The following is a 115,343-nucleotide window of genomic DNA, read 5'->3' as shown; positions in this document are numbered from 1 at the left end:
CATCTATTATTTCGTAAATCTTCGTTGTGCGAGTTTCTTTAAAAATTATGCATTTCTGTTTGTTGGTGGAGGAATTACTTTGAAAAGCGACCCTCATAAAGAATGGGATGAAACAGAACTGAAATCCCTTGCGATTCAAAACAACCTTGTTTTCGAATAATCAATATTAAATCAAATTTTATAATTAAATAATATTATTTAAACCTAATTCATACAAAAAGTTAGGAATTAATATTAATTTATTAATTTTACATGAAACTGAGAAATATGAATCAGCTTCTAAAATTAATTTTAACAGGCATTTTGATTCTATGCTTTTTAAGCATGCCCTATCTCTTCTATAGGCTTTCTGGGTATTTTCTATTCGTTGGATTTGGTTGGCTGGCTTATGATGCGTTCAATAGAAGAAATCAGACAGATTTCAAGATATTTGCAACATTAGTTATCATTTACAACCCCTTCTTTTCAATTCCATTTCCACATTTTTTATGGCTAATTATCAATACCATTGTAATCATTGGGATGATACTGAATATTCTGTTTGCGGAAGAAAATCCTTATGACAATAATTTCACAAAAAAAGATGACCTATAAGATCATCTTTATTTTTTTACAAACCGACTTGTATCGTGAAAGCAGAATTGACCCTTACTTTCATTTGTGTCGCGGCCGCCTCGGTTCCTTTTACTTTTAAATATAAAGAATGATTTGAAGATTTCAAATAATCCATTAATTCTACATCAGCAAGCGGAGTGAAGTTAAGCGAAGTTTCGCTCGTATTGTTTTCAACAGTTGCAATTTCTTTATCAGAAAGATCGGGAGCCTTGATCAATAACTTTGCACTCAAAACTTTGTTTAGCTTAATGGAATCTCCATTCGAAGAAGAAAGAAAATCTATACTAAAACTTGATAACTTTGCAGATTTCAAATTATTTATAGATAATGCAGGGAATTTTTCCTTGATCTTGGCCTCAACATCCAAATTGAGAGGCATATCCGGAAATACTACTTCTTCTGTTGAAACTGCAAAAGGAATTTCAATTTCAGTATTTGTATTGATCGATAATGGCACAGGAACAGTTATATCCTCAACTGCGTCTTCTGTTTTACTACAGCTGCTCACACCAATGACTGCTATAACCATAAAGAAAACCGTTGTTAAATTCAAAATTGTCTTTTTCATAATTGCTTTTTCATGCTTATTTTAATGACATAAAAGTCTCAAGATTTGATTAATGACCAATGTTCTTTACATCAGAAGGTGAATGCTCATGTCTGAAAAATATTGCGAACAAAATAGCGATCACTAAAGAATATAACGCAAAATACAGCCAAATATGTTGCCAGTCTTTAACTAATACAATATTTGATAAAGTTCCATCCGCACCAACGACAGAATTAAACGAATTTTTCAGAATCTCCACAAAAGTAGAATCATTGGGAGTTGTTTCCAAATATTTTGCCAACTCTGATGCTGTAGTAAATTTAAGTGTAAAAAATCTGTCTATAGCCCACCCTGCAACATAACTACCAATTACAGCTCCAAAACCATTGGTCATCATCATGAACAGACCTTGTGCCGAAGAACGGATCTTCTTATCGGTAGTGGTTTCTACAAAAAGTGAACCTGAAATATTGAAGAAATCAAAGGCCATCCCATAAACAATACAAGAAAGTATAATCATCCAAAGTCCTGTTACCGGATCTCCATAAGCAAAAAGTCCAAATCTAAGAACCCATGCCAACATACTGATCAACATTACTTTCTTGATTCCAAATTTTTTCAAAAAGAATGGAATTGCTAAAATAAATAAGGTTTCCGAGATCTGTGAAATAGACATAATAATTGTAGATTTTTCTACAACTATAGAATTGGCATATTTAGGAAAATGGGCGAACTCACTCAGGAAAACATCTCCATAAGCATTGGTTAACTGCAAAGCGGCTCCTAGTAGCATGGAAAACAAAAAGAACAATGCCATCTTGTAATCTCCAAAAAGTTTGAAAGCATTCAACCCTAATTGTTCTGAAAGTGGTGCATTTTTATCAATTAATTTCTGCGGAGGACATTTAGGTAATGTCAAAGCATAGAGGCCTAATAAAACAGCAACACCTCCAGCAATATAGAATTGCCCTTCAGAAGACTTGTTACCTGTAAGATTCGTGATCCACATGGCAACGATAAACCCGATAGTTCCCCAAACCCTAATTGGTGGGAAATCCTTCACTACATCCAAATGACTGTTTTTCAATATCGTATAAGAAATAGAATTGGTCAAAGCGATGGTTGGCATATAGAAACACATTGCGACCAACATTACAGAGAAGAACGAATTAGGCGTTTCAGAATGTGGCAAAATGAAAAGCACTACTCCATATAAAATCTGCAAGACAGAATAGATCCTCTCAGCATTTACCCATCTATCTGCAATAATTCCCGTGATAGTTGGCATAAAGATAGAGGCAATACCCATAGTTCCGAACACAGCTCCAAATTGTGTTCCATCCCAATGTTTGGTTCCAAACCAGAAGTTTGCCATCGTTATCAGCCAAGCTCCCCAAACAAAGAATTGCAGAAAGCTAAGTATAGTCAGTCGTAGTTTTAGACTCATATCTTAAATTGATATTATATTGTTATTCTATTTTTTTATTTCTTCTTTTGATCTCTTCCTGTAATCTGAGAGCCGTATCATAATCTTCTTCCCTTACAGCATCAGCCAATAATTGATCCAACTCTTCCGAAGAGATCCCTGACAGATCATTGAAATCTGAAACCTCATCAGAAATGACTTCTTCATCCCCAACTTTTGGTGTTTCATCTAGCTCTAATAAAATCCCTGCCTCATTCAAGACATCAGAAGTCGTGAAAATAGGTGCATCGAATCTTACAGCCATTGCAACAGCGTCCGAAGTTCTTGCATCTAAAATAAGCTCTTCGTCCGACAATGGATTTTTGAAATTGATATTTGAAAAGAAAACACCGTCCTTTATTTGATAGATGATCACAGAATCGATGTTGAAACCTGTATTTTTAACGAATTGCGTGAATAGATCGTGGGTTAGCGGACGTGGCGGATTGATATCCTTTTCCAATCCCAGTGAAATGGATTGTGCTTCGAAATTACCTATAACAACAGGCAGTTTGACTGATGTTTCTTCATGTTCCAGCAACAGCGCATAAGCTCCCGATTGGGTTTGGCTGTATGAGATCCCTCTAATGATTAATCTTTTATAATCCATTTAGCAAATATAAAATTTTTTGTTAATTTCCATTAAGGAATTGTAGATTTTTACATCGTTTGCGTAGTAAAATCATTAAATAATTCAGCATTTCTGATTCTGAATCCTTAAAGCGTTGAATTGCAGCAGTCCGACTTATCTCAATTACATTTATTTTTTTATTTGGATCGATGAACACTTCGTCAGGTTTGAGTGGAAATCTTTTTTGCGAAGCAAGGCGAACAAAAAGGATCGGGAGCCCTTCGGCAAGCTCAGGATAAACTCCAGGCGGATAAAGATGCCCAGATTATATTTCCTAAAAACAAAAAAACCTAAGCCATTGACTCAGGTTTTGATTCTATTTTGAAATTTATTAAGCTTTCAAAGCTTTGATCTTCTCCGTCAATGCAGGAATGATCTGGAAGGCATCGCCCACTACTCCATAATCCGCAGATTTGAAGAAAGGTGCTTCCGGATCATTGTTGATAACAACAATCGTCTTAGAACTGTTGACTCCTGCCAAATGTTGGATCGCACCGGAAATACCAACGGCAACATACAGATTTGGTGAAATTGCTTTTCCGGTTTGTCCAACGTGCTCTGTGTGAGGTCTCCAACCGATATCGGAAACCGGTTTTGAACAAGCAGTTGCAGCCCCAAGGACATTTGCCAGATCTTCTATCATTCCCCAGTTTTCAGGACCTTTAAGACCTCTGCCGGCAGAAACAACGATCTCCGCTTCTTTTAGGTCTAATTTCCCTGAAGACTGCTCGTGATTGATGACTTTTGTATCTTCATTTGCAATGCTTAATTCTTTCACTTCTTCAGAGCCCGAAGCTGGATTTTCTTTAACGCCGAAAGCATTCTGAGAAACGGTCACGATAACGCCAGCTGCATCAGCTTTTGCATGCATAAATCCTTTTCCAGAAAAAGCTCTTCTTTTTACCTGGAAAGGAGAAGTACTTTCCGGAACATCAATTGCATTGGTTATCAAAGAATAATTTTTCTGAATTGCCAACATCGGGGCAACAGAAGAAGCGTCTGTTGTATGAGGAAAAACAATGATGTTTCCGTCAGCAATTTGACCAACCGCTTCAGCATAAGCCTTAGCGCTAAAATCTTTAAGACCTGCATCTTTTACATTGATGACTTTGTCTGCTCCATATTTATATAATAGTTCTGGAGAATCTGTAGGATTAATGGAAATCGCTGTAACTGAATCTCCAGTTTTTGCTGCAATTGCTTTTGCATAGGAAACAGCTTCAAATGCTGCTTTTTTGTAAACTCCGTTTATATTTTCTGCGTATACGAATACTGCCATAATTTTATTTTTTAGATTAAAAGATAAAAGACGAATAGATGATAGACTTTGATAACTCGATTGGGATTGAGAAGTTTTTTTTCTTGAATCTCTTTCTATTATCTATTTGTCTATTATCTTATTGTCTATAATTTATATCACTTTTGCCTCTTCGTGAAGTAATCTTACTAATTCATCTAGGTTATCTGCAGAAACCAATTTCACAGCTGCTCTTGGCGCAACACTGTCAAAAGAAACCGCTTCCACTTTCACTTCAGAATTTGAAGGCTCAACAACATTAAGCGTTTTTGTTCTTGCAGACATAATTCCTCTCATATTTGGAATGATCAGATCTTTTTCGTCAACCAAACCTTTTTGTCCTGCAACAACAGCTGGTAATTTCACAGAAATAGTTTCTTTCCCACCTTCGATCTCTCTTACAGCAGTCGCTTCTGAACCATTCACATCTAATCCAACGCTTGCATTCACGAAAGGAATATTAAGCAATTGAGCTACCATTCCCGGAACTGCTCCACCATTATAGTCAATAGATTCTTTTCCTGTAAGGATAAGGTCGTAACCGCCATCCTGAGCCACTTTTGCAATTTCTTTTGCTACAGAGAAACTATCTTTTGCTTCTGTGTTTACTCTTACTGCATCATTCGCACCGATTGCCAAAGCTTTTCTGATAACAGCTTCTGTCCCTGCATCTCCAACGTTTACAACCGTTACAGTTGCACCTTGGGATTCTTGTAATTTTATAGCTTTCGTTAAAGCAAATTCGTCCAGAGGATTAATAACCCATTGGATTCCGTTTTTGTCAAAAGCAGATTTATCTGCTGTAAAATTAATTTTACTTGTAGTGTCCGGAACGCTACTGATACAAACTAATATTTTCATTTTAAGATGATGTTTTTATTTTACTAACTGTGCTAATATATATAAAAAATACTATGCATGCATAATTTATTGTTATTTATTAAATAGTATCGGAAACCGCTTTAATAAAAGGGTATTTAGACTCTTTATAAATAATTTTGTCCGTTTTAAGCAATTTGATCAGCTTTTAGGTATAACAAAAATCAAGGTCAAATTATCGAATTTTCAAAAAAATCAATTCTTTTTATTTTTTCACCTGACTTGCTCTGAACTCAATTTTACTTGGCAAAACACGAGGATTCATGTTCAGCATATCAAGAACAAGATTCCCCATGTCTTCCGGCTGAATTTTCCATTCATCCTTTTCGGATGGCACATTTCCATTGAAATAGGTCGCTACAGAACCAGGCATTATCGTAGAAACTTTGATATTGTATTTTCTAAGATCGATCATCGCAGCTTGCGTAAAACCGACAACACCGAACTTGGAAGCATTGTAACCGGCTCCATTTTCGAAGAAATTAGTTCCTGCAAGACTTGCGATCGTAATGTAATAGCCCTGTGATTTTTTCAGCTCTTCAACCGATGCTTTTAATGTGTAGAAACAGCCTGTCAAATTTGTTTCCTGCATTGCATTCCAATCTTCGATACTCAATTCATCGACGGGTTTGAAGATTCCCAGCCCTGCATTGGCAATTACAACATCCAAGCTGCCGAATCTTTCAACAATCTTGGAAACCGCATTCTCTTCATCTTCGAAATTTCGAACATCAGAGCTAACACCAAATACACTTTCTGAGATTCCTTTAAGCTCCAAAACAGCCTTATCAACATCTTCCTGTTTTCTTCCGCTGATAGCCACTTTGTGACCGTTTTTCAGTAACACTTCTGCGATTCCGAAACCAATTCCTTTGGTCCCCCCTGTGATATATACGACTTTTGACATAATTTGATTTTATTAATATTAAACAAAAAAAGACAGCCTAAACTGTCTTCAATTTTCTTAACCTTGAGCGTAAAACTCAAAGAAATAAGGGATACTTTCTATTCCTTTATAGTAATTGTACAATCCGTAATGTTCGTTCGGTGAATGGATAGCATCAGAATCCAAACCAAATCCCATCAATACAGATTTAGCACCAAGAACTTTCTCAAACAGTGATGTAATTGGAATACTTCCTCCACTTCTGTAAGGAAGGACCTCTTTTCCGAAAGCCTTTTCCATTGCCTTTTTAGCCGCTAAAAATTCTTTGGTGTTACTTTCTAAAACATAAGGCATTCCTCCGTGGTGTGGTGTTACCTTTACTTTCACACTTTTCGGAGCAATTCTCTCAAAATGTTTTGTGAATTTTTCCGTGATTTCTTCCGGCGTTTGATTTGGAACCAATCTCATTGATATTTTAGCAAAAGCTTTGGAAGCTATTACTGTTTTTGCACCTTCACCTGTATAACCGCCCCAAATCCCGTTAACATCCAAAGTCGGGCGAATCGAAGCCCTTTCCAAAGTCGTGTAACCTTCCTCTCCCTGAATATCATTCAGTCCAATTGATTTTTTGTAACTGTCCTGATCATCTTTCAGTTTGTTCATTTCTTTTCTGTCTTCATCGGAAACAATTAAGACATTGTCATAAAATCCATCGATTGTAATATGTCCATTATCATCGATCAGATCTCCGATCATTTTTGAAAGAACATTGATCGGATTCGGAACTGCGCCACCATAAAGCCCGGAATGCAGATCACGATTCGGACCTTCCACCTCAACTTCAACATAGCTTAAACCTCTTAAACCTGTTGTAACCGTAGGCTGCTCATTAGAATAAATATGCGTATCAGAAATCAAAATGACATCACAACTCAATTTTTCTTTATGGTCTTCAAGGAAATCTGCCAAACTTGCAGAACCAACTTCTTCCTCTCCTTCAATCAAAAATTTGACATTACAAGGCAAAGAATCGGTTTTCATCATTGCTTCGAATGCTTTGACATGCATAAAGAACTGTCCTTTGTCATCCGCAGAACCTCTTGCGAAAATAGCACCCTCTGGATGAAGTTCAGTTGTTTTCACAACCGGCTCGAATGGGTCGCTTGTCCATAATTCCAATGGGTCAGCTGGCTGGACATCGTAATGTCCGTAAACTAGAACTGTTGGTAAATTAGCATCAATAATTTTCTCTCCGAAAACAATTGGATAACCTTTTGTCTGAAGAATCTCCACATTGTCTGCTCCGGCAACCTTAAGATGTCTCGCAACCTCATCGGCACATTTCAGAACTTCGGATCTGTAAGCAGGGTCTGCACTGATGGAGGCAATTCTAAGGATATCAAATAATTCATCAAGGAAACGTTGCTTGTTTTCTTGGATGTATGTTTGTGTTGTACTCATTTTATTAATGATAAATGATTAGTCTATGATTTTAAAAATTGTTTTTTTGAACGTAAAGTCCGCAAAGTTTTTTTAAAAAAATTATTGAGGATATTTTAAGATTCGCAAAGACGTAAAACTCAATAAAGAAAAACAAAGTTCATTATTACTTTCATTTTTCTATTGAGGTTCGTAAAAATAAAAAATGTCCTGCATACGCAAGACATTTTTTGTTATAATATTTTTATAAATTCTTATTAATGTTCAGCTTTTTGAGCTTCTTCTGTTGTTGGTTTTACTTCAGGCGTTGAAACTTTTACAGAATCTGCTACAACGTGAGAAACAGCTTTTGTAGAATCTGCAGTTGGATGGTAAGTTCCGTGAGGGGCGTTTGGGTCATCGTATCTTACTACTTCATCCGTTTTTTTCAAACGTCCTTTGTTCCCGCCAGCAGGAAGATCACAAGATACAACTAAGATAGCAGAAGCCAACAATATTACAGATTTTTTCATTTTTTATAATTTAACGTGTCAAAAGTAGTGAAATTGAGATTTTCTGCAAAATTATTTTTGTAAAATGTATATTGTACAAATGTATTATATAATAAGTCTAATTAATTCACCTCGATCTTATTTCAAAACTAAAATCCAAAGATCAACATTTCTACTTTGCGAAGCGCGCCCCGACCTGAGTGGAGCTCTTTTTCTTTTTTTTCTCAAAAAAAGAAAAAAGCGGGAACGGAGGGCGGATAAAGGTGCCCAAACCTAACGAATTGGTTCCACGAAGTCAATTATTATAAAAAAACCTGACTCAAGTGAATCAGGTTTTATTTTTTATTTTTTTCTTTCGAGAACTTCATCCACCATTCCGAATTCTTTAGCTTCGGTAGATGTCATCCAGTAATCTCTGTCTGAGGCTTTCTCGACCCATTCGTAAGTTTGTCCGGAGTGGTTTGAAATGATGTCATACAATTCTTTTTTCAGTTTCAACATCTCTCTCAAATTGATCTCCATATCAGAAGCTACACCTTGCGCCCCACCAGAAGGTTGGTGGATCATCACTCGAGAGTGCTTCAAAGCAGAACGTTTACCTTTCTCTCCTGCCACCAATAGTACAGCTCCCATAGAAGCGGCAATTCCGGTACAGATCGTTGCAACATCAGGCTTGATGATCTGCATCGTATCATAGATCCCCAATCCCGCATAAACGCTTCCTCCAGGAGAGTTGATATAGATCTGAATATCTTTCGCTGAATCTGAACTTTCCAAGAACAGCAATTGCGCTGTTATGATATTAGCGACCTGATCGTCGATACCTGTTCCTAAGAAAATGATCCTATCCATCATCAATCTTGAAAAAACGTCCATCTGCGCAACGTTCATTCTTCTTTCCTCCATAATGTAAGGCGTGAGATTGGTCGGGTTGAACATTCCCATATATTGATCGGTTACCAGACCGTTGTTTCCCATATGTTTTACTGAGAAATCTCTGAATTCTTTTTTAATGTCCATATTATATTTGGTTATTTTTAAATCAGTATTGAGTTTGCAATTTCTATTCCTTTGCTAAAATAGGACTTTCTGTCACAAAATACGAAATAATTCGCTGTCCAATTTATTTTTTAGTTGAGTCAGAAGGATTATTTGTTGATAAATTTGAGTATTATCATTCTCGTCACTGAGAGAATTTTTAAGGTCATTGATCAATTTTACAATATACTCTCTTTTGTGTCTCAGAACAATATCCGCAACCATCTTTGGGAGTACCTCTTCCTCTGAACTAAAGTAGATATTGAACTTGTTCCAATTGCTGGTCTGATAATTATCGATCAATGCATTGGCCAGTTTTCCAGAAACTTCTTCATCCATAAAATTGAAGAAAAAACTGCCCGATCTTATCTCATTTTGGAGAATACCTTCTTTGATCTCGGAAACGATCTTTTTATGAATATCCAATTGTATCTCACATTCATCTTCCTCCAAATGGCCAAGAACCTCTTCTATTACAGTGATCTTATAATCATTTCCGTCAGGATCTTTTCTATCCAAAACAACATCGCCATACTTCAACATCAGGTCTACCAATTTCTCTTCCAGTACCAAAAGTGGATTTATTGATGTGAAAGCTTCCTGAACAATTTCTAATTTTTGTGGTGCTTTTTTCTCGGCTACTGCAGTTTTTGGTTCCTGCTGATGCGTAACACTGGTTTGGATCTGAAGTTCGTTGAATAAACTCTGCTCGCTGAGTCCAAATTTATTCGAAACTTCTTTCAGGTAAATTTCACGCTTCAAAGCATTCTGGACAAATGCAACAGACTTCACAATATCCCGGATAGATTCTGCTTTTCTGATCGGGTCATTCCCGGCATCACGAAGAAGGATCTCCGCTTTGAAATCGATAAAATCCTTAGCTTCTTGATCAATGAAATTCTCAACAAATTCCTGCGGATGTTTTCTTGCAAAAGAATCCGGGTCATCGCCATCCGGGAAAAGCAGAACACGGATGTTCATTCCCTCGGAAAGCAACATATCGATGCTTCGGAAACTCGCTTTTATTCCTGCATTATCGCCATCGAAAAGAATGGTTACGTTTTCCGTTAATCTTTTTATTAGTTTAATCTGCTCCGTCGTCAAAGATGTTCCAGAGCTTGCCACAACATTTTCGATCCCGGATTGATGAAGCGATACAACATCCATATAACCTTCTACCAAAAGACAAAGATTCTTTCTGGAAATGGATTGTTTGCTTTGATTCAGACCATATAAGACATTTGATTTATGGTAGATCTCGGTTTCAGGGGAATTGAGATATTTTGCCGTTTTGACATTATTCTTGAGAATCCTTGCTCCAAAACCAAGAACTCTTCCTGAAAAACTATGGATAGGGAAAACAACTCTGTCGCGGAACCGGTCAATTCCGGAAGGCGTATTTTCCGGAAAAATGGAAAGTCCGGATTTTTCCAGGATCTCTTTGGAGTAAGCTTTTTGTAAAGCAAATTCTGTAAATGCATTTTTCTTTTCCGGCGAATATCCCAATTGGAATTTCTTGATAATGTCATCTCGCAGTTCCCTCTCCTTAAAATAGGAAAAACCGATCATCTTTCCCTCCTCCGAGTTCCAGAGCTGATCTTGAAAAAAATCGTTCGCAACTTCGTGGATCTTGTAAAGAACATCACGTTCTGTCTGCGCTTGTTTTTGTTCCTCAGAGTATTCTTTTACATCTTCCTTAATTTCAATCCCGTACTTTTTTGCTGCATGGCGAAGAGCTTCCGGATAAGTAAAATTCTCGATTTCCATCAGGAAAGAAATCGCAGTTCCACCTTTCCCAGTCGAGAAATCTTTCCAGATCTGCTTACTGGGAGAAACGACAAAACTTGGCGATTTTTCTTCATGAAAAGGACTCAGCCCCTTGAAGTTGGAGCCTGCTCTTTTCAGCTGAACATATTCGCCGATGATCTCCTCTACCCTGATGGTGGAAAAAATCTTGTCGATGGTTTCTTTGGTGATCAACTCAGAAAATGATTTGAAATTATTATTATAAAATTTGGAACGGTAAATTTATAGATAAGTTTATTATCATCGGAAACAATCATCCATTAAAAAGTTGAAAAGTTTATTTTTGTAAAAAAAATCAAGATGCAATTCAAAATTCATCAACTGGTAGAATGGAAAGACATTGTCAATCAAATCATTCCAAATCTGCGGCACAATATCTTATTACTCAAGGGAAATCTTGGTGCAGGAAAGACAACCTTCACACAATATCTGCTTAAAGAATTGGGAAGCCAGGATGAAATATCATCTCCGACTTATTCAATTGTTAATGAATATGATACGCCAGAAGGAAAAATCTATCATTTCGATTTGTATCGATTGAAATCCGTGGAAGAGGCATACGATTTCGGAATAGAAGAATATCTTGACAATGCCTTTCTATCAATCATCGAATGGCCGGAAATCTATATGGATGAGCTGGAAGCTTATGACTTCCACGAGATGACCATCACCAATACAGAATCCGGAAGAGAGATCGAGTTTAATTAATAATAATAGTAAATTGTTTTATCTTTGCTTTAGATTTTGAACAATGATTCGTTTTTTATGAGCAGTACATCTACCATATTTACACCTTTTTCCGAGGAAGAGTTGATTCCGAAAGAAGAGAAACTAGAAGTTGTAAAAAAACCTGGAAAGACCTTTAGTATAGGTGTTCCGAAAGAAACTTGCCTTAATGAGAAAAGAACCTGTCTTATTCCGGATGCCGTTCAGATACTTGTAAACAACGGTCACAAAGTCATTATAGAAAGTGGTGCCGGAGAAGGTTCTCACTTCACTGATATCTTGTATTCTGAAGCTGGCGCAGAGATTACGAACGACCCAAAAGTGGCTTTTTCCCAGGATCTGGTCCTGAAAATCAATCCACCAACGGAAGAGGAAATCGATTACCTCAGACCGATGACCTATTTGATTTCAGCTTTACAGATCAACCTTAGAGACAAAGAATATTTCCTGAAATTGGCCAGCAAAAAAGTCAATGCGATTGCATTTGAGTTCATAATGGATGAATATAAGCAATTGTCATTGGTAAGATTGATTGGCGAAATCGCAGGAAGCGTTTCAATCCTATACGCATCGGAACTACTGGCGATGTCCAACGGATTGATGCTTGGCGGAATTACAGGCGTTCGACCAACGGAAGTTGTGATTATCGGAGCAGGAATCGTGGGTGAATTTGCAACAAAAGCGGCAATTGGATTAGGCGCAAGTGTCAAGGTTTTTGATAATTCGCTTTCAAAACTGAGAAGACTTCATACTTTGGTAGACAGCCGCGTTCCGACATCCGTTATCGATCCAAAGGAATTGACGAAATCTCTCAGAAGAGCCGACGTTGTGATCGGAGCTTTGCCAAGACTTAACCTATCTCCAATTGTTACAGAAGATATGGTAATGAAAATGAAAAAAGGTAGCGTTATTATCGACATTACGATCGATAATGGAAAAGTGATCGAAACGTCAGAGCTTACTACGACAGAAAAACCTTTCATTGTAAAACACGACGTCATCCATTGTGGCTTACCGAATCTGACATCCAGAATGCCAAGAACTACGACGAAAGCTGTTAGCAATTTCTTCTTAAGTTATCTTTTAGGTTATGACGAAGAAGGCGGCTTCGAGAATATGCTGATCCACAAAAACGAAATCAAGCAATCGCTTTATATGTACAAAGGAAGGCATACGAAACAAATGATTTGCAACAGGTTCGAACTTCCTTATCACGATATCAATCTTCTGATTTTCTAAAACTCATTAATGCTTAAAAAACTTAAATTCTATTTCATCGGATTGGTTCCGGGATTATTGATCGTTTTCTTTGTCCTCAACCAGAAAGGTGCGAGCTGCTCTTATTTCCCGAATGACAGGGTCATTGCAGAGACTTTGACCAAAGATTTTTCTTATTCCGAAAATTTCAAAAAAGAAATGGAAGCGAATAAGATATCTGAAAAACAACTGAAAGACGAAATAATTACTAACGGAGCAATTGATTTTGACAAAAGCCAGGCTCAAAAACAACCTTGCCCGGAATACGTTCTTCTGTATCCGAAAAATGATTCCAGATTTGAGATCAATTATTCTAAATGTAAAGAAAAAGCAGAATTTACGGGATTCAAAAAATTAAAATAAAAAATGAGCGGCAAAAATCTCTTACTTCCGGATTATCTTCTGTTTGGTGGGATTTTCGTCATCTTTTTCTTATTGGCCCTCAGTTTTTTCCTGTTCGGAAAATACAAATCCGCCAAAACAAAAAACAAGCTCCTCGAAGACAATTACAAAGCGATTGAAAGCAAACTTGATAACGTAAGATTGGAACATATCGAGACCAAACTCAATCCGCATCTTTTCAAAAATATTCTCAATTCAGTTCAGTCGCACGCTTATCAGACGTACATTTCGTTGGATAAACTGGCGAGCATTCTGGATTATATTCTCTACGAAAGCAGCAATAAATTTGTGAGTCCAAAAGAAGAGTTGGATTTTGCAATGAACCTTATCGAAATCAACAAGATCAAAATCAATCCGTTATTTGATTTCAGGATCAAGACGAAAATCAACAAAGAAGACCCTATCTATTCTGAGAAAGTTTTTGCTCCGTTGATTTCTGTTGATTTGATTGAAAATGCCTTTAAACACACAGATTTTCTGGCTCAAGATTCTTTTATTTCAATTAATCTGATTCTCGAAGACGGAAAATTTGAAATGAAAGTTTCCAACAAAATCTCAGACAAAAAACCACTTGAGAAAGAAAATAGCGGTTTCGGAAGCAAATCTTTTGACCAAAGATTGAAATTGATCTATAAAAACCATTACAAACTCAGTAAAAATATCAGCAATGATGTTTTCACAGCGCAATTAACCATTAATCTTTCAGAATTTTATGATAAAATGCGTTATTCTGGATGATGAGTTATTGGCAATCAGCTATTTGAAACTTCTCTGCGACCAGATTGAAGGAATCGGAGTTGTGAAAGCTTTCAATAATCCTAAAGTCTTCTTGCAAGAAATTGATGACATCGATTGCGACGTTTGCATTCTTGATATCGAAATGCCCGGAATGAACGGGCTTCAAGTTGCCGAATTGGTCAAGGACAAAAAAATTATTTTCACGACAGCATACAAAGAATATGCGGCGGAAGCTTTTGACCTAGATGTGGTTGATTACGTCAGAAAACCGATAAAAAAAGAACGTCTGCAACAAGCTTTTGAAAAGGCAGGAAAACTACTTAACGAACATCAGAAAAATCAGTTCTTTGAATGGAATACCAATCTTGGGAAAACCCGAATTTTCGTCAACGACATTATCTATATCAAAACATCTGAAATCGATAGCCGAGATAAAGATTTGAAACTAAAAAACAATTCGGAAATTATTCTTAAAAACCTAAGTTTCAAAAATTTATTCGAATTATTACCGCAGAAAAACTTTGTTCAGATCAACAAAAAAGAAATGGTCAATATTCAGCACATTCAGGTTGTTTCTTCATCTGAAATTATCCTGGATATCAATTCCCCTGAAGGAAATCCTTTGAAATTGCTTGTCAGCGATGTTTTTAGGAATCAGGTTTCTGAAAAACTCTCGAAATAATTTCAGCGCAGAATTCAGCCGTTTCATTACATTTTTCAATCGAAGATGAATTTCGCATTCAAAAACTTCTCAATTTTACATCTTGAAAATACGTAAGATCTAAATGAAATTGAATATGAAAAAGTACAGGAATATTATATTTTACACAGTTACAATTGCGTTCTTCTCCTGTCTGGTATATTGGTTTCTGATAGAAGGAAAAACGCTGGAAGCTGGCGAAAATATTGTCATCAAAGAATCAAAAGGTACGATTTGGGAGAACTTTGTCGAATCCTTTTCAACCAATCTCCATCATCCGTTAGCTTTGCTTTTGGCGCAAATCGTGACAATTATTCTGGTTGCAAGATTATTTGGCTGGATCTGTATGAAGATGAAACAACCTTCTGTAATCGGAGAAATGATTGCAGGAATTGTTCTCGGGCCTTCACTCTTAGGATTATATTTCCCGGAGTTTTCCGCTTTCCTATTTCCAAAAGAATCTTTAGGAAATCTACAGTTTTTGAGTCAGATCGGTTTGATCCTTTTTATGTATATCGTCGGGATGGAGCTGGATTTGAGTGTCCTCAGGAAAAAGGCGCACGACGCGGTTGTCATCAGCCACGCAAGTATAATTATCCCGTTTGCTCTGGGAATTGGATTATCTTACTTCATTTATAAAGAATTTGCACCAGACGGAATCCAGTTCAGTTCGTTTGCGTTGTTTATTGCGATTGCTATGAGTATTACAGCTTTTCCTGTTTTGGCAAGAATCGTTCAGGAAAGAAACCTTCAGAAAACCAAGCTCGGAACCATAGTCATTACTTGTGCAGCAGCGGATGATATTACAGCCTGGTGTATTTTGGCGGCTGTGATTGCCATTGTAAAAGCTGGTTCTTTCGCTAGTTCAATCTACGTAATTCTTATGGCGATTGCTTACGTTTTCCTGATGATAAAGATCGTAAGACCTTTCCTGAAAAGAATTGGAGAATTACAGGTCGGAAAAGGGATCATCAATAAATCTATTGTGGCTATCTTCTTTCTGACATTGATCATCTCTGCTTATGCGACAGAGGTTATTGGGATTCACGCATTGTTCGGAGCATTTATGGCGGGTGCGATAATGCCGGAAAATGTGAAATTCAGAAATCTTTTCATTGAGAAAGTTGAAGATGTTGCTTTGGTTTTATTACTTCCATTGTTCTTCGTATTTACCGGATTGAGAACTCAAATAGGGTTACTGAATGACAAACATCTTTGGATGATTGCCGGTTTGATAATTGCGACCGCTGTCACAGGAAAATTCATTGGGAGTGCACTAACTGCAAAATTTCTAAGAATAGACTGGAAAGACAGCCTCACCATCGGAGCATTGATGAACACGAGAGGTCTGATGGAATTGATTGTCCTTAATATCGGTTATGATCTAGGAGTTTTGAGTCCTGAGATTTTTGCTATGATGGTTATAATGGCGTTGTTCACGACATTTATGACAGGGCCTTCTTTAGATTTGATCAATTTTATTTTCAAGGGAAAAAAATCGATGGTTGATGAAGAAACCGATGAAAACAGTGGAAAGTACAAGATTCTTCTTTCATTTGACACCCCAGAGTCTGGAAGTACATTATTGAAATTGTCCGATAATTTCACTCATAAAATGAACGGAAACAAAAGTGTAACTGCAATGAATATTGCTCCTGTTGATGAACTACACGCTTTTGATATCGAAGATTATGAAAAAGGTCTATTCGAAAATATCATCGATACTTCCCACGAGCTGAAACTGGAAGTCACAACGCTTTTCAAAGCTTCAACAGACATCGAAAATGATCTGATCAATATTACTAATAAAGGTAATTATGATCTGCTTTTGATAATGCTAGGAAAATCGATCTATGAAGGTACTCTGCTTGGAAAATTGCTTGGTTTCACAACTAAAATCATCAATCCAGAAAAATTATTGAACACAGTAAAAGGAAGATCTTACATTTTCAACTCCTCTCCTTTTGATGATTTTACATTGAGTATTCTGGATAAAACCAATATTCCTGTTGGAATAATGGTTGATAAAAACTTCGAAAGTGCAGATAGAATCTTTATTCCGATCTTTGATTTGAGCGATTTTTATTTGGTTGAATATGCAAAAAGATTGATCAACAACAACGATTCTCAGGTTATCATTCTGGATGCAGCCGGACAAATCCGTAAGAATACGGAAATCCGTGAATTGATAAGAAACATCGAGCATATCGCACCAAATCACATCACACTTTACAACGAGAAAACGATTGAGAAAGACTTTCTGGCATCACAGGACCTGATGCTGATCAGCAGTAAAAGCTGGAAAAGTCTTATCGACACAAAAAGTCTTTGGCTGTCTGACATTCCATCCACTTTAATTGTTTCGAATCCATAAGTTAAAAACCACATAGACACATAGAATTATTGATATTAAAAAGTTTAAATAGTTATTTCGTCTTAATTAAAGACTTTACAAACTATGTGTCTATGTGGTAAATTATAAAGTTTTTAATTTGAATTTTAATAAATTAATTTCTATCTTCGTTTTGTGAAAACAACAAAGACAACATATTATTACGCAATTCAGACCTTGGAACAGGATTAGGATTCGTATGTAGAAATATCAAAACCTCGTCCTGATGACGGGGTTTTTTGTTTTGAAATATTAACAGAAAATATTACAGATGAAGATAGGCATTATCGGAACAGGATTGATTGGAGGTTCCATCGCACTAAAATTAAAAGAAAAAAACTTCACCAATTTCGTTTACGGAATTGACCAAAATGAAGAAAATCTCAACAAAGCACTCGAACTCAAAATCATTGATGAAAAAGCGGATCTTGAAAATGGAATCAGGAATTCTGATTTGATTATTATTTCGGTTCCGGTAGATTCTGCCAAGAAAATTTTACCCTATATTCTGGATTTGATCAATGAAAAACAAATTGTAATGGATGTTGGCTCTACAAAATCAGGAATTGTAGATTCTATCAAAAATCATCCGAAGAGAAAACGTTTCGTGGCTTTCCATCCAATGTGGGGAACAGAAAACTCCGGTCCGAATGCAGCGACCAAAGACAGTTTCACAGGAAAAGCAGCCGTGATCTGCAACAAAGAAGAATCTGATGAAAATGCTTTGGAAATTGTAGAAAAAGTCATCGAAACTTTGGAAATGCATCCCATCTATATGAATGCCGATGCGCACGATATTCACACGGCTTACATTTCGCATATTTCGCATATCACTTCTTATGCGTTAGCCAATACCGTTTTGGAAAAAGAACGTGAGGAAGACACGATTTTCCAATTGGCAAGTTCCGGTTTCTCAAGTACAGTCCGTTTAGCAAAATCTCATCCCGAAATGTGGGTTCCTATTTTCCGTCAGAACAAAGAAAATGTTTTGGATGTCTTGAACGAACATATTACACAGCTTAGAAAATTCAAATCTGCTTTGGAGAAGGAGAATTTTGATTATCTGGAAGAGTTGATCAGAAATGCGAATAAGATTCGGGGAATTTTGGATAAGTAGTTTTCAGATTACGGATTTCCGTAAGAAAAGAATATCAGAATAAATTAGTTTTGTTAGAAACAAACTACTAACAAAATGAAAAAATTATTTTTAGTTGGATTAATTTTAACTATATTCTTTACTTCTTGCACTTCAAAATGGGAATATAAAACAATTATATTCAAAGGAACTGAACAAGATGCATTGGCAACGTTTACATCAAAAAAAATTGACATATCAAATAGCTCTCTTAATTCATTGGGTGATGAAGGCTGGGAACTAGTTGATGTTTTTTCAAAAATAGAAACCGTTCATCCTAATTTTGGGAATAATGAATATGTAACCGGCTTACAACCCAATGTAAGGACCTCAGAAATTAGTTTTGTATTTAAGCGTAAAAAATAAGACTCATAATCTTTGTCATTCAATAGTAGTCAAGATTCCTACGGAATGACCAAGTTTGTATCCTATGACTAATCTTGTTTTTATACTGAACCTGCAGCCCGGCCGGCTTGAGCGGAAATCCTTTTTACGCAACGTAGTGGTGTGAAAAGATTGGGAGCGGAAGACGGATCAAGCTGCCAAAATAATTCTATTTATCAAACTGATTTGGATGTTGTTTCTTGATTTCCTCAACAGTTCCAAGTACTTTATCTTTCAATGAATCCTGATATTTTTGTAATCTCTCTGAGACTTGTGAATCAGAAGTTCCAATGATTTTTGCAGCGAGAATTCCGGCATTGGCAGCGCCATTTAAGGCAACGGTAGCGACAGGAATCCCGGAAGGCATCTGAAGAATCGACAAAACAGAATCCCAGCCGTCGATAGAATTGCTGGACAAAATCGGAACGCCAATCACAGGCAAAGTGGTACAACTGGCAACCATCCCCGGAAGATGGGCAGCTCCTCCAGCTCCTGCGATGATAACTTTCAGTCCCCGTTCTTTTGCTGTTTTTGCGTAATCGAACATACGTTCCGGCGTTCTATGTGCAGAAACGACTGTCAACTCGTAAGGGATTTCCAGAGATCTTAGAAAATCAGCAGCTTGTTGCATTATTGGCAAATCGCTTTGACTGCCCATTATTATTCCGACCATTTCATTTTTTATTAGATGTTCAAAGATAAAAATTTATAGGTAAAATCGGAGTTTTTGGAATACCTTTGGCTTTAATTCTTTTTTCAAGTAAAGCTTTGAGTTCAAAAACCATTATTGCAATCTGCATCGTCGCTATCGTTTGGGGCACGACCTTTCTCGGCATCAAAATCGGAGTGGAAACTGTTCCGCCTTGGTTTGTCGCGGGATTTCGTCAGTTTTTAGCAGCCTTAATCCTACTTCCAATTTTGATTTACACCAAAAACCTGAAATGGATCGGATGGAAAAATCTCAGGATCCAGAGTACGCTTTCTTCACTGATGCTGGTCGGCGCAAATGGACTGACCACAGTTGCCGAAGAAAATCTCACGAGTAGTCTGACCTCATTGATCAGTGCACTTTCGCCAGTTTTTATTTTCATTGCGAGTATGGTCATCGGAATGGAAAAATTTACTTTTCGTACAATGATTGGTTTACTAATGGGATTTTTCGGTGTGATCTTCATCTTCTGGGACGGCATTAATGACCTGATGAATCCTGACTATCGATTGGGATTGCTCATTCTTATTATCGCATTGATGTGTTGGGGATTGGGAACGATCTATACGAAGAAAATAAATGTAGGGAACAACAATCTCTTCCTGAATCTCTTTTACCAATTTGCGTTCGCAGGAATTGTACAGCTGATCTTTGCATTTTCTTTTTCAGAAACGATCGATGTTTCAACCTGGTCTGTAAAAAGTATTTCCGCAATTATCTATTTGGCTATTTTTGGCTCGGTGATTGCTTTTTTCTCATATCACTATCTGCTGAAGACATTGCTTCCGACGCAGGTCTCCATTTTGTCTTATGTTAATACGATCATCAGTATTTTCCTAAGCTGGCTGATTCTGGGTGAAGTTATCTCTGCTAAATTCATTATTGCAACAGCCTGCATTATCGGTGGGGTCTTTATCATTAATTACAAACCGGGGATGTTGAAATTTAAATTGATGCAGAAATATTTGAAACGATAAAAATTATTATATTTATTACAATTCAATTAAACACATTATAAATAATCTTTTTATGAAAAAAATTTTTGTAACAGCTTCCGCAGCTGTATTATTATTCGCAACCTCTTGTACAAAAAAAGAGCAAACGGTCGTTACAGACGAAAACAAAGACACGGTTGCTGTGGTAACAACCGAAACCAAAACTCTGACCGAGGCTGATGCCAAAGCTGCAGTGGACAAAGCACAAGCTGACTTGGATGCGGCCATCAAAAAAGGTGATAAAGAAGCTGAAGCTACTGCGAGAAAAGCGCTAGAAGATGCTAATATGGCTTGGAACAACGCAAAAACAGCTGTGGGAAATGCGGCTCAGGATGTGAAAAAAGGCGTTGATAATGCCGTTGACAAGACAAAAGTGGCTGCACAAGATGCCAAACAAGACATCAAAGAAGCAGCGAAAGACACAAAGCAGGCTATTAACAAAACAACTCAAGATGCCAAAGAAGCTACAAAAAAAGCTACTGATGATGCAAAGGATGCTTATAACAACGCTTTGGAAAAAGCCAAGGCAAAATAATTTTAAAGTAAAAAACGGTCAGAACTTTCTGACCGTTTTTTGCTTATTATATTGTGATAATTTTTGTTATTGTCCTATCATGTAATTCAAATACTGAAAATTCTGATATTTTGATTGCTTTCTGAAAATTGATTATATTTACAAAAAGCAATAAAAAGTTTAGATTCTATGGTAGAATTAGTTGGTTGTTGTAATGCAAATTGTTGATTGCAAATAGAAATTTGACAGTAATGAATGCTGTCAAAAATATAATTTTGTTTTCATAGATTATTTTTTTAATTTAATTTTTAATCGAATTTTTTATCAAAACGTCCTTCTGTTATGGTAACAATATTCCCATTGCTATCTTTGGCTTTGAATTCAAATGTTCCAGAAACGATCTGATTTTGAAGATCAAGTCTCGTTATTTTTATTCTACCGGAGTTATTTGGATTTGATGAGTAACTAACTTTATCATTACTAATATAGGTTGCATAATTGTAACCATCGTCAGGTGTTTGATTAATAACCTCATAAGTTTGGTTAATCTCTAAATTGGGGATCGATACAATTAGGTAAATAGATTCAGTGTATCTGTCGGGATTTTTTCTTAAATCTAATTTAATTAGATAGTTCTCATTCAATTTTTCGCAATATGTACCGTCGTTATTGCTGTTTAGCTTTTTTGTAGTAGCTACCCAAACTTTGCCATTTATCAGTGCACCGGCAGTGTTTTTACCGGATTGCGTTGCTTCTGGTAATACATTTTGATCCTGCTCATCATCTTTACAAGAAGAAAGAAGGCCTATTGATAACAGGGTAAAAAAAAGTAAATTTTTCATAAAGGTATAATTTCGTGGTTATTAAGACGCCTTGAATTAAACAATTTTTTATTTATTAACAAATTCTTATGCTATAACTTTCACCAAGGATTTGATGTGAATTAATTTCTCCATCAATTCTTCTCTGGAATCTGCCAGAACATTGATATGACCCATTTTTCTTCCAGGCTTTGTTTCAGTTTTACCGTAAAGATGAACATAGGTTTTTGGGAGTTTCAAAACCTCTTCCAAACCTTGATATTTCACTTTTCCTGAATAATTTTCCTCGCCGACAAGATTCAGCATTCCTGAGAACCCGAAGTTGTCCGTATCTGCCAAAGGTAAATTTTTAACAACTCTGTAAAATTGCTCGAATTGGGAATTCGCATTTCCTTCCTGCGATTGATGTCCTGAGTTATGGAGTCTCGGTGCCGTTTCATTCACCCAAACTTTCCCATTTTTATCAAGGAACAATTCGATAGCGAAAAGTCCTGCAGAATCTGCGCTTTTGATAAATTGATCAGCAATCACATCAATTTGTTTCTGAGTTTCCTCAGAAATATCAGCCGGGCAAATATTAAAATCGAGGAGATTCAGTTTGGGGTCAGCAACCATTTCTGTCACGGGAAAAGTTTTGGTTTCTCCGTTATCGTTTTTAGCAACAATCACTGATAATTCTTTGTCTATATCCACTAGATTTTCCAAAACAGATTCCTGAGTCCAAAGGTTTTTCCAATCCTGATCTGAACGAATCAACTGAACACCTTTTCCGTCGTAACCGCCTGTATTCAGTTTTTGAACGAAAGGAATCTGGATTTTGATATCATCCTCACTTCCATCCATAATTTCAAATTCTGGGGACGGAATTCTGTTTTCTTCATAGAATTTTTTCTGAAGGATCTTCTGTTGAATGATTTTGATGATTTTAGAATTCGGAACTACTTTTACACCTTGATTTTCCAGTTCTTCAAGCGCATCTGCACTAACATGTTCTATTTCAATCGTCACCACATCTTTGTCTCTTCCGAATTCCAAAACGGTATCATAGTCATTGAAATCCCCTCTTGTAAAATGAGAAATGCTGGCACAGGAACATTCTGAATTTGGGTCGAGAACATAGAATTCATCATCATATTTTAATGCTTCCTGAATGAACATTCTTCCCAATTGTCCCCCTCCTAAAATTCCGATTTTCATAATTTACTTTTTTACTTTCTTTTATTTTTTAGATTTATTTACTTTTTACAATTATCCTTTCTTCTCGTATCAATAATGTATTGGATTTTCCATTCGTCATTCGATTTTACCAATTGGAAAGAATTGACACCACAATGTGAAAACTGTCCTTTGTAATAAAACTCATAAGGTGTCCAAACAGAAGCCAGATTTCCGTCGATCAGGATATTCGAGAAAGTGATTCTCTCATCCAGACTTCCTTTTTCGGCTTTGGAAATACTTAATGCAAAATCATTGATGCTTTCATTTTTAACTTCAGCTGTTTTTGTGATGGTCTGCAATACAGCATTCTTATGAAATGATTTTTTGATCAATACAGAATCCGAAGTTCTCATTCCGTTAAACAACTGATCAACTGTTGATTTAATAGATTCTTCGTCAGATTTTTGAGCTGAAAAATTTGGGAAAAATGCCAATGATAAAACTAGGATATAGATACTTTTCAAAATCTTTATAATAAGTTGAACAAAAATATTCAAAATGTTTTAATAATAAAGATTCTTCTATTTTTTTATGATTAAAAGCTCTATTTAAATATTGATGTAGTATCTATCATCGTTTTAATAGAGTGAAGTTTCTACTTTATTGGTTGGATCCGGACTTAATCTTTCAAAGGGACATTAAATTTTTTGAAGGTATATAGTCAGTGTAATTCCTTTCTAAAAAAGACCTAGCAATGAACTTAAAGAACATTGCTAGTTGTTTTGATAATATCTATTGCTAATAGCAGGAACTATAGTTTATCAGGTTGAGGTGATGTTCCTGTACCGGCTACATTTGCGTTCATATTATAATTTATAACAGGATTCACTGTTGTAAGCATATCCCGCCTATATACAATTATGTTGAGTTTTATATCAACATTTTTTGGATTTTGACTGTCCGGCACCGTAAAAGTACGGCTATGGTTGGGGAGAAACTTCAATCTCCACGTACCACCTTGTATAAAGGCTCTGGCAGAATATAAAGGAATATTAACGTTGCTTCCACTAATGGATACATTAGAACTATTACCACCTCCCCGTATGATATATCCACCAATTGTCAAATAATAATTGGAGGACGGTATACCTGTGTCATAATTTGTCAATCCTGTAAAGTTGACCCCAGTGAATGTATAGTTCACAGTGTTGATAGCACTGTAATCAGATGTTTCCGGAACATATCTTTTTATGACCTGGCTTCCATTATCCTTTACAATAAGGTAAGAATTAGAAGATGAACCAAGATAAACCCCTGGATTTTCCAAGTACAATATATTTGAAAATTTCATATTCCCATTAACATCTAGCATTTCCGTAGGATTAGGCTTATTGATACCTACTTGTGCTTTAACCGTCAAAAAAAGCAAAATTGCAATTGTTGTTATATTTTTTTTCATCATTATGTTTTTAAATTCCACTTGGTGGAGCAGCTGCTTCGCCGGATGTTGCCCCGTTTAGGTCATATGTTGTAACCGACTCGTCCAAAACTTTATAAAATCTTTTGGATAAAAGAATCACATCAAAATTATAGGTGTATCTTGCACTAGTATATTGTGTACTCAAACTGGGATATCCTATATTGACATGCCAACTACCCCCGGATTCAAAAGTTCTGATAACAAAACGTCCCTTCATATTCGTGTTGGAATAAACTCCGTTGTTTGGCTCATTAATATTAGACGTACTTGGAATAGCTTCAAAATTAGTGATCAATACCGTATATTTGTCTGAAGGAATTTGCAGATTAAGGTCATTAAGATCATCTCTGTAAATATTCGACACCGAATACGGCTGTATGATTATTGGTGTATAAAGTGTTTCTACTTTAAAAATTTTACCATTTACGATGGCTGATTGAGGGTCGGTACCAAGGATATCAAAACCTTGAGGGCTGGCTGTGTAATTATTCGGATCTACAAATACAGATGTGCCGATTGCCACACTTCCATTAACATCTAAAGCTTCTGTAGGAGCATTTGTGTTTATTCCTATATTTTGTGAAAATAATGCTCCAGATAAAGCCAGAGAAATTATTGATAATTTTTTTTTCATGTGTTTTTTGTTTAAGGATTCAGGATTGGGGTAGATTCAGTTCCTGAAGAAGTATTACCTAAAGGACGAACTCTTTCTCCAAAAATTTTCACATATGTCTTAGGATATATTGCGCAAACAAACGTCCATGTTCCATTGGTCTGTGAAGACATTTGTGAATAATCGGCATATAAATTCCAGAAACCGTTGAAATCTATCACCCCAAAAGATGGCAATGAGAGAATACCTGAACTACCTAAATAGATATCTCTATCAAAATAGGCGGATAAAATCACAAGAGAGTAATCCGTAGTGTTAATTTTTGTATTAAATCTTTCAACCCAATCTCCACTGGCATTCTGCAATTTATAAGTTGCAATAGTCGCTATACCTGGTGCTCCGGGCACTCTGGGGTCTATTCTTTTAATCCCATTATTGGAAACATCTTGAGTCAGCAACAAATATCTGTCTTTTTCTTCCAAAGTCAGCCCATCTATAGTACCGGCAATAATATTATCAGACTTGAAACTACCATTGACATCAAGGTCAGTTCTTGGCGAAGGCGTATTAATACCTACCTGTGCATTTGAATCAAGAAATGATAATGCAAAAAGCAGTAAAAAAATTTTTTTTTTCAATTTTGTGTGTTTTTAGAATTATACTGTATACTTATATTATTACATTGGAAATTTTTAGATTCAATAAAAAACTTTAATACGGAATTTTTAATATATAATAAGTCTTACAGACTCATCTTTATATATAATTTGAGCACAAAGGAATAAATTAAACTCTCTAATTAGGAAAAAACAGGTACCAAACAGATACCACATTAATACCCTAGCAACGTAAAACCTAATAGCAATCAATCATTTAATATTGTTGAACCAGACGTAAATATCTATATTAGAATCTATACTAAGTTTTTTCCGTATTCTGTTTTTGCGATTTTGCACAGCCTTTGGCGTTACAAATGTATAAGTAGCAATATCTTTTGTAGAAAAATTCAGCTTCAGATAAGCACAAAAAGTCAGTTCAGATGTTTTTAGCTTTGGTTCTATTTCCAGAAGTTTATCGATAAAACTTGGATAATATTCCTTGAATCTGAATAAAAATTCCGAAGAATTATCCCTTGCAAGAGAGATTATTTCTTCATAAGAATCTACACTAAGTACATCTTGAGACAAAACAACATCCTGCATTACTTCATTTATTTTGAATTCAGTATATCTGATTTTTTTTAAAACAAATATCAAAATGATTATTATGGCTATCAAAAGTATGGCGATAGATACTATCATTTCTTTTATTTTTTCACGTATTATATTATTCGAACGAAAGTGTTATTCCACAAGCTTGAACATCACAAGTAAAAAACAAGGAATCTATTTTTCATCTTATAATATTGGGAATCAGATCGAGATAGCAACCGTTCAAATTTTTACAATTATCTGTAACTCTCTTTATTTTGTTTTTGACCGGCTGCTATCCAATCGCGGGCATATCTTAATGATATATTATTGAATCATAAGTGTCCATTTGTTTGAAAATATTCTCACGACTAAGGGGGCCATATACCACTCAAAAATAATTTGGAAATTATCAATAATACCATAGACAAATGATGTGTAAATACATTTGACCTTTTTTGAAAAAAGCTGAGGTGGGAGTTGCATTTCTGAAAAGACATCTCAGAAAACGCTGAAGTGATCTCATTTTCTACATCGAGAATAGAAACAGATAAAACGTAATATTTAAATAAATCATTACAGAAAAGTACATACCACATAAATACCATCAAGCTTCTCACTATTTCAATTTTTGAAAGCAACACAAAGAAATAGAATCATAAATCACCATAAAAAAAAGCACATACCACATAAATACCATACAGGTACTCAATATTATTTTTTTACCAAAAGAAAACCTCTTGTTTATATATAAAACAGTAATAATGAAAACATTAAATAATAGACATTAGATGATTATCAATAAATTCACATATTTAAGAGTATCATGGTTTTTAATTAATTAATTTTTTATTTAGATCAAAAATTGTCTTGATCTCTATGATCAAAGAAAATCGTCATATTTATGAAGCCAGACATTCATTTTTTCTAAAACCTTATTCAATAATTTAAAAAAAATAAAAATAAATTATTATTGTTATTTAGCACAATACTAAAGCATTTTATAATACCATAAAATAGATAAATTTATCTAAAAATACTACACAAACAATAATTACTAGTTTTTTTGTGTACACAAATAATCCTTTCTATATTTGCGGGATGTCAGAAATCATAATTCTCTTTATTGGAGCAATTGCTGCCGGATTGATGGGTTCTCTTACAGGTCTGGGTGGCGGTGTCATCATTATTCCTCTTCTTACACTAGGTTTTGGCGTTCCGATGCATTACGCGATTGGCGCTTCTCTTATCTCCGTTATCGGAACCTCTTCCGGTGCTGCGGTTGCCTTTGTGAAGGAAGGTTTTACAAATATGCGAATCGGGATGTTTCTGGAAATTGCAACTACTGCTGGTGCCGTAACCGGTGCATTAGTCTCAGGATTTCTGAATCCAAATACAATCGGAATTATCTTCGCAAGTATCTTGATCTTGACAGTTTTATTGAATCTGAGAGGAAAGCCTGACCATCAGGAGGAATTGATCAAAGGAAGTCTAGAGCACAAACTGAAACTCTACGGAACTTTCCCCGACAAAGACGGTGTCAAAAATTACGCAGCGAAAAACAGTATTGGAGGATTCTGTATGATGGTTTTTGCAGGCGCAATGTCTGGACTTTTAGGCATTGGTTCCGGAGCTTTGAAAGTATTGGCAATGGATAATATGATGAAATTACCATTCAAGGTTTCAACTACGACAAGTAACTTTATGATTGGGGTAACTGCTGTTGCAGGCGCTTTGATCTATTTCCAAAGAGGGCAGATCATTCCCGTGATTGCTGCCCCGGTTTTGATTGGTGTAGTTGTCGGGAGTTTTATCGGTTCCAAAACTTTGATGATCTCCAAAACGAAAAAACTGAAAGTTTTCTTCGCAATCGTGATCACAATTCTTTCGATCTATATGATGTATAATGGTATTGCCAAAAATTTCAGCTAAATGAGAACAAGACCATTTACAGATGTTGACCTTAACCGTTCAGTTGGAAATCTTCTGAGATTGGGTGTAATTCTTTCCGTTGTTACTTCTTTGATCGGGTTTGTCAAACTTTTCTTGGAAGGTTTTAAAATGCCAAAATATAAGCTTTTGGATATGGGAAGTTCGTCAGAAAAAGTTTGGGGAAGTTTCTGGGATTCGCTTTGTAAAGGTGAAGGAATGGCAATTATCCAACTGGGTATCTTGCTTCTGATCTTGACGCCATTAGTAAGGATCATCTTTGCTTTGATCGGATATTTGAAGGAGAAAGATTATGTTTATGTTGTGATTTCTACAATCGTTCTTGTGATTATGGTTGTTAGTTTCTTAACCGGGTATGCACATTAATTCTCATAAAATTCCAAAGGCAAATCATCCGGGTCTGAAGTGAAAAAGAATTTTTTATCAGTAAATTCATCGATTCTGATTTCTTCGCAATCCAAACCTTTTGATATTAATTCATTTCGTTTTTCTTCGACATTATCCACTGAAAAAGCCAAATGGCGAAGTCCGCAACTTTCCGGTCTTGAAGGTCGGGATGGAGGATCAGGGAAAGAAAATAGTTCGATGACATAATGATCTCCGATTGCTAAATCTAGTTTGTAAGACTGTCGCTCTTCACGATAAACTTCACGAATGATGTTGAGTCCTAAAACTTCTGTGTAGAATTTTTTGGAAACTTCATAATCAGAACAAATAATGGCGATGTGATGGATTTGCATTTTATTTTTCTTTTGATTCCTCTTTCAATTTCTCCAAATAATCATCTTCCAATTCTTTCAGTTGTTTGAAGTAATTCTCTTTATCCATAAACAATTTTGGATTATAAGCATCTCCAGTTTTACGCTTCTCGTGCAAATCAAACTGGCTTGCGTGGGAAGCAATCCAAACATCAAAATCCAGTTTTTTCATTGCATCAAAAGTATAGGCATAATCTTTTTGCATATTGGGATAAGTGTGAACATCAGAGAATTTGTGGTCGATGATGATGGACGGCATATTAGCAATCAAAACTTTGTAAGCTCTGTCGTTATCTTTGGTTTCAAAGATAAAACTGCAGGAACCTTTTGTGTGTCCAGGATGATGAAGCAAAGTCAAAGTCGTATTTCCTAATTTGATTTTGTCATTATTTTTCAAAAGAAAATCTGGATTCAATGGCTTGAAAGTCACTCCATACTTCCCTAATTCGTAGTCAGATTTTCCACCGGATCTCAGTTCGGCTAATTCGGCTTCGTCAACATAGAGTTTTGCGCCCGTTTCTTTTTTAATATCAGCCATTGCTCCCATATGGTCGAAATGTGCTTGGGTCAGGGTCAGGATTTTGATGTCTTTATATTTGAATCCTAACTTTTCAATGTTTGCTTTGATTTGAGGATAAGAATCTGCTAAACCTGTATTGATAAGGATATTTCCCTTACTTGTGACGATGAGATATGAGGCCAAATCGTAAGTTCCGACATAATACAAATTCCCGACAATTCTGAACGGCTCATAAGACTGAGACCATTTTTCAGGATTGTTTTTTGGTTCGGTTACGGTTTGCGCATTTCCAAAAAAGGAAAGGATTAATAGAAATATAAGTGTAAGGTTTTTCATTTTTTAATTTTAAGAATAATTAATAACCATTATTTTGTCATTCCGTATGAAACCTAACGAAGTGGTTCGACCAAATCAATCAAGACTGTTGAGATTCCTACGGAATGACAAAATGCTGTTTATTGTTACAGCATATTTTTACTTCTGGCTTTCGACATCCAGCTTCCGACTTTTCTAAAACCTCATCACATCTTTCACTACTCCACCTTTCTGCGTCAATGGAATCAATTCTGTTTTGATGAAATCTGTGATTCTGTCGTTGTCAATATCATTTGGAAAAAGCAAATGAACATTAGCTCCAGCGTCTAAAGTGAAAAACAAAGACAAGCCCGTAATTCTTCTGAAATCCCAAATCTTATTAATTACCTGCAAAGTTCCAGTCTGCATCAGGATAAAAGCAGGTTCGCTCATCATCATCATTGCGTGAAGTGTCAATGCTTCGTGTTCAACCAATTTGATGAAACCTTCCATATCACCTGATGAAAGAATCGTTTTCAGTTTGGTAAAATTCTCGTGTGCTTCTTGGAAACGTCTTTCTGCATAAGGATTGGTATTCATCAAGCCGTGACCAACAGTTGAAGAAACCGATTTCTGACCTTCGTGAATCAGCAAAACCCAATCGTTGAAGTTTTTGAAAATCGGATGGATTTCCTCATCCGGATATTGAACAGCGAATAAATCCGAACTTCCTTCCACTTCTTCAGTTTTTCCCCAAACCACCAAACCCTCATAAAGACTTCTGCAAGCACTTCCGCTTCCCAGTCTTGCCAAAAAGCTTGCTTTTTTTGTTTTAAAATCGGTGTATGAATTTCCTGAGAAAATATTATCTAGGTTCATCAAACATTTAGCAATCGCTCCGAAACCTGAAGCTGAACTTGCAATTCCTGAACTGTGCGGAAACGTATTTTCAGTTTTGATGATGTATTTTCCTTTTAGAATCCAAGGTAGATATTGCTCGATATTTTTGAAATACTTTTCGATTTTCTCAGCGAATTTTTGTTCTTCGTTTCCTGAAAGAAAAGTCTGAACGGAAAATTCTCCTTCAGCAATAAACTGCATCGTTGTATTGGTTCTGCAATGGTTCAAAGTATAGCTGATACTTGGATTGGCAGGAATCTGATTTTCGTATTTTCCCCAATATTTGATGAGTGCAATATTAGAGGGACAGCTTGAGGAGACGAGTTGATTGGATATCTGGAATTGGGAATTTCCCAAAAATTCTTGAGTCATAGGTTTGGCTTTTGGCTTTGGCAAATTTAAAATAAAATAGTTGTTTATGGGAATTTTGAACGCAAAGTCCGCAAAGATTTTTTGAACTTATTGCAAACATTTTTAAGGTTCTCAAAGACGCTGACGCTCATCAAAGAATTAATATCATATTTTGAACTTCATATTCTGTAACATTTTTGTCTTTTTTAAACTAATTTTGTGAGGTTTAAAAATCGTTGAAAAGAAAGATAAAACCTCAACATAGCCCCGATTGTAGTGGAAATCCTTTTTCTTTTTTCAGAAAAAAGAAAAAGATTGCAACGGAAAGCGGGTTGAAAAAGTGAATAGAAGGACAAATCTTGTTGCTCCTAAAAATTAAAAACATCTGTATGCTGAGAGCAGAAAATATTAAAAAAACATATAACGCCGGGAAAAAAATTGCACTTCAGGATTTCTCGATTGAAGTTCCTACTGCAAGTGTTTATGGACTTTTGGGTCCGAATGGCGCAGGAAAAACGTCGTTTATCCGAATCATCAACCAAATTACGCAGGCAGATGAAGGCAAGGTTTGGATCGATGGCAAAGAACTGAATCCGGAACACATCCAAAACATCGGTTATATGCCGGAGGAACGCGGACTTTACAAGAATATGACGGTGGGCGACCAGCTTCTGTATTTTGGTGAATTAAAAGGAATGTCCCGACAGGAAGCGCTTTCGCAGGCGAAATTCTGGTTTGAACAACTGAACATCGACCAATGGTGGAAGAAAAAACTGAGTGAACTTTCAAAAGGAATGGCGCAGAAAATCCAGTTTGTGGTGACGGTTTTGCACCGCCCGAAATTGTTGATTCTGGATGAACCTTTTTCTGGTTTTGACCCCGTGAATGCAAACCTTATCAAAGACCAGATCATCCGGTTGAAAAATGAGGGAACGACCATCATCTTATCAACGCACCGAATGGAAAGTGTGGAGGAAATGTGTGATTTTGTAGCGCTCATCAACAATTCTAAGAAGGTTTTGGACGGAAAAGTTTTTGATGTTCGTGAGCAGTTTAAGCAAAACGTTTTCTCTGTGGTTTTATCGGATGTGAACTCTGAAAATCTGGAGGAATTAACAAGAAAATATCAAATCGAAAATATTGGAACTGCCAATGGTTTATTCAATTTTGAGTTGAAGAATACCGAAAATCAAAACATTCTTTTGCAAGACCTCCTGAAAACCGGAACAATACGAACCTTCAACGAGAAAATCCCGAGTATGAATGAGGTTTTCATTAATGCAGTGAAATCATAATTGATAAATGATAATCGATAAATGATTTACTTTTTACTTAATACATTTTACTTTTTACAACAAGAATGAAAAATATATTCCTTATAACGAAAAGAGAATTTCTGACGCAGGTCAAGAAAAAATCTTTTATTATTCTTACACTTTTGGCTCCGCTGATGATTATTGGATTCGGTGCGTTGATTGGTTTTATGTTCAAAGCCAATGAAGCGGAATACAAATTTGAAGTGGTTGACAAAAGCGGGATCTTCGCTGGTCAATTGAGATCGACAAAAGATATTACTTATACTTTTGTTCCGACCAACACAGAAAGTTCACTCGTTAAAAACCTGAAAGAGCTGAAAGGTTCAGACGGAATACTTATTGTCCCTGAATTGAAAGACAAAAATTTTGATGCATTGGAAAGTGGAACAAAATTGTTGACGAATAAGAAAATTGGTGTTGATACTAAATCTGCTGTTTCCAGAGACTTGAGCGAAATCTTGAAAAAGGAAAAAATCAAAATGCTTGGAATTTCGGAAGACAGAATCGTGAATCTTGATAAGAGTTTCAAAATCATTTCTCAGAATGTAACGGAAAGCGACCGGCCGGAAAGTGACCTTGCCTTCGGAATCAAAACGGCGTTGAGTTTCGGATTGATGTATGTGGTTTTTATGTTCATCATTATTTACGGCGTTCGTGTAATGCGAAGCGTTCTAGAAGAAAAAAACAACCGTGTTGTGGAAATCATCATCTCATCTGTTAAACCATTTGAACTGATGATGGGAAAAATCCTAGGCGTGACTTTGGTGGCTTTGACCCAGTTTATCATCTGGATCGCGATGTCTGTGACGGCTGCATTTTTCCTTAATACAGGATTCGCAGCAATGCAGAAAAATATTCCGGCAGGACAGGAAGAACTGATGAAAAACCTGGATTTCCAGCAAATAGCAACCGAAGTTTCCCATATTCTTCTGGATATGAATTATGTAGGAATCATTGCCGTTTTTGTATTTTTCTTTTTGTTTGGATACATCTTTTACAGCTCGATGTATGCAGCGATTGGAAGTGCGGTTGATAATGAAACAGAAACTCAGCAGTTCACGATGTTTGCAATTGTTCCTTTGATGCTTGGGCTTTATGGAAGCTTTACGATCATGAATAATCCCGACGGACCGATGGCCTTTTGGCTGTCAATTATCCCGTTTACTTCGCCTGTTGCGATGATTGCGAGAATCCCGTTTGGTGTGCCGCTTTGGGAGATTCTGTTATCGATTTTCCTATTGATCGCTTCTACTCTACTGATGGTTTATATTGCCGCGAAAATCTATCGAGTTGGAATTCTTATGTATGGAAATAAAGCGACTTTGAAGGAGATCTGGAAGTGGATCAGGAGTTGATTTTCTTCATTGAAAAATTTTCATTTTATTTGTGGAAAATTAATACTGTGAAAAAACTTATCTTATTTGCTTTGGCTTCATTGTTTATTATTTCTTGTCGGAAAGATGACGATGATGAAGAGAAATCAGAATCTTTGATTGTTGGAACTTGGAAAACCATTGATTATAGAACTATCTCCGGAAAAGATGGTTCCATTATTTCTTCAAATACTATTCCTGATACGGATTGCATTAGAAAATCGAATTATAATTATAAAAATAATGGAAAGTTCATTGGAGAATATTTCCGTGATCCACAAACTGGGGAATGTGGAAACACTAGTTTTTATGAAGAAATGGATTATAGCTATAATGAAGAAGCCAAAACGATAACTTACAAAATAGATGGTTTAACTCAAGAAATTATAAAGGTTCATTCTCTTGACAAAACAGAAATGCAAATTCTTGTCGATGAAAATATGGACCACAATTCTGACGGAATTCCAGATAAAATACTGAGAATATATACTAAACAATAAGACTAAAGACGCCTCAGAAAATTCTGAGGCGTTTGTTTATTAATTGGGGTTATTGAAAAAATGATTTTTCAATAATTTCAGATATGACTTCCACAAATTATATTTTTTTAATAGTTTAGCTAAATTAAAAACAAACAATAACAGAAAACATATAAACAAATTAAATTATGAAACATTTTAAATCTTTTTTAGCAATTATTTTATTTTTAAGTCTTTCGATGAGAGTATTTTCTCAAGACAAAAAAGTAGCTGTAGTGTCTTTCTATTCCAACAGAATGATTGATTATAAAGAGTTGGGTCTTGGCAGTGAAGAACTTATTAATAACATTCTTAATCTAAGAGATAATCCAAAATTCAATCTTAATCCTATTTTAGAAAAATACCACAATGCTTTTTTCAATGATTACGCTTCTAAATTCCCTTTCAAATTATTACCAGAGAATGAAGTAACTTCTAATCAGCAATACAAAGATTTTTCGCCAAAATATGCTAAAACTGAAGAAGACCTAAAAAATTACAGCGTTTACAAAGACTACAAATATATCTATGAAGGCTTCAATGGTAAAGCAAACGAAGTAGGTGTTGCTAATATTTTTAAAGATCAGGCAGACGGTGTATTATTCACAGAAATCTACTTCTCTCTGAAAAAAGGATTTGGTATTGGTGGAATGGCAACTATTAAAATGAAGGCTTTTGCAAGAATTGCATTATATGACAAAAACGGAAACAAAGTCTGGGTTATCAATGAAAGTGCAGATTCTAAAAAAACTGGAGTTATGGTTGGCGGAATCCCTGTAATGTCTCCAGACAAAATTCTTCCTATGTGTGAAAGTGCATTAGAAGAATTGATGAAAGATCTTGACGGTAATCTTCCTAAAATCATTAAGAAATCTACTAAATTATAGCTTAGATAACATTTGAAATAACTTAAAAGACCTCAGAGTTTTCTGAGACCTTTTAAGTTATTTAATTTTTCTTGCTCTTATCATTCAAAATCAAGTTTTATTTAATTATAATTTTTTGAGAATGATTTTGTTTTTGATTTTGGATTGTAACAATATAATTCCCTTTAGAGAAACCTCGAACATCAATAGTTAGTTTGTTAGCATTGTTAATATTTTGAGAATAAACAACTTTTCCTGTCATATCAATAATACTGACAAAGGATTCTTTTAATGGTTGATTGTTTAGAGAAATTGTAATTTTATCCGATGCAGGATTTGGATAAATGCTTATTGAATTTTTGAGTTCACCTTCCTTGGCATCCAAAGTCAAATCAGCTTGCGTATTCTTCCATACCTTTGCTTTTGAATTTTCCACACCAACCGCATATCCCACTTTGACATTGCTGAAATAGATGGATGAAATATAAGCACTCATAATTTGTAGATATTCCTTGTATCCATTTTCAGAACTGTAGGTCATTCTTACCAGACCTCGCTGGCCACATCCGCACATAGTTTGTTCATCAAAAATACCCCAAACTGTATTTTCATTGATGGCAAATATGCTTGTCACATTATGTATAGAACCATAACCTAATATTTCAAAATTGTCGCCTCCATCTGTTGTTTTATAAAAACCATTAGTATAATAAAAACCTATATCTTTATTTATAAAATTAAATGGAGAGTAATAAGGTTCAATAATTTCAAACCAGTTCTTACCACCATCTTGTGTTTTTAAAATTTTATTTAAGTTAGTATAAGGAATATAATTACTTGTCGCATAGCCTATTTCTTCATTAAAAAACTGTATATCATAGAATTTTGCTTGTTCATCATTTCCATTAACCGTTTCCCAGGAACCACCTCCATTGCTACTTTTAAGTAAAACAGTTTTAGAATTGGAATCAACGCAGGATAGGAAAATGAGATTTTCGTTGACACACGATAAAGAATATACCGAGTTGATATTTTCTACAGTAATGGGAATTGACAACCACGTTTCACCGCCGTCAATTGTTTTAAGTAATTTTCCGCCACCTTCAACTACATAGCCAATATCTGATTTAGGGAATTGAATTTTTCCTAGATTTTGAGTCGTGCCAGAATTTTTCTGTTGCCAGGTTACACCACCATCTGTTGTTTTAATTATGGTTCCATTGGTACCTACAACTATTACAATGTCTGATGTAATGGCATAAACGTCTGTGAAATTAGTGGCAGCAGTGTTGCCAACATTAAGCTCTATCCATTGTGCATTGCTATTGAAATGGAAAATTAGCAATAAAATCGCAGTCAAAAATGTTTTCATTGGAATTAGTTTTCATAAAAATAATAAAAATGTAATTCATATTGAAGCATTCTCTGATAAATTATTATAAATATAAAAAAAGATAACCATAACCGATTCTCTTTCAATTTATTTCTTTCTCTTAGAGATCGATTTCTGTTTTTGCTGTGCTCTATTCACTCCAAACTTTTTAGGTGCTTTTCGTTTGCTTGGCCCGCCAAGATTGATCTTCTTGTTCTTATCTTTTTTCTCGTGGAAAGCGGATTCTCCTTCGTTGAGTTTTGCGGTCGTTAAGAATTTCATTTTAACCTCATCCTGTTCAGAAGCAATTTTTACTTTAGAGATTGTCACGGCTTCCGGGAATTCGGTTTTTTTGATTTCCTTGTCCATCAATAGTTCGATGTCAAGAAGTTGAGCTTCTTCTTTTTTAGTAAAGAAAGTGATGGAAATCCCTTCTTTATCCGCTCGTCCGGTTCTACCAATTCTGTGAATATATTGCTCCGGCACTTCCGGTACTTCGAAATTGAAAACGTGCGAAATATCCGGAATATCAAGACCTCTCGCCATAATATCTGTTGTGATCACGCCACGTAGTTCTTCATTGCTGAATTCCTGCATCACTCTCAAACGGAAATTCTGGGATTTATTCGAATGGATTACACCAAACTGGTCTGGAAATTCTACATTTAGTTTTTCGAAGATCAGATCTGCATGTTTCTTATTATTAGCAAAAATCAGGATTTTTTCTAAATCTATTTCTGTTTTCAGAAGATGGATCAAGAGATTCAGTTTCGTGTTGAAATTCTCAACCGGAACTGCAGACTGTGCAATCTTCTCCAAAGGTGTTCCCGACCTTGCCAAAGAGATCTCGATTGGACCGGCGAAATATTCGTTCAGCAAAGCATCTACCGCATCGGTCATTGTTGCGGAAAAAAGGATATTTTGCCTTTTTTCCTTCATCATTTCAAAGATATGGGTCAGTTGCGGACGGAAACCAAGATTCAGCATTTCATCAAATTCATCGATGATCAATTTGCCAACTTCTTTCAATGAGATTGCATTATCAATCGCTAAATCCATTACTCTACCAGGCGTTCCCACCAAAATATCACAACCATCTTTGAATAACAATTTCTGTGTATTGATGTTTTTTCCACCGTAGATCCCGATCACTCTTGCAGTAAGATTTTGTGTCAGCGTCGTTAAAACTTCCGTTACCTGAACTACCAATTCTCTTGTAGGAACCAGAACCAAAACTGTAGGGTTTCCGGATTTGTTATATTTCCAATTTTTAAGAACAGGAAGCAGATAGGCCAAAGTTTTTCCCGTTCCGGTTTGGGCAATTCCCATTACATCACGTCCAGAAAGTATCGGGCTGATGCTTTTTTCCTGAATAGGTGTTGGTTCAAAAAGATTGAGGTCTGCTAAAACGTCCAGAATCTTTTCCGGTAAATCGAAGTCTGCAAAAGTGGTTTTCATTTTGCAAAGATATGGATTTTGAAATCAAGCTTTTCAATATCTTTTTTATAAGAGTTGGATCTCACGCAGCACGACTTATCCCAATTTATTATTTATTTTATTTGAAGCGATGAATTTGATCAAATAATCATTTCTGCTTTTCCCTCAAAACAATTCTAAAAGTCGTTCCCTTGCCAACCTCGGATTGCGCAATTTTCACATCGCCCTTATGATATTCTGTCACAACTCTTTTTGTTAAAGAAAGTCCCAATCCCCAACCTCTTTTCTTGGTAGAAAATCCTGGTTTGAAGGCATTCCGGATTTGTTGTTTTGTCATTCCGCTTCCAGTATCGGCGACATCTATATAAATACTTTTGTTTTTTTTGTAAAGTGACATTTCTAATTTTCCCTCGCCTTTCATCGCATCAACCGCATTTTTCACAAGGTTTTCGATAACCCAGCTCATCAGGATTCGGCTGTGAGGAACAAGAACCGGTTCGTAAGTTTTTCTCAAAGTAAATTCGACTTTGGTGGAAATTCTGGATTTCAGATAATCATAATTTTGCTGAACCGTTTCACTGATATCAAAATCATTAAGTGTAGGGATCGAACCGATTTTCGAGAAACGTTCCGAAATGGTTTTCAGTCGGTCGACATCCATTTCCAGTTCTTTTACACCCAATCCATTTTCATCTTCGAGCTTCATGATCTCAACCCATCCAATCATCGATGAAAGGGGTGTTCCAATCTGATGGGCCGTTTCCTTAGCCAAACCTGCCCAAACAAAACCTTCGTCGGTTTTCTTCAACAATCGTAAAAACCAAAAGGAAAAAACGAGATAAAGTGAAATGAAAAGTGCCAGCAAAAAAGGATAATAACGCAGATAATTCATCAAATCAGAATTATCGTAATACAAATATTGGTTGTTAAAATCAGGCAACTGAATCTCAAAAGGCGGATATTTGCTTTCCATTTCGGACATTTTAGTTTTCAGTTTGGACTTGTCGGCTAAAATATCTTCCGAAATACCTCTGCTTTCTAAAACTTCCCTTTTTTTGTTGGTTAGAATAATTGGCAAATCTTCATTTTCACTAATGACATAAAGCGCCAGCTCATTGAATCTCGGGTCTACATCGCTATCCTGAAGATAACGCATCGCAGTCGCCAGAGATTTGATTCTTTCGGTTTCCTTACTTCTAAGATGCTGGATCAAGAAATTGGAGGAAATAATAATTCCTGCAACAATCGAGGTCAATACAATATACACGACCCAGCTATTGATACGTTTCAGAAAATTAAGTCCTTTCATTAATGCTTATAAAACGGCAATTTAGGAATTTATTGTAAAACTTAGATGAGAGATGACAGATTTTAGATGACAGATTTATTGTTGTTTTTATAAATTTTATTGATTTATTATTCATATTTGTATTTGATTTTTACTAATTAAAGACAATGATTACGATTCAAAATACAAAACTGAAAGCGACATTTAATGAGCTTGGAGCAGAGTTGGCTTCCCTTATCAATCTCAAAACGGGAAAAGAAATAATGTGGGAAGGAAATCCAGATTTCTGGGGCGGAATAAGTCCGGTTCTTTTCCCAATAGTTGGTGCTTTGAAAGATGAACAATATATTTTTGAAGGCCAAACTTATGAGTTGCCTCGCCACGGTTTTGCAAGAAGACGAATTTTTACATTGAAAGAGTCTTCTGAAAACGAAGTTATTTTTGAATTAAAATCTGATGAAGAATCTTTAAAAATCTATCCTTTCGAATTCAGTTTGGAAATCATATACACTTTGGTTGAGAAAAAACTGACGGTTTCTTATCAAGTTAAAAACCTTTCGGAAAAGGAGATGCATTTTTCTCTTGGTGCACATCCGGGATTTGCCATTGACACAAAGAATGGTTTGAATTACAATGATTACGAAATTGCTTTTTCTGATGATGAAAAACTGGAAATCCATCCGTTGATTGATAACCTCATCAGTAACGAAACTCAAACCATCGAACTTGATAATAAAACGCTTTCATTGTCTTACGAATTATTTTCAAAAGATGCTTTAGTAATGACAACGATGAAAAGTCAGGAATTGGTTTTGAGAAACAAACAAAACAATCACAAAGTTATTTTCACTTTTTCAAACTTTCCTTACTTCGGGATTTGGGCTGCGAAAAATGCGGATTTTGTTTGTTTGGAGCCCTGGCAAGGAATTGCAGATCTGGAAAACCATAATCAGGAATTGATTGTGAAATTTGGAATTGTGAAATTGGAGAAGAATGAAGACTGGATAGCAGATTGGGCTGTTGAGATTGAGTAAAAGCAATATTGTCATTCCGTATGAATCTATGACTGTTGAGATTCCTACGGAATGGCAAAATACTGTTTTGTTATTTATATCTCTTTTACACTGAATCTGCAGCCCGACTTGAGCGGAAATCCTTTTTTGCCAACCTTAAAGTTCTATTTAATGTGAAATGTTCTGCAAAAAAGATTGGGAGCCCTTCGACTCCGCTCAGGATAAACTACAGGCGGATTAAGCTGCCCAAATAATCTTATTCCTTATCCAACTTGTTCCAATAGTCTAAAATTTCACTTTTGATACTTTCTGGCAAAGTTTTGAAATTATCGGAATAAACATCCTTTGTGTAACCACTTTCTGCAGAAGTTGAAATCTCATAAAGTTTATCGTTCTTAGAAAAAATCAGATGAACGGATTTTTGTTTGAAATCATAATCGTTCAAAGAATAAATGAATAGCGCATCGATGCTCTTGTCTTTGTCATAATCCGCAAAAGCTTTGCGTTGTCCCCAAGCGCTGATGATGCCGTCATAATTGATCTGTTTTTTGGCAACCACTTTCCAATCGCCACCAACTTTGGTAAATCTCTGAAACGTCATTTTATCGGGTTTCGCACCTTTCTCGATTTTAGAAAAAATGAAAACATTGTCCTCATTGTCAGGAGAATTGGCTTCATCAACTTGAATAATCCTTGTTCCTTCATAAGGGAAATTTTTGTAAGAATCTGGGTTTCTTACGACATTAGAAACCTGTGCATTCATCAATGTTCCTATGAGCATCATTGGTAATAAAATTTTCATATTTGTGTTTTTTATATTCAGCTAAAATAAAAAATTGCAGCTGAAAAATTTCAACTGCAATTTAATTATTCGTTTTAATTATTCATTACAAAGTTTCCTTCAGCCAATCAAAGAATTCTCTCTGCCAAACCAAACCGTTTTGCGGATGTAAAACCCAGTGATTTTCGTTCGGGAAGTAAAGGAACTTTGTTTTCAGACCTTTCAATTTTGCTGCTTGGAAAGCTTCCTGACCTTGCTCGTAAGGAACTCGGAAATCTATTCCGCCTTGGATAACCATAATTGGCTTGTTCCATTTGTCCACAAAATTGCTCGGATTGAATTCTGAATAAGCTTTCGGAGTTGGTTTTTGCCAGTAACTTCCACCCAGATCCCAATTGGCAAACCAAAGTTCCTCAGTCGTTCCGTACCAGGATTTCATATCAAATAATCCGTCGTGCGCGATAAAAGTCTTGAATCTGTTTTCATGAACGCCAGCCAGCATAAACACGGAATATCCACCGTAACTTGCACCTACAGCCGCTACTCTGTTTGCATCCACATAAGGTAAAGTTTTCGCAAAGTCAGTTGCAGACAAATAATCTTTAATTGGTTGTCCACCCCAATCGCCACTGATCTCTTCGTTCCATTTCACACCCCAACCCGGCATTCCTCTTCTGTTTGGTGCCACTACGATATAACCGTTAGCAGCCATCAAAGCGAAATTCCATCTTGTGGAGAAAAATTGTGTCAATCCAGACTGTGGTCCGCCTTGGCAATAAACCAAAGTCGGATATTTTTTATTCGGGTCAAAGTTCGGCGGATAATGGAACCAAACGCCCATTTCTTTTCCGTCCGTTGTTTTTACCATTTTCAGTTCAGATTTTCCTGCGACTAATTTGGAATAATTTTCTTTATTAATGTCAGTAATCTGTTTCAAAGCTGAACTTTTCAAATCAACTTCAAATAAATCCGCGTTATGATTGATGTCGGTTTTTGTAACCCAAAGTTTGCCTTTGTTTTCCAAAACAACATCATTAATATCAAAATCGCCTTTTGTGATTTGTTTTACCGTTTTGTTTTTAACATCAACAGAGAACAATTGTTTTGTCCCTCTGAAAGCCGAAGTGAAATAAATTAATTTGGAGTCCGAAGCCCATTTTACATCGCCCGTCATGCTTTCGTCCCAGGCTTTTGTCAGATTGGTTTTTGCTTTGGATTTCCAATCCATAATTACGATATCATTTTTGTCTGCTTCATAACCATCTCTTTCCATCGAGTTCCAAAGCAGGAATTTCCCATCATTACTGAATTTTGGATTGACATCATAACCCATCATTCCTTCCGTCAGATTTGTGGTTTTACCGGAAGCCAGATTGTATGCGAAAATATCTGTGTTGGTACTTTGAGCATATTCTGCACCTGACCTTGCTTTCGTCACATAGAGTAACTCTGAGGAATCCGGGCTCCAGACAAAATCTTCTGCTCCACCAAATGGTTTCTGAGGCGAATCAAATGCTTTGCCTTCCAACAGATCTTTTGGAAGTTCTGCAGGTCTTGTTATATCATATACAAATACGTGATTATAAGAACCCTCGTTCCAGGCATCCCAATGACGATGATTAAGGTCTGTGTAGATTTGAGCCGTCGTTTTTGGTAAATCTTTGTATTTATCTTTTCCGAGAAGATTTTCTACCTGGACCGCTTTGCTGAAAGCTATCTTTTTGCCGTCCGGAGAGATCACGATATTATCAACTTCACCAATGTCATAGAATTCTGCCCAAGTTTTCCCTGAATCCTTTGACAATAAGACCTTATTATTTTCTAAGGCGTAAATGCCATTATTATCCCATTGGATCAGACTTTTCTTTCCTAAATCAATTTTGGTAGACCTTCCGGCAATATCAAGCCAAAAAGCCTCGGAATTTGATTTTTCTGTTTTAAGGTCTGTTTTGCTTATTTTGTAGATCAGAGAAGAATTATCCGGTGAAACGGACTGAACACCAAGACGATTGAGCGTCCACATTATTTCCGGTGTCATTACCTGTTGTGCATTCATCATAAAAGGCGCTGCAATGGCTACAGCAAGAATCTTTTTTAATTTCATTATATAATAAGTAATTGATTTTGAATAAAACTCGGACGAAGGTATTAAATATTGTCGTAATTGTAACAATGAGACATTTCATCTATTTAAAATCGCCCAACAACAAAACTAATGTCGTGAAATTTATCAAAAAATAAGTTTTCTGTTATTGATTTAAATCCATATATTTGCGCTTCAAAATTCTTATTAAGACAATACTATGAGCACAATATTTACGCTGTTTATGATCCTGATTATCATTGCTAGCATTTTATTAGTTATCATCATCATGGCGCAAAATCCAAAAGGAGGCGGGCTTTCAGGAACTTTCGGGGGTGCTTCTGCAGCTAATTTCGGAGTTCAGAGAACCAACGATTTTATGGAAAAAGCAACTTGGACATTGGGTTCTACAATTGTGGTTTTGATTTTCCTAAGCATCATCCTTACAGGAAAACCATCGCAAGTAGCACCATCTATCCCTACCCCAGTGAAATCTGAAGCACCTGTTAAAAATGCTCCGGTAAAACAGACTCCAGCGAAATAAATAAAAATTTTATTTTAAAATATCAATAAGGCTTCCAAAAATTTGGAAGCCTTTATTACTTATATGTTGTTATTTTTTCACGAAAATTTATTCTCATCAAAACATTTTTTCATCAGCAGTTGAAAACATTCTTCCATCTCGTCTGAGGCTCTACAAATAGCATTTTCCAGCATATTCCTGACTTGTTTTTCGGTGACGTCTGCTTCTGTCCAGCTTTTTCCGGAAGTATGGGCATTGAGAATGAATGGCATTATTCTATCAATAGCACAGGCAAAAATGGCATCTGGGGTTTTCTCTTCCTCAAACTCGATCCAGAGATCATAAAATTCTGAAGAGAGTGGCTCATCCAGAATTCCGAATATGTTTTTGGCGGCGAGTTTTTCTCTTTCGAATTTTCCTCTCATTCCTTCTTCATCAAATAGAAAAGTGTCGCCAGCATCGATCTCTACTAAATCGTGAATAGACAACATCCTCATAACTCTTAATAAATTGATATCTGTATTATTTTTCGCATAAGGAAAGAGAATCTGAGCCAGAATGATGATCTGCCAACTGTGCTCGGCTGTATTTTCTCTTCGGGAATCGTCTGCATTGTAATTTCTTCTCTGTACATTTTTCAAGGCATCAACAGCCAGGATGAAATCTATTTCTTTCTGTATCTTCATTTTTTAATCTTTGTAATAATCTTTGATCTTATATTTTTTTGATCTACTTGTCCATTTATTATTGATAAGATTTCTTGTTGTGACCGTCACATATTCACCGCCCATTGCATCTTCTTCAAACTCATAGACTTTCTGGAGTCCCTTCTTGGGAATTACAGCATATTCTGTCGTGATATGCCAGCAGCAACCGGATTTTGCAAAAGTGATGATGCGCTTGCGCTTTTGGTCTGTCTGGAACATCCCGAGGTTTTCGTAGGCTAAGGCTGTTAATTCTTCACTAGGAACAAACTGTTTCCTGGTAGAATTGTAAACATAAATATCATAAGAAGGTCCGCCATAACCACTTTGATTTCCGTTCCTTACAGCAATATCTTCTGTTCCGTCAAAATTGAAATCATCAAAGATCAGCGGACTCTGCTCATTGTACAATTGGATAACATTGACGCTTGGCTTTTGATTTTCGTTCAAATAAAAATAAAGGTCATCCGATCTGAGTGTTTGGAAAACTTTTTTCGATTTTTTATTAATTAATTCTACGACGCCTTCTCCGCTACAAGTATCGCCTTCACAATTCTGGACTGTGATCCTTGCATCGAATTGTTTTGAACCATCCCTGATCTCGAATTGGCTTTGAGCCAAATACAATTGACCGATTGATACTAATATAAATCCTATAATTTTTTTCATTGACCTGGTTTTATAATTCGGTTCCTGATTCTACTTCATAAGGTTCTTTTCCTATTTCGAAGATTTTAGTCAGCTCAGACCCTTCTACAGTGATCTTATCATCTATCTTTCTGATCCAATTGCCCTCTCTGAGTCCAATAACTTTGATATCGTTTTGAGTAAGGAATTCTTTGATCCTGGTTTCCCTGGTTTCTCCATTGTGTCTGATCCCGGGATTGGAATCCAGATAATGTGGGTTAATGTTAAACGGAACCAATCCCATACAATCGAAGCTCGGTGGATAGACAATCGGCATATCATTCGTCGTCTTCATATTGATCCCACCGATGTTACTTCCCGCGCTGCAACCAAGATATGGTTTTCCCGATTCTATATTTTCCTTCAATACCTTCATTAATTTTAATTCGTGTAATGTTTTTACTAAAAGAAATGTGTTTCCTCCACCTGTGAAAAATCCTTGAGCAGAGTTGATCGCCTCTATTTTATCTTCAAACTTATGAAGGCCTTTGACATTGATATTGATTGTAGCGAAAAAGTCCTTTGCTCTAGTTGTATAATCTTCATGGGAGATGCCGCCGGGTCTGGCGAATGGGATGAAAATGATCTCGTCGATCCCGTTATAAAGTTTTTCCAGTTCCGGTTTGAGGTATTCCAGATATTGCTCTCCGAAGAGTGTGGATGTGGATGCTAGGATGATGTTCATATTTGATATTTGATGATTCAAATTTCGGGAAATGTTTTTTTAATTGGGATAATTTTTCGCAGATGTTTCGGATTGGGGCAGATTTTCTCATTCTCACATTTTAGGATCCAAATATATTTTACTGACTGTGCCCACTTTATGATCGGTATTGGTCACATTATAATTGCCAATGGCAAAAGTATGTCCGCCACTGGTAACATTATAATCGCCAAGAGTAAAAGTATATTCGCCATCGGTAATTTTGTCAACGCCAATGATAAAAGTATAGTCGCCAAAGGTAATATTACAACCGCCAAGAGTAAAAGTATGTCCGCCATCGGTAATTTTGTCAACGCCAATGGCAAAAGTATGTCCGCCACTGGTAGCATTATAATCGCCAAGAGTAAAAGTATATTCGCCATCGGTAATTTTGTCAACGCCAATGATAAAAGTATAGTCGCCAAAGGTAATATTACAACCGCCAAGAGTAAAAATATGTCCGCCACTGGTAGTATCATAACTGACATTACTCCTATTAAATTCTAAATTAATTTAGGCAAAAAAAGCCCGCAAATGAATTGCGGGCTCAAATAAATTTGATTTGATATGAAGAAAAAAGAAATTTTATAATCCTGCCCATCCAGAAGCCCAAGTTGGCGTAGATGTTCCGTTTCCAGCACCAGTTGCAGAAGCATCCTCTGTATAAGTGTTTGGCAATAATGTAGCAGCTGCGCTTCCCGAAGTTGCTTTAACAGATGCTTTTGTGGCTACATTATCAAATTTCACTTTCGTGATTTTGTTAGTTCCATTGAAGTAAGCCACAGACTGATCGTGCTCTACATTGATTCCTGTAGTCCAGTTGGACAATACAACATTATCAATTGAAGCGTAAGTCCCTTCTCTCAATTTCATTCCGTCCGCTTCCCCAGAAGTAGATCCTATGAAAGTTGCATTTTTGATGGTTGGGTTCGATCTTGGATTCGCATCTCTGTTGTTTGCGTTGTTGTCTGCCTCAATCCCTCTGTTACCGACACCATTTGCTCTTCTTTTTGCGTAGATGTTTGTTGCAGTTCCGTTCCACCCTTCTGTCCAGTCAAAAGCATCATCCTCGTTTCCAAAAGATACAATGTTTGATACGTTCACTGTTCCTCCGAAGAATTCGATACCATCATCAGAACCGTTTACCATAGAAACGTTGTCTATTTTTGTTCCGTTACCAACTCCAAAAAGAGAAAGTCCGTTGAATTCTTTTTCACCTGTGAAGATAGCTCCAGCGTACTCGATTCTAACAAATGTCAAAGATCCCGAGTTATCATTTGCAACTGTTCCTCCATAAGTCGCATTACCAACTTCTGAAGTTGCCGTAGTTCCTTTGTTGATAGGTGCTCTACCGCAAAGTACTACACCACCCCAACTTCCTGGAGTTGCAGCAGGAGATGTGAAAACTACTGGAGCAGTAGCCGTACCGTTTGCAAAGATCTGACCACCTTGCTCAACTACTACAAAAGCTGAGGTACCACCTGAAGCTTCTAATTTTGTTCCTGCAGGGATCACCAATTTCCCACCATCGCGTACGATAACTGAACCTGTAATTTTATAAACTTTAGTAGCATCAAGTGTTACTGTTTCGCCTGATTTCACTTCACCTTTGAAATCATTTGGATTAGAAGCAATACCTGTAGGCGATACTACTGGGATCTCATCATCATCGTTATCGCTACAAGCTACAAAAGATACTGCTGTTGTTGAAATAATGAATGCTGCCGCAATCAATTTTAAATAAGACTTTTTCATTTTTTTTTGATTTATTTATTATAAGTTATTTTTTTGATCCTTTAAAATTCGTAGGAGAATCCTACACCGTAATTCATTCCTTTTTTGAAACTTCTTACCGTCACATCACCGTTATCGTTGGCCTGGACTCTTTTGTAATCTGGATTGATAAGATTTCTACCAGTAAATGATATCCCTAATCCGCTAGCAAACTTCAGTTTTAGGATGGCATCCAAAGTATTGATCGATTTGTCCACAATATTTCCTTTGGTCTGATATCCCAATGCATAGATGTTGTCTGAAATGTAAGAGTAAGAAAGTACAAAATCGAATGCGTTCTTATCACCCCATTTTTGTTCCCAACCTAAATTCACGTTGGCAAGGAAATCTGATGCACCCTGCATCTTGTCTTTATCTTTGATAAAATCTACAGAAACCCTGGAGTTTGGATTTTCTGCAACAACTTTATCATTGTTCAAGTCCTGTTGCGAATTGATATATGAAGCATTAAGGAATGTATAGAAACGTGTATTGTTGACCTGATAAAGATCCTTTCTCACCTCTGCTTCTACCCCGAAAACCCTCCCGCTGTCTCCAGTGTTGACGAACGAAACCGAGTTGGATGATGAGTTAACAGTTACCCTGGCAATAGGATCAATTATATATTTCCCAAAAGCAGTTACGGAAATCACCTCACTTCTGTTCGGGAACCATTCCCATTTCAAATCCACATTGTAATTGTCTGCAGGATTCAAGTCCACGTTTCCAAAACTCAACTCATCTATTTCTTCGTATTCGTACGGAGCAAGCTCTATCAAAAGTGGTTTAGTGTAAGTTTTGGACGCTGAAAATCTTAGATTATTCTTATCATTTACAGCATACTTTAGATTAAGTGATGGAAGTAGTTTTGAATAATTTTTATTGATAATCCCGCCATTCGAGAAGATCGCTGTCATGTAGGTGATCTCCTGATCCAAGTTATCATAACGAAGACCTAACTGTCCTGTAAACTTATCATTAAACTTGTACTCTATATTCGCATAACCTGCGTTGTTGAACAATTTGGACTGGTAATATTGTGGTTTTAAAGCTTGCTGAGGATCTTTGATATCACCCCAAAATGTTGAGATCTGAAAGAGATTTCCTGTGCTGTAATTATTCAAATTAAAGAATCCATCGTAGTTTTGAGGATCCAAATAGTAGTTCCCCTGCGGCTGAAGAATCCTGAAGTTGTACTGATATGCTCGGAAATCGCTGTCCTTCATCCTTCCGCTGTAGCCTAAAGTCACTTTTAGGTCATCTGAAAAATTGTACTCTGCATGAAGATCACCTACGTAATCGTTTTCTATTAACTTATCGAAGTATCTTTGGTTTGCACCAGGATTACTATTAGCAAAATAGTTATTTCCAGTTTCTGTATTGAACACAGAGATATTCTGCTGTCTATCTGGTCTTCTGCTGTCCAATCTGTTGTAACCAACGTTCCAAATGATTTTTAAAGGGTCAGACAATTTATGCTCACCACGAAGCTGATTGATGAAAAGATCATTGGTCTTGTACAAAGCTCTTCTCAGATTTGCAACCTCGATTCTTTCCTGATTTTCATTTAGAAGTTCATTCACATCACGTATGTATCCGCTGTAATTTCCAAGTTTTTGTTCGGTCGTGTGTATGTAATTAGAACTATAATTGATAGAATGATTAGGATTGATTCTGTAGTTGACATTCAATAGGCCAGTCGTATTGGTCAGGTATCTGTATTCTTGTCCGTAAAGGTCTTTCAATGCAGAACCTGTGTTGTTGTAAGATGAACCGATGGTACCTTCTACAAAAGTATAATCGTTGTCAAAAGATCCGTAGCCAAAAATGCTCAGTCTGCCTTGGCTTCCGATTTTAAAATTAGTTCCGAAATCAACTCCCAGATTAGAATTTATTGGCGTCAATCTCTCCTTGTTGTTCCAAGATGTAGAGAATGCGTAGCCTTGTGTCGCTAATCGAGCGTTGGAAGGTCTGTTGATCTGCTTGAATCCAAAATAATCGGGACCGTCTTGAAGGTAAAAATTATTTTTACGAATTGCATTTGTATTGACAGAAGATCCTAAATTGACTTTGAAATATGGTTTTCCTGTGTAAACTTTGGTTACTATATCAACATTGGCTCCAGACATATCGCCCCATAGTTTTGGTTGATAAACTTTTTCCAGACCTACGAAGTCTATCATATCCGTTTTGATAATGGATAGATCAAGATTCTTGTACATCGGGTCGTTGGATGGAATTGGAAGACCGTTGATAGTTGTCGAATTGTTTCTGTCTCCAAGTCCACGGATAAAGATCTGTCCACTTCCTTCTTGCTTTTGAGAACCTGTTGCTTTCGTAACCGCCACAGAAACATCACCAATCCCTTGCTTTTCAAGTTGGACAGAACCAACCCTTTCAATGACTTCTACTGCTTTTTTCTGAGTGGTGATGATGTTTGACTCACTACCTTTTTTAGAATTACCGATGATCTTCACCTCGTCGATCTTCTTCTCACCCTTTAGTGTATCCTGGGTATTTTGTGCCAATAAAAGAGACATCGGCATACAAAGAAACAAAGCACTGATGCTTATAGTTTTTGCTTTCATTTTTTACTTTCCTTTTTTCTTCGTTGCCAAAGAAATGATATGGAAAGCAATCCGAATGTATGTGAAATTTTAAATATTCTTTAATTAAGCATTACGAAAACAGAGATTATGTTAAATCAAGTTTAACAGGTTAATACTTTTTAAAAATCTGTTCATTATTTGTTAAATTTGCAATAGATAATTTTATCTGCCAAATCACACAAAAACAAACAAACAACTGTAAATCATGACATTAACAACCTTAACAGTCATTAATATTTGATTTTCCCCAAAATTTGCACCGAAATGGATCTTACACAAGCAATAGAAATTTTACAATCCGGCGGAACTATACTTTACCCTACAGATACCATCTGGGGAATTGGCTGTGATGCAACCAACCCGGAGGCGATCAAAAAGATATTCGAAATCAAAAAAAGGGAACCGAATAAGTCTCTTATTATACTAGTCGAGTCCGAAAAAAGGCTACAGGACCTGGTGGATGTACCGGAAATGGCCTGGCAAATCATCGACCTCAGTGAGAAGCCCGTAACAATAGTTTATGAAAATCCAAAAAATCTTCCCAAAGAGTTGTTGGCGGAAGATGGAAGCGTCGGAATCCGAATCGTAAGGAATGATTACTGCAAAAAACTGATCTCAAAACTCAATAAACCATTGGTTTCAACTTCTGCAAATCTTAGCGGACAAAAATCACCAATGAAATTCAGTGACATTTCTGAGGAAATAAAAAGTGCGGTTGATCATATTGTAGAAGACAATCAAGATAAGATCTCGGAATTTTCCGGTTCGTCCGTCATCAAAGTCTGGAATAATAATCAAATCAAAGTTCTTCGTGAATAAAAAAACCAGCGGATGAGCTCTTGCAAGACCATCCGCCGGAAAAATAAACTATGAAAAAAAACTACTTTTTGTATTTACCATAATCTCAAAAAGAATACCGCTCCTATTTTTATAGCAAAATGTCTGATTTTCAATAGCTCAAACAAGCTAAAAAAGACAAAAAGTCCTGATTTTCAATAAACAAGGCGATAACTTTAAAAACAATTATCTTTGTACCTTAATAAAGGAGTCCTTATATATAAGGATTTCATTTCTTAATTTTAGTAATGTTTATAAACTTAAACCAAAATAAAAATCTTAAACTTTTCAAAATCATTTCTGAAGTTGCCGACAGAAACGGACAATCCGTTTATGCAGTTGGCGGATTCGTAAGAGATCTGCTGATGCAAAGAAAAGCACCGACCGACATCGATTTCGTTACAGAATCCAGCGGGATAGAACTTGCGGAAAGCATCGCCCAGGAAATTGACCCGAAAACAAAAGTAGCGGTTTTCAAAACATATGGAACGGCGATGTTTCGTTATAAAGAACTGGAACTGGAATTTGTAGGTGCCAGAAAAGAAAGTTACAGTGAGGACTCGAGAAAACCGTCGGTGGAAATAGGAACTTTGGAAGACGACCAAAAAAGGAGAGATTTCACCATCAATGCAATGGCGATCTCCCTTAACAAAGATAATTTCGGAGAACTGATTGACCCATTTGGTGGGATGCAGGATTTGTCCAATAAAATTCTGAGAACGCCTTTGGAACCTCATCAAACTTATTCTGATGACCCTTTGCGAATGATGAGAGCCATTCGTTTTGCCACAACTTTGGATTTCGAAATCGAAGAAAATTCTTTGAAAGCCATAAAAGACGAAGCGGAACGAATGAAGATTGTTTCGATGGAAAGAATTATGGTGGAGTTTAATAAAATAATGCTTTCCGATAGACCTTCCAAAGGATTAAAATTATTAGAAGAAACTTCACTTTTAAAATATATTCTTCCCGAATTAACAGCATTAAAAGGTATCGAAGATATTGATGGACAAACGCATAAAGATAATTTTTACCACACATTAGCAGTTGTAGATAATATTTCTGAAAATACGGATAAACTTTGGCTTCGTTGGTCAGCACTACTCCACGACATCGGAAAAGCGCCGACGAAAAAATTTGTTGAAGGAATAGGCTGGACTTTTCACGGTCACGAATTTCTGGGTTCCAAAATGATAAAATCAATTTTCAAGCGGTTGAAACTTCCGCTTGGACAGGAACAAAAATACGTAGAAAAACTCGTAAGAATGCACGCCAGGCCAATTGCGTTGATTACGGATGACGCTTCGGATTCTGCGCTGCGACGTTTGCTTTTCGATTCTGGGGAAGATTTGGAAGATTTATTTACATTATGCAAATCCGACATCACGACCAAGAATTATTCTAAGCAAGCCAAATTCAAAAAGAATTTTGAATACGTTGCCACGAAAATCAAAGAAGTTGAAGAAAAGGACCAGGTTCGTAATTTCCAGCCACCAATTTCAGGAGAAGAGATCATGGAATTATTCGGTTTAAATCCTGGCAGAGAAATAGGAATTCTTAAAGAAAAAGTGAAGGAAGCGATTTTGGAAGGCGAGATTCAAAATGATAAGATCGAAGCAAGAGAATTCGTCATCAATGAAGCTGAGAAATTGGGATTGACTTTGGTAATTAAAAATGAATAAAGAAGAATTAATAAAAATCATTAGACAAAAGCTTTCCGAAAAAATCCAAAATTTCGAGAAACTAATTTCAGAAACCCGTGCATCCAGCAACGATACAAAAAGCTCAATGGGCGACAAATACGAAACCGGAAGAGAAATGCTGCAGCAGGAAATCAACAACTTACAAGTTCAGTTGAATGAGATTTTGAAGCAAAAGGATTTCCTTAAAACTGTCCTGCCAAAACCTTCTGATAAAGTGGAAAAAGGAGCGATTGTAAAGACGGAAAAAGGTTTGTTTTTCATTTCTGTTTCTTTAGGCGAAATCACTTTTGAAAATCAAAAAATCATCTGTATTTCACAGGAATCTCCGCTCGCAAAAGTGATGAACGGGAAACAGAAAGATGACGTTTTTTCTTTGAATAATATGAATCAGAGGATTGTGGATATCTTATAAACCACCCCGTCAATTCGCCTTAGGCGAATTGACACCCCTCCAAAGGAGGGGAATTTATAAACTCTTTCCTCCAATATATTCCATCAACGAATCTTTGTAATTTGGAGCAATTGCAATTTGTTCTTTTCCGATGACGATGTGATTTCTTTCAATCGCTTCTATTTTGTCGAGACCAATGATAAAAGAACGATGAATTCTCATAAAATTATCCGAAGGCAATTCTTCTTCGAGTTTTTTTAGACTCATCAAAGTTAGAATTGGTTTTGGATTATCTTTCAAATAAATTTTCACATAATCTTTCAAACCTTCGATATAAAGGATTTCAGAAAAACTGATTTTGATTTGTTTGTACTCCGATTTTACGAAGAAAAATTCTTGTTTTCTTTCCGGTTTTGTAACTGAAACAGATTGCTGAGATTCAAAATAATTTCTGGCTTTTGTGGAAGCGTTTAGGAACTCATTATAATCAAAAGGTTTCAACAGATAATCCAAAGCATTCACTTTGTAACCATCAATTGCATATTGGTCAAAAGCCGTTGTGAAAATCACTCTGCTATTTTGAGGAAGCAGTTTTGAAAATTCCAAACCTGTCAAATCAGGCATTTGAATATCGAGAAAAAACAAATCGATGTCTTTTTGTTCTTCCAAGACCTGCATTGCTTCGATGGCGTTGTTGCATTTGGCTTTCAGTTCCAGAAAAGGTGTTTTCAGAACATAACTTTCGATTAAGTTCAACGCCATTGGTTCGTCGTCGGCAATTAGGCAGGTTATTTTTTTCATTTTTGATTATTTTTGAATATTGTCATTCTGAACGAAATGAAATGTAGTGAAGAATCTAATTATTAATGTAGAGATTCCTCGTTCCTCGGAATGACAAAACTCTAACTATTTTGTTTTCAATTTTACTTCCGCAATGTACATCCCGTCATTCAGACAGGAATGAAACTCATGTTTTTCAGGATAAAGCAAGTTAAGTCTTTTCTGTAAATTCTCGACGCCAATTCCTGAACCGCTTTTGTCTGTATCGGTTTTGGGAAAATTGGAATTGGAAGCTGTAAAGTGAATTTCGTCTTCAACAATTTCCATTTTAAAACTGATATCCGAATGCTGAGTCGCAGAAACACCGTGTTTAAAAGCATTTTCCACAATCGAAATAAATAACAACGGAGCAACTTCCAAACTTGGAATTTTCGATGGAAAATTGGTGTAAACTTTCGTTTTGTCATTCAATCTTAATGACATTAAGTCGATATATTTATTCAAAAAATCAATTTCTTCTGAAAGGCTGATTTTATCAACATCGGTTTTGTATAAAAGATGTCGCATCAATTTACTCAAGCTGTGGACACTTTGTTTCGCTTTCTCGGAATCAAAATCAATTAAGGAATAAATATTATTAAGCGAATTAAAGAAAAAGTGCGGTTGTAATTGATATTTCAGATGTTTAAGTTCAGATTGAAGTTTGATATTATCAGCCTCGATTTTCATTTCTTCTGCTTTCTGCATTTTCTTACTGGCATTAATAGCAATCGAAAACGCGACAGGAATCAGATAAATAAGGAAATCGAAAAAATAACGCATCCCTTCTGGTGGACGTTTTCCCAACATTTTTGGTCGGTCTGGCTCAAGCAGTTCGAAAATCTGGCTTTTAACAACGATAAGTATGACAAGCAGTAAAAAATTGGATGTGAAAAACCACAATCTCTTATCTTCAAAAAGCCATTTTACAATGATAAAATAATTGAGATAAAATATAATCGCAAGGAAAAACAACTGCAACCAAAAGTGTCTGAAAATTGCACTCCAATCCGTCTCCGAACCAATGGTGAACGCCGCAGGAAGAAAGAACAAAACCAGCCAAATCAAAAGATGAAGGCTGATTTCGAGGTTTTTATTTTTAAGGTTTATCATTTTTAAATTAGATTAAAAAATTGCAGATTAGAATTTTTTAAATTTGTTAAAAGCTCTCGCAGATTATGCAAATTACGCAGATTTTCAAATATTGTCATTTAAAAAATCTGTTAAATCAGCGAGAAAATAACTTAAATAAATTCAGACACATTGTTGATTTTTTAAAACTTGAATTTATTCAAACCCTTAAAAATATTGGATTTGTGAAAGTTTTCAAGAAGTGAATTTAAAATTTTTTCCAGCATAATTCTTTTTCATTTTTAAAATTACTAACAACTATCAACCAAAAACCATCAACGATTATTCGTATCTCAATGCATTAATCGGGTCACTCTGCGCCGCTTTTCTCGCAGGATACCAACCGAAAAACACACCTGTAATTGTACAAACTACAAAGGAAATCACAATTGAACTCGCAGTAACACTTACCGGCCAGCCTGCAAATTGCTGAATACAAAATGTAGAAATCAAGCCAATCAAAACTCCGAGAACTCCGCCTGTGATGGAAATCAAAACCGATTCTATCAAAAACTGCATCAGAATATCATTTTCTTTTGCGCCAATCGCCATTCTCAGACCAATTTCTTTGGTTCGTTCTTTTACGGAAACGTACATAATATTCATAATTCCGATTCCGCCGACCAATAAGGAAATACTTGCAATCGCAACCAAAAGAATCGTCAGCATTTCGCTGGTTGAACTGAACATTGAAATGATTTCCTGTTGAGAAGAAACGTTGAAATCGTTGTCTTCATCAGGTTTTATCTTGTGCTGATTTTCCATAATGGATTTGATTTCATTCACTGCGTTTTCAGAATCTTCCTCACTTTGAGAAGAAGCCACAATCGACTGAAGATAGGTCTGAGCCAAAATCCTTTTCTGAACCGCTGTGTAAGGCGCAATGATAATATCGTCCTGGTCTTGCCCAAATGTATTTTCGCCTTTTTCTTTCAAAACACCAATCACTTTGAACGGAATATTTTTGAAACGAATCATTTTTCCAATCGGATCTTCATTCGGGAAGAGATTTTCCTGAACAGTTTTCCCGATAACGGCAACTTTCGCATACGATTCGATGTCGTCTTCTGTGAACATAGAGCCTTCATCTACGCCCCAATCTCGGATTTTAAGATATTCTGGAGAAGTGCCATAAATTGAAGTTGGCCAGTTATTGGAACCAGCGATACTTTGTCCGCTCCCGTTGACCAAAGGCGAAATTTCTTTGATGAGTTTGGCTTGATATTTAAGAACATTGTAATCTGCCAAAGTCAAAGTCTGCATCGCAGAAGGGTCAGAACGAACTCCGCCCATCATTCCCGCTCCTGGACGAATCGTGATGAGGTTCGCGCCCATACTTGAAATGTTCTTTTTGATGCTTTCTTTGGAACCCTCTCCAATTGCCAACATTGCAATCACGGAAGCCACACCAATGATGATTCCGAGCATTGTCAGCATTGCTCTGGTTTTGTTGAGGAGAATGGCTTTCCAGGCTATTTTTAATAAATTAGTGAAATTCATTTTGATTATTTTTTCACATTTTTAATTCGTGATTTTTCATATTGGATTCCATAGGTTTCACCTACGGCTACTGATATTGAACCCTTCGGGTTATATGATTATTTTAAAAAACTTTTTGCAAAACCAGCTTCTTCATTGTCTTTTCATTTTCGGTTTCATTTGCTTTCTTCATTGCATCTTCATTTTCGTCTGCATTTCGGTTTTGCAAAAAGTTAACTTCATTAGTTCCTCTTCATTGTTGATTAATATAATAATTGAATAAGTTTTATATTCATTCTGTTTTTGGAAGTTTTATTAATTCATCTTTGGCAATCAGTCGGTTTTTTACCTGTTTGTCTTCTTTGATGATTCCGTCTCGCAAAATCACGGTTCGTTTGCTGAATCTCGCAATATCGTCCTCGTGGGTTACGAATCCAATCGTGATTCCTTGGTCATTGAGTTCCTGAAAAAGATTCATCACTTCATAAGACGTTCTAGTGTCGAGATTTCCTGTTGCCTCGTCTGCCAAAAGGATTATCGGATGATTGACCAAGGCTCTCGCAATCGCAACTCTCTGCTGTTGTCCGCCGGAAAGCTGGCTCGGAACGTGTCCCATTCTGCTTTCTAAACCGACCTGTTTCAAGGCTTTCACAGCGCGCTCCCTTCTCTCTTCCGCAGACACTTTGGAATTGTAGAGCAAAGGCAACTCTACGTTTTCCAGCGCGCTGGTTCTAGCCAATAAATTGTATGATTGAAATATGAATCCGATTTTGGTATTTCTGATTTCCGCAAGTTGGTTTTTGTTTAAATCTTTTACCAAAACGCCGTCCAGCTCATAAGTTCCTGAAGTTGGCTGGTCTAGACATCCCAAAACATTGAGGAATGTTGATTTTCCCGAACCGCTGGTTCCCATAATCGTCACAAATTCGCCTTCGTTGATAGTCAAATCGATGCCTTTCAAAGCGTGAACGATTTCGTCGCCCATTCTGAATTCGCGTTTCAAGTTTTCTATTTTGATGATGGGTTTCATATCTTTAGATTTTTAGATTCAAGAACCAAGATTTTAGACTTTTTAATTTCTCACAGATTTAATTGATTTTGCAGATTTTAAATAAATTCCTTGTTGGAAATCTGCTGAATCTGCTTGATTTGCGAGAAATTTAATTAAGACAAATTTTAATTCGGTGGACCTTGGTTTGAACTTGATTTTTTGTTGTTATTGCTTGGTCTTTTTGGCATAAACGGACTGCTTCCGTCGGATTCAAATTTTGCTACAGGTTCTGTTTGTTCGTCTAGTGAGGTTACGATTTGTTCGTTTCCTGAAAGTCCGTTGACAACCTGAATATTGATTCCGTCATTGATTCCGATTGTGATTTGTTTCTGGGAAAGACTTCCGTCATTATTTTTAATCCAAATGTATTTTTCTTTATTTTTTCCTGTTTTGATTTCAGGAATTTTTGCCGTGATTTGATTTTGCTGATAGTATTTCTGCAAAGTTTCCTTATCAGGACTGAAAGCGATTGCCGAAGCCGGAACTGTATTGGTATCTTTTAATTCCTGAGTGAAAATTGTGATGGTTGCAGTCAATCCTGGTTTCAATTTTTGTTCAGGATTATCTGCGTCGATGATTACGGTGTAAGTCACAACATTCGATTCTGTAGTTGCTGACAAACGAACCTGACGAACCCGACCGCTGAAATCTTCCTGAGGATAGGCATCAACCGTGAAACTCACACGTTGACCAACTTCTACTCCGCCTATATCTGCTTCATCCACATCCGCTTCCACCTGCATTTTGGTAATATCTTTTGCGATGGTGAAAAGGGTTGGCGTCGTCATACTTGCCTGTACAGTTTGTCCTTCTTCCACTTCTCTGCTCAAAATAATTCCGTCAATCGGAGCGTAAATATTGGCATAACTCAAATTGGTTCTAGCCTGTGCCAAAGCTGTTTTTCTTTGGCTTACGGTTTCTTGAGAATTTTTAACCTGATAAGAAGCCTGCTCGTAATCTGCCTTGCTAATCACTCCGGATTTGAACATATTACTTTGACGATTAAAGTTTTGCTGGTAGTAATTCAGTTCGTTCAACGATGCATTGTATTGCGCCAAAGCATTGTTCACAGATTCCTGAAGATTGGTTTTGTCCAATTCTGCCAAAAGCTGACCTTTTTTAACCTGAGAATTATAATCAACATAAATATTATTGATAATTCCTGAAACCTGCGTTCCCACATCTACTTGGTCAACCGGTTCTACAGTTCCGGTCGCAGTTACTGAGGTTGTAACATTCTGCTTCGTTAATTTTACCGTTTGAACTGCTATATTGCTCGTTTTTTCTGTTGTAAAATATTTGTAAACGAAGAAAATAACAATCGCCGAAACAAGAACGATAATAGAATTTTTGAAGTATTTTTTATATTTTGGATTCATAATCTTGATGTTTTTCCTGTTATTTTTAATTGGCAGTTAATGTTTTTCCTTGATAGAAATTCAGCAGTTGAGTGTACAAAACCGACATATATTTTGACTGAAGGTAAGTTTGTTCATTCGTCAAATAAGTGTTTCTGCTTACAGCCAATTCCGTTGTTGTCAAACCTCCGAATTCATATTTTTTACTTGCCAAATCATAAGCGAGTTTCGCATTGTCTCTCGCTACTTTGGAAGATTTTTGCTGAGCCTGATTCGCGATGGCGTTTTGCCAAGCTGTTTCGATGGATGAATACAAAGTCTTGCTCGCACTGATTTTATCGAGTTTATTCTGTTCGATATCGATTTGAGCTAATTTGACATTCGTGTCATTTTGCTTTTTCGAGAAAATCGGAATGTTCAGAGATAAACCAACTGATTTATTGAAATTATTCTTAATTTGATTTAAATAACTGTAATCCTGAGTGCTTGTAAAACCTGTATTCAAACCTGCCGTTGCAGAAAGTGTCGGTTTGTAACCAGCTTTTGTGATTTGAAGTGCTTTTGCAAGAATCTCGTTTTGGGAATCATAAATTTTCAAATCCGGAAGATTTTCTATCGCTTTAGCAAAAACCTGTTGCTTGTCCGGAATTGATTCCATTAAATCGGTCAGTTTTATTTTTTCAATTTGAAAATCAACACTTGGGTCGAGTTCCAATAATTGTTTCAGTTTCAAAACCTGCTGGTTGTAAAGGTTTTCGCTGTTCACAACCGTGTATTGATTCTGCGCATCCTGAGTTTCAACATCTGCCAAGTCCAATTTTGAGATTGCTCCGTTTTTAAATTTGGTTTGAGTCAGTTTCAATTCCTGAGCGGAAGAACTTGCTGTATATTTTGCACTTTCAATGCCTTCATAATAATATAAAGATTGGAGATAAGCATTCAGAACATTCAGAACGATATTGTTTTCAGCTTGTTTCTGATATAATGAGGACTGGTCGAGAATCATTTTGTTCTGTTCGATTTGAAGATTCAATTTATTCCCTTGATAAATCGTCATATTTCCACTTAAACCAAAACTATTTGACAAAATATTCTGATTCACAAATGAACTCGTAATAGGGTCGATGCTGGAACCATTCGTCAAACCCAAAGAAGTTGTCCCATAAATTGTCGGAAGTTTGTTGTTCTTCTGCTGTTGATAATTCAACGATGCGGTCGTCTTGTCCAAAACCGTTTTCTTTACGGTGATGTTATTTTGCACAGCGTAATCAAGACAATCCTCAAGTGTCCATACTTTTTGAGCCGGAGTAAGGATTCCGAGGAAAAGCGTTATGATGAGATATTTTTGCATTGTTCGTCCGTTTTACGGGAACAAAGTTGTTCCATATAGAAAATAATATCAAATCTAATAGACGAACCGAGGGATTTTATAGAAGAAAGTCAAAATTGTTTCGATGAGAAATTTCACCATTGATTCAATGTGAAACATTTAAGAAATAATTAACTGTCAGACCCATTTGCTTTGCATCATTTTTGCTTTAAATAGAGCATCAATAAACAAATTAAAATTTCATTTATTATGAAAATTCTAGACAATAAAGTAGCTTTGGTTACGGGCGCAGGTTCAGGAATTGGACTTGCTATCGCAAAATTATACGCTAAAGAAGGCGCAAAAGTTATCGTTTCCGACATCAATGAAGAACACGGAAAATCAGTAGTTGAACAAATCAAGTCCGAAGGTGGAGAAGCGACTTTTGTAAAAGCAGACACTTCAAATCCAGAGCAAGTTGAAGCGCTTGTAAATGCGACCGTTGAAGCTTACGGAAGATTGGATATTGCCTGCAACAATGCGGGAATTGGTGGTGAAGCTAATCAAACCGGAGATTATTCTTTGGATGGTTGGAAGAAAGTAATTGACATCAATCTTGATGGTGTTTTTTACGGATGTAAATATGAATTAACCCAAATGCAGAAAAACGGCGGCGGTGTTATCGTTAATATCGCATCCATCCACGGAACAGTTGCGGCGCCACTTTCTTCAGCATATACTTCAACAAAACACGCAGTTGTTGGTTTAACGAAAAACATTGGTGCGGAATACGGACAAAAAAATATCCGTTGTAATGCTGTTGGACCTGGTTATATTGATACGCCGCTTTTGAATCAGCTTGATGAAGAACATAAAAAAGCTTTGATCGCAAAACACCCGATGGGAAGACTTGGAAAGTCGGAAGAAGTCGCAGAATTGGTTCTTTTCTTAAGTTCTGATAAGTCGTCTTTTATGACGGGAGGTTATTATCTTGTTGACGGTGGCTATACGGCGGTTTAAGATCTAGAAAAATAAAATTATTTGAAGTATTCATTAAAAGTGAATGCTTTTTTTTTATGATAGAAAATCGAAATCGTATTGATATGGATAACTTTAAGTTTGAAATGAAGATTTTAAGATTTGTTTTTTCTAAATTTGAAGCTGATAATTTTTTCGCAATGCAAAACTACCTTGATCTGCTTCAGCATATTTTAGATAACGGAACCGATAAAACCGACAGAACAGGAACAGGAACACGCAGTGTTTTTGGTTACCAGTTACGTTACGATCTGTCCAAAGGGTTCCCTTTAGTTACAACAAAGAAAGTTCATTTGAAATCTATTATTTATGAGTTGCTATGGTTTATCAAAGGAGATACGAATACTAAATATCTGAAAGACAACGGCGTTTCCATTTGGGACGAATGGGCAGATGAAAACGGAAATTTAGGACCAGTTTACGGAGCTCAATGGAGAAGCTGGAATGGAGCCGATGGAAAAGTCGTTGACCAGTTTTCTGAAGTCATCGAGCAAATCAAAAAAAATCCGGATTCCAGAAGATTGATAGTTTCTGCTTGGAACGCTGCTGAAATCCCGAATATGGCTTTGGCACCTTGTCACGCTTTGTTTCAGTTTTATGTGGCTGATGGAAAATTATCACTTCAGTTGTACCAAAGAAGTGCGGATGTTTTCTTGGGCGTTCCTTTCAACATTGCGAGTTATGCGCTTTTATTGATGATGGTTGCTCAGGTTACAGGACTTGAAGTTGGTGATTATGTTCACACTTTTGGTGATGTTCATATTTATAACAATCATTTTGAGCAGGTTCAGAAACAACTTTCAAGAGCGCCAAGAGCATTGCCGAAAATGAAGCTCAATCCTGAGATCAAAGATATTTTTGATTTTGATTTTGAGGATTTCACTTTGGAAAATTATGACCCGCATCCTGGGATCAAGGCGCCGGTGGCGATATAAATTAGGCGGGAATTTCCCGCTTTTTTTTGTAACATTCCTTTAAAAACAAACACTTATCTCTTTTAAAATAAATCAACGATATAATTCAATAAAATGAAGAAAATATTCATTGCTGCACTTTTTCTGGGTGCTATATTTAATTCAAATACCATCTTTGCTCAAACAGAAACTTCGGGAAGAAATCCTGTTTACAGAGCAACCCATACCAAAACGACAGAGCTAAAACATACCAAACTGAAAGTCAATTTCGATTATCAGAAAGAACAAATGAATGGCGAGGAATGGTTGACCGCAAGTCCTTTCTTTTATCCAACCAACGAACTGATCCTTGATGCAAAAGGAATGCTGATCCACGAAGTATCTTTGGATAAAAACGGTTCAAAGTCGCCATTGAAATATGATTATAAAAATGATGAGCTGAAGATCACGCTTGATAAAACTTATCAAAAGAATCAGGATTACACGGTCTATATCAAATATACAGCTCGTCCAAATGAAGTGAAGCAAGCTGGAAGCGCTGCAATCAATGATGCAAAAGGTCTTTATTTCATTAATGCCCAAGGCAAAGATCCGGACAAGCCAACACAGATCTGGACACAAGGTGAAACAGAATCCTCTTCGGCTTGGTTCCCGACAATTGACAAATCAAACCAAAAAACAACTCAGGAGATCTATATGACCGTTCCTGATAAATATGTCACGCTTTCCAACGGAATCCTAAAAGATTCCCAAAAAGAATCGGGAAACCTGAGAACAGACCATTGGGTAATGGATAAGAGACATTCTACTTATCTTTTCTTTATGGGCGTTGGAGAATATGCAGTCGTGAAAGATAAGTGGAGAAATATTCCGGTAGATTACTATATAGAGAAGGAATATGAACCTTATGCAAAACAGATCTACGGTAACACACCGGAAATGATCGAGTTTTTCTCTAAGAAATTAGGCTACGATTATCCTTGGGCAAAATATGCACAGATCTCTGGTAGAGATTATGTTTCCGGAGCAATGGAAAATACTACTGCAACGCTACACGGAAGTGATATCCTTCAAAAACCGGGACAATTGATTGACGAAAATAAATGGGAAGATACCATCGCTCATGAATTGTTTCACCATTGGTTCGGAGATTTAGTAACCGCAGAAAGCTGGAGCAACTTGACAGTTAACGAATCTTTCGCCAACTATTCAGAATACCTTTGGAACGAATATAAGTATGGAAAAGACCAGGCCGATTATCACCAGATGGAAGATGTAGGTAATTACCTTCACAATCCCGGGGATTTCAAAAAAGATCTGATAAGGTTTGATTATGCTTCTCGTGAGGATGTTTTCGACCTTGTAACTTATCAGAAAGGTGGCGGAATTCTTCATATGCTGAGGAATTATCTTGGTGATGATGCCTTCTTTGCGGGAATGAATGATTATCTCAAAACCTATGAATATCAAAATGCTGAGGCTCACCAATTAAGATTATCATTCGAAAAAGTGTCTGGGAAAGACCTGAACTGGTTCTTCAATCAATGGTATTTCGGAAGCGGACACCCAAAACTAAATTACACCTCTACTTATGAGCCTGTAAAAAAACAGGTAACTGTTGTCATCAATCAGTCCCAGGATCAGCCTTTCGAGTTTCCTTTGGCAATTGATGTTTATGATAATGGCAAGCCAAAGCGTTTCAATGTTTGGGTAGATGCAAAAGCAAAGAATACTTTTTCTTTTGATTCCTCGAAGAATCCAGACCTTATCAATATCAACGCAGACGGCATTTTGGTTGCTGACATTACCGATTCTAAAACTCCGGAACAAAATTTATTACAATTTACCGGTTCAAAAGAATTCAAGAGTAAATACAATGCTTTAAACGGAATTAAAGAGGCAGATGCTAAAAACCCTGCGGTTATCAAGCTATTGGCTGCTGCGCTTAAAGACCCGTTCTTCAGGATCAGAGAACAAGCTCTGGAACTGCTTGATCTGAGTAATCCGGATCAAGCAAAAGCATTAACTGCCGAGGTAGAGAAATTGGCTACCAACGATCCAAAAACTTTGGTCCAGGCAGCAGCAATCTCAGCTTTAGCAAAAACTAAAAATGCTAAGTATGGTTCTATTTATGAAAAAGGTCTGAATGCTGTTTCTAATGCAGTAAAAGGTTCTTCTTTGGCAGGAATTGCAGAATTAGATCCATCAAAGGCAGCGGCCTCTATCGAGAACATTGATTTGAATGGTGCATCAGACGAGTTGATCTCTAAGCTACTTCCGATCATTGTGAAGAATAAAATCGAAAAACAGATGCCTGCGATAGGACAAACTGTTGCCTTCTACCCTTTTATCAAATTCCAGGATCCTACACTTGGTAAGTCTGCAGAAGAAGGTTACAATTGGATCATGTCTTCTGATAACTTGAAAGCTACGGAGAAAATCACTAAAGTTCTTGTACAGGCCAAATCTCAAATGCCCGATAATCCTCAGATCAAAATGATGGTCAGTCAAATGCTGAAAGATGGACTAAATAAAAAAATGGAAGTACTAAAAGCAAATCCGAACAGCCCAACAATACACCAGCAGATCGAGGCGATAAACAAGGCGATAGAGGCGTTTAAATAAATCCAAGATATCCATTCGTATTTTTAATATATATGCAGACACTATATCAATAGTGTCTGTTTTTATATATTTGTTTCATGACAATTTCCAAATTAGCAACTTACCGCCGAAACAAAGGGCTGAGCCAAGAACAGTTATCCGAACTTTCCGGAGTGAGTGTCAGAACCATCCAACGTATCGAAAAAGGTACGGTGGAAGCTCACCTGACCACGCTAAAACTTTTGGCCGAATGTCTGGACGTAAAGACAGAAGATCTTTTGAAGCCTGAAGAAGCATCATTAACTTTGGAAGAGATCAAGAAGCCTGGCAAAATCGTCCCTTTGTATCAGATCCTGGCTCTTGCAGGTCTGTTTTTTCCTATCCTCAATATTATCCTGCCGGCCGTTCTGTGGTGGATGAAGAAAGATGAGCTTCCGGAATATGATTCCACAGGCAAAGAGACGATCAATTTCCAGATAAGCATTACTATGCTTTTTATCCCCGCTATTGTATTGATGGTCTATGAATTTCCTATAGGTTTTTCCTTGGTCTTATTGATATACATCTATGCTCTTGTACTTACTTGCATCAATCTGATTAGAGCGGTGAATAAACAATCCATCCGATACCCCCTGAGCTTTTCATTTCTGAGATAAATGCTTCTAAAATATTAGGTGACGTAAAGGTGTCACGTATCTGTCGTCAGGATACAAGCCCCTGTTTACTAGCTTTGTACTTGTTTCCTAGGTGCTCTGATCTATAACGCAAGTACGAATGATTTCCGTGACTTCTAATATGAGTAGAAGCCCCTTGAAGCGTCTCAAAATTCAATATTTTTAAACATGAAAAGACTATTTATCTTCACATTCATCTTCTTTGTGTCTGTATTTTATTCACAACAGGCCAATCAGGTCAAACATCTCAACGGTACACATGTCCTTACAAAGACGCTCCGGGAAAGACTAGCCCACATCGTGGACAGCAGCCATATTACCGGCCTGCAGGTAGCGATCATCAATGAAAACAAGCTCGTATGGGTATCGAGTTTGGGATATAAAGATACAGAGTACAAAAAACCATTGAACGACAGTACCGTCATGTATGGCGCTTCTCTCACAAAGCCAGTGTCCGCATATATTTTTCTGCGATTGGCAGATAAAGGTATATTAGATCTGGACAGACCTGTATATACTTATCTTAAAAGGCCGATCGGAGAATACCCAAAATGGAAAGATCTGGCAGAGGATACGGTCGCATTTAAGCGGATAACTCCAAGGATGTTGCTGGACCATAGTTCCGGAATGCCTGTACTCCGTCATCTGTACAATGACAAAGTAAGCCTAATCGCCAAACCAGGGGAACGTTTCTATTACTCTAACGAAGGCATCAATCTGCTAGGATACATGATAGAGGAATATACCGGAAAAAAGCTTGAAAACATTGCCAGGGAAGAAGTCTTCGGGCCACTCAAAATGACGCACACCAGCATGGTATGGGAAAAAGCATTTGAAAATAATTTCTCTTACGCTTACTTCAAAGATGGGAGCAAATACGGATCTGAAAGGCGGGAGAGTAGCCGTGCTGCAGGCTCTATGTCAACAACGGCGGATGATTATGCCTTGTTCATCGCACAGCTTATGATGAGAAAAGGATTGTCACAGCACTTTTCCGAACAAATGTTATCCCCCCAGGTCTTTATTAAAAGCAAACGTGGTTTTGGACCCCTGAAAGACAGCCTGACATCCGAAAATGACGCCATCAAACTGGCCTGGGGATTAGGCGTTGGATTATTTCGTTCGCCTTATGGTCTGGGATTTTTTCATACCGGTCATGGTGAGGCCAATCAAAATCTGGCAGTAGCTTTCCCTGAAAAAGGTATTGCAGTGATCTTGATGAGCAATAGTGAAAATTTTGAGAAAGCCAGCAACCAGATTCTAAAAGCCTGTATCGGTGATAGCGATACACCTCTCGTATGGCTTGGTCATTTAGATAATTAACGGGTGTTTTCAAAATGACTTATTATTAACTTCATCTTGATAATGGCAATATTTAACCTGAATTCGGGATAAGAGAAGTTTTATAATATCAATAGGAATGGGCTTTAGCCCATTTTAAAGATTGAAAAAGAAGATTAGCTTTAGCTAAAACTTATCATAAATTTCGGCTGAAGCCGATTTTGAATTACAATCTTTACATCGGGCTAAAGCCCGACGCTATTGATAGTGCATTTGTATTTGATATACAATCATTTAAATAAATCCCTTATCCCAAATTCAGGTTATTTAATATTGGAATTAAAAACAAAACCATCTCATTTGAGATGGCTTTTTGTTGTTATCCAATATCTGTTACGCTTTCTTCTGGAAGGTTGCCAGCTTCAAAGTATCTTTGATCATCTTTCCTGGGCGGAAGACCGCTTTCACACTCTTGATGTTGGCTGCGGTAACACTCTTTTCTTTCTCTTCTCCTGTGCTGGAACCGCTGGCCTGTAAGGTGAAGTATTCCCCTACATACACGATCTTGCCATCTGCAATATCTTCGGCGATCTTGGAGAAAGTACTTTCCAATACTGCAAGGATATCTGCTTTAGAAACCGTGGACATTGCACCGGCGTGCTTGGCCAGATCATTAAGTGTGGTCTTGCCATCCCCTACGATATTGGCATAGTACTTTGCAGGTTCATCTCTTTTTTGAGGATTCTTTTTTGGGATCACATTGAATTTAATAGGCATCTTTTTGTGTTTTTAAATTAAAATTAATCTTATCGAATGAGATAAAAGTATAAATTTTAATCAAACAAAAAAGCATTTTTTATTAAATATTTCAACCTGTAGATAAAAATCTACAAATATCTATTAAAAACACACGGAGGTTTCATTTAAAACGTACGTACCTTTTAAGCAAAACGTACGTGCGTTTTAGAGAAAAGGCACGTACGTTTTAAACCACCCCTGCCAACGCCCTGTTCATCGGTCTTTCAAAAGGGCATTTTTTGAGCTAAATTTTTATTAATTCTTGTCATTAATCAATAAAAAAAATTCCTTAAGCTTAGTGACTTAAGGGATTATATATATTTACAACTCATCCAAAGGATTCCAGAATAGTTTTTTAAAATCTTTTATTTTCCAATTCTCCTGTACCACAACATCTTCTTTTTCTAATCTTTCCCGAAAAGACGGAACAGATAATTTTCCCGAACTACTGATGACACGATGAGCCGGAACATCCTTTGGACAACCACCCATTGCATTGCCAACGTGGCGGGAATGATTGGGATAACCAACCGCTTTAGCAATAGCTCCATAAGTAGAAACTCTTCCTTTTGGGATTAGTTTAGTCACTTCGTAAACCTGTTGTTTGAATAGTTCGTTCATTTTTTATTTAAATTAAAATAATTATCTCGCTGATTGAGCAAATTTAGCTGATTTTAAATTTGCCTAATCTGCAAAATCCGCGAGAGAATAAAATAATTTTTAAAACTCAAGCAGCTTAAGTTTCAACTGCACTCCAAAGTTATCTTTAAAATTACTTGTAGCATAATAACCTACTCTGTAAAACAATCCTAAATTGAATCTTGAACTCAGGAAATTATTATACTCGAATCCAACTTCCTGATAAAGGTGATTCAAAGGTGAGAAGTTCTCTATCTGATGGTATTCCGGATGTTTCATATCGCCAATCACACCTCTATAAATAAAATCGAAACTGGATGTACTCTTGCCAAAACTCTTGAAGTACCAAGGAATACGGTGCGTAATGTAATAACCCGCAAACTTGTCATTGAAATATTTCCCGGCGGTCATGGTTGCAAATCCCAGGTAACTGGTCAAAGAGAAATTGGACAAAATCCCCGTACTGCTATTGCCGTCCAGACCACCCATCTCGAATAGATGCCAGATCGGTGCTTTTCCTAAGTAATATCCTCCAAATGCTCTCGTCTGCGTAAGCCCCAAAGATGTTCTGAACTGATGGGTGTACAATACATCAAAACGACTGTAATTGAACTCTCCGCCTAAGCTTTTATAACCCTGCTCATAATTGAAGAAAACCTCTGGGAAGTTCTGTTCAAAGGTATATTTTCCCGCAGGTGTCATAATGTTTCGGTTATTCGGGGAGAACTTAATTGTTGCTAATGAGCTGAAGTTCTCAAACTTTCTGGACATCCCCATAAATTCGTAAGGATAACCAGATTCCTCATTTTGTTTTTTGGCAGAGACATTTAATGTTAATGAGTTACTCAAATCGACCTCATAGCCAAATTTGAATCCATTAAACTTATAGTATTTATCATTCTGGATAGACATGCCGTTATTATTGATCTGCATCTTCGCATTCCAAAGATTCTGACTAAATCTCCCCGAAGCCATCACATCATTAAAATACTCGAAACGGAAAAATGAGTTTCTTTCCAAAGTGGTTCTCACATCCACACCTGCCCCATATTTGAAACCCCGGTCTTTGAAACCATAAGCTAAATATACATCGGGAGAAATATATTTATTAAACTTCTCATTCAGTTTAAAAGTCGCGCCTGGTCGGAAACCTTCATACTTGTTATATCTGGTTTGTAATGGACTGATATCGACCATCCCAACCGTAAATTTTGCTCTTAACAAAGATGTAAGAACACGAACTTTTCTGTCCAACGTATATTTCTTACCCAAGCTGTCCACTTTTACATAAGTCAGTTTTTCTCTTGCGGTCAAACTATCTGTTCTATATTGATCTAGTAGAGAACCATCTGCATTCTTCACGCTCATTGTATAACCACTGAACTGTGACGCCTTGAAATCGACAGGTGTCTGAAAATCAAAATAATCGGACTTCATATAAGCATAGTTTCCAAATCTTTTGATTTTGTCCAAGCGTTCTTTCTTTTCTTCGGCAGTTTCATTTTCCTTTTTCTCAACAGTAGCGAATTCTGAAACGCCCATTTTTATTTTAAGATTTTCGGTCTTCAGAAACCATTTGTTATTAATAGGAATCCAAACAGAAGTTATCGTTCCATCGGTTTTGACTTTACTATTACTTTCAATCTTTTTGATGGCATAAGTTTCTTTGTCGATGTACAGATAGCCGTTGTATTTTCTTCTGTTAACAGGAACTTTGTAATCTACCTGTCGGAAACGGATGACATAATTATCTCTGCCATCTATCTCGATAGAATCTGTCAAAAAGTATCTGTAAAGACTTCTGTTCTCCGGCAAGATCTCTCTCGGGATCTTGTCTCTGTTGGAACGCAGGGCCAGCATTTCGTAAACAGGGTTTTTCAAGCCTGAGATCCTATTATCAAGAATATTGGTTTTTTCACCATATTTTTTAGAATACAAAAACTGCATGGCCCGTTCCCAAAGAAAAAGTTTGCTGTCTCTTGCAATTCCCATCATCTGCTCTCCTTCTATCGAGTCTTTTATTTCCTTTTGTTTTTTAGGCAGCTTGCGATTCGCGATCCGGGAAAGAGAATCCTGTCTGGCGTTGTAAAAACTGGTGTAATCTTTTATACTGTCTTCATCCACATCAAAAGACATTTTCTCATATGATCTATAAGAATAAGAATCTAGCGAATTAGGCGAATTGTTTTTGAAACTTCTGAAGACTTTATCAATAATTGCCAAAGCTCTCGGGTCACTTTGATTACTAAGTACCACGCCCTGTATTTCGCTAGCTTTGATATTATCCCGATCCAGTCCAATTTCCATTACTTTGTCCACCACCACTTCATCACCGATATAATTATCAATTTCTACATCTACTTTTGGACATTTGGTTGTAAAAATGAGAATTCCTTTTTCATTGGTCTGTCCCAATAATTTATCATTGCAATACACTTTTGCACCTTTTATTGGCTTTTGATTATCGGACCTGTAGACCGTGAGCGTACTTTGAGAAAAAAACAGAGAGGTATAGAAAAGAAAAATGAATGGAAAGATTTTATTCATAGTTTGGTTTTATTAAGTAGTAAGATAGTTTTCCGAAATGTTACTAAATTCCTTATCCTAATTTAAAAATTAATTTGTTACAATAAGTTAATTTAGATAATATCGAGCCAAAGTGATTTTCAACCCATAAAAAAAACATCTCAATCGTAATCGAGATGCTTTTATAATTAAATGTGTTGATATGATTACTTTAACTCGAAGTAGTTTAAGTTTGCATTTCCAGCTTCGAAGTACAGTCTTAATTTATTTTCTCCTGAATTAAGATTGACATTACCAACTGAAACCGTTTTCCAGACATTCTTCCCTGTTGGTGGTAATTTAATTGTTGCTAAATCGTCGCCGTTTTGGGTTTTGATAACCAGTTCAGAAACTTGACCGGAATCATTATTATATCTGAAAGCAGCTGTATACTTTCTAGCCTGGTTGCTTTTCACAGTGTATTGAAGCCATTCTCCTTTTTCAGTTTTTCCGACATAGAATCCGTTGTTGATCTTATCTTTACAAGCGTAGATATCAACGCCGTCATTTCTCATTTTATTTCCGGAGTTCCATTCCGTATGACTTCCTGTACTTACCCAAAGATCTTGAAAATCATTATCAGAATAAGCGCTTCCAAATCTTCCCAGATCATATTCCGTTGCAAAGATTCTTCCTGGCGCAATGTGATTTCTGTAAGATTTAGTCGTTTCATCAGTTACTTGACGGAACATCGCATCGATGACATCTTTCTTCACCTTAACATTCTCCATTTTGTAATTGTCAGCGATTTTCATCAACGCTTTTTTAGCAAAATCTTTTGTAGGTTTCTGTCCTCCGTTTTTCCAATAATCCAGAAGTTTTTGGTATTCGGGCGTTATTTTCACATTCGTTACACCTGCGATATTATCAATCTTTTTCATTGGCCAATAAGCGTAACCAATGTTATTTTTCAATAATAATTGATTGAGTTCCGTAAACCAAACGTTCGAATTTTCCCCTGTTTCACCTAACCAAACAGGAACATTCAATTTTTGTCTTGTATCTACAATATTCTGAATGGCTTCTTGAGAATTGGTTGTCCAATATTTGTGAAAACTTAGAACGATATTATCATCCCAAAGTTTCGGCAAACCGTTATAGTTATTTCCCCAACCGTTACCTTCAAGAATGATGATGTGGTTTTTGTCAACTTCTCTTATCGCATCAGAAATCTCTTTTTGAAGTTTCCAAAGTGGCGCATTGGACATCTCGTCTGTTCCGTTCGGGTTTTTTCCGGTGAAGCCATAGTTAGGCTCATTGATCATATCATAACCGGCAATCCATTCTTTATCCTTGTAGCGCTCAGCCAGTTTTTTCCAAAGCGCAATTGTCTTTTTCTGATTCTCCTCACTGTCCCAAAGATTAGGTTTTGTTTTGTCATTGTCAGAAATATTTGCATCATTTCCTTGTCCTCCGGGTGCTGCATGCAAATCCAAAATCAAATATAACTTATTCTCTTCACACCATTTCAAAAGGTCATCTGTCATTTTAAATCCTTCTTCCAGCCAAGTATTTTGTCCTTTTACCGGCTCTTTTTCGATTGGCAACGTATAAAGATTATAATGCATTGGAAGTCTTATGGAATTGAAACCCCATTTTGCTAAAGAATCGATGTCTTTTTTAGTAATTCCATTTTTGAGATAAGCTTTGTAAAATTCATTTTTACCATCTTCTCCTGCCACTTCTGCAATCTTTTCTTTGATTTTAAATTGAGGTCCGGCAAAATCATCGGTCTTCAACATATAACCTTCCTGGAGCATCCAACCGCCCAATCCAAGACCTTTTAAATAAATATTCTCCCCTTTGGAATTAACAATTTTTTGCCCCTGGGTCTTTAAAAACCCTTGAGCAGTCCCAAATTGAGACAATAATAAAGCACAAAAAACAAGTGTTCGCATTATATTTTCATTTTTAACTAAGATAATACTATTTTGTTAACGAACAAGAAATTAATTCGAAGGCATTTTTTCAACAAAAAATCCGAACTATTTTGCAATAATTCGGCTAATATATTAATGCTGAATATCTCTGAATTAATTAGAGAATTTCATATTCTGGATTCTGACCGCATTTAGTATTGCAAGTAATGCAACACCAACATCTGCGAAAACAGCTTCCCACATATTGGCTAATCCTCCGGCTCCAAGAATCAGAACAATCACTTTGACCCCAAAAGCTAAAAATATATTCTGATAAACGATTTTCTTAGTTTCTTTTCCGATTTTGATCGCCGTTGCAATTTTCGAAGGCTGGTCTGTTTGAATAACCACATCCGCTGTTTCAATCGCCGCATCGGAACCTAATCCTCCCATTGCGATTCCGACATCACTTAATGCTAAAACCGGCGCATCATTGATTCCGTCACCTACGAAAGCTACAACTTCTTTTGGATTATTTTTCAGATTTTCCAATTTCTCAACTTTTCCTTCCGGAAGTAAGCCTCCAAAAGCAGAATCAATTCCCAGTTTTTTAGCAATATTTTGAGTGAGGGAATCTTTGTCTCCGCTTAACATCACGGTTTTGATATCATTATTTTTCAATAGATTAATTGCCAATTCGGCATCTTCTTTCACTTCATCGGAAATTGTGATGTAACCTTTGTATTCATTATCAATGGCCAGAACAACTGTTGTTTCAACAATTTCCTCAAGAAAATCGGGGTAATGAATATTAAAAGTTTTCAACAGTTTTGTATTGCCGGCAAGAATTCTTTGTTGATCAATAACCGCTTTGATTCCTTTTCCTGAAATTTCTTCCACAGATTCGGGAATTTGATTCGAAGGATGAAACTCAGAAATTGCTTTTGCAATCGGGTGTGTAGAATGACTTTCGACTGATGATAAAATGGATAAAAAATCTTCTTTCAAAATATTCTCCGGAACGATATCCTGAACTTTGAAAACACCTTTTGTGAGTGTTCCAGTCTTGTCCATCACGACCGTCGTTACATTCGCAATGATATCAAGAAAATTAGAACCTTTGAACAAAATTCCGTTTCTGGAAGCGGCGCCAATTCCACCAAAATACCCCAATGGAATTGAAATAACCAATGCGCAAGGACAAGAAATCACCAAGAAAACCAAACCTCTGTAAAGCCAATCTCTGAAAACGTAATTCTCAACAAAAAGGTATGGAATAAGAGTCACCAAAAGAGCCAAAAAGAAAACAATCGGTGTGTAAATCTTAGCAAATCGTCTGATGAACAATTCGGTTTTGGCTTTTCTGGAACTCGCATCCTGAACCATTTGAAGAATCCTTACAATCGAGCTATTTTCAAATAATTTGGTTGTTTCGATCTCGATGACTTGGTCGAGGTTCAGCATTCCGGCGAGGACTTCTTCAGATTTTTGGATTGATGAAGGTTTACTTTCTCCTGTTAAAGCTGATGTGTTTAGACTTGCTTTTTCCGATAATAAAATCCCGTCTAATGGAATCTTCTCTCCTACTTTTACCTGAATTTTTTCTCCAATTTTAACCTCATCAGGAGAAATGGTTTTCCAGTTTCCCTCTCGGAAAACTGTGGCTTCTTTCGGACGAACATCTAATAATGATTTTATATTATTTCTAGCTCTGTTAACTGCAGATTCTTGGAACATTTCTCCAATTGTGTAAAATAGCATTACAGCAACACCTTCCGGAAATTCACCAATCGCAAATGCGCCAATTGTTGCAATTCCCATCAATGAAAACTCATTGAAGAAATCCCATTTCTTAGCCAATTCAAATGCATCTTTGAAAACCGAAAAAGCCACCAAAACATAAGACATAAAATACCACCCGAATCTTATCCAAACATTGGTGGTAAACCAATCTGCTTTAATCCAAAAATCAAGAATCAATCCTGAGAAAAAAATGATAAGACTAATGATCAACCCCAATTTGGAATTGCTATGAGAATGGTTGTGGTCGCTGTGGTCGTGATCTTCGTGGTTGTGTTCTTTTTTTGCTTTTGTACCGCAACATTCTTCCATTTTGAATAATTTTTTAACAAATATATCGGTAATGCAAATGCAATGCTATTGCAAAGTTATTGGCTTTTGGCGATTTGCTTAAAGTTTAAACTTAAGGTCTTCGAGAATATCAGACTTACAAAATCAATGTTCAATCATGCAATCAATATCAATTGCGTGGGCTTTAGCCAAATGATTTAATGAAGTCAAAATCGGCTTTAGCCAAAATGTACTATCACTTTCGGCTAAAGCCAATTACAAATTTTCTATATTGAAGACGGGCTGAAGCCCGCCTCTATTGATATTTCTTCTATGAACCAACTTAATTAAAATTAGTTTCGAGGCAGTTTTCGCAGATTCCTTTGGCGAAAAGTCTTATTTCATCAATTCGGAAATCGGTTTTCATACTTTCAGGGAACGAGATGTCTTCTTTGCAGGTGGTTTGCTTGCAGATTTTGCAGTAGAAATGGAGATGCCAGTCTTTGTGCGTTTTTTCATCACAATCGTCGTGGCATAATTTGTATTTTGTGGTCGTATTTTCCTGAATGCTGTGGACGATTCCTTTTTCTTCGAAAGTTTTTAATGTTCGGTAGATTGTGGTTCTGTCGGCGTTTTCGAAATGGTTTTCTATTTCGGATAAGGAGGTTGCAACTTGTTGTGAGCTTAGAAAATCATATACTAAAATTCTCATACTTGTTGGTTTGGTGTTTTTGTGGATGAGTTTGTTTTCGATTTCTTTGTTCATAATTTTTTAATGATTTTAACGCAAAGTCCGCGAAGGTTTTTTGACAGTATTGAAAATATTTTAAGGTCCGCAAAAATGTAAAACTTATCAAAGGAATAAAGATAATTTATTTTCAATATTGTCATCTAAACCTATTTATTAATAGTGTGTTTAGATTCCTTCGGAATGACAAACTCTATGTTTGTTACTTTTCAATTTTTGACAAATCTTATATAGATGACAAAACGTGATTCTTTGTCGAAATCCCTAGCCCCGATGGGAACGGCATCCTTTTTTATTTTTTTGGTTCTAAGCTTCAATTGGAGAGCAAAACGTGAAAAAAATAAAAAAGATATAGTGGACAGCGGGATTAAGCTCCTAATAAAAATATCTATCCTTAATTTATTCTATCAAAGTTACGGGAAATAAGTCGGAATTTTTGATGAATTAGCGGATAATAAATACCTTTGAAAAAAAAATTTAAAATGGGTGTAGCTGATTTATTATTCAAAAGAAAAAAAGAACTGGCTGAAAAAAACTTGAGAGATGGTCAGGATTTCTTGGTTGAAAATGGAACTAAAGAGGGTGTAAAGACTCTTCCAAGTGGTCTACAATATGAAATCCTTGTAGAAACTGACGGATCAAAACCGAAAGCAAAAGACACGGTAAAATGCCATTATCACGGAACTACAATTGCAGGTAAAGTTTTTGACAGTTCTGTAAAACGTGGAAAACCGGCTTCTTTTCCTCTCAATAGAGTTATCAAAGGCTGGACAGAAGGCCTGCAGCTGATGTCTGTAGGAAGTAAATTCAGGTTTACAATCCCGCCACATTTGGCTTATGGTGAACAAGAAGTCAGCAAAGAAATTGGTCCAAACAGCACTTTAATTTTTGAAGTGGAACTGTTGGATATTAAATAATTAAATTTAATTCTCAGATCGTATTGCAGTTATGAAAATTATTTATATTTTTGCAACCTGTTAATCAACCTCTGACGAAGGACGTGAATGTTGCTTAGCTTGACAAAACAAATTTTTTTTATAAAAAAATGGATTTAGTAAAATACGTACAAGACAAGTACATTACGAAAAAAGAATTCCCAGAATTCAAAGCCGGTGACACCATCACTGTGTATTACGAGATCAAAGAAGGTCAGAAAACAAGAACTCAGTTCTTCAAAGGAACTGTGATCCAATTGAGAGGAACTGGCGCTACAAAAACTTTCACTATCAGAAAGATGAGTGGTGATGTAGGTGTAGAGAGAGTTTTCCCAATCAATTTGCCTGCACTTCAAAAGATCGAACTTAACAGACAAGGTAAAGTTAGAAGAGCTAGAATCTACTACTTCAGAGACCTTAGAGGTAAAAAAGCAAGAATCAAAGATAAAGCTTACGGAGGTAAGAAATAATCTTGAGACTTTCTCAAAAAATATAAAACCAGCAAAATTATTTGCTGGTTTTTTGTTTAAAAAAATAAACGCTTACAAAATCTGTAAGCGTTTACTTTATTTAGATAATTCCTAATTCCTTTCCTACTTTCTCAAAAGCAGCAATGGCTTTGTCCAAATGTTCTCTTGTGTGAGCTGCAGACAGCTGAACCCTGATTCTTGCTTTTCCTTTCGGCACAACAGGATAAAAGAATCCAATGACATAGATATCTTCATTCAACAGTTTTTCTGCCATTTCCTGCGCTAGCTTTGCGTCATAAAGCATTACGGGAACAATTGCTGCATCGCCGTCTGGAATGTCGAAACCTTTAGCTTTCATTTCTTTTCGGAAATATTCTGCATTTTCCATCACTTTATCTCTTAATGAAGTATCATCAGAAATCATATCCAAAACTTTGGAAGCCGCACCAACAATTCCCGGCGCTAATGAATTAGAAAATAAATACGGACGAGAACGCTGTCTCAACATATCGATGATTTCTTTCTTTCCAGAAGTGAAGCCTCCTAAAGCACCACCCAATGCTTTTCCCAAAGTTGATGTGATGATATCCACTCTTCCGATAACATCATTCGCCTCGTGCGTTCCACGGCCTGTTTTTCCGATAAAACCTGTTGCGTGGGAATCATCTACCATTACCAAAGCATCATATTTATCCGCCAAATCGCAAACACCTTTTAAGTCGGCTACGATTCCGTCCATTGAGAAAACGCCGTCGGTTACGATGATTTTGAAACGGTGATTTTTTTCAGAAGCTGCAATCAATTGCGCTTCCAAATCTTCCATATTATTGTTTTTGTAACGGTATCTTACAGATTTGCACAACCTTACTCCATCGATAATAGAAGCGTGATTCAGTTCATCGGAAATGATGGCATCCTCTTCTGAAAACAAAGGTTCAAAAACTCCGCCATTGGCATCAAAACAAGCGGCGTAAAGAATCGTATCTTCCATTCCGAGGAATTTGGAGATCTTAGATTCCAGATCTTTATGAATATCCTGAGTCCCACAAATGAAACGAACCGATGACATCCCATAACCGTGAGACCCTATCGCATCTTGAGACGCTCTCATCACTTCCGGGTTATTAGATAATCCCAAATAATTGTTCGCACAGAAGTTCAGAAGCTTTTTTCCTCCAACTTCTATCTCTGCACTTTGCTGTGATGTAATGATTCTTTCTCTTTTGTAAAGTCCGTCGTTTTCTATGTTTGTTAATTCGTTCGTGATGTTCTCCAGGAATTTTTGTGATATCATTTTTATTGATTTTCGATTTTAACAAAAATAAAAAAAGCACTTTAATAAAGCGCTTTTTTGTGATATATTAACTTTTGAATTATTCCTTTATAATCTTAACTGACTGATCATTGAACTTCAAAATATAAGTTCCTTTGACCAAGGTCGAAATGTTGATTTCGGAATTGGGATCTGCAATACCTTTTTTGACTAATTTCCCGTCAACTGAGAATAGTTCGTAATCTGCTGATTTTACCAAACCAGAAATTTTGATTAAAGATTTGGATGGATTTGGATAGACATTGATATTTTTTTGATTGATGTCATTAACTGCGAGATTGTTATCTTTGATTACCGTAGAACCTTTTGTAATGATCTGATTTTCATAATTGAATGAAACATTTGTTACTGTGAACCCAACATCTTGTGTAAAATATTGATTATTGGAAGTATTGTCTAAGACAAAATAAGCTGTTTGTCCACCCGAACCTGATACTTTGATCGGCAAAGGCATTTCGAAAAAGCTTACAGCAGAACTACTCCTTGTCTGCCCAACCTTGAATGTCAATTGTTTGGTAGCTGTATTTTGCATCCATCGGATCTGATAAGTTGGATAACCTTCTCCATAGATCCAATCATTAAAGAATTCTGTAAAATCTTTTCCTGTATAAGAACTCAGAAAATTCTTGAAATCTGAGGTTTTTACATAATTATAAACAAAGGCAGGATTATTCTGGTAAGCTTTTAACATGGCATAAAACTGATCATCTCCGAGAATCCACTTTATCATCCTCAATACAAAACCACCTTTTGAATAAGATAATCTCCCGTTAAAGATCCTGTTAAAATCCAGTTGTGAAGATTCCGGTATATAGACACTTCCTCCTGCCTCACTAGTTATATAACCGATTTCGTTAGCCAGATAACTTTGAAATGTACTTGGCGCCATAAGTAGTTTTTCATAAGTAACATGTTCTCCGAATGTAGCAAAACCTTCATTCAGCCAGATATCATTCCAGCTACCACAAGTCAATTTATCTCCAAACCATTGATGTGCCAGTTCGTGTGCAATAAGACCTTGTCCAAAATTGATCATCGAGGTCATTGTTTGATGTTCCATCCCACCACCCCAATTGAACTGCATATGGCCATATTTTTCATTTCTGAAAGGATAAGGTCCAAAATTGGTTTCGAAATTTTGCATACAATCAGGTGTCCAGGCCAAACCATACTGACTATTTGCATCCGCTGCCGTTGCAGGATAAAGATAATTTACAAATGGAAAACTGCTTTCTGATGTAGTAATTGTAGAATTGACTTTCGTATAATTGGAAATTCCCAAAGCAAAAAGATAAGCCGCAATCGGGTAATTGGTTTGCCAGTAAGTTAATTTTTTTCCATTTCCCAAAATAGTTTCTGACATCAATTTCCCATTCGAGCCCACTGTATATTGCGCTGGTGTGATAATTTTAATGTCCATCTTCTCTATTTTATCGTTCATGCTTTGTTTTGTCGGCCACCACTCTCTTGCGCCGAAAGGTTCAGACAAAGTTGCTAAAATAGGATCCCCGGCAGGCGTGAAATCCGCTGAAAAGGAATCAGCACTTGCATCCGGAATTCCACTATAAGTAATAGACAAAGAGTCTGTGGTCTGAGCAGTTAAAGATGCAGGAAAATTGATTTTGATCTCATCTGAACTCAACTGTTGAAAAGTTAGATTTTGCCCATGGTATTTCACATTGGAAACAGTCAGATTATTAGCAAGGTCAAAATATATATTAGGAGAATTCGCTAACATTTTGAAATGTGAGGTCATCGTCCCGGAAACATATTGTTGGGTCGGGTCCAGATCAAGTTCCAATCTTACATATTGCAGGTCATAGTTCAGTGTATTTGGGTTGACATTCACATCCAGGGCTGACCTAGACGCAGCTTTCATTTCTGATTCTATAAGACCTTGCCTCTCAACATTACCAAATTGTCCGAAAACTGTATCAATTGTTAAGAAAACAATCAAAAATACATAAAGCTGTTTCATTATATTTAAATATTTTAATCCAAAGCTACAAAAAAACTCACAAAAATTTGTGAGTTCTTTAATTTATAAGGTATTGATAATTATAAATCTAAAGTGGGATCGAGTAATTGCTCCATCCTATCTTTTACTTGATTTACAGAGCCTGAAAACTTGTTGATCAATAGAGAAAACGCCAAAGTTTTATTATTTCTTGTTTTGATATAACCCGCCAAGCACTTCACACCACTTAAAGTTCCAGTTTTAGCAAAGATCTGTCCATTGGAATTGACCATAAACATATGTTTTAGAGTTCCCGATTGTCCAGCGATTGGTAAAGAATCGAAGTATTCCTTATAATAAGGTGATTTCATCATTTTAGCTAAGAATTTGGCCTGAGAAAGCGGTGTTACCGTATGCGCTCTGGAAAGTCCACTTCCGTCCATAAAATTAAGACCTTCCAAATCAAAACCGATAGATCGCAAATGGTCAGTTACAGCCAGTCTTCCAGATTCTACGGTCTGGTCACCTAATTTCTGAAAACCATTTGACTTCAGCAATGCTTCAGCATAACCATTATCACTCCTTTGATTCGTATAATTAACGATTTCAGCTAAAGTTGGAGATTTGTAGGTTGTTAGAATTTCTCTAGGCTCAGGTTCCCTGTCAACAATTTTAGGTGTCACTTTTCCAACAACAGTGATTTTATTTTTAGCTAAACTTTCTTTAAGCTTATTAGCTAAAAAAGCTGGTGGTTCAGCCACTTTTGTCGTTACCCAGTTACCTTCGAACTTATCGGCATAGACCATTTTCTTCGCATAAGGCGAAATATAAAAATATCTTTTTTGCTGATTAAACGGATTATTGGATTGATTAATGATCAGTTTCTCATTTCTTGGTTCGATACCTTCCGTTGTTCCGACAGGCAAATAATAGTTATCTTGCTCTAACCAAACAATGTTCTGAGGAAGTTCTGGTTTCTTGTTTTCTTTGAAAATCGCGGTCTGGATAATAATATCACCTGTGATTTTCTTGATTCCCTTCTCTTTGATCGCGTCCAAATATTGGGTTACGATCTGTCCATAGCTGGCCGCCCCACCTCTGTTTCCGCCTAAAGACGGGTCACCACTTCCAACGATATAAAGATTCCCGGTCAAAACACCTTCCGTATCAATACTTCCGGAATATTCTAACTGAGTGTTCCATCTGTACTGTGTTCCCAGAAGCGAAAATGCTGTTTCGGTTGTTAGTAATTTGGTTGTGGAAGCCGGAATCAATGGCGCAGTTTCGTTGTACGCCGTTACAATTTTCTCCGTTTTCGGGTCATAGACCACAAATCCCCAGTTGGCATTCCTAAGAACCGGGTCGGTAAACATTTTATTGATGTTAAACTCAATCTGCTCTTTCGGAGACAACAGCGCCTTTTCTGCCGTGATATCCTTTACAAGATTCTGCTGGTCAGCAACTTGTGGATAAGTAGAAACTGCGACGCTCCCTTGCGAAAATACAAATGAGGAAAAACCAATAGCGAAAATTGAAACGTAATTTCTGATTTTATTCATTCTCAAAACAATTACAATTTTTATTGAATTTTTATTAATTAAGGTTTAAGATCAATTAATCTTATTATCATAACTAAGTAAAGTTAGAGAATATTGCCAACGATTACACTGCCAAGGGTAATAAAAAACCAGAAAATACGTTAAAAATTGTTAAAAATCTACAAATAAATCTTTTTTGATGGATTTGTAAGCGGCAATTTCGTCAAATTCATCAAAAGATCTCAAAAGTAATTCTTTGTAGATCTTATAGTTCTTATTTTTCGGAAACTTGAGAAGGATCTGATATTGATAAAGATTGTTTAGCCTTGCAATCGGGGATTTCTCCGGTCCAAGAATACATTCTTCCGGAATATATTTTCTGAGAATCGAACCGAGGAATTGGGAAGCTCTGTTGATTTTGTCTTCTTTCCTGTGTTTCAGTTCAATCATTATCAATTTCACAAATGGCGGATAGAGAAACTTTTTCCTCTCATCAAGGAAATAATTATAGATCTCTTTAACATTCTGATTTTTAATCAATTCAAAAACCGAATGCAACGGATTATAGGTCTGGATCAGAATTTTTCCATTTCCGGAAACTCTTCCTGCTCTTCCTGCAACCTGCGTGATCAACTGATAAGCTCTTTCTTCCGCACGAAAATCCTGAACGTGAATCAAAGAATCCGCTTTTGGAATTGCCACTAGTTCGATGTTATCAAAATCCAAACCTTTGGAGATCATCTGCGTTCCTACCAAAATATCAGTTTCTCCGTTTTCCAGCTTTTCGTAGAGCTTTTCATACGCAAACTTCTTTCGCATTGCATCCACATCCATTCTGTCAACCTCTGCATCAGAAAATATTTTTTGTACTTCCTCTTCGATTTGTTCAACGCCAACGCCTTTTGTATTCAGATTGTCGCTGTTACAGCTTGGGCACATCATCGGTTTGGAAGCACGATGTCCACAGTAATGGCATTTCAGCTCATTCGAAGATTTGTGATAGGTCATCACAACGTCACAGTTGCTGCAATAGGTCACGTGACCACAGGTTTCGCATTCGATGACATTGGCATAACCACGACGATTATGAAGAATAATCGTTTGTTTTTTATGGTTTAATTGAAGATTGATCTCTTCAACCATTTTCTGACTGAAATTACCGACGATCTTCTTTTGGTTTTGCGCTTCTTTGATATCAATGATCTCAAATATTGGCAGATCCACTTTCCCAAATCTCTCATTAATGGAAACATAACGCAACTTGTCTTTCATCGCCAGATCGTAGCTTTCCAAAGAAGGCGTTGCCGAACCGAGAATAACTCTTGACTGATAAAATTCCGCCAACATCATTGCTGAATCTTTCGCATTGAAAAAAAAGTGCTGGTCTCTTTGTCTGTAAGCCGAATCGTGTTCTTCGTCCACAATGATCAATCCCAGATTTTCAAAAGGTAAAAACAAAGAATTTCGAGTTCCAATCAGGATATTAAGTTCATTTTTCTTGATTTTCCGCCAGACTTCTACTCTTTCAAAATCCGTTAATTTATTATGATAGAAACCGAGTTTTTTCCCATATTTTTTTTCGAGACGGATTGTGGTCTGCTTTGTTAAAGCAATCTCCGGCAAAAGCAAAATCACATTTTGTCCGGAATTGATGCAATCTTCAATTTTCTCAAGATAAATATGTGTTTTTCCAGACGAAGTTACACCGTGAAGTAACACATTTTTGTCTTCTTCAAAAGCTTGATTGATTTCCGAAATTGCTGATTTCTGATTATCTGTCAGTTCTTCGATTTCTTCGATTTCGCCATCGTAAGAATCGATTCTGTCTTTTTCCAGATAATATTCTGTAACCCAGCCTTTTTCAATCAAAGATTTAAGTTGTTGATTGACAAAGTTACCTTCATCAAAAACTAGCGATTTTCGAATTGGATCTTCCGGATTGTCAATTTGTTTTGAAAGGATATTGAGGAAGAGATCTTTTTGTTTTTTCGCTTTATCGAGCTTTAAAAGAATCATTGCCAAATTCTCCGATACTAAAGCTTCATCATTGATTTTCAGATAAGCAATTTCTTTCGCTTTATATTTTTCCGTGATTTTTTCATCCACAGAAATATATTGTTCATCAATCAGCGCATTAATGGTTTTGATTATCTCTTTTTTCGGGATGAAGGCTTCAATTTCTTGTAAATTCAACATTTGACGAACCTCCAAAGCCTGGAGAAGATAAGTTTCGTTCGCATCCAGATTTTGCCAGTCAATCGTTCTTTCCGACAACAATCTGACGTAAGTTTCGCTTTCCAATTTGAGAGAAGACGGAAACGCCAAACGGTAAATTTCGCCTAGATTGCACAGATAATAAGAACTGAGCCAATTCCAAAAATCCAACTGTTGTTTCGGAACAATCGGTTGATTGTCTAAAAGATTGATGATTTCTTTCGGAACAAAAGTTTCTTCAAAATCGTTGAACAATTCCGCAACAATTCCTGTGTAGATCTTCTTCCCACGAAACGGAACCAGAACTCGCATTCCAACTTCGATTTTGTTCAAAAAATCTTCAGGAACTTTGTACGTGAAAGTTCCTTTGAGATTGAGTGGAAGGATTATTTGGGCGAATTGCAAGTTGTGAATTTTTTTTAACGCAAAGAGCGCAAAGTTTTTTATTAATTATTGAGAATATTTTAAAGTCGCTAAGATGCTTCGATAAAAACTCTCTTTTTGTCATTCCGTAGGAATCTAAATCATTTTATCAAAAACGTAGAGATTCCTACGGAATGACAAATATTATGTTTTACTTGAAGATTTTATGAAACCGATTTATAAGCTTCAGTAATATTATTTATAATTAAACTGTATAGCTTTGGAAAGCTTCTTCGAGACTTGCAAATTTTCCTTTGAATTCTGAAATCGGAGAATCTTGTAATATTTTTCCTTGATGAATCAGAATTACGCGTGAACAAAGCGCTTCCACTTCCTGCATAATATGCGTGGAAAGAATCACGGTTTTTTCCTTTCCAATTTCTTTGATGACATTTCGGATTTCTACAATTTGATTTGGGTCTAGTCCATTGGTTGGTTCATCGAGAATCAACAAATCTGGTTCGTGAAGAATGGCTTGAGCCAATCCAACACGTTGTTTGTAACCTTTGGAAAGCTGACCGATCTTCTTTGATTTTTCAGGCGTAATTCCAACCAAATCAATGACCTGTTCCACTCTTTCTTTTTTAATATTATGAAGATTCGCCACGAATTGCAAATATTCTTTCACAAACATCTCGTTATAAAGTGGATTGTTCTCCGGAAGGAAACCGATTTTCTTTTTAGATTCGATTTCGTCTTCTGAAATGTTTTTTTCATCGAGGAGGATTTCGCCTTCATCGATTTTCAGAACGCCTGTTATAGATTTCATCAACGTGGATTTTCCGGCACCGTTTGGCCCGAGTAATCCAATGATCTCGTTTTTTTTGATTTCGATATTAATATCGTTGAGCGCAACTTGCTCTCCGAAATGCTTTGTTAGTCCTGAAATTTTTAAAGACATCGATTATAGTTATGAATGATGAATTATGAGTGATTTTTAATCTTTACAAAAATATGAAAATTACTGCATCTTTTTGAACGCAAAGTCCGCAAAGATTATTTGAATTGATTGAAACTATTTAAGGTTCGCAAAGACGCTTCGCTCAGAGAAGAATTAAGTGCAAACTTTGTCATTCTGAAAGAATCTAAACGGTTGAGGTTCCTACGGAATGATAAATATTATGATTTAAGGATATGAAAACTTGGATAGTTGAGAAAATGTCAATTGAAAAACAAATGTTCAAACTTGGCGAAGCGCGCCCCGACCTGAGTGGAGCTCTTTTTCTTTTTTGAGAAAAAAGAAAAAAGCGGGAACGGAGGGCGGATAAAGGCGCCCAAATAAATTTCATAAATTATTTTTTGTAACAAATTTTTGATATCATTACTAACCGAATAGAGTTAAAACAAAAATGGGTTCATCTGAGAAAGAATTTTTAGAGAAAATCGATAAACACAAAGGAATCATCTTTAAGATCTCCAAAATGTATATGGATAATCGTGATGACCAGAATGACCTTTTTCAGGAAATCGTTTATCAGGTTTGGAAGTCTTTATCGAGTTTTGAAGGAAAATCAGAATTCTCAACCTGGCTCTACAGAATTGCTTTGAATACAGCAATTATTTTTCTGAAAACTGAGAAAAGACGAACTTTTATCCAAAACGACGATGTCTCGCTCTACAAAATAAAAGAAGAGGAATACAACTTTGAAGACGAACAAAACCTAAAGCTGATGTATGAATCTATCCAACAACTGAATCCAATTGACAAGGCTCTAATTTTCTATTATCTAGAAGATTTTTCCGGAAAGGAAATGGCGGAACAAATGGGAATCTCGGAAGGCAATGCAAGAGTAAAACTGAACCGAGCGAAGGAAAAATTGAAGGAACTAATCAATAAAAAGGCTTCGAGAGCCTCAGCCTGAACAACAACATCAACTAAACTATCAACTATCAATTATCAAAGATATGGACCTAGATAACCTTAAAACCCTTTGGAATAAAGAAGATGTTTCCGAAACACCGGAGATCTCTACTGAAAGACAAAAAGAAATACACCTACCTCTGGAAAAAATCAGGAAGAATATGCGCAATGAATTTTGGTCAACTATTATTCTCTTACCAATAGTTCTAATTGTGATCTGGTTTTTCCAAATACCTTTTCGTTTTAAGCTTTACATTGAAGTCCTGGTTGCTTCTATGACATTGGTAACAGTTTTCTTTTTTAGCAAATTCTTTAAACTTTACAGGGAAATCAGCAATCCTACTTTGGGAACTTATGACTCTTTGAAGGACCTGTTTCATCAATTTGAATTAAATAAGCAATATTACCTTTCATTTTATCTGAGTTTCGTCCCGTTCCTTGTTTGTGAAATGATCATAGTTATAGAATCCATTCCACACACGAGACAATTCAGCAATGGATATCTTACTTACACTCTACTTTTGCCTGTAGTCATTGGGTTGTTTATGTTATATTTCATAGGTAATTGGTGGTATCAATTTTTCTATGGTAAGTACCTTGACAGAATCAAAAAACTGGTTGAAGAAATGAAACAGGATTAATGTCATTTTAATTATTAAAAAGCCTTGCAAATCTTATTAAGAATGCAAGGCTTTTTTAATTTTCATAAGCTGAAAATTTTTGTAAATTTGCAAACTTATGGGACAAATCCTGGCTATCGACTACGGAAAAGCAAGAACCGGAATCGCTGTTACAGACGATATGCAGATCATTGCAAGCGGACTCACGACAGTGGAAACACCAAAACTTGTGGAATTTCTGAAAAAATATTTTTCTGAGAACAAAGTGGACGAGATTGTCATCGGACTACCCACAGATCTGAAAGGCAATATGTCCGAGATCGAAACTGATATTCAGAAATTTATTTCGGTATTTGAAAAGGAATTTCCCGATAAAAAAATCAATCGTCTGGATGAACGTTTCACTTCCAAAATGGCTTCTTTCTTCATCAGCCAAAGCGGAAAAAACAAAAAACAGAGACAGGAAAAAGGATTGATCGATAAAGTAAGCGCAACCATATTGTTGCAGAATTTTTTAGAGCAAAAGAGATGATTCTACCAATTAGAGCCTTTGGCGACAACGTTTTGAGAAAAAAAGCCCACGATATCGATAAAGATTATCCTGAGCTGCAGACATTGATTGACAACATGTTCGAAACGATGTACGGTGCAAACGGTATTGGTTTGGCTGCGCCTCAGATCGGTTTGGACATCAGACTTTTTGTGGTAGATGTTTCCCCTCTTTCCGATGACGAAGATTATGAAGACATTGCTGAGGAACTGAAAGATTTCAAAAAAGTGTTCATCAATGCAAAAATCCTTGAAGAATCCGGAGAGGAATGGAAATTCAATGAAGGATGTTTGAGTATTCCGGAAGTCCGTGAAGATGTGAAGCGTAAATCGACCATTAAAATAGAATATTACGACAGAAATTTCGTTAAACATACCGATACATTTTCTGATATCCGGGCAAGAGTTATACAGCACGAATATGACCACATCGAAGGAATCCTATTCACAGACCACTTGAGCGCTTTGAAGAAAAAAATCGTAAAAGGAAAACTTCAGAAAATCGCCAACGGAGACATAAGTGTAAGCTATAAAATGAGGTTTCCGAAATAAATGAGAGATGAAAAGTAAGGGATAAAAAAACTTTTTACATCTCACATAGACAATTAAAAAAAATTACTAAAGAAAAATATTAAAATGCAGTTAGAAAAAATTATTTCAATCTCCGGAAAACCGGGACTTTTCAAATTGGTTTCTCAATTAAAAAACGGTTTTATTGTTGAGGACATCACAACCAAGAAAAAAGCGAGCATCTCGAACTCAAGCCAGGTAAGTCTTCTTGATAATATCGCAATGTTCACATTTGATAAAGAAGTTCCTTTGTTCGAAGTTTTTGAAAATATTGCAAAAAAATACGATTACAAACCAACCATCAACCACAAGTCTTCCAGCGAAGAATTACGAGCTTTCATGGCTGAATCTCTTCCTAACTATGATGTGGAAAGAGTCTATGAGTCTGACATAAAAAAATTGGCCCAATGGTACAATTTGCTTCAAAAAGCTGGTTACATCACACCGGAAAGTTTTGTAAAACCAGAAGCGCCAGCAGAAGAAACTATTGAAGAAGCTAAGGTAGTTGAAGAAAAAGAAGAGAAAAAACCAGCTGCTAAAAAAGCGCCGGCAAAAAAGGCTGCTGAAAAAGCAGAAGCTACAGAAGAAAAGCCAGTTAAAAAAACAGCTGCTAAAAAAGCAACTAAGAAAGAAGATTAATTTGATACGATAATGAGTTGATGTGATGATTGAAAATTCCGCAATTCATTCTTCATTATTAATTTTACAATATTAAACTCTCTCAGAAATTCTTATTTTTGAGAGAGTTTTTTTATTCAAAGTCTTCGAGAGCCTCAGGCTGACATTATCTACAATTTCAAATTCAATATTGAATTTGTCCTGCTGAGATCCTCGAAACATTAAAGTAAAATTCCTTTTTATGAGAGTTATTTCACTTGTTCCATCGATTACGGAGACATTATTTGATCTGGGTTTATCAACTGACGAAATTGTTGGCAGGACAAAGTTCTGCATTCATCCGGAAAATTTGGTTGATAAAGTTGAATTGATTGGCGGAACAAAAAACCTCAACATCGATAAAATCAAATCTCTGAAACCAGACCTGATCATTGCCAATAAGGAGGAAAATATCAAAGAGCAAGTCGAGGAACTGATGAAAGATCTCAAAGTTTTGGTAACGAATATTGAAACACTTGAAGATAATTATTATCTCATCAAACAACTCGGACACATCTTTGGGAAGGAAGAAAAAGCTCAGTTTTTCAATTTGAGAACCTATGAAGCTTTTGATATTCCTAAGCCTGAAAAACGCTTGAAAGTCGCTTATCTCATTTGGAAAAACCCATATATGACAATTGGTGGCGATACATTTATTTCGAGAATTTTAGAAGAATTAGGATTTGAAAATCTGTTTAAAAATCAGAAACGATATCCCGAAGTTCAATTGGAAGATTTGAAGGAAGCTGATTTGATCTTCCTTTCGTCAGAGCCTTTTCCTTTCAAGGAAAAACATATTGAGGAATTCAAAGAAGTTTGTCTGAATCAGAAAATTATGATTGTTGACGGCGAAGCGTTTTCGTGGTATGGGACACATCTGGCAAAGTGTGGGGAATATTATCGGGAACTTTTGACAGAAATCAAACAATAAAAAAGCCGCAATGTATGCGACTATTTATCTTTATAAAAAATTTTTAACTACAAAATCTTCGCAACCTCCTCACAAAGCCAGTTCAGCAGTTCTTCATCTTCTGTTGTGAATGGGTCGATTGTATGAGAATCGATATCGATTTGTCCAATATTTTCCCCATTCTTGAAGATAGGAACTACAATCTCCGCCTTTGTATCAATGGAACAAGCTAGATAATTATCCTGCGCCCAAACATCCGGAACTACAAAAGTTTCCCCAGAAACTGCAACCTGACCACAGATACCTTTTCCAAAAGGAATGATCGTATGGTCTGTTTCCGCTCCAACATAAGGACCAAGGATCAACTCATCTTTATCTCCATTCTTGAAGTAAAAACCGGTCCAATTGTAATAGGAAATCTCTTTGTCCAAGACCTGGCAGATCTTCAGAAGTTTCGCGTTCTTATCGTGTTCCGGACTTTCTAAAATGAATGAAAGTCTTTTTTTAAGTTCTACCATTGTTATTAATTTAATCCTTCAAAAGTTAATTCTTTATAACCGAACATCCCTCTATCTTTTATCATTTCGGCCACACTTTTCGGTAACTCATCTTCCCAGCCCAATTCGTGAGTAACGATCTTTTTAAGGATCTCTCGGGAATAGATTTCCAGGAATTTCGGATTGTAATTGGAAATATCCACAATCCTCTTATTGAGCTTGAAATATTTGTACAATTCTTTGAGATTATCGTGGACCTTCAGGTTTTCCGAAGTCAGCAATTCGCCATCCTCCGGATTTTTGTAAGGATAAAGGTAAACACGCATATCCTTTTTGAAGAACTTGCCAAAAGCTTCCAAAATCCCTCCCGGAAGATTCTTATAGTATTCCTCATCGAAGACATCCAACAAATTGTTAACTCCCATTGCAACACCGATATGCTGATTTGTAAATGTTGAGAAATAGTCTACCATTCGGTAATATTCGGAGAAGTTGGAAATCATTACCGTATATCCTAAAGTTCCCAAAATATCAACTCTGTCCAGGAAATCCCTTTCATCGATATCTCCAGCAGCTCGCAGATTCGAAATCGTAATTTCGAAAAGAATCTGTGTATTCTCGTGGTCACAAGAATTATCCTGATTGAACATTTCCAGACCGTGCTCGAACATATCGATATTCACTCGAGTTACAGGCCGGAAACTACCTCTTACCGCAAAAATATTTTTCTTGTAAAGAATATCCGCCGGCAACATATTGTTCCCTTGGGAATTGAAGATCACAGCATCTGTCATTCCCAATTTCACAAGCTGAAGACTCATCAGTCGATTGTCCACATACCTGAAAGCTGGACCGCTGAAATCTATCATATCGATCTCCAATCTGTCCAGAGAAAGGTCATCATACAAAGATTCTACAAGGATCCTTGGATTGTCTGTATAAAAATAAGCCCCATAGATCAAATTAACTCCTAGACTTCCCAAAGTCTCCTGTTGCAAAGTCGGATTGGTCTCTTTGAATTTTACGTGAATGATAATTTCGTTATATTCTTCATTTTCAGAATTTTGAAATCTCACACCTACCCAACCGTGACCTTTTGTCGTTTTATCGAAATTGATGGTTGTAACAGTATTGGCATAGGAAAAGAATTTTTTCCCCGGATTGTTCTCTCTCGGAATCCTTTCCTCTATAAGAGCCACTTCGTAACGCAACATTTTCCTGAGTCTGTTCTGAGTTACGTATCGGTTTTTGGCCTCTTTGCCATATATTGCATCAGAAAAGTCCTTATCGTAAGCAGACATTGCTTTCGCAATGGTTTGAGAAGCGCCACCAGCTCGGAAAAAGTGTCTTACAGTTTCTTGACCCGCTCCTATCTCCGCAAAAGTTCCGTAAATTGAAGAATCAAGATTAATAGCTAAAGCTTTCTGTTTTGGGGTAAGTTTTGGCTTTATCACAAAGAATTAGATTTATTTTGTAAATTTACCAAAATAACAGCAAAAATAAAAATGCTTTTAAAATTTTTAGGAACCGGTACTTCACAAGGCATTCCTGTTATCGGCAGCCATCATCCGGTTTGCCTTTCCAAAGACCAAAAAGATAAGCGTTTACGTACTTCTGCGCTAGTAACTACCGATTCCGGAAAGAAAATATTAATTGACTGCGGCCCCGATTTCAGACAACAAATGTTGAATAATAACGAGGAACAAATCGATGCAGTTTTGATAACGCACGAGCATAATGACCATATTATCGGTTTGGATGACCTGCGACCTTTGATCTTTAAGAACAAAGCCTCGATGCCCATCTATTGTAATGCCCGAGTTGCTAAAGAAATAAAAGACCGGTTCCCTTACGCTTTTCAAGACCATAAATATCCGGGTGCGCCAAGTTTCGATCTATTTGAGATCGGAGATGATTTTACTCTTTTTGATGAAGTTGAGATCCGTCCGATCGACATCATTCATTCTGATATCAATATCCTTGGGTTCAAATTTAAAAACCTAGCTTATATCACCGATGCCAGTAAAATTAATGATAAGGAAAAAGAAAAGCTGAAAAACTTAGACCTCTTCATTATCAATTGTCTCAGAAAAACAGAACCTCATCACTCCCATTTTATTCTTCCTCAAGTTTTGGAGTTGGTGGAAGAACTTAAGCCGAAAAAAACATACCTCATACACATCAGTCATCATCTGGGTTTTCATGAAGAAGTGGAAAAAGAGCTTCCTGGCAACATCCATTTGGCCTATGACGGATTGGAAATAGAATTTTGATAAAAATATTTTTTGATTTACAGATCATTAAAAAATAAAAACAAAAAAATAATCGAAAATCATTTTTTCGGGTAAAAAATATTTATATATTTGCACACCGATTTACAGCACACTGTAACACTTGCCCAGGTGGCGGAATTGGTAGACGCGCTGGTCTCAAACACCAGTTCTTAGGAGTACCGGTTCGATCCCGGTCCTGGGTACATTAGATCCTCTGAAACTATTGTTATCAGAGGATCTTCTTTTTAAAGGATGGCTTTCTTATTTGCTCTTCTTAAAGCATCTTATAACATATTCTTCTATTATATTTTCAGATACATCATACTTCTCGAATATTACTCCATGTGGATATTTCCTATCATCTTCACAATTGGTATTTTCATGCTCACAGAAAAATCCTTCTCAATTAGAGGAAAGAATTTAAGATATATAGTTATTTGGCACATTAAAGTATATCGTTATCTTAATCAACATTGAAAATCAACTGAATGCAGTTCTAAAATCGAATATCACTAGATCTGGAACATAAAAAATCCAGCAGAAGCTGGGTAAAAACTAATAACCATGAAAACTCAAATTAAACATGAGAATCGCTTCATCAACAAACAATAAGTAGGCCACAAAAAATTAAAATTTACTTAAAAAAAGTTATTTTATGACTTAAATTAGAAGCCCCTTATTGGTCATCATTCTCTAAAAAACCCTTAAGCCATTGGTAAAGGCCTTCGAAAATTGGATAAGGCCAATCTGATCAGGTAGCCGCCCCGGTTTGGCAAAGTGTCCCTGGAAAGTCGATGCCTGACCCCTTACTTCTTCATGCTTATCTTAAGATAAAAACATCAATTCAGTTGCCTGAGGTCATCGTAGAATGGAAGCAAATGGTGTGGAATCAAAAAATCATTTAGTTTTTTTTCATATTGGATATCTGACATACCTTCTTGAGGATGGAACAGATCATTTTCAATTTTAGGGCAACTTGTAAGCTTATAAACGTAAATTCGGTGAGGTCATTCCAAAAAAGATGGTCTAGAAAAATGGTGACCATGTCAAATCCATCACATAGCCATGGAAGCTGTCCAATGCATCACCCGGAACGGTTATGGTGAAATTGTTGTGGTCATTGGTCTTCTGGTCGAGATGCAGAGAAAATCCTGACCTGTCTAGAAAGGGGCTCTCATCCAGTGTTATGTGAAATAAACGAGCGGACTTTCTTTGTCTGTCAAAAATCCTTAAAGTTTTGGAGGAAAAATATTTTTAATACCGTCTGGATCAGCCTACCGTTGCTCATGGCATCCTAACCTTGCTGAAAATCATTAAGCGTTTCATCGGAATATATTCTTTTGGACATATCATTGTGTGTTTTTGTAATGGTTATTAAAATTGTGGTAATTCATCAAAAAAATAGAAATACTATTCTTTCCACGATTTTATATGAGTGGCACCATTCACGTCAAATTTCTTGGCGATCAGGTGCATCTCTATCTGTAGCAGTTCGGCATTTACCGAATTGAAATGTTCAGTGAATCTGGTACAGTAAGCTTTTTCAACGTGAGTTCCTGAAGCTTGCTCATGGCATCTCTTCTGAAAAACGTTACAGTACCGTTCTTGGTCTTGTTATGGTCAAGCATCCACCCCAGCTCAGGATTTCCCGTGCTCTCTATACGGATGAAGATCTCCTCACCCTGGGGCACCCCCTGCGGTTTGCCGGTCTCGTCTGTAGCCTGGGTAAAGCTGTATCTGCATTCTAAAATATTATAGATATTGCCGTCTAAATCTAATTTTGATAAAAAGGACATACGTTTTATAATTATGAATGATTAGTTGTGAATGACGATGGTGAGAAAAAAGAGTAGGACAAAATTGAATTCCCGTCTTGATTATTCACCACTTTCTCCATTAATTAGTGTCTAATTGATAAAAGACAAAAATGGGCAATATGATATTGCCCATTACTTTTTTGACCTACAAAGAACCTGGCCACTCATTCTCATAAGCGCCGCTCCCCATTTCTATTTTTCTTGCAGAGATCGTAAAGGTTTCCGTCAGAGGATTTTCCCCAGTAGAATCAAAATTCTCTTTGTGTTTCACCAGATATCCTTCTGTGAATTTCAATTCTTTAAGTGTGGCATCACTGTCTCTTTTGAAGAATACGATGCTTCCGTCCTTTCTTTCAAATGAATTGGTCATCCATTCAAAAAGTTCTGTAGAATTTGTCCCTTCTACCACAACATCGATCTTACCCCCTCTTGTTACTGTTGATGGTCTTCCTGTTGCATCTGTTTCCTGAAATAATCCGTAGCTTACGTTAAGAGCAGTGAACTCTTTTCCTGCTACTTTGAATTTTGCTTTAAATGACATAATTTTTTTTATTAAATGTGTTAATTGATTAAATATTTTTCATCTGTATTTTTAGAATAAAAATTCTACACCTGTCAATTGATGATAAATCATCATAGGATTTGAGCCGGTGAAAGTAAAGTGTTTTTTTGAATAGAGAATTTACACCCAGTCGTTTCTGTGGGAAGCATTGCCCATTTCAATTTCCTTGGTAGAAAGCACAAAGGTTTCGGTAAGGGGATTTTCTCCTGTGGAATCAAAATCTTCCTTATATTTTACAATATAAGCTTCTTTGAACTTCAGTTCCTTCAAGGTAGCATCACTATCTCTTTTGATAAAGACAACACTACCATCCTTTCTTTCGAACGAATTGGTCATCCATTCGAAAAGGTCTGTGGCCCCTGTCCCTTCAACTGTTAAGTGGATCTTCCCGCCTCTTGCGATGGAAGATGGTCTTCCTGTCTGGTCTGTTTCCTGTAGCATTCCGAAATCTACAGCTAAGATGTTGCGCTCGATACCGGCGGCTTTGAATTTTGCTTTAAATGACATAATAAATATATTTTAGGTTTAAATATCTAATAACACCAATAATGGAAATATACCCTCTGTATTTATACAATATATTATTATTTTATAATGACCAACCAGGGAATATATTCTTGTCAAATCTATAATTTATTTTAAATTAAACAAATGATAATTTAATAATTTTTTAATTATTTTATTATGTTAAATTTGATTATTTTTGTCAAAACAAAACTATAACACAATTAAATTATCAATTATTTTACATTATCATCAATAATTAAAATATATAATATTTTTTTATTTTTAATTATTTTATATCAATAAACATTTTATTTATTATTATTCACACCAATCAATCTTTATTAATTATTTTATTTAAAATTGAATTAATAAAAAGAAAGGAATTAAATTTTGAAATAAACTTTACATAACTGCAATATCATTGTGAATAAAAATTTTCATTTTATTGTCATCAATCATTAATTTTATAAATAAAAAGCGCGAGAATTACTTTCCGCGCTTCCATTATTAAGGATAAAAGATCACTTCTGTTCATATTCAGTCTCCCATTCGTTACCATCATCACCTTTGTGACCATCCATTTTGATCAAAAAGTTCTTGGCAGGGAAGTATGGCTTCATATGAATATCAAGATGAATTCTATCTTTTTGTACAGGATCCTGCTCAAATTTTCTGATTTCAAAGTTCTCGATCAATTTACCGGGACCTGTGATACTATCCAAGAAACGCACAATTTGATTCATGATCTCTTTTCTCGTAACTGCAGTAAAGTTTTCAAAAGCTCTTCTGTTCAAGAAGTCCATCAAAACTTTGGTCACATAATCAAAAACCCTTACAACAGAATAAGTCTGAAGTCCCAAGTTATCTCCGTTGAATAAAGTTTTACCTGAGAATGCCATTACTTTACCATACTCATTTACCATCGGGATCAGTCCAAGGTTTTCAAGATTGGCAATTTCACTTTTCTTCAAGTCGAATTTCACACCATCCACTTCATTGATCCCCCCAAACTTTTTACCCGCAGTAACCTGAGACATCAATGTATGATAAATTTTCCCTGCCAAAGCTGCAGAAGGTGGAATAAACAGATCTTCAGTTTCGTTGATATCTTCGAACCTTCCTCTTCCGACCAGCCAGTTACAGGTCATCAGAACATTGGCCCTGTAAACATCACCACCCGTCAGATAAGCCTGATCGAACATTTCCATGACATCATCCGGTTCATCAAGATGTTCAAAATCTGTCACCAGCATCACTTTGTTTTCGTGAGCCAGTTTTGCCCATTTTTCAACTACTTTGTTAGAACCCAAATATCCTGGAATGACCAAAATCCCATAATTGTTCTTAAGGTCCAACCTGTCATAGTTGTCAGAAAGTTCGGCATGGATCGTATCAATGAATCTTGTGTTATCAAGATCTTTCAATTGCTCAAGGTTTGCATTGACAATAGTGACATTTTTCACTTTCTCGGTTTCCGTATTCTTGTAGAATAAAGCAGCCGTTCTATAGTTTGCCTCCAATTCCCTGGTGACATCGACAGCTTTTGAAAGATTTTTGGAAAGCAGGTCTTCAGAAGACTTTCTCTGATCTTCACAATTCGCAACCATATCGGTCAATGAATCATTTTTACTGATCACACTTGCCCAAAGTTCAAGAGTTTTCTTAAGCGTTTCTCTTTCTTTTTCTTTTCCCAGTTCGGTAAGAAAGATCTTTCTTCTTGCCTTTCTATCCGGATTAATGTTTTGTACACCTTCAATCGAAGTTTCCAATAAATCGAAACCTCCATATCTGGCCAATTTATTAAGGCTGCTTTCCAAAGATGCCGATCCTTTTCTTTGTTCCAGTACTGGTGCGGCAGTTGATGCCTGTACTGATTCTTCTGGTTTTGCCATGATCTTCTGTGTTTTTTTTAATTATTGTTGGTTGTGTTACTTTCTAATTCTTTGATTAATGACTGAAGTGTGTCCAGTAATCCTTTTTTTGCGTCAGGATCTTCCAGAGCAGCTTTCAGGATCTTGTTTGTTTTCAATTGTTTGATGATTTTCTGGTACTGGTCTTTTTCCGTTTCCAGTCCACTCAAAAATCCGCTTTGCCCCGTGATGCCTTTCGTACCAAAATCACCTAGATTTTTGAATTTCAGGTTTTCCATTTTGACAGATCCCTGTGCATCTTCGAAATCAACTTTGATCTCTGGTTTGAAATGCTCAAAAACTTTTTCGATCGTGTTCAATCCTTCTACCAATTCTGGCTTTACAGGATCGTCCGCCGTTAATTTTTGCGCTAAAAGCGTTCTGTTTTGAGGGATCTCGAAGATCGCCTCACTTGTGTCCAGTGGAACTTCATTTCCACCAATTCCTTTGTTTGTCAACATAAGTGTCTTTTTTAAAGGGTTAATAATTGTTTTTAATTAATATCATCGACTTTTTTTAAATGATATTTCTATTTTTGAAAGATCCGATATGGATAGATGTTTGCAGAAGCATTTCTCAGTTTAAGCAGGAAGCTTTCACATAGATACTCCCATTCAGAATCTTTGATCGATTCTTTTTCCTCAGGATTTCTGATCAGGCTAATATCAATAGTTCTGCTGAATCCGCCTTTCAAAGACACCTCTTTTTTGGTTCCTTTTGAGACCTCAATACTTTTTATTGTATTTTTGAAATGATTCAATCCGAAAACTTTTATGTCCGCAACGGTCACTATTCTTCCTCTTGTAAGCAAAGAATTCCTGTATTCTAAAATTTTATCTTGTGGCGATAGGCTTTTCCTGCCTGCTGTTGATGGTCTGATCATTATTGCCGTTTTATCCAAAGCAGAAACATTGGAACCCTCTACGGTCAAAACTGTGCCTTGTTTAATATCGTTTCCTTCTTCTGCAAGAGTCAACCAATAAGAAATATTACAGCCAATCTCAGAATCTTGAGAGTCCGAAGTGATCACCAAATATGGATTATTGGTTTGCGAGAAACTCTTCTCCTTCGCCAATTGATGAAGTGCCGCCACATTTTGATTGATCTGTCTTAAAGTTTCTTTTGTGGAATCCGCACCTATCCCGGAAAAAGCAGCCGTTTCATCTTTGATTAGCTCCAAAAGGTATTGCAGAAGTTCCGAAGCTCCTCTCTGGTCAAATCGTGAAACACCACCTTTCCTTAAAACAGCAGAAGTTCCGTTACTCTCGGCAGCATAATTTTTAACATCGAACCGTCGCCCTCTATCATCTGAAACATGATCCAGGTCCAGAAAACTGTCATTAGATTTTATCGGAATAATATTAAGCCTTCCCGTAACTCTGTGATAAGATGTCACATTATGGATATTCAAGACTGGAATACAGTTGAGTGTAATGCTCACATTCTCCAGAACCTCATTCACAACCGCTTCCGAAAATTTGAACTTTAGCCAAACAATATCCTGATTCTCAGAAAGCTTGTTGTTTTGAAAATATTTTTCAAACAATTCTTCTTTCCTGGGTTTATCAACGTGCGAGAGTTTTTCCCTTAAAGTAAAAAAATTCGAGAAATAGTACTGATTGACATCAGTATAAACATGCTCAAGATCCGAATAGTTTTTGGTAATGATACTTTCCATATCAATGTTCTTCTGATTTACATTATACCCTTCGTGCAATGAAAATTCTTTTTCACCAAAGTAGATCTTAGCCTGTTTCAGGTAATAAAAAAAGAGTTCTTTCTGATAATTATTGTTGATATCGATATAAAACATCAGATTTTCAAGGTCTGAGTTCTCTTTGCAACGAATTCCGACCCACATCTCTCCAGACGGAATATACGGTTCTCCTTTTGACAGCAAATCTGTAAAGAAGAAGCTTTCCACACGATTCAAAGTATTTCCGAAAGCAATATATTCGATTTTTGCGGTGGTCAGTTTCACTTCAATAGTTGGGCAAAAGAATACATCTTTGCTGTTACTTTCCGTCGGATTGAATACATTATGAATCCGTTTGCTTGTTTTAAAATGATTTTTCAAGGATATCGTAGAATGATTCTCCAAAGGAAAAACCTGGATCAATGACCTTGACGGAATAACTCCGGAAACTTCTTCCGGAAACATTATCTCAAGAATCCGTTCTATGATCCGTGATCGTGAGCTTTCCAGCTCAAAACCCAATTTCTCAAGTTCTGAAGCCGTTGCAGAAAGCAGAAGACTCACGATCGGGTCAAAGGAGGTTTCCGATTCTAATTCGTTATATCCCCAAAGTCTGGCTGCTCTTCTTAATATCCTATCTTTTATTCTTTCCTGGTTCATTTGTGTTTTTGTTATTATTTTTAATATGAAAGTGGTCCTACAAAGAATGAATTCTGAAAAAGAAAAGGCCTGTTGGTTTCCAAAACTTGTCCTTTCACTGAAATCACTACCCTCTTCTTCATTCTTCTTTTCCCAAAAGTGCCAAGATTATGATCTTTAACAGAAACCTCCACATCTTCCAAAAGCAATCTCTTCTCATGCATCACAATAGCTTTCTTCATCGCAGTTACAATGAATTCCTTTAAACTGTTATCGGTTTTGAGAAGGTCAAAATCCATTTCCCAGATCTCCGTTCCGAAAGTTTCATCAAACTTGCATTCTCCCAAAGCCGTTGTAGAAATCAAGAAAATCTGCTGACTTATAGAATTATCGATAGAGATCTTTTCCGCATCCTTTTTATTGATCATGGCTTCGAAATCCATTGGTATTTTATAGTATATGCCTTTCATTGTATTTTTAATTTTAGTCTACAAATAGATCAACTTCTCGATATTACCTTTATCATCATATTCAAAATTCTTCACCACTTTGTTTCTTCTGATGATTTGTAATTCTACTTTCGGGGTCAGTTTCAGAAATTTTTCCCGGTACAGGATATCTCCGATAAAACTTCTGCCATCATTATTATCAATGATCGTAAAGTATTGTGATACGTCTTGTGGTTTTTCAAATTCATTAATATTTCCAGAGTAGAGCATTACATTTTGTCCATGTCCTGACAACTGGTAGGTCAACTGATCATGCGACAGCTTTCTATGTCGGGAAATATCAAATTTTTCAATGCTTTCCAAAAGTGGCTCAAAAGCAATATTCTCATACAGGTACGAAGTTTTATCAAAACGTTTGATGCCCAAGAAGGATAAAAAGCTCTTCTTCGTAGTCGTTTTTGTAAGACTCAGCACATCTCGTGTTACTTGATAAGCTTCTGTTCCATTGGTTTTATCATCAGTAATCGTCAATTTATAAGTAGGTATTTCTACTTCTTTATTATTTATTTTCAAATGAACCTTTCCTACTTCCTGATCTGAAATAATCATAGAAATAGTATGTTTACGAAGTCCTGAATCAGTCCGTACTATGATTTCTTCTCTTTCATCTGCCGATGAAGAGTTTTTGGACATACCAAGGTTAAGATCAAGTTCAGGAAGCGGGCTCATTTTTTTTCTTCTTTTTGATTTTTACTTCGTCGGTTTTCTTAATCTTATATGCAGATAAGCAATCCAGCTGATTATCGATATCCATATTTTGAACTTCGCTTACATATAATTCATAGTTCTTTTTATAGGTATATAATTTGATCACGCTGATATCATTCAGTCTCAATTTGGCAAATTCTTTTCTGGTAAGTTGTTTGGCAAAAAAACCATCACAGTTCAGAGAAAAATTATTCTTATAAGTGACCACTTCTCCTGTTTTAAAAAAGACGTCTAAAACCTTATCTTTTTTCACACATACATTTTTATCTAAAATCTGGATGTACATAAAGACTTTATTTTTTCTCTTCCCGAGTTGCAATGTCGCATAAACATAGTCGCTATTATTAACTCTCAGATACAAAGGTGGTGTGCTTGCAAATTGCTTTTTATCCAATTTCTGTTTGGTCTGAACAATCCCGCAATCAGCGCTTGCATAGAGTAATTCTGTATTATCTGAAACGGCTTTCTCCTGAGCATTTGCACGGGAAATTCCTAAAAGGACAATAAAAAGAATGAATATTGAATTTTTCATTTTCTCCATTATTGAGCCTGATACAATTGGCGGCAAACATCCAGGTCTGTTTTTATCTTGTCGTACTCTTCTTTCAAGGTCTTGTTGATCGTACTCAAACTATCCATTGTCATTTGATTTCCGGATAATTGTTTGATCTGCTTTTTAGCATCTACAAGATCCTTAAACGTCATAATGGTGTTGTTGTACATCACTTTATTCTTCAGCGTATCTTTCGGAAGCTGTTTGTACATATCAGCAAGAATGGATAGTGATAATTTTTCATTAAAGAAATCATTTTGTCCGGGAACACCTATCGAATCTACTGCAGACTTCACTTTCTCCAACTGGAAAGAAAACTTATCCTGAGTTTCCATTTCTCTTTTCATTTTGGCATTTTCCGTTTTCAGCAAACTGTTTTCTTTGAAAGGAAAATAGGCATTGAAAAACACGGCAACCAGCAATACGATGACGGTTATTACGAAAAACAAGATAAAAAAGGAAAAAGCTCTTGATCGTTCTCTTCTATTAAGGACTTCCATATATTTTAATAAGTATTATTGATGATCGATAAATGATGAACGATGCCATCAATTATCATTTATAAATTATCGTTGATTTTTAATCTGCAAGGAATGTTCGGCTTCGTTTAGCATGCAACACAGTATCCCTGTCGTCGGTATTTTCTGAAACGAAGATACTTCCATCGCGTTTTTTACCGATATAATCCAACCTGTTAAGAACTGAGTAAAGCTCCTCAAGGGTCTTCATAAAAGTTTTGACTTTAGAGATCGCCACATCTATCTGATCATGGTTGTAATCTGTGTTGATCGTTTCTGTAAAGATCGTTTCGAAACTTCCCTGGCTTACGTTGCACCACTCGGCGAAATAATTCAGTAGTTCTTCTTTTCCTGCTCCGGAACGGGCATCGATAAAATTTTTCAATATCCTTGCTAAAGCAACCACAGACAGCAGCATATTGGCCGGAGGCGTGTGTGGCGAAAGCCATCTGAATCTGTTGATTTCCTGACCAAGATAATTAAGCGTTTTATCAGCCATCAATCCCATGATCACGGCTAAAGAATTGTTCTGCTTTTTTACATGGATCTTTTGCTCGATCTGCACAGCGTACAATTCGATCTGTCCATAAAACCTATCAATTTCCACATAAAGGTCCTGCAATTTCTTAGAGCTTGAAACACTCACACAAGGCGGAATATAATCTTCATCAATTCTTGATTCTCCGGCATTGACCAATACCTTTCCGATAGTAAGATAGCTGGTTCCGAAACTTAAAGTGTTCTTAAGCTCTCTTTCCGGAACCAGGTTCAGAGAATATTCCGGTTGGGTGTAGGGATATCTTGGCGGATTTTCTTCCGGATCCGGCTCTCCAAAAGGTGTTCTTTTAAAAGGATTTACGGAAAGACAGGCCATCAATACTACACTTTCGTTATCCTTTATCTCATAAGCAGCTTCCGGATAAGGGATGGACAGATTGATGGATTCTGAACTTCCATTACCAATATCAATCCTTGCCCCACTTGGTGTGATGGCATGACATTCTTCTACTTTTATTCTGAGCAGCTTGTGATTATCTATGATCAGACTTAGTTTTATGGAGTCGTTTACAGGCAAAAGCCCGTAATTGATCATAGAAGTATGAATCCCAACAGAATCTCTTACAGAATCGCTCACAAAATCCTGAACATCTGCGAAATGGTTCTTATTAATTTTCATCCCGTCTATCCAGTTTACGGGGAAGTGGTTTAGTTTTTCTATCATTGTATGTTTTTATTATTCAGTTAATACTCTTTCATCGTCTTTTTCTTTGTTATATTCAAAGTCAGGAACTTCATTGCCTTCCTTATTTTGAGCAATCTTTAACTCATCAGAACGCATACAGAAAATCACACTGTTTTCTTCTATTCCGTTCATATAAAGGGTATAATCGGGGTCGATGTATTTAGTGGATTCGTACCATTTTGGCTGTAAAAAGAAAACCCAGCTGTAAAGTCCGTTTGGCCCTTCTACTTCGATCTGGTCTTCGGTGTGTCTTTCATTATAATCGATAACGAAGTTGTAGAATAGCCTTCCGAAATCCACTCTTGTTGGTCCTTTTGCACGATAAACACTGTACTTTTTAGCATGACGGTCTTTGTCCATCAGGAAAGTGAATACCACCAGATCTCTCATTTCCTCATCGCTCACACCTGCTAATTCTTTGTAATTTTCCGGAAACTGCCATGTCTTGTAAATCTTTGGAGGAATCGACATTGCTTTGTTAAAAGTGTCATTCAGAAATGTCGGGATAAAGAAAACGATAAAATGTCCCAACATCAGAAATGAAAAATCAATCCCATTCAAAAATGTGAAAATCACAATAAAAGGAATCGCTGAATACATTATTGTAACCAATGCAAAAAGATATTCGGTGCCGTTATTCTTTTGTCCGAATTTTTGAAAATAGGTACGGTACATCGAGCAATGCAGAATTCCAATGACCAGCGAACAGATCTGATAAAAGACAAATTCGTACAGATTATTATCCTGGAAAAGCTTATTGAATCCCAAAAATGCAATGATGGAATAAATGAAAGCCACGGAAAAAAGATAGGTGTAAAATTTCCCTTTATATTTCTGCTTAAACTCCGGAACTTTCTGAGCAAAAATCATTGTGAGAATAATACAGAAAGCCAGAAAAATAATAACAGCCGCCAGTATTTTCGGTTCAAATAGATTAATGAAATATTTCTTCAATTGTGTCATATTCTTGTGTTATAGCCTAATATTGAGTTTTGTTGTTCGGTAAATTCAAAGTGTTCTTTTTCCTGAGAAAGTAAAATGGATGTTTCTATCTCTACCTCAATCGGGAAAAAATATTCATAAAATAGGTCAACAAACCTTTTCATCGCTCCATTGTGGATATATTCTGAGAAATTGGAATTTTCCAAAGGTCCAATCTGAAGATTGAAATGGCTGGAATAATCATCGTAACTGTTCCCTGTAATAAGTTCCAATCCCAATCTGGACTCTCCCAGACGGATGCTCTGGTCTTCATCCCTGTATTTCTGATAGCCTTTATTATTGATGCTAACTTTTTCCTCAATCAAAGAAGAAAGTATTTGACAAGCTAAGTCTACATCCCCAACTATCTTATAAGCATAAGGAAGTATCCTTATAAATTTTGAAACTAAAAGTGGTGGTAAATCTTTTTCTATTCCCCAGAAATCATAGAACATCTCGGGAACCAAAAAGCCATTGAGGTCAGATAAAAAATCCTGCTCGAATCTCTCTATTTCAACACCATAACTGAATATTTCGTTTTCAAATGGTTGAAAAAATAATCTCCCAGCTTTCTGTTGTTTTTTCTGAATCTGATATTCGCTAATCATTCCATCGACATCTTTTTCCGGTGCATCGTTTCTCGCTACATGAATCATATTTTCCGGCAACATATCGTAAAAACCGTCTCTTGAAAGCTCAAGCTTCAGCATTTGAGTTGCATCCAAATCATAATCGGCAACATCAGCATCCAAAACATCAAACCGAAACGCTCTTGAAAATTGACCTTGTTTCGAGATTACATATTGCAACTCATCAATATCTTTGTTTTTGAGGAGATTGTTTACGATAACTTCGGCTCTGATGTCGTGTTTCAGAGAAGTGATCTGTTTTGCAAGGTTATTGAGTTTTTCCATCGTCATTAATTTTTAGGTTTCAATCTTCCGGCTGCAACATATCTCAGTTGGAAATATTCATCATTGAAATCATAAATGTTGAGTCCGGTCGCTGTACAAGCCAAAACCCTATCGTTATGAAGATAAATTCCCACATCAGAAATCGGATGCGTTTTATCATATCTAAAGAATAAAATGTCGCCTTCCTTCAAAAAAGTTCTTCCTGTAAAAAGCTGAATCGCTTTTGAACGGAAAATCCCATCCGGCGTTTTCTGAAAAGTTTCGCCGTAAACATCACTATATAGAGACTGCACAAAATAGGAACAGTCAACGCCCTTATTTTCTTCCAAAGACTGCTTTTTGTAGGGTGTTCCAATCCAACGGTCGATGTAAGAATAGAGTTTGTAATTGGTCACTTCCTTCGGCATCACTTCCATTATGATGGAATATTTTTCCTTAATCCTAAGTTCATCGTCGCTCAGTTTCTCAATATTATCATCTACATTGGAATACTGTTTATCAACATTAGCTTTGGTTCCGTTTGCAGAATCCGCATACGAATCAGAAGAGAAATTGTAAGGAATTTCCTTGATGTATTTTTTACTGTTGCAGGAAACCAGGGCTAAACCCAATAACACACAACAAGCAATATGATTGTAATTCAAATTTTTCATCTCAAGTGTTTTTATGAAATCCTTACTTTCCTACAATTTCGTCCAAACCAGTTCATTTTCTTTCAAGGAAACCTCGATATCGTCACCATCTTTAAATTCTCCTGCAACGATCTTTTTGGCTAAAGGTCTTCTCAATCTTCCTCTGATCACGCCTTTCAATGGTCTTGCTCCGTATTTGATGTCGTAACCTTCCATAGAAAGGAATTCTTTGGCTTCCTGAGTGATATTCAAATTGATATTAAGTCCTTTTGCCAAGTCTAAAAGTTCTTTCTTTAAATGGATTTCGAAGATTTTGAGTGCATTATCTTTGCTGATTGGCGCAAAAGGAATCGTCTCCGTCAACCTTCCCAAAAATTCGGGACGAAAGAAACGACTCATCATTTCCAATAGTTTTGACGATTGCGGAATTTCCCCTTTTCCGAAAGATTCAACAATAAACTCGGAACCGATATTTGAAGTGAAAAGAATGATGGCATTAGAAAAATCACCTTCTTTTCCCAGCCTGTCGTGCAATTTCCCTTCGTCCATAATCTGAAGAAAGACATCGAAAACCGAAGTGTGCGCTTTTTCAATTTCATCAAAAAGAACGATAGAATAAGGCTTTTGTCTGATTTTATTCACCAAAAGTCCACCTTCTTCATAACCGACATATCCCGGAGGTGCTCCATAAAGCAATGCGGCGGAATGTTCTTCCTTAAACTCCGACATATCGAAGCGGATAATCGCATTTTCATCCTGAAAAAGAAACTCCGCCAAAGATTTCGCAAGTTCCGTCTTTCCGGTTCCGGTTGGCCCGAGGAAAAAGAACGAACCAATCGGTTGTCCTGCTTTACTCAATCCTGAACGTGTTTCCAGAACAGCTTCCGAAACAATCGTAATTGCGTGGTCTTGTCCCACAACTCTTTTCGCAAGAACGCCTTCCATCTCATTAAGTCTCTGCTTTTCTTCTTCCTTCAGTTTACCAATCGGGATATTTGTCTTTTGCGAAATAATTAAGGTCAAATCGAAATCGGTGATATGTGTTCTTTTTTCCTGTGCAATCTTTTCGGTTTTCTCGATGAGAATTCTGGCAAAACTCAACAATTCATCAGTATCTTTAAACTCTGGAAGTTCGTTTTCTTCCTCGCCGGAATCGGCTGTACTAATAAGATATTTTGTTTTCTCAACCAAATCTTTCAAAAGCCAGTCGGCGTTCATTCTTCGCTCATCTTCGAGATAATTATCGGTATTGTCTTCGAGGTGAATAATCCTTGTCACGAGATGATTTCTTTCCTTTAAGAAAGATTCACCTGCGGTTTTTAAAACGGACATCGTGTGGTCAATCAAATCGATGGCAGAAGCAGGCAGGCTTTTTTCCTTCATATACCTTTGAGAAAGACGAATAGCCTCTTTCATGGTCTGGTCATCGATACTGATTTTATGATGGATCTGATAATCTTCCAATGTCTGCTTCAACATCCTGAAATGGATTTCGTCCGTGCTTTCCTCTAATTTCAGAAGTTCGAACATTCCTGCAAGACCTTGTTCTTTTTCAATTTTTTTGGTGTATTCTTCGATAGTAGAAGTTACAATCAAGGTAAGACCATTGGAAAGCTCACTTTTCAAAAGATTTACAATCCCGGAATCTGAACCGTGACTTCCGAATAAAGAATGGATTTCTTCAATAATCAGAACAGATTTTGGAATCGCTTTCAGTTCCTGAGCGATATTTTTGATGCGGTCTTCGATTTCCCCTTTGTACGAAGCTCCGGCAATCAGTGCTCCCATATCAAGTTCAAAAACTTCCAGCCCACTCAGGATATCGGGAATTTGTTTTAATAAAACTTTTTGCACGAAACCTTCGATAAGAGCTGTTTTACCAACACCGTGGTCACCGATAATCAACACATTTTGTTTGCTGTACCTGCAAAGAATCTCTGTGATTTTGTTGATTTCCGTGTCTCTTCCGACAAGAAGTTCTTTCTTGTTTTTTTTCTTGATCTTATCCTTCGTATTGATACAATATTTTTGGATAAAGCCTTTACTTGCTTTTTTGGTCATTTCTACTGTCCCTTCCATATTATCTTCTCCAAAAGAGGATACATCTTTCAATAGTTCATTCCTTGTAACCGGAAAGGTTTTCATCTGGTCAAAACTGAAAGCTACACCAGGCGAACTGATTGCCGTCATTACAGCGAAAAGTGATATCTCATGCTCGGCTAGAATTTCTCTTATCTGATCTGCTTCCGCGAAAATCTCATCGATAACCTCATCTGGCTCGCAAGAATATCTGTTGGGAGATTTTGGCAGTTCTTCGATACGGACATCCGCCCATTCTTCGAGATAAAAGACATCAACGCCAAGATTTTCCAGATGTTTTAATAGAGACAAATCCCGGTTGAGCATTGCTTTGATCAAATGTGCGCCTGTAAAAGCGGCATTGAGATTTTCCCGACCTATTTTCTGTGCAATATTGAGGGTCTTGGTGACCTCCTGACTGTAGGTAATTTCTTCTTGGTTCATTTGTGGTTATTTTGTGTTTTTTGTTCTTATTACTCTTTCATCCAAATCAGATATTTCTTTACCTTATATTGAATGTTAAAATTTTGAATGCAATTTTTTTGGTCTTTATTGACCCTAAGAGCAGTGATCTTTATTTTTTTTCCGGCAATAGATTGACAGAATTGGTCGAAAGGAATTAGTTTGCTATCATTAACAACAACCGGAATATCATACTTCCCACACAGATAATCTTTGAAATCATCTTTTGTTTTGAGCTGTGCTGCCACCTGATTAAACAATAATTGAAGTTGCTCATTGGAGATTTCGGGAGCTTTCTTTTCAACAGAAATAGAATCTTTTTTCAATTTAGATTTTGGAGACACCGGAATGTATTGTAACATATCCACCAATGGGTCTTTTTGCGCATTACCTACAGGAAGAGAAAAAGCGACGTGAGGTTTCTCAAACTCGTAAGATTTTATGTCGATTTTCTGCTTAGCTTTGATAGTTTTCGGAGCTACATAAATAGTTTTAACAGCGGTATGTTCCACATCGCCATTTACAATAAGTGTTATTTTCTTTTCCCCAACCGATTTGAATTTGTAAGATGGATTTTTATCCAGCGCATCTGTTCCCCCATTTTCTCCAAAGCTCCACTCCCAGGATTCTCCATCTTCCTTATCCACATCGAATGAAATTGATTCTCCAACAGTCACGACATTCGGACTTTTTATAATCGGTAAATATCCTGTTTGCTGACTAATGCTGGAAATCGTAATTAATTTTTCGTGTACGCAATTGCCATTGATTTTCAGTTTAACAATATAATCTCCCGGCTTTTTATATTTATGAAGTGTTCTTTGTCTGAAATCTAATACTGTACTGTCTCCGAAGTCCCATTCCCATGATTTAGCACCTTCCGTATTGTCATAAAACTCCACAACCCGGTTCGTCAAAAACTCATCCGAATGAATTATGAATTTTGCATTCTCACAATCAATATGTCGTGTATATTGAAAAGAGAACACAATCAAACTTAATAATAAGAGAATTCCCAAACTTAGATAAACTTTGGGATCAATATTGGGAAAAAATCCGGTAGTAGTTTTCTTCATTTTAGCATTTGTGTTCATTACAAATATAACTACATTCCGCATTTACACAAACGTTTAACCCACTAGAAAAAAGGGGCAAGGCTTTGGTATACTTTTGATTTCAAAAAAAATAATGTTGGTTGATTTTAGAAAATATTTAAATAAATCATTATTTATTAAAATATAATGAGAATATTTTGATTATGATTCTATAATTTTTTTTTAAAAATCATTAAAATTTAAATTAGAAATCAATTTAATAGGAAACCAACCCTAGAAAACCCGAAATCTCAATGTTTTTTTTCTCAAAATATCTCCCCATATCTAAACTTTTCAAGTTATAATATAAAGACTATTTAACTAAAAATGAGGAATCAAATTTTTAAAAATACAATTTCCATATTCTATTGTGTCGATAAAAACATTTTAATTAAGACAAACCAATCATATACTTTATAAAAAGACCACTCAGATCATCCTCAACCGTTCCTCTTCCAGGTCGATCTGGAACAATTGCTGACGGATGATCTCCTCGCTTACCTCTTGGTCTTTATTCAGCTCTGTAAGGTATTCGCGTTGGACTTCCAGCATTTCGATAAAAATCGCTTTCGTCCGCTCATTCATCCAGCTATCATCCGCTGCTTTCGCTCGTTCTTCCCAATGCCTTAAAAATATTTCCAGACCAGCATGGTCCTTCAGTTCGTTCTCATATTTGGATCTCAGGAATTGATGAATATGCTGTTTTAGTTCTTTTTTAATTTTCCGTTTGGTCAACTGTTCATCCTGTTCAGCAAAAACATCATCAAAAAATCCTGTCCTTTTTATAATATATGGCAAAGTAAGGCCCTGAACCAATAGCGTAAGCAAAATAACAACAAATGTGATGAACAATATCAAATTCCTGTGCGGAAAAGCTTCACCATTGCCCATTGTTACCGGAATCGCCAAAGCCGCCGCCAATGAGACAACACCCCGCATCCCCGTCCAACCCAACAATAGAGGCATCATCCATCTTCTCGTTCTGGAAGAAGCATGAGGCTGTACACTTGGCCTGAAAATCAAAGTGGCGATGAGTGCCGCATAAGAACTTATCATCCTTGCCGCTATAAGGATCACAGTCACCAAAACAGCATAACCTACAGCTGTTTCCAACGGAATACGATCCTCACGAAGCCCATCTGTGATCTCCGGAAGTTCCAATCCTATGATCAGAAAAACTACACCATTCAAAATAAATATCAAACTTTCCCAAACACTGTATGCATGGATCCTACTGGTGCTATTCAAAAACTTCAGTCTTCTTGCCGACATGAACAATCCACCACTCACAACCGCCATCACCCCTGAACTATGGAACTGCTCTGCTATCCAATACATCAGATAAGGTTCTATGATCGTAAGTGCAATATCGGAAGGTGCATCTGTAGGAAGAAGCTTATGGGCCTGAACAAACAACCATCCCAGAAGCAGACCCATCCCAACACCACCAATAACCATCCAAAAGAAGCTTAATGTCGCATCCTGCCAAACGAACCGGCCAGTTCCGACCGCAACCAAAGCAAAACGGAAAATGATCAATGATGAAGCATCATTCAAAAGGCTCTCACCTTCCAAAATCGTAGATAACGACCTTGGTATTCTCACAAACCTTGTGATAGCCCCGGTACTTACGGCATCCGGTGGAGAAACGATGCCTCCAAGCAAAAATCCCAAAGCAAGCGTAAATCCCGGAATAAAATGATCAGCCACCAATGCTACCGATAATGCGGTAAAAAAAACCACGAGGAATGCAAAACTCCCGATGATGCGCCACCATTTCTTCATCTCTTTGAATGAGATCTTCCAGGCGGCCTCAAAAAGCAAAGGCGGGAGGAAGATAAAAAAGATAAGGTCCGGGTCTATCTTGATAACCGGCAATCCCGGAATGAAGCTTATCAGCAATCCTCCAACAACCAATAATATGGGATAAGCTATCTTGAGTTTGGCAGCCCACATATTCAGGAGGACGATCATGGCGACCATTGCCAAAAGAAAAGGTAAAATACTGTGCATTTGATCTTTGTGTCTAATACACAAAAATAACAATTAGAATGACTTATTTAAACCATAATCTTCAAAGGGAAAGGAAACGATGACATCCATCATATCAAATTATTGATTCCACAATAATTTAACTTTTTTTATACAATATCAAAAACATCAATGCTGATTTTCATCATCATTTAGCAACCTAACAAATGTCATATCTGTTTTTTCATTAATCTTTGATGCAAAAGCCATATTTATTGACAAAAAAACAATTCTTTAAAAGACAAAATCAATAAGTATTATTTAATTTATTTATCGATTCTTTAATCACAGTCTAAAATAAGATTTTTGTCACTTCAAAAAACTAGCTTTATTTTTACTATCATCATACCTTTGAACTATCAAAATTGAAAAATAAACAATTACAACAATTAAATTTTATTAAAATGAAAACAACGAAAAATCTAATTAAAGCTGTTTTAACTTTTGGAGTTCTATTAATGACCCCATTGACAAATGCACAAAAATTATCCGTACAAAGCTCTAATATCAAAATAGACGGAACTTCTACATTGCACGACTGGGACATGACGTCCAAACAATCTGTATTCTCCGGGACAGTGGCCGGAAATGCTATCACAAATGTAAGATTTGTCATGAAAGCCACCTCATTGAAAAGTAAAGAATCCGGATTGGATAAAAACGCATACAAAGCTTTGAACACAGAAAAATACCCTGACATTGTCTTTACCACCAGCTCTATTCCTACCAGCGGGACCGCAACCATCACGGGTAACCTGACGATCACAAATGCCACAAAAGAAGTAAAGATCCCAGTAACAGTAACCAAAAACGGAGACAGCTACAATATCAAAGGAACTACCAAGATCAAAATGACAACCTTTGGCGTTACGCCTCCAAAATTGATGATGGGAACCATCAAAACCGGTGACGACCTAACCATCACTATCAATGTTACAGCAACAAATTAATCCTTAAACTATTAAATATCTGTTATCATGAAAAGAAATCTATTAAAAGCCAGCTTCATCGCAGCTTTACTAACAGCAACATTTGGACAAGCACAGGAAGGCAAACTGGACAATCTAAAACCAAGAGACAAAACCGGATTGACGGTCTTTGAAAACCCAAAAGACACAGTAACCACATTCGACCATCTAAGGGTGAAAGTTGGTGGCGCATTCGCACTGCAATTTCAGGCCATACAACACGAAAACAATGCGACCCCGGTCCTGAATTCTGCAGGTGTGAACACGAATCAGCTTTTTGACATCGGAAACAACATCAACCTGCCAACGGCCAACTTAGACCTGGACGTGGCCTTATATGACGGCGTGAATCTGCACCTGAGAACATTCCTGTCTTCAAGACACCACAATGAAACTTACGTAAAAGGCGGGTATTTACAAGTCGACAAGCTGGATTTCATTGAAAAAGGATTCGCAGAAAACATCATGAAATATGCGACGATCAAAGTAGGACAAGATCAGATCAACTACGGTGATGCGCAACTGAGAAGAAGTGACAACGCTTATGCCATAATGAATCCTTTCGTTGGTAATTACCTGATGGATGCTTATGCCACCTTCCCTTTCGCAGAGGTCTACTATAGAAGAAACGGTGTGATCGTAATGGGTGGTGTCACCAATGGAAGACTTAACCAAACGGCAACAGGAGGAACAAGTGCAGGAATCTATGGAAAACTGGGCTATGACAAACAATTGACAAACGATCTGAGAGTGAGACTGACAGGATCATTCTACAACATAGCAAGAGCATCAAGACTGGATTTCTACAACGGAGACAGGGCAGGATCTAGATATTACTTTGTGATGGAAAACACAGCGGCCACATCTAAAGACCAAATGCGTTCCGGAATGGTAGATCCCGACTTCCAGAATACACTTAGAACTTTTATGATCAATCCTTTCATCAAATACAAAGGACTGGAGTTCTTCGGAATCTTCGAATCTGCATCTGGACGTAACCTTACAGAAACCGAAAGAAGAACCTACAACCAATATGCGGCAGAACTTATTTACAGATTTGGAAGTACAGAAAACTTCTACTTCGGTGGACGATACAATAAAGTGGATGGCAAATTGATCAGCGGCGATGATATCAGTGTTACCAGATACAACATCGGCGGGGGTTGGTTCATGACCAAAAACATTCTTACAAAATTAGAATACGTCAACCAGAAATATGACGGATATCCTGCGACAAACATCAAAAAAGATGGAAAATTCAACGGATTTGTGGCAGAAGCGGTGATTTCTTTCTAATCAGTTAACAGGAGCAGAGGAGGCTCGACAGCTTCCTCTGTTTTTAAAAAAATTCAAAGTATAAAATCGCCGTAAATTTGCAGACACAAATAACAGTGAAGGGTCAGCGATCCCATATGACCTTTATAAAAAATATCTAGCTATGAAACTTCTATATCTGCTTTTCGGTTTTATGACGTTATTGGCAAACGCACAGGAAAACTTCGTAAAGATCAATGGCAGTACCAATGTCAACAAGTTTCAGTGTGTTAACAACAAGTTCAAAAATGATGGCGGTGTCTACACCTTTTCAGAAAAAAACCTTCCAAACATCGTTTTAAAGGTCGCTGATTTCGATTGTGGCAACAGGATGATGACCAAAGATTTCCAAAAGATCCTGAATGCGGAAAAATATCCCAACATGACCATCAAGTTCATCAACTTCATCAAAAATCAAGACGGCTTCAATGCACTGGTAGAAGTGAAAATGATGAACCAAAGCAAAAGATACAATATCGAGTTTGATATAGAGAACAACAAGCTGATCGGGAGAAAGAATGTAAAATTCAGTGACTTCAATATCACTCCTCCGAAAAAAATGGGTGGAATGATCGTCGTAAAAGATGACCTCGACCTCATTTTCAGCTTAGCAACAAAAATTTGAACAAATAACTTTTTTCATATAATTAGATTTTTCAGTGCAGCAATGCCAAGGGCTAGAATGGTGTTGCGAATCGAGGAACTTGCAGACTCAGCTGCAGGTTCCTTTTATTTTGTCGTTTTGCAATTTCCAAATTCGTAAATTTGCATCGTGAATATCAATCAAGCAGACCTCAATGAACTAGAATTTCCGGAACTGCTTTCGGAAATCGCCCCTTTCGCCTACTCGCCAAAAACGGCAGACAAAATAATGGAACTTTGTCCGATGGAAATTGACGAAGCAGAAATCTCTCTGAAGAAAACATCGGAATTCCTTACCAGTTTTGAAAGTTCCAACGCCATTCCTTTTGATGAATATGAAGACATCGAAGAGGAGCTGAAACTGATGCTGATAGAAAACTACCGATTGGAGAACAGATCTTTTATCAAAATCAAAACAATTACAGAACAGATCGGGAAACTGCAGAAATTCTTCCCACAACTTTCAGAAGTGTTCCCTACACTTTTGGAAGAAGTAAAAGACCTGGAGTTCCGGAAAGAAATCATCGATAAGATTGACAAAGTATTCAACCGATTCGGAGAAGTCAAAAGCGAAGCCTCATCTATTCTTAAAACCCTGAGAACCGAAATCCAGCACGCCAGGAAGGCTGTTGATGAAAACTTCAACCGTTCTTTGGCAACCTACTCTGATTTTTTGGAGGACATACGAGAAAGCATTATTGATGACCAAAGGGTCTTAGCTGTAAAATCCGGTTTCAAAAAAAGAGTAAACGGCCGCGTTCTAGGAATCTCCAAAACAGGTTCTATCACTTTTATACAGCCGGAAAGCGTGGTCAAACATTATTTCAAGCTAAAAGAAAATCAGGAAGAAGAGAAAAAAGAGATCGATAAAATCCTAAGGAAGTTAACGGCAGAATTATCCGAGTTCCAAGTACAGCTTTCAGATTATCAGACTTATATTTTTGATCTGGACCTGATCCGGGCCAAAGCCAAATTTGCCGAAAAAGTCAACGGAATCCTACCGAAGATCAACAGACATCAGACCCTACGCCTGAAAGACGCCTATCATCCATTGCTTTGGATCAGGAATAAAAATGAGAACAAGGAAATTTTCTCTCAATCTTTAACCTTAACGGAACACAACCGGATCATTTGTATTTCCGGACCAAATGCCGGTGGTAAGTCCATCACACTGAAAACTGTCGGATTGTTGCAACTGATGATCCAGAGTGGGATTTTAGTTCCTTGTCATCCAAAATCGGAGATGTTTTTCTTTGAGAAAATAATGACGGATATCGGCGATAATCAATCCATAGAAAATCATTTGTCAACCTATTCTTCCCGACTGAAAAAGATGTCTGGAATGATCCGTGAAGCAG

At 36.6% G+C, this 115,343-nt stretch carries 108 protein-coding genes, 1 tRNA gene and 1 pseudogene (2 of these 110 running past the window's edge); 43 read left to right on the top strand and 67 right to left on the bottom strand.

The window, feature by feature from the left end; translation table 11 throughout:
* Together BLT30_RS05880 and BLT30_RS05875 are read left to right on the top strand one after the other, a co-directional pair.
* On the top strand, positions 1-160 hold the end of the coding sequence (locus BLT30_RS05880; protein WP_089872278.1) for a chorismate-binding protein. Its footprint begins 818 nt before the window's first position; 160 of the gene's 978 nt are visible here — the last part of the coding sequence; the start codon falls outside the window, past its left edge; its stop codon occupies positions 158-160.
* Between the two features lie 107 nt (positions 161-267).
* Positions 268-594 (top strand): DUF6804 family protein, encoded by a 327-nt coding sequence (locus BLT30_RS05875; RefSeq protein WP_139166580.1) that lies wholly within the window; start codon positions 268-270, stop codon positions 592-594.
* 16 nt (positions 595-610) lie between these two features.
* Here BLT30_RS05875 and BLT30_RS05870 read toward each other — a convergent pair whose 3' ends face one another.
* The 10 genes from BLT30_RS05870 to dnaG form a co-directional block, all read right to left on the bottom strand.
* Positions 611-1,183 (bottom strand): hypothetical protein, encoded by a 573-nt coding sequence (locus tag BLT30_RS05870; protein WP_089872274.1) that lies wholly within the window; start codon positions 1,181-1,183, stop codon positions 611-613.
* Positions 1,184-1,232: 49 nt separating this feature from the next.
* Positions 1,233-2,612 (bottom strand): nucleoside permease, encoded by a 1,380-nt coding sequence (locus BLT30_RS05865; protein WP_089872272.1) that lies wholly within the window; start codon positions 2,610-2,612, stop codon positions 1,233-1,235.
* A 22-nt stretch (positions 2,613-2,634) separates the two neighbouring features.
* A complete protein-coding gene (locus BLT30_RS05860) occupies positions 2,635-3,240 on the bottom strand; it encodes a bifunctional nuclease family protein (protein WP_089872270.1) in 606 nt (201 codons plus the stop codon).
* A gap of 352 nt (positions 3,241-3,592) precedes the next feature.
* Positions 3,593-4,540, bottom strand: coding sequence for an electron transfer flavoprotein subunit alpha/FixB family protein (locus tag BLT30_RS05855; protein WP_089872268.1), 948 nt, complete (start codon positions 4,538-4,540; stop codon positions 3,593-3,595).
* Between the two features lie 132 nt (positions 4,541-4,672).
* Complete coding sequence (locus BLT30_RS05850) at positions 4,673-5,419, bottom strand: electron transfer flavoprotein subunit beta/FixA family protein (RefSeq protein ID WP_089872266.1); 747 nt, start codon at positions 5,417-5,419, stop codon at positions 4,673-4,675.
* A gap of 223 nt (positions 5,420-5,642) precedes the next feature.
* On the bottom strand, positions 5,643-6,344 hold the full coding sequence (locus tag BLT30_RS05845) for an SDR family oxidoreductase (RefSeq protein WP_089872264.1): 702 nt from the start codon (positions 6,342-6,344) through the stop codon (positions 5,643-5,645).
* A 57-nt stretch (positions 6,345-6,401) separates the two neighbouring features.
* Entirely contained in the window at positions 6,402-7,784 is a 1,383-nt protein-coding gene (locus tag BLT30_RS05840) for a dipeptidase (protein WP_089872263.1), read from the bottom strand.
* A gap of 236 nt (positions 7,785-8,020) precedes the next feature.
* Positions 8,021-8,275: a hypothetical protein gene (locus BLT30_RS05835; RefSeq protein WP_089872261.1), complete on the bottom strand. Its 255-nt coding sequence runs from the start codon at positions 8,273-8,275 to the stop codon at positions 8,021-8,023.
* Positions 8,276-8,596: 321 nt separating this feature from the next.
* Complete coding sequence (gene clpP, locus BLT30_RS05825) at positions 8,597-9,274, bottom strand: ATP-dependent Clp endopeptidase proteolytic subunit ClpP (RefSeq protein WP_027382678.1); 678 nt, start codon at positions 9,272-9,274, stop codon at positions 8,597-8,599.
* Positions 9,275-9,346: 72 nt separating this feature from the next.
* The gene (dnaG, locus tag BLT30_RS05820; RefSeq protein ID WP_089872257.1) at positions 9,347-11,272 is read right to left on the bottom strand and encodes a DNA primase; all 1,926 of its coding nucleotides are present in this window, start codon (positions 11,270-11,272) and stop codon (positions 9,347-9,349) included.
* A 126-nt stretch (positions 11,273-11,398) separates the two neighbouring features.
* Here dnaG and tsaE point away from each other — a divergent pair, with 126 nt between their 5' ends.
* The 8 genes from tsaE to BLT30_RS05780 all read left to right on the top strand — a co-directional run bounded on the left by tsaE (position 11,399) and on the right by BLT30_RS05780 (position 18,814).
* Entirely contained in the window at positions 11,399-11,806 is a 408-nt protein-coding gene (gene tsaE / locus BLT30_RS05815) for a tRNA (adenosine(37)-N6)-threonylcarbamoyltransferase complex ATPase subunit type 1 TsaE (protein WP_089872255.1), read from the top strand.
* Between the two features lie 57 nt (positions 11,807-11,863).
* On the top strand, positions 11,864-13,063 hold the full coding sequence (locus tag BLT30_RS05810; protein WP_089872253.1) for an alanine dehydrogenase: 1,200 nt from the start codon (positions 11,864-11,866) through the stop codon (positions 13,061-13,063).
* A 9-nt stretch (positions 13,064-13,072) separates the two neighbouring features.
* Positions 13,073-13,444, top strand: coding sequence for a DUF4258 domain-containing protein (locus BLT30_RS05805; protein WP_089872251.1), 372 nt, complete (start codon positions 13,073-13,075; stop codon positions 13,442-13,444).
* A gap of 3 nt (positions 13,445-13,447) precedes the next feature.
* Positions 13,448-14,221, top strand: a complete 774-nt coding sequence (locus tag BLT30_RS05800) for a histidine kinase (protein ID WP_089872249.1) — start codon at positions 13,448-13,450, stop codon at positions 14,219-14,221.
* Positions 14,196-14,903: a LytR/AlgR family response regulator transcription factor gene (locus tag BLT30_RS05795; protein WP_089872247.1), complete on the top strand. Its 708-nt coding sequence runs from the start codon at positions 14,196-14,198 to the stop codon at positions 14,901-14,903. Before BLT30_RS05800 ends, BLT30_RS05795 begins: the two co-directional genes overlap by 26 nt.
* 115 nt (positions 14,904-15,018) lie before the next feature.
* Positions 15,019-17,295: a cation:proton antiporter gene (locus tag BLT30_RS05790; protein WP_089872934.1), complete on the top strand. Its 2,277-nt coding sequence runs from the start codon at positions 15,019-15,021 to the stop codon at positions 17,293-17,295.
* A 289-nt stretch (positions 17,296-17,584) separates the two neighbouring features.
* Positions 17,585-18,430 carry a prephenate dehydrogenase gene (locus BLT30_RS05785; RefSeq protein WP_089872245.1) on the top strand — a complete coding sequence of 282 codons (846 nt, stop codon included), beginning with the start codon at positions 17,585-17,587 and terminating at the stop codon, positions 18,428-18,430.
* A gap of 75 nt (positions 18,431-18,505) precedes the next feature.
* Complete coding sequence (locus tag BLT30_RS05780; protein WP_089872243.1) at positions 18,506-18,814, top strand: DUF4177 domain-containing protein; 309 nt, start codon at positions 18,506-18,508, stop codon at positions 18,812-18,814.
* A gap of 187 nt (positions 18,815-19,001) precedes the next feature.
* Here the strand turns inward: BLT30_RS05780 and purE are convergent, their stop codons facing one another.
* A complete protein-coding gene (gene purE / locus BLT30_RS05775) occupies positions 19,002-19,505 on the bottom strand; it encodes a 5-(carboxyamino)imidazole ribonucleotide mutase (RefSeq protein WP_089872241.1) in 504 nt (167 codons plus the stop codon).
* Between the two features lie 95 nt (positions 19,506-19,600).
* On the opposite strand from purE, the gene BLT30_RS05770 reads away from it, so the two are divergent.
* Both BLT30_RS05770 and BLT30_RS05765 read left to right on the top strand, forming a co-directional pair.
* On the top strand, positions 19,601-20,518 hold the full coding sequence (locus BLT30_RS05770) for a DMT family transporter (RefSeq protein ID WP_089872933.1): 918 nt from the start codon (positions 19,601-19,603) through the stop codon (positions 20,516-20,518).
* 52 nt (positions 20,519-20,570) lie between these two features.
* A complete protein-coding gene (locus BLT30_RS05765; RefSeq protein WP_089872239.1) occupies positions 20,571-21,071 on the top strand; it encodes a hypothetical protein in 501 nt (166 codons plus the stop codon).
* Between the two features lie 287 nt (positions 21,072-21,358).
* Here the strand turns inward: BLT30_RS05765 and BLT30_RS05760 are convergent, their stop codons facing one another.
* From BLT30_RS05760 to BLT30_RS05730, 7 genes are all read right to left on the bottom strand, one after another.
* Positions 21,359-21,892 (bottom strand): Riean_0653 family protein, encoded by a 534-nt coding sequence (locus tag BLT30_RS05760; protein ID WP_089872236.1) that lies wholly within the window; start codon positions 21,890-21,892, stop codon positions 21,359-21,361.
* A gap of 66 nt (positions 21,893-21,958) precedes the next feature.
* Positions 21,959-23,068, bottom strand: coding sequence for a 5-(carboxyamino)imidazole ribonucleotide synthase (locus tag BLT30_RS05755; RefSeq protein ID WP_089872233.1), 1,110 nt, complete (start codon positions 23,066-23,068; stop codon positions 21,959-21,961).
* A gap of 38 nt (positions 23,069-23,106) precedes the next feature.
* Positions 23,107-23,553: a nuclear transport factor 2 family protein gene (locus tag BLT30_RS05750; protein WP_089872231.1), complete on the bottom strand. Its 447-nt coding sequence runs from the start codon at positions 23,551-23,553 to the stop codon at positions 23,107-23,109.
* Positions 23,554-23,840: 287 nt separating this feature from the next.
* A complete protein-coding gene (locus tag BLT30_RS05745) occupies positions 23,841-24,488 on the bottom strand; it encodes a hypothetical protein (protein WP_089872229.1) in 648 nt (215 codons plus the stop codon).
* Positions 24,489-24,498: 10 nt separating this feature from the next.
* A complete protein-coding gene (locus tag BLT30_RS05740; protein ID WP_089872227.1) occupies positions 24,499-25,143 on the bottom strand; it encodes a hypothetical protein in 645 nt (214 codons plus the stop codon).
* Between the two features lie 11 nt (positions 25,144-25,154).
* Positions 25,155-25,760 carry a hypothetical protein gene (locus tag BLT30_RS05735; RefSeq protein ID WP_089872225.1) on the bottom strand — a complete coding sequence of 202 codons (606 nt, stop codon included), beginning with the start codon at positions 25,758-25,760 and terminating at the stop codon, positions 25,155-25,157.
* A gap of 231 nt (positions 25,761-25,991) precedes the next feature.
* Positions 25,992-26,423, bottom strand: coding sequence for a helix-turn-helix transcriptional regulator (locus BLT30_RS05730; RefSeq protein WP_139166579.1), 432 nt, complete (start codon positions 26,421-26,423; stop codon positions 25,992-25,994).
* 990 nt (positions 26,424-27,413) lie between these two features.
* Here BLT30_RS05730 and BLT30_RS05720 point away from each other — a divergent pair.
* Both BLT30_RS05720 and BLT30_RS05715 read left to right on the top strand, forming a co-directional pair.
* Positions 27,414-28,244 (top strand): sulfite exporter TauE/SafE family protein, encoded by an 831-nt coding sequence (locus BLT30_RS05720; RefSeq protein ID WP_089872219.1) that lies wholly within the window; start codon positions 27,414-27,416, stop codon positions 28,242-28,244.
* Positions 28,245-28,628, top strand: coding sequence for a DUF1634 domain-containing protein (locus BLT30_RS05715; RefSeq protein WP_089872217.1), 384 nt, complete (start codon positions 28,245-28,247; stop codon positions 28,626-28,628). It begins immediately after the preceding gene.
* Here BLT30_RS05715 and gloA2 read toward each other — a convergent pair.
* The 3 genes from gloA2 to BLT30_RS05700 form a co-directional block, all read right to left on the bottom strand.
* Positions 28,625-29,002 carry an SMU1112c/YaeR family gloxylase I-like metalloprotein gene (gloA2, locus tag BLT30_RS05710; protein WP_089872215.1) on the bottom strand — a complete coding sequence of 126 codons (378 nt, stop codon included), beginning with the start codon at positions 29,000-29,002 and terminating at the stop codon, positions 28,625-28,627. The genes BLT30_RS05715 and gloA2 overlap by 4 nt on opposite strands.
* Before the next feature lies 1 nt (position 29,003).
* Positions 29,004-29,876, bottom strand: a complete 873-nt coding sequence (gene bla / locus BLT30_RS05705) for a subclass B3 metallo-beta-lactamase (RefSeq protein ID WP_089872213.1) — start codon at positions 29,874-29,876, stop codon at positions 29,004-29,006.
* A 174-nt stretch (positions 29,877-30,050) separates the two neighbouring features.
* On the bottom strand, positions 30,051-31,106 hold the full coding sequence (locus BLT30_RS05700; protein ID WP_089872211.1) for a diphosphomevalonate decarboxylase: 1,056 nt from the start codon (positions 31,104-31,106) through the stop codon (positions 30,051-30,053).
* Positions 31,107-31,474: 368 nt separating this feature from the next.
* On the opposite strand from BLT30_RS05700, the gene BLT30_RS05695 reads away from it, so the two are divergent.
* The 4 genes from BLT30_RS05695 (at position 31,475) to BLT30_RS05680 (ending at position 35,179) form a co-directional block, all read left to right on the top strand.
* Positions 31,475-32,380 (top strand): ABC transporter ATP-binding protein, encoded by a 906-nt coding sequence (locus BLT30_RS05695; protein WP_089872210.1) that lies wholly within the window; start codon positions 31,475-31,477, stop codon positions 32,378-32,380.
* A 65-nt stretch (positions 32,381-32,445) separates the two neighbouring features.
* Positions 32,446-33,756 carry an ABC transporter permease gene (locus BLT30_RS05690; RefSeq protein ID WP_089872208.1) on the top strand — a complete coding sequence of 437 codons (1,311 nt, stop codon included), beginning with the start codon at positions 32,446-32,448 and terminating at the stop codon, positions 33,754-33,756.
* Positions 33,757-33,803: 47 nt separating this feature from the next.
* On the top strand, positions 33,804-34,274 hold the full coding sequence (locus BLT30_RS05685; RefSeq protein WP_139166578.1) for a lipocalin family protein: 471 nt from the start codon (positions 33,804-33,806) through the stop codon (positions 34,272-34,274).
* Positions 34,275-34,441: 167 nt separating this feature from the next.
* A complete protein-coding gene (locus BLT30_RS05680) occupies positions 34,442-35,179 on the top strand; it encodes a hypothetical protein (protein ID WP_139166577.1) in 738 nt (245 codons plus the stop codon).
* 97 nt (positions 35,180-35,276) lie between these two features.
* Here the strand turns inward: BLT30_RS05680 and BLT30_RS05675 are convergent, their stop codons facing one another.
* The 3 genes from BLT30_RS05675 to BLT30_RS05665 all read right to left on the bottom strand — a co-directional run bounded on the left by BLT30_RS05675 (position 35,277) and on the right by BLT30_RS05665 (position 39,276).
* On the bottom strand, positions 35,277-36,530 hold the full coding sequence (locus tag BLT30_RS05675) for a T9SS type A sorting domain-containing protein (protein ID WP_089872202.1): 1,254 nt from the start codon (positions 36,528-36,530) through the stop codon (positions 35,277-35,279).
* 108 nt (positions 36,531-36,638) lie between these two features.
* Complete coding sequence (locus tag BLT30_RS05670) at positions 36,639-37,988, bottom strand: DEAD/DEAH box helicase (RefSeq protein WP_089872200.1); 1,350 nt, start codon at positions 37,986-37,988, stop codon at positions 36,639-36,641.
* 127 nt (positions 37,989-38,115) lie between these two features.
* Entirely contained in the window at positions 38,116-39,276 is a 1,161-nt protein-coding gene (locus tag BLT30_RS05665; RefSeq protein ID WP_089872199.1) for a sensor histidine kinase, read from the bottom strand.
* 146 nt (positions 39,277-39,422) lie between these two features.
* On the opposite strand from BLT30_RS05665, the gene BLT30_RS05660 reads away from it, so the two are divergent.
* The gene (locus tag BLT30_RS05660; protein WP_089872197.1) at positions 39,423-40,289 is read left to right on the top strand and encodes an aldose 1-epimerase family protein; all 867 of its coding nucleotides are present in this window, start codon (positions 39,423-39,425) and stop codon (positions 40,287-40,289) included.
* A gap of 235 nt (positions 40,290-40,524) precedes the next feature.
* Here the strand turns inward: BLT30_RS05660 and BLT30_RS05655 are convergent, their stop codons facing one another.
* Positions 40,525-41,070 (bottom strand): hypothetical protein, encoded by a 546-nt coding sequence (locus BLT30_RS05655; protein ID WP_089872195.1) that lies wholly within the window; start codon positions 41,068-41,070, stop codon positions 40,525-40,527.
* A gap of 85 nt (positions 41,071-41,155) precedes the next feature.
* Entirely contained in the window at positions 41,156-43,153 is a 1,998-nt protein-coding gene (locus tag BLT30_RS05650) for a S9 family peptidase (RefSeq protein ID WP_089872193.1), read from the bottom strand.
* 199 nt (positions 43,154-43,352) lie between these two features.
* Here BLT30_RS05650 and secG point away from each other — a divergent pair, with 199 nt between their 5' ends.
* Entirely contained in the window at positions 43,353-43,676 is a 324-nt protein-coding gene (secG, locus tag BLT30_RS05645; protein WP_089872192.1) for a preprotein translocase subunit SecG, read from the top strand.
* 77 nt (positions 43,677-43,753) lie between these two features.
* On the opposite strand, the gene BLT30_RS05640 is transcribed toward secG, so the two are convergent.
* Genes BLT30_RS05640 through pepE form a run of 3 tightly spaced genes read right to left on the bottom strand, consistent with a single transcriptional unit; the run spans position 43,754 to position 45,731 of the window.
* Positions 43,754-44,341: an HD domain-containing protein gene (locus BLT30_RS05640; protein ID WP_089872190.1), complete on the bottom strand. Its 588-nt coding sequence runs from the start codon at positions 44,339-44,341 to the stop codon at positions 43,754-43,756.
* Between the two features lie 3 nt (positions 44,342-44,344).
* Positions 44,345-45,028, bottom strand: coding sequence for an XAC2610-related protein (locus tag BLT30_RS05635; protein ID WP_089872188.1), 684 nt, complete (start codon positions 45,026-45,028; stop codon positions 44,345-44,347).
* A 10-nt stretch (positions 45,029-45,038) separates the two neighbouring features.
* Positions 45,039-45,731, bottom strand: a complete 693-nt coding sequence (gene pepE / locus BLT30_RS05630) for a dipeptidase PepE (RefSeq protein WP_089872186.1) — start codon at positions 45,729-45,731, stop codon at positions 45,039-45,041.
* A gap of 138 nt (positions 45,732-45,869) precedes the next feature.
* Here pepE and BLT30_RS05625 point away from each other — a divergent pair, with 138 nt between their 5' ends.
* Complete coding sequence (locus BLT30_RS05625; RefSeq protein ID WP_089872184.1) at positions 45,870-46,256, top strand: hypothetical protein; 387 nt, start codon at positions 45,870-45,872, stop codon at positions 46,254-46,256.
* Between the two features lie 78 nt (positions 46,257-46,334).
* Here the strand turns inward: BLT30_RS05625 and BLT30_RS05620 are convergent, their stop codons facing one another.
* On the bottom strand, positions 46,335-47,504 hold the full coding sequence (locus BLT30_RS05620; RefSeq protein WP_089872182.1) for a hypothetical protein: 1,170 nt from the start codon (positions 47,502-47,504) through the stop codon (positions 46,335-46,337).
* A gap of 41 nt (positions 47,505-47,545) precedes the next feature.
* Complete coding sequence (locus BLT30_RS05615; protein ID WP_089872180.1) at positions 47,546-50,110, bottom strand: TonB-dependent receptor domain-containing protein; 2,565 nt, start codon at positions 50,108-50,110, stop codon at positions 47,546-47,548.
* A gap of 285 nt (positions 50,111-50,395) precedes the next feature.
* Here BLT30_RS05615 and BLT30_RS05610 point away from each other — a divergent pair, with 285 nt between their 5' ends.
* The 3 genes from BLT30_RS05610 (at position 50,396) to BLT30_RS05600 (ending at position 53,083) form a co-directional block, all read left to right on the top strand.
* Complete coding sequence (locus BLT30_RS05610) at positions 50,396-50,950, top strand: L-threonylcarbamoyladenylate synthase (RefSeq protein ID WP_089872178.1); 555 nt, start codon at positions 50,396-50,398, stop codon at positions 50,948-50,950.
* 266 nt (positions 50,951-51,216) lie between these two features.
* The gene (locus BLT30_RS05605; RefSeq protein ID WP_089872176.1) at positions 51,217-52,650 is read left to right on the top strand and encodes a CCA tRNA nucleotidyltransferase; all 1,434 of its coding nucleotides are present in this window, start codon (positions 51,217-51,219) and stop codon (positions 52,648-52,650) included.
* The gene (locus tag BLT30_RS05600) at positions 52,643-53,083 is read left to right on the top strand and encodes a hypothetical protein (protein WP_089872174.1); all 441 of its coding nucleotides are present in this window, start codon (positions 52,643-52,645) and stop codon (positions 53,081-53,083) included. The genes BLT30_RS05605 and BLT30_RS05600 overlap by 8 nt, the downstream gene beginning before the upstream one ends.
* 54 nt (positions 53,084-53,137) lie before the next feature.
* On the opposite strand, the gene BLT30_RS05595 is transcribed toward BLT30_RS05600, so the two are convergent.
* The 6 genes from BLT30_RS05595 to BLT30_RS05570 form a co-directional block, all read right to left on the bottom strand.
* A complete protein-coding gene (locus tag BLT30_RS05595) occupies positions 53,138-53,863 on the bottom strand; it encodes a LytR/AlgR family response regulator transcription factor (protein WP_089872172.1) in 726 nt (241 codons plus the stop codon).
* A gap of 105 nt (positions 53,864-53,968) precedes the next feature.
* Positions 53,969-54,994 carry a sensor histidine kinase gene (locus BLT30_RS05590; protein WP_245707119.1) on the bottom strand — a complete coding sequence of 342 codons (1,026 nt, stop codon included), beginning with the start codon at positions 54,992-54,994 and terminating at the stop codon, positions 53,969-53,971.
* 300 nt (positions 54,995-55,294) lie between these two features.
* Positions 55,295-56,512 (bottom strand): ABC transporter permease, encoded by a 1,218-nt coding sequence (locus tag BLT30_RS05585; protein ID WP_089872170.1) that lies wholly within the window; start codon positions 56,510-56,512, stop codon positions 55,295-55,297.
* A 271-nt stretch (positions 56,513-56,783) separates the two neighbouring features.
* Positions 56,784-57,521 carry an ABC transporter ATP-binding protein gene (locus BLT30_RS05580; RefSeq protein ID WP_089872168.1) on the bottom strand — a complete coding sequence of 246 codons (738 nt, stop codon included), beginning with the start codon at positions 57,519-57,521 and terminating at the stop codon, positions 56,784-56,786.
* A gap of 146 nt (positions 57,522-57,667) precedes the next feature.
* Complete coding sequence (locus BLT30_RS05575; protein ID WP_089872166.1) at positions 57,668-58,921, bottom strand: efflux RND transporter periplasmic adaptor subunit; 1,254 nt, start codon at positions 58,919-58,921, stop codon at positions 57,668-57,670.
* Between the two features lie 25 nt (positions 58,922-58,946).
* On the bottom strand, positions 58,947-60,251 hold the full coding sequence (locus BLT30_RS05570; protein ID WP_089872163.1) for a TolC family protein: 1,305 nt from the start codon (positions 60,249-60,251) through the stop codon (positions 58,947-58,949).
* 228 nt (positions 60,252-60,479) lie between these two features.
* Between BLT30_RS05570 and BLT30_RS05565 the strand changes: the two genes are divergently transcribed.
* The 5 genes from BLT30_RS05565 to BLT30_RS05545 all read left to right on the top strand — a co-directional run bounded on the left by BLT30_RS05565 (position 60,480) and on the right by BLT30_RS05545 (position 66,762).
* Positions 60,480-61,229, top strand: a complete 750-nt coding sequence (locus tag BLT30_RS05565; protein WP_089872162.1) for an SDR family NAD(P)-dependent oxidoreductase — start codon at positions 60,480-60,482, stop codon at positions 61,227-61,229.
* A gap of 158 nt (positions 61,230-61,387) precedes the next feature.
* Positions 61,388-62,182, top strand: a complete 795-nt coding sequence (locus BLT30_RS05560) for a thymidylate synthase (protein ID WP_089872931.1) — start codon at positions 61,388-61,390, stop codon at positions 62,180-62,182.
* Positions 62,183-62,275: 93 nt separating this feature from the next.
* Entirely contained in the window at positions 62,276-64,786 is a 2,511-nt protein-coding gene (locus BLT30_RS05555) for a M1 family metallopeptidase (protein WP_089872159.1), read from the top strand.
* 77 nt (positions 64,787-64,863) lie between these two features.
* Positions 64,864-65,421 carry a helix-turn-helix domain-containing protein gene (locus BLT30_RS05550; RefSeq protein ID WP_089872157.1) on the top strand — a complete coding sequence of 186 codons (558 nt, stop codon included), beginning with the start codon at positions 64,864-64,866 and terminating at the stop codon, positions 65,419-65,421.
* 186 nt (positions 65,422-65,607) lie between these two features.
* A complete protein-coding gene (locus BLT30_RS05545) occupies positions 65,608-66,762 on the top strand; it encodes a serine hydrolase domain-containing protein (RefSeq protein ID WP_089872155.1) in 1,155 nt (384 codons plus the stop codon).
* Between the two features lie 351 nt (positions 66,763-67,113).
* On the opposite strand, the gene BLT30_RS05540 is transcribed toward BLT30_RS05545, so the two are convergent.
* From BLT30_RS05540 to BLT30_RS05515, 6 genes are all read right to left on the bottom strand, one after another.
* A complete protein-coding gene (locus BLT30_RS05540; protein ID WP_089872153.1) occupies positions 67,114-67,497 on the bottom strand; it encodes an HU family DNA-binding protein in 384 nt (127 codons plus the stop codon).
* Positions 67,498-67,839: 342 nt separating this feature from the next.
* The gene (locus tag BLT30_RS05535; protein WP_089872151.1) at positions 67,840-68,139 is read right to left on the bottom strand and encodes an MGMT family protein; all 300 of its coding nucleotides are present in this window, start codon (positions 68,137-68,139) and stop codon (positions 67,840-67,842) included.
* A 99-nt stretch (positions 68,140-68,238) separates the two neighbouring features.
* Positions 68,239-70,704: a hypothetical protein gene (locus BLT30_RS05530; protein ID WP_089872149.1), complete on the bottom strand. Its 2,466-nt coding sequence runs from the start codon at positions 70,702-70,704 to the stop codon at positions 68,239-68,241.
* 185 nt (positions 70,705-70,889) lie between these two features.
* Positions 70,890-72,620 (bottom strand): cellulase family glycosylhydrolase, encoded by a 1,731-nt coding sequence (locus tag BLT30_RS05525; RefSeq protein ID WP_175487129.1) that lies wholly within the window; start codon positions 72,618-72,620, stop codon positions 70,890-70,892.
* A gap of 135 nt (positions 72,621-72,755) precedes the next feature.
* Entirely contained in the window at positions 72,756-74,693 is a 1,938-nt protein-coding gene (locus BLT30_RS05520) for a heavy metal translocating P-type ATPase (protein ID WP_089872145.1), read from the bottom strand.
* Between the two features lie 301 nt (positions 74,694-74,994).
* Positions 74,995-75,417 carry a Fur family transcriptional regulator gene (locus BLT30_RS05515; RefSeq protein ID WP_089872143.1) on the bottom strand — a complete coding sequence of 141 codons (423 nt, stop codon included), beginning with the start codon at positions 75,415-75,417 and terminating at the stop codon, positions 74,995-74,997.
* Between the two features lie 464 nt (positions 75,418-75,881).
* Between BLT30_RS05515 and BLT30_RS05505 the strand changes: the two genes are divergently transcribed.
* Positions 75,882-76,316: an FKBP-type peptidyl-prolyl cis-trans isomerase gene (locus BLT30_RS05505; RefSeq protein WP_089872140.1), complete on the top strand. Its 435-nt coding sequence runs from the start codon at positions 75,882-75,884 to the stop codon at positions 76,314-76,316.
* Positions 76,317-76,444: 128 nt separating this feature from the next.
* Entirely contained in the window at positions 76,445-76,804 is a 360-nt protein-coding gene (gene rplS, locus BLT30_RS05500) for a 50S ribosomal protein L19 (protein ID WP_089872138.1), read from the top strand.
* Between the two features lie 100 nt (positions 76,805-76,904).
* Here the strand turns inward: rplS and kbl are convergent, their stop codons facing one another.
* The 5 genes from kbl to BLT30_RS05475 form a co-directional block, all read right to left on the bottom strand.
* The gene (gene kbl, locus BLT30_RS05495; protein ID WP_089872135.1) at positions 76,905-78,098 is read right to left on the bottom strand and encodes a glycine C-acetyltransferase; all 1,194 of its coding nucleotides are present in this window, start codon (positions 78,096-78,098) and stop codon (positions 76,905-76,907) included.
* A gap of 79 nt (positions 78,099-78,177) precedes the next feature.
* Positions 78,178-80,115 (bottom strand): M1 family metallopeptidase, encoded by a 1,938-nt coding sequence (locus BLT30_RS05490; protein WP_089872133.1) that lies wholly within the window; start codon positions 80,113-80,115, stop codon positions 78,178-78,180.
* Positions 80,116-80,195: 80 nt separating this feature from the next.
* Positions 80,196-81,653 (bottom strand): D-alanyl-D-alanine carboxypeptidase/D-alanyl-D-alanine endopeptidase, encoded by a 1,458-nt coding sequence (gene dacB / locus BLT30_RS05485; RefSeq protein ID WP_089872131.1) that lies wholly within the window; start codon positions 81,651-81,653, stop codon positions 80,196-80,198.
* A gap of 150 nt (positions 81,654-81,803) precedes the next feature.
* Entirely contained in the window at positions 81,804-84,251 is a 2,448-nt protein-coding gene (gene priA / locus BLT30_RS05480; protein WP_089872129.1) for a replication restart helicase PriA, read from the bottom strand.
* Between the two features lie 223 nt (positions 84,252-84,474).
* Positions 84,475-85,170, bottom strand: a complete 696-nt coding sequence (locus BLT30_RS05475) for an ABC transporter ATP-binding protein (RefSeq protein ID WP_089872127.1) — start codon at positions 85,168-85,170, stop codon at positions 84,475-84,477.
* Positions 85,171-85,618: 448 nt separating this feature from the next.
* Here BLT30_RS05475 and BLT30_RS05470 point away from each other — a divergent pair, with 448 nt between their 5' ends.
* The 6 genes from BLT30_RS05470 to BLT30_RS05445 all read left to right on the top strand — a co-directional run bounded on the left by BLT30_RS05470 (position 85,619) and on the right by BLT30_RS05445 (position 89,457).
* Positions 85,619-86,131, top strand: a complete 513-nt coding sequence (locus BLT30_RS05470) for an RNA polymerase sigma factor (RefSeq protein ID WP_089872125.1) — start codon at positions 85,619-85,621, stop codon at positions 86,129-86,131.
* Positions 86,132-86,174: 43 nt separating this feature from the next.
* Positions 86,175-86,771: a hypothetical protein gene (locus tag BLT30_RS05465; protein WP_089872122.1), complete on the top strand. Its 597-nt coding sequence runs from the start codon at positions 86,175-86,177 to the stop codon at positions 86,769-86,771.
* A 97-nt stretch (positions 86,772-86,868) separates the two neighbouring features.
* The gene (gene ruvX, locus BLT30_RS05460) at positions 86,869-87,282 is read left to right on the top strand and encodes a Holliday junction resolvase RuvX (RefSeq protein WP_089872120.1); all 414 of its coding nucleotides are present in this window, start codon (positions 86,869-86,871) and stop codon (positions 87,280-87,282) included.
* Positions 87,279-87,851 (top strand): peptide deformylase, encoded by a 573-nt coding sequence (gene def / locus BLT30_RS05455; RefSeq protein ID WP_089872118.1) that lies wholly within the window; start codon positions 87,279-87,281, stop codon positions 87,849-87,851. Before ruvX ends, def begins: the two co-directional genes overlap by 4 nt.
* An 84-nt stretch (positions 87,852-87,935) precedes the next feature.
* Positions 87,936-88,508: a DUF5606 family protein gene (locus BLT30_RS05450; protein WP_089872116.1), complete on the top strand. Its 573-nt coding sequence runs from the start codon at positions 87,936-87,938 to the stop codon at positions 88,506-88,508.
* A gap of 220 nt (positions 88,509-88,728) precedes the next feature.
* A complete protein-coding gene (locus BLT30_RS05445) occupies positions 88,729-89,457 on the top strand; it encodes an ABC transporter substrate-binding protein (RefSeq protein WP_089872114.1) in 729 nt (242 codons plus the stop codon).
* 47 nt (positions 89,458-89,504) lie between these two features.
* On the opposite strand, the gene BLT30_RS05440 is transcribed toward BLT30_RS05445, so the two are convergent.
* Positions 89,505-89,954: a GAF domain-containing protein gene (locus BLT30_RS05440; protein ID WP_089872112.1), complete on the bottom strand. Its 450-nt coding sequence runs from the start codon at positions 89,952-89,954 to the stop codon at positions 89,505-89,507.
* A gap of 5 nt (positions 89,955-89,959) precedes the next feature.
* Positions 89,960-91,384 carry a nicotinate-nucleotide adenylyltransferase gene (locus BLT30_RS05435; protein ID WP_089872930.1) on the bottom strand — a complete coding sequence of 475 codons (1,425 nt, stop codon included), beginning with the start codon at positions 91,382-91,384 and terminating at the stop codon, positions 89,960-89,962.
* Positions 91,385-91,438: 54 nt separating this feature from the next.
* Between BLT30_RS05435 and BLT30_RS05430 the strand changes: the two genes are divergently transcribed.
* Complete coding sequence (locus BLT30_RS05430) at positions 91,439-92,206, top strand: MBL fold metallo-hydrolase (RefSeq protein ID WP_089872110.1); 768 nt, start codon at positions 91,439-91,441, stop codon at positions 92,204-92,206.
* 123 nt (positions 92,207-92,329) lie between these two features.
* A tRNA-Leu gene (locus BLT30_RS05425) sits at positions 92,330-92,409 on the top strand.
* A 1,207-nt stretch (positions 92,410-93,616) separates the two neighbouring features.
* On the opposite strand, the pseudogene tssD (BLT30_RS05420) reads toward BLT30_RS05425, so the two are convergent.
* The 17 genes and pseudogenes from tssD (BLT30_RS05420) to BLT30_RS05340 form a co-directional block, all read right to left on the bottom strand.
* A pseudogene (tssD, locus tag BLT30_RS05420) lies at positions 93,617-94,002 on the bottom strand (type VI secretion system tube protein TssD).
* 166 nt (positions 94,003-94,168) lie between these two features.
* A complete protein-coding gene (gene tssD, locus BLT30_RS05415) occupies positions 94,169-94,564 on the bottom strand; it encodes a type VI secretion system tube protein TssD (protein ID WP_027384336.1) in 396 nt (131 codons plus the stop codon).
* Positions 94,565-94,705: 141 nt separating this feature from the next.
* Entirely contained in the window at positions 94,706-95,092 is a 387-nt protein-coding gene (gene tssD, locus BLT30_RS05410) for a type VI secretion system tube protein TssD (protein ID WP_089872108.1), read from the bottom strand.
* A 521-nt stretch (positions 95,093-95,613) separates the two neighbouring features.
* Positions 95,614-96,984: a DUF5458 family protein gene (locus BLT30_RS05405; RefSeq protein ID WP_089872106.1), complete on the bottom strand. Its 1,371-nt coding sequence runs from the start codon at positions 96,982-96,984 to the stop codon at positions 95,614-95,616.
* 17 nt (positions 96,985-97,001) lie between these two features.
* On the bottom strand, positions 97,002-97,463 hold the full coding sequence (locus BLT30_RS05400; protein WP_089872104.1) for a hypothetical protein: 462 nt from the start codon (positions 97,461-97,463) through the stop codon (positions 97,002-97,004).
* 68 nt (positions 97,464-97,531) lie between these two features.
* The gene (locus BLT30_RS05395) at positions 97,532-99,358 is read right to left on the bottom strand and encodes a type VI secretion system baseplate subunit TssF (RefSeq protein WP_089872102.1); all 1,827 of its coding nucleotides are present in this window, start codon (positions 99,356-99,358) and stop codon (positions 97,532-97,534) included.
* A gap of 20 nt (positions 99,359-99,378) precedes the next feature.
* The gene (locus tag BLT30_RS05390) at positions 99,379-99,807 is read right to left on the bottom strand and encodes a GPW/gp25 family protein (protein ID WP_089872100.1); all 429 of its coding nucleotides are present in this window, start codon (positions 99,805-99,807) and stop codon (positions 99,379-99,381) included.
* An 18-nt stretch (positions 99,808-99,825) separates the two neighbouring features.
* Complete coding sequence (locus BLT30_RS05385; protein ID WP_089872098.1) at positions 99,826-100,515, bottom strand: hypothetical protein; 690 nt, start codon at positions 100,513-100,515, stop codon at positions 99,826-99,828.
* Positions 100,499-101,086, bottom strand: coding sequence for a hypothetical protein (locus BLT30_RS05380; protein WP_139166576.1), 588 nt, complete (start codon positions 101,084-101,086; stop codon positions 100,499-100,501). The genes BLT30_RS05385 and BLT30_RS05380 overlap by 17 nt, the downstream gene beginning before the upstream one ends.
* Before the next feature lie 8 nt (positions 101,087-101,094).
* The gene (gene tssO / locus BLT30_RS05375; protein WP_089872094.1) at positions 101,095-101,607 is read right to left on the bottom strand and encodes a type VI secretion system TssO; all 513 of its coding nucleotides are present in this window, start codon (positions 101,605-101,607) and stop codon (positions 101,095-101,097) included.
* Positions 101,608-101,686: 79 nt separating this feature from the next.
* Positions 101,687-102,847 (bottom strand): type VI secretion system baseplate subunit TssK, encoded by a 1,161-nt coding sequence (tssK, locus tag BLT30_RS05370; RefSeq protein WP_089872093.1) that lies wholly within the window; start codon positions 102,845-102,847, stop codon positions 101,687-101,689.
* Between the two features lie 12 nt (positions 102,848-102,859).
* Positions 102,860-103,831, bottom strand: coding sequence for a TssN family type VI secretion system protein (locus tag BLT30_RS05365; RefSeq protein WP_089872091.1), 972 nt, complete (start codon positions 103,829-103,831; stop codon positions 102,860-102,862).
* Positions 103,828-104,763, bottom strand: a complete 936-nt coding sequence (locus tag BLT30_RS05360) for a type VI secretion system baseplate subunit TssG (protein ID WP_175487128.1) — start codon at positions 104,761-104,763, stop codon at positions 103,828-103,830. Before BLT30_RS05360 ends, BLT30_RS05365 begins: the two co-directional genes overlap by 4 nt.
* A 5-nt stretch (positions 104,764-104,768) precedes the next feature.
* The gene (locus BLT30_RS05355; protein ID WP_089872087.1) at positions 104,769-105,416 is read right to left on the bottom strand and encodes a C40 family peptidase; all 648 of its coding nucleotides are present in this window, start codon (positions 105,414-105,416) and stop codon (positions 104,769-104,771) included.
* A gap of 30 nt (positions 105,417-105,446) precedes the next feature.
* On the bottom strand, positions 105,447-107,918 hold the full coding sequence (locus BLT30_RS05350) for an AAA family ATPase (protein ID WP_089872085.1): 2,472 nt from the start codon (positions 107,916-107,918) through the stop codon (positions 105,447-105,449).
* Between the two features lie 29 nt (positions 107,919-107,947).
* Positions 107,948-109,012: a PKD domain-containing protein gene (locus tag BLT30_RS05345; protein WP_089872929.1), complete on the bottom strand. Its 1,065-nt coding sequence runs from the start codon at positions 109,010-109,012 to the stop codon at positions 107,948-107,950.
* 447 nt (positions 109,013-109,459) lie between these two features.
* Entirely contained in the window at positions 109,460-111,043 is a 1,584-nt protein-coding gene (locus tag BLT30_RS05340) for a Na+/H+ antiporter (RefSeq protein WP_089872083.1), read from the bottom strand.
* 422 nt (positions 111,044-111,465) lie between these two features.
* Here BLT30_RS05340 and BLT30_RS05335 point away from each other — a divergent pair, with 422 nt between their 5' ends.
* The 4 genes from BLT30_RS05335 to BLT30_RS05320 all read left to right on the top strand — a co-directional run.
* A complete protein-coding gene (locus BLT30_RS05335; protein WP_089872081.1) occupies positions 111,466-112,011 on the top strand; it encodes a YceI family protein in 546 nt (181 codons plus the stop codon).
* A gap of 27 nt (positions 112,012-112,038) precedes the next feature.
* Positions 112,039-113,325 (top strand): hypothetical protein, encoded by a 1,287-nt coding sequence (locus tag BLT30_RS05330; RefSeq protein WP_089872079.1) that lies wholly within the window; start codon positions 112,039-112,041, stop codon positions 113,323-113,325.
* Between the two features lie 142 nt (positions 113,326-113,467).
* A complete protein-coding gene (locus tag BLT30_RS05325) occupies positions 113,468-113,968 on the top strand; it encodes a YceI family protein (protein ID WP_089872078.1) in 501 nt (166 codons plus the stop codon).
* 147 nt (positions 113,969-114,115) lie between these two features.
* Positions 114,116-115,343: the 5' portion of an endonuclease MutS2 gene (locus BLT30_RS05320; protein WP_089872076.1), read on the top strand. The gene runs 914 nt beyond the window's last position; only the first 1,228 of its 2,142 coding nucleotides appear in the window; it begins with the start codon at positions 114,116-114,118; its stop codon lies beyond the right edge, outside the window.

Origin of the sequence: Epilithonimonas hungarica (assembly GCF_900102265.1) — a bacterium.
In the GTDB taxonomy this organism is placed as follows: domain Bacteria; phylum Bacteroidota; class Bacteroidia; order Flavobacteriales; family Weeksellaceae; genus Epilithonimonas; species Epilithonimonas hungarica.
Note: the sequence above shows the minus strand (reverse complement) of the source record. Positions and strands in the feature narration are given on the sequence as shown.

Excerpts from the sequence above, each read along its gene's own strand:
- BLT30_RS05875 (WP_139166580.1), top strand. The coding sequence starts at position 268 with ATGAATCAGCTTCTAAAATTAATTTTAACAGGCATTTTGATTCTATGC.
- BLT30_RS05870 (WP_089872274.1), bottom strand. The coding sequence starts at position 1,183 with ATGAAAAAGACAATTTTGAATTTAACAACGGTTTTCTTTATGGTTATA.
- BLT30_RS05865 (WP_089872272.1), bottom strand. The coding sequence starts at position 2,612 with ATGAGTCTAAAACTACGACTGACTATACTTAGCTTTCTGCAATTCTTT.
- BLT30_RS05860 (WP_089872270.1), bottom strand. The coding sequence starts at position 3,240 with ATGGATTATAAAAGATTAATCATTAGAGGGATCTCATACAGCCAAACC.
- BLT30_RS05855 (WP_089872268.1), bottom strand. The coding sequence starts at position 4,540 with ATGGCAGTATTCGTATACGCAGAAAATATAAACGGAGTTTACAAAAAA.
- BLT30_RS05850 (WP_089872266.1), bottom strand. The coding sequence starts at position 5,419 with ATGAAAATATTAGTTTGTATCAGTAGCGTTCCGGACACTACAAGTAAA.
- BLT30_RS05845 (WP_089872264.1), bottom strand. The coding sequence starts at position 6,344 with ATGTCAAAAGTCGTATATATCACAGGGGGGACCAAAGGAATTGGTTTC.
- BLT30_RS05840 (WP_089872263.1), bottom strand. The coding sequence starts at position 7,784 with ATGAGTACAACACAAACATACATCCAAGAAAACAAGCAACGTTTCCTT.
- BLT30_RS05835 (WP_089872261.1), bottom strand. The coding sequence starts at position 8,275 with ATGAAAAAATCTGTAATATTGTTGGCTTCTGCTATCTTAGTTGTATCT.
- clpP (WP_027382678.1), bottom strand. The coding sequence starts at position 9,274 with ATGGACATTAAAAAAGAATTCAGAGATTTCTCAGTAAAACATATGGGA.
- tsaE (WP_089872255.1), top strand. The coding sequence starts at position 11,399 with ATGCAATTCAAAATTCATCAACTGGTAGAATGGAAAGACATTGTCAAT.
- BLT30_RS05810 (WP_089872253.1), top strand. The coding sequence starts at position 11,864 with ATGAGCAGTACATCTACCATATTTACACCTTTTTCCGAGGAAGAGTTG.
- BLT30_RS05805 (WP_089872251.1), top strand. The coding sequence starts at position 13,073 with ATGCTTAAAAAACTTAAATTCTATTTCATCGGATTGGTTCCGGGATTA.
- BLT30_RS05800 (WP_089872249.1), top strand. The coding sequence starts at position 13,448 with ATGAGCGGCAAAAATCTCTTACTTCCGGATTATCTTCTGTTTGGTGGG.
- BLT30_RS05795 (WP_089872247.1), top strand. The coding sequence starts at position 14,196 with ATGATAAAATGCGTTATTCTGGATGATGAGTTATTGGCAATCAGCTAT.
- BLT30_RS05790 (WP_089872934.1), top strand. The coding sequence starts at position 15,019 with ATGAAAAAGTACAGGAATATTATATTTTACACAGTTACAATTGCGTTC.
- BLT30_RS05785 (WP_089872245.1), top strand. The coding sequence starts at position 17,585 with ATGAAGATAGGCATTATCGGAACAGGATTGATTGGAGGTTCCATCGCA.
- BLT30_RS05780 (WP_089872243.1), top strand. The coding sequence starts at position 18,506 with ATGAAAAAATTATTTTTAGTTGGATTAATTTTAACTATATTCTTTACT.
- purE (WP_089872241.1), bottom strand. The coding sequence starts at position 19,505 with ATGGTCGGAATAATAATGGGCAGTCAAAGCGATTTGCCAATAATGCAA.
- BLT30_RS05765 (WP_089872239.1), top strand. The coding sequence starts at position 20,571 with ATGAAAAAAATTTTTGTAACAGCTTCCGCAGCTGTATTATTATTCGCA.
- BLT30_RS05760 (WP_089872236.1), bottom strand. The coding sequence starts at position 21,892 with ATGAAAAATTTACTTTTTTTTACCCTGTTATCAATAGGCCTTCTTTCT.
- BLT30_RS05755 (WP_089872233.1), bottom strand. The coding sequence starts at position 23,068 with ATGAAAATCGGAATTTTAGGAGGGGGACAATTGGGAAGAATGTTCATT.
- BLT30_RS05745 (WP_089872229.1), bottom strand. The coding sequence starts at position 24,488 with ATGAAAAAAAATATAACAACAATTGCAATTTTGCTTTTTTTGACGGTT.
- BLT30_RS05740 (WP_089872227.1), bottom strand. The coding sequence starts at position 25,143 with ATGAAAAAAAAATTATCAATAATTTCTCTGGCTTTATCTGGAGCATTA.
- BLT30_RS05730 (WP_139166579.1), bottom strand. The coding sequence starts at position 26,423 with ATGATAGTATCTATCGCCATACTTTTGATAGCCATAATAATCATTTTG.
- BLT30_RS05720 (WP_089872219.1), top strand. The coding sequence starts at position 27,414 with ATGTCAGAAATCATAATTCTCTTTATTGGAGCAATTGCTGCCGGATTG.
- BLT30_RS05715 (WP_089872217.1), top strand. The coding sequence starts at position 28,245 with ATGAGAACAAGACCATTTACAGATGTTGACCTTAACCGTTCAGTTGGA.
- gloA2 (WP_089872215.1), bottom strand. The coding sequence starts at position 29,002 with ATGCAAATCCATCACATCGCCATTATTTGTTCTGATTATGAAGTTTCC.
- bla (WP_089872213.1), bottom strand. The coding sequence starts at position 29,876 with ATGAAAAACCTTACACTTATATTTCTATTAATCCTTTCCTTTTTTGGA.
- BLT30_RS05700 (WP_089872211.1), bottom strand. The coding sequence starts at position 31,106 with ATGACTCAAGAATTTTTGGGAAATTCCCAATTCCAGATATCCAATCAA.
- BLT30_RS05695 (WP_089872210.1), top strand. The coding sequence starts at position 31,475 with ATGCTGAGAGCAGAAAATATTAAAAAAACATATAACGCCGGGAAAAAA.
- BLT30_RS05690 (WP_089872208.1), top strand. The coding sequence starts at position 32,446 with ATGAAAAATATATTCCTTATAACGAAAAGAGAATTTCTGACGCAGGTC.
- BLT30_RS05680 (WP_139166577.1), top strand. The coding sequence starts at position 34,442 with ATGAAACATTTTAAATCTTTTTTAGCAATTATTTTATTTTTAAGTCTT.
- BLT30_RS05675 (WP_089872202.1), bottom strand. The coding sequence starts at position 36,530 with ATGAAAACATTTTTGACTGCGATTTTATTGCTAATTTTCCATTTCAAT.
- BLT30_RS05670 (WP_089872200.1), bottom strand. The coding sequence starts at position 37,988 with ATGAAAACCACTTTTGCAGACTTCGATTTACCGGAAAAGATTCTGGAC.
- BLT30_RS05665 (WP_089872199.1), bottom strand. The coding sequence starts at position 39,276 with ATGAAAGGACTTAATTTTCTGAAACGTATCAATAGCTGGGTCGTGTAT.
- BLT30_RS05660 (WP_089872197.1), top strand. The coding sequence starts at position 39,423 with ATGATTACGATTCAAAATACAAAACTGAAAGCGACATTTAATGAGCTT.
- BLT30_RS05655 (WP_089872195.1), bottom strand. The coding sequence starts at position 41,070 with ATGAAAATTTTATTACCAATGATGCTCATAGGAACATTGATGAATGCA.
- BLT30_RS05650 (WP_089872193.1), bottom strand. The coding sequence starts at position 43,153 with ATGAAATTAAAAAAGATTCTTGCTGTAGCCATTGCAGCGCCTTTTATG.
- secG (WP_089872192.1), top strand. The coding sequence starts at position 43,353 with ATGAGCACAATATTTACGCTGTTTATGATCCTGATTATCATTGCTAGC.
- BLT30_RS05640 (WP_089872190.1), bottom strand. The coding sequence starts at position 44,341 with ATGAAGATACAGAAAGAAATAGATTTCATCCTGGCTGTTGATGCCTTG.
- BLT30_RS05635 (WP_089872188.1), bottom strand. The coding sequence starts at position 45,028 with ATGAAAAAAATTATAGGATTTATATTAGTATCAATCGGTCAATTGTAT.
- pepE (WP_089872186.1), bottom strand. The coding sequence starts at position 45,731 with ATGAACATCATCCTAGCATCCACATCCACACTCTTCGGAGAGCAATAT.
- BLT30_RS05625 (WP_089872184.1), top strand. The coding sequence starts at position 45,870 with ATGATCGGTATTGGTCACATTATAATTGCCAATGGCAAAAGTATGTCC.
- BLT30_RS05620 (WP_089872182.1), bottom strand. The coding sequence starts at position 47,504 with ATGAAAAAGTCTTATTTAAAATTGATTGCGGCAGCATTCATTATTTCA.
- BLT30_RS05615 (WP_089872180.1), bottom strand. The coding sequence starts at position 50,110 with ATGAAAGCAAAAACTATAAGCATCAGTGCTTTGTTTCTTTGTATGCCG.
- BLT30_RS05610 (WP_089872178.1), top strand. The coding sequence starts at position 50,396 with ATGGATCTTACACAAGCAATAGAAATTTTACAATCCGGCGGAACTATA.
- BLT30_RS05605 (WP_089872176.1), top strand. The coding sequence starts at position 51,217 with ATGTTTATAAACTTAAACCAAAATAAAAATCTTAAACTTTTCAAAATC.
- BLT30_RS05600 (WP_089872174.1), top strand. The coding sequence starts at position 52,643 with ATGAATAAAGAAGAATTAATAAAAATCATTAGACAAAAGCTTTCCGAA.
- BLT30_RS05595 (WP_089872172.1), bottom strand. The coding sequence starts at position 53,863 with ATGAAAAAAATAACCTGCCTAATTGCCGACGACGAACCAATGGCGTTG.
- BLT30_RS05590 (WP_245707119.1), bottom strand. The coding sequence starts at position 54,994 with ATGATAAACCTTAAAAATAAAAACCTCGAAATCAGCCTTCATCTTTTG.
- BLT30_RS05585 (WP_089872170.1), bottom strand. The coding sequence starts at position 56,512 with ATGAATTTCACTAATTTATTAAAAATAGCCTGGAAAGCCATTCTCCTC.
- BLT30_RS05580 (WP_089872168.1), bottom strand. The coding sequence starts at position 57,521 with ATGAAACCCATCATCAAAATAGAAAACTTGAAACGCGAATTCAGAATG.
- BLT30_RS05575 (WP_089872166.1), bottom strand. The coding sequence starts at position 58,921 with ATGAATCCAAAATATAAAAAATACTTCAAAAATTCTATTATCGTTCTT.
- BLT30_RS05570 (WP_089872163.1), bottom strand. The coding sequence starts at position 60,251 with ATGCAAAAATATCTCATCATAACGCTTTTCCTCGGAATCCTTACTCCG.
- BLT30_RS05565 (WP_089872162.1), top strand. The coding sequence starts at position 60,480 with ATGAAAATTCTAGACAATAAAGTAGCTTTGGTTACGGGCGCAGGTTCA.
- BLT30_RS05560 (WP_089872931.1), top strand. The coding sequence starts at position 61,388 with ATGCAAAACTACCTTGATCTGCTTCAGCATATTTTAGATAACGGAACC.
- BLT30_RS05555 (WP_089872159.1), top strand. The coding sequence starts at position 62,276 with ATGAAGAAAATATTCATTGCTGCACTTTTTCTGGGTGCTATATTTAAT.
- BLT30_RS05550 (WP_089872157.1), top strand. The coding sequence starts at position 64,864 with ATGACAATTTCCAAATTAGCAACTTACCGCCGAAACAAAGGGCTGAGC.
- BLT30_RS05545 (WP_089872155.1), top strand. The coding sequence starts at position 65,608 with ATGAAAAGACTATTTATCTTCACATTCATCTTCTTTGTGTCTGTATTT.
- BLT30_RS05540 (WP_089872153.1), bottom strand. The coding sequence starts at position 67,497 with ATGCCTATTAAATTCAATGTGATCCCAAAAAAGAATCCTCAAAAAAGA.
- BLT30_RS05535 (WP_089872151.1), bottom strand. The coding sequence starts at position 68,139 with ATGAACGAACTATTCAAACAACAGGTTTACGAAGTGACTAAACTAATC.
- BLT30_RS05530 (WP_089872149.1), bottom strand. The coding sequence starts at position 70,704 with ATGAATAAAATCTTTCCATTCATTTTTCTTTTCTATACCTCTCTGTTT.
- BLT30_RS05525 (WP_175487129.1), bottom strand. The coding sequence starts at position 72,620 with ATGCGAACACTTGTTTTTTGTGCTTTATTATTGTCTCAATTTGGGACT.
- BLT30_RS05520 (WP_089872145.1), bottom strand. The coding sequence starts at position 74,693 with ATGGAAGAATGTTGCGGTACAAAAGCAAAAAAAGAACACAACCACGAA.
- BLT30_RS05515 (WP_089872143.1), bottom strand. The coding sequence starts at position 75,417 with ATGAACAAAGAAATCGAAAACAAACTCATCCACAAAAACACCAAACCA.
- BLT30_RS05505 (WP_089872140.1), top strand. The coding sequence starts at position 75,882 with ATGGGTGTAGCTGATTTATTATTCAAAAGAAAAAAAGAACTGGCTGAA.
- rplS (WP_089872138.1), top strand. The coding sequence starts at position 76,445 with ATGGATTTAGTAAAATACGTACAAGACAAGTACATTACGAAAAAAGAA.
- kbl (WP_089872135.1), bottom strand. The coding sequence starts at position 78,098 with ATGATATCACAAAAATTCCTGGAGAACATCACGAACGAATTAACAAAC.
- BLT30_RS05490 (WP_089872133.1), bottom strand. The coding sequence starts at position 80,115 with ATGAAACAGCTTTATGTATTTTTGATTGTTTTCTTAACAATTGATACA.
- dacB (WP_089872131.1), bottom strand. The coding sequence starts at position 81,653 with ATGAATAAAATCAGAAATTACGTTTCAATTTTCGCTATTGGTTTTTCC.
- BLT30_RS05475 (WP_089872127.1), bottom strand. The coding sequence starts at position 85,170 with ATGTCTTTAAAAATTTCAGGACTAACAAAGCATTTCGGAGAGCAAGTT.
- BLT30_RS05470 (WP_089872125.1), top strand. The coding sequence starts at position 85,619 with ATGGGTTCATCTGAGAAAGAATTTTTAGAGAAAATCGATAAACACAAA.
- BLT30_RS05465 (WP_089872122.1), top strand. The coding sequence starts at position 86,175 with ATGGACCTAGATAACCTTAAAACCCTTTGGAATAAAGAAGATGTTTCC.
- ruvX (WP_089872120.1), top strand. The coding sequence starts at position 86,869 with ATGGGACAAATCCTGGCTATCGACTACGGAAAAGCAAGAACCGGAATC.
- def (WP_089872118.1), top strand. The coding sequence starts at position 87,279 with ATGATTCTACCAATTAGAGCCTTTGGCGACAACGTTTTGAGAAAAAAA.
- BLT30_RS05450 (WP_089872116.1), top strand. The coding sequence starts at position 87,936 with ATGCAGTTAGAAAAAATTATTTCAATCTCCGGAAAACCGGGACTTTTC.
- BLT30_RS05445 (WP_089872114.1), top strand. The coding sequence starts at position 88,729 with ATGAGAGTTATTTCACTTGTTCCATCGATTACGGAGACATTATTTGAT.
- BLT30_RS05440 (WP_089872112.1), bottom strand. The coding sequence starts at position 89,954 with ATGGTAGAACTTAAAAAAAGACTTTCATTCATTTTAGAAAGTCCGGAA.
- BLT30_RS05430 (WP_089872110.1), top strand. The coding sequence starts at position 91,439 with ATGCTTTTAAAATTTTTAGGAACCGGTACTTCACAAGGCATTCCTGTT.
- tssD (WP_027384336.1), bottom strand. The coding sequence starts at position 94,564 with ATGTCATTTAAAGCAAAATTCAAAGTAGCAGGAAAAGAGTTCACTGCT.
- tssD (WP_089872108.1), bottom strand. The coding sequence starts at position 95,092 with ATGTCATTTAAAGCAAAATTCAAAGCCGCCGGTATCGAGCGCAACATC.
- BLT30_RS05405 (WP_089872106.1), bottom strand. The coding sequence starts at position 96,984 with ATGGCAAAACCAGAAGAATCAGTACAGGCATCAACTGCCGCACCAGTA.
- BLT30_RS05400 (WP_089872104.1), bottom strand. The coding sequence starts at position 97,463 with ATGTTGACAAACAAAGGAATTGGTGGAAATGAAGTTCCACTGGACACA.
- BLT30_RS05395 (WP_089872102.1), bottom strand. The coding sequence starts at position 99,358 with ATGAACCAGGAAAGAATAAAAGATAGGATATTAAGAAGAGCAGCCAGA.
- BLT30_RS05390 (WP_089872100.1), bottom strand. The coding sequence starts at position 99,807 with ATGAAAGGCATATACTATAAAATACCAATGGATTTCGAAGCCATGATC.
- BLT30_RS05385 (WP_089872098.1), bottom strand. The coding sequence starts at position 100,515 with ATGAGCCCGCTTCCTGAACTTGATCTTAACCTTGGTATGTCCAAAAAC.
- BLT30_RS05380 (WP_139166576.1), bottom strand. The coding sequence starts at position 101,086 with ATGAAAAATTCAATATTCATTCTTTTTATTGTCCTTTTAGGAATTTCC.
- tssO (WP_089872094.1), bottom strand. The coding sequence starts at position 101,607 with ATGGAAGTCCTTAATAGAAGAGAACGATCAAGAGCTTTTTCCTTTTTT.
- tssK (WP_089872093.1), bottom strand. The coding sequence starts at position 102,847 with ATGATAGAAAAACTAAACCACTTCCCCGTAAACTGGATAGACGGGATG.
- BLT30_RS05365 (WP_089872091.1), bottom strand. The coding sequence starts at position 103,831 with ATGACACAATTGAAGAAATATTTCATTAATCTATTTGAACCGAAAATA.
- BLT30_RS05360 (WP_175487128.1), bottom strand. The coding sequence starts at position 104,763 with ATGGAAAAACTCAATAACCTTGCAAAACAGATCACTTCTCTGAAACAC.
- BLT30_RS05355 (WP_089872087.1), bottom strand. The coding sequence starts at position 105,416 with ATGAAAAATTTGAATTACAATCATATTGCTTGTTGTGTGTTATTGGGT.
- BLT30_RS05350 (WP_089872085.1), bottom strand. The coding sequence starts at position 107,918 with ATGAACCAAGAAGAAATTACCTACAGTCAGGAGGTCACCAAGACCCTC.
- BLT30_RS05345 (WP_089872929.1), bottom strand. The coding sequence starts at position 109,012 with ATGAAGAAAACTACTACCGGATTTTTTCCCAATATTGATCCCAAAGTT.
- BLT30_RS05340 (WP_089872083.1), bottom strand. The coding sequence starts at position 111,043 with ATGCACAGTATTTTACCTTTTCTTTTGGCAATGGTCGCCATGATCGTC.
- BLT30_RS05335 (WP_089872081.1), top strand. The coding sequence starts at position 111,466 with ATGAAAACAACGAAAAATCTAATTAAAGCTGTTTTAACTTTTGGAGTT.
- BLT30_RS05330 (WP_089872079.1), top strand. The coding sequence starts at position 112,039 with ATGAAAAGAAATCTATTAAAAGCCAGCTTCATCGCAGCTTTACTAACA.
- BLT30_RS05325 (WP_089872078.1), top strand. The coding sequence starts at position 113,468 with ATGAAACTTCTATATCTGCTTTTCGGTTTTATGACGTTATTGGCAAAC.